Below are 114,128 nucleotides of genomic sequence, written 5' to 3'. Positions count from 1 at the left end.
CCCTGGGTGATGTCGAGCACGAGGTCGCCGAGCACTTCGGCGTTGCGGTCCTGACCGGGCATGGCGTACACGGTCGGGAAGTACTTCTCCCGGTTCCAAGAATCGGCCGCGGCGAAGATCGCGTGCTGGGAGGGGGCGAAGGGCAGGCCCGTGTCCCACATGGCGCGGATCGAGAGGAATCGCCCGGATGCGTCGATCGAGAAGTGGAAGGGGATCGTGTCGAAGATCGCTCCGGCGGCTCGGCCCTCGACGATCACGTCGAGGCCGTAGCCCAGCTCGCGGACGTGCTCGACCAGCCGGTCGAAGTCGAGGGGGTAGGGCGAGGCGTCATCATCGGGGACTGCGTAGAGGGGGTTCATGAGCGGGGCTCCTCATCGGCGTCGGTCTCGCGCCAATCCACGAAGTCGGGAAGCGCGTCCTCGAGATCGGCGAGGAATCCCATGATCATCGTCATCGAGGTCTCGCAGAAGCTGTCGAGCTGGGCGGGGGTGAGGCCGTCGGTGGCGATGACATTGCATTCGGCGATGAGGCCGTACTGCTTGCCGTCCTCGAAGGGCGCGAGGTAGGCCTTGGGCCCGGTGCGCATGGAGTTGCACTTGGCCACCTCCTCGACCAGGGCGGCGAACTGGGCGTCGGTCGTGGCGATGCCCCGCCATTGGGCGCGCAGCTGCAGGATCTGCGGGTTCGAGGTGTCCCAGAAGTAGACGGCGTTGAGGGTGGGGACGGCGAGTTCGGCCTCGTCGTACTCGCCGAAGGAGACGTCTCGGTCCGACAGCATCGCGCGGATGCGGTCGGTATTCACTGGGGTCGCGGCGGGCACGGGCGCTCCTGTTCCGGGATGGTCGTTGGCGTCCACTGTATCCGAGGGGCGGCGAGCGGGCGCGGCTGCGGGGTCTTGAGGACGCCGATCGGGGAGGCCCGCAGAGCGGGTGGCGTCCGGCGCGCTGGTTGCGCGCTCGTTACAGTTGGGGGATGTTCGAGTTCGGCGAGGTTGGGAGGCGCGATGCCTGATCGGGCTTTCCGCCCCGGTGATTCTCCGGGTTCGAATCAGTCCGGGGGCGCGTCGGGGGGTTCCGGCCGCGGCCCTGTGCCCGCTGCGCATCCGGACCGGTGGTACACCTGGGCGCTGAGGCGCAGGGTCCTCGGGGCCCTCGTGTGCGCCCTCCTCGCCTTCGCCCTCGGCCGCACTGCCGTGGGAACCGCGCGGGGCCAGGGCATGGACACGCTCTTCATGGAATCGGCGATCCACTGGTCGGACCGATTCGGCGGGGTGTCTAAGCTCGTGACCTCGCTCGTTTCGCTGCCGATGATCGTCCTCGTCGGCGTGCTCATCGCCTTCTTCGCGCTGATCCGCCGCAGACGCACCCTCGCCGGACGGGCCCTGGCGGTGGTCCTGGGTGCGAATGCGACGACTCAGCTGGTCAAGTGGCTGCTCGACCGGCCCGACCTCCACGTGACCACGGCGATTCCCAACTCGCTCCCCTCCGGGCACACGACGGTCGCGATCTCCTTCGCCCTGGCGCTCGTCATGGTGGCGCCGAACTGGTCGCGCGGTCCGGTGGCCTGGTTGGGATGGGCGTGGACGGCCCTCATGGGCGTGTCGGTCATGGTGTCGGCATGGCACCGTCTCGCCGACGTCCTCGTCGCCGTCCTCATCGCGGGCGCCTGGGCCCTGGCGCTGACCCCGATCGAACGGCGGGAGCGCCACGTCCCGCAGGCGCGACGCGTGATGGCGGTCCTCGTCCTCGTCCTCCTCGTCCTCGCCTTGCTGCTCTCCTTCGCGGCGCTTAGGGGCGTCGACCTCGTCGCGGTCGCGACTCCCGGGGCTTCGGGCTTCGGCTATTCGGAGTTCCTCGCGGAGCACGCATGGCGGGCGCGGCTGCTCGCCTTGGCCGGGACCGCCTGGGTGGCGGGCGCGTGCGGCGCGGTGCTCCACGAGGTCGATGCGCTCTGCGTGAATCGGTCCTGAAGCGGCTTGGAATCAGCCCTGAACCGGTTCGGAACCGGGGGCGGCGGGCCCCTTCGCGCGTGCGGCGCGGCCTCATCGGACCCGGGGGATCGGGACCGAAGTCCCCGTTGTTCGGGCTTGTGGCACCCCTGAGCGAGGAGCTCCGGCGTGTCGCGAGTCGGGCTCCTCGCATTCTCCGATGGCACTAGATACAGTGGTACCCGTTCGCCTCGAGCACGACATGTAGTGCCCCGGGCGCGACTCATACGGAAGCCTTCCCGCACACCCCCTCCGGGGTCGGCGGCGCCCTCGCGTCGGCCGTTCCCGCGGATGCGCGTTGCAGGCGCTCGCATTCGACCCGAGAGGTGACAACAATGGATGAGGCCGTTCAGAACCGCTCCGCACGCTACGACGTGGACGCGATCGGCACCGTCGAGGAGTACCTCGACCGATCCGACTGGCGCGTCAACGCGAACGCGAACCAGGGCTACTCCCTCGGCGGGCTCATCCTCAACTCCGCGGGCAAGATCATCGCGAACTACTGGCTCGAGCAGATCTACACCCCCGAGATCGGCGAGGCCCACCGCAGCGGCGACATCCACGTCCACGACCTCGACATGTTCGCGGGCTACTGCGCCGGATGGAGCCTCAAGCGCCTCATCCAGGAAGGCTTCAACGGCGTGACCGGCGCGATCGCGTCCGCCCCGCCCGCCCACTTCTCCTCCGCCTGCGGCCAGATCGTCAACTTCCTCGGCACCCTCCAGAACGAATGGGCCGGCGCCCAGGCCTTCTCCTCCTTCGACACCTACATGGCCCCCTTCGTGCGCCTGGACGACATGGAGTACGAGGAGATCGTCCAGTGCATGCAAGAGCTCATCTACAACCTCAACGTCCCCTCCCGCTGGGGCAGCCAGTGCCCCTTCACGAACCTCACCTTCGACTGGACCTGCCCGGACGACCTGCGCGAGGAGTACCCGCTCATCGCCGATGAGGTCTGCGACTTCACCTACGGCGAACTCCAGCACGAGATGGACCTCATCAACCGGGCCTTCATCGAGGTCATGACGGGCGGCGACGCGGACGGCCGCGTCTTCACCTTCCCGATCCCGACCTACAACATCACCCCCGACTTCGACTGGAACACCGAGAACGCCGACCGCCTCTTCACGATGACCGCGAAGTACGGCCTGCCCTACTTCCAGAACTTCATCAACTCCGACCTCGACCCGCACATGATCCGCTCGATGTGCTGCCGCCTCCAGCTCGATCTGCGCGAGCTGCTCAAACGCGGCAACGGCCTCTTCGGATCCGCCGAGCTCACCGGCTCGATCGGCGTCGTCACGATGAACATGGCGCGCCTCGGCTACCGCTTCGCAGGCGACGAGGACGCCCTCGTCGCCGAACTCGACCGCCTCATCGACATCGCCTCCGACTCCCTGGAGCGCAAGCGCGAGACCATCCGCTTCCACATGGACCGCGGACTCTTCCCCTACTCGAAGCGCTACCTCGGCCACCTCGACAACCACTTCTCGACCATCGGCGTCAACGGCATGAACGAGATGGTCCGCAACTTCTCCGGCGACGAGTACGACATCACCGATGCGCGCGGCTTCGACATGTGCGTGCGGATCCTCGATCACGTCCGCGACCGCATGGTCGAACGCCAAGAGGCGACCGGCCACATGTACAACCTCGAGGCCACCCCCGCCGAGGGGACGACCTACCGCTTCGCCAAGGAGGACAAGAAGCGCTTCCCCGGCATCATCCAGGCCGGCACCCCCGAGCAGCCGTACTACACGAACTCCTCGCAGCTGCCCGTCTCCTACACGGAGGACCCCTTCCAGGCCCTCGAGGACCAGGAGGTCCTCCAGGGCAAGTACACGGGCGGCACGGTCCTCCACCTCTACATGGGCGAGAAGATGAGCTCGGGCCAGGCGTGCAAGGAGATGGTCCGCCGCTCCCTCACCGCCTTCAAGGTCCCCTACATCACGATCACCCCGACCTTCTCGATCTGCCCGGTCCACGGCTACCTCGCGGGCGAGCACTTCACCTGCGACAAGTGCGCCGAGGCCCACCCGGATCGCGAGCCCGTCGCATGCGAGGTGTGGACCCGCGTCATGGGCTACTTCCGGCCCGTCCACTCCTTCAACATCGGCAAGAAGGGCGAGTACGCCGAGCGCCAGATGTTCTCCGAGGACGCGGCCGCGCGCCACGGCGAGCTCGTCTCCGCCTTCCCGCCGGTCGACGCCCGCTGACATGGACGAGGGCGGACGCGGGGCCGCGGGGTTCTCACCGGACGACCTCCAGATCGCCGGCATCGTCCCCATGTCGACGGTCGATTGGCCGGGCAAGTTCGTCGCCTCCGTGTTCGCCCAGGGGTGCCCGTGGGCCTGCCCCTACTGCCAGAACTCGGCGATCCTCGACCCGAGGATCCCCGGCGTCGTCGCGTGGAGCGCCCTCGAGGACCTGCTTTCGCGCCGTCGCGGCCTGCTCGACGGCGTCGTCTTCTCCGGCGGCGAGGCGACGCGCCAGCACGCCCTCCTCCCCGCGATGAGACGGGTCCGCGAGCTCGGGTTCGAGGTCGGCCTCCACACGGCCGGCCCGTATCCGGGCAGACTGGAATCGATTCTCGAGGGCGGCCTCGTCGACTGGGTCGGCATCGACATCAAGGCGCTGCCCGAGCACTACGAGGCCGTGGCCGGGCGCCGGGGCTCGGGCGAGAAGGCCTGGGAGTCCCTGCGCATCCTCCTCGCCCGCCCCGAGGTCGACCACGAAGTCCGCCTCACCGTCTACCCGGACGGGCCGAAGGACGGACTCAGGGTCGCGCGCGCCGCCAGAGCAGCCGGAGCGCGCGCCTTCGCCCTGCAGCAGGCGCGGGAACTCGGTGCTCCGAAGGGCTTCGAAGCCTCGACGATGGGCTGGGACGAGCAGGTGCGGGCGCTCGCGCGGGAATGCGAATCCCTGGGATTCGAGCGCTTCGAATTCCGCCCGGCATGAGCGTTCGACCCCGCCGCCCCCGTTCGTCGAGTACCTTTGTTGGGGTGACCTCCCAGATGCCGGCTCTCACCCCGCGACAGCGCTTCCTCAAGGAGCGCCAACGCAAGCAGACGCTCACCTTCGCGATCACGACCGCGATCATGGCGGCCCTCGCCCTCGTGAGCGGACTCGTCCTCACCGGCCTTCTGCCGGTCCCCTTCGGCAACGGCTTCTCCAAGCCGATCAAGTACGCGAGCGCCGGGTTGGTCCCCTGCCCGCCCGAAGGGGCGACTCCCGTGAGCCCGGAGTCCGTCAAGGTCCAGGTCCTCAACACGGCGAGCCGGCAGGGCCTCGCATTGACCGCCTCGACGATGCTCACCAACATCGGATACTCGCCGCTCGAAGCCGGGAACGCGACACCGGAGTATTCGGGGACGGCGGAGATCAACGCCGGACCCGCGGCGGTCGTCGACGCGTACACGGTGGCCCGCTTCTTCCCGAAGTCGAAGGTCGTCCTCACCGAATCCACCGACAGGACCGTGACCGTGCTCCTGGGGACCTTCTACGACCCGGCAGTCTCGCCCGATGAGCTTCACAGGATCTCCGAGTCGAAAGCCGCCTTCAAGGCCCCCGCCGGATGCCTTCCCCTCTCCAACGAGGCCCTCGCCGCCCTCGAAGCCCCGCAGTCGGCCCAGTCGGGCGCGCAATCGGGCGCCCAGTCGGGCGAAGCGGCGGCCCAGTCGGAGGAGTGAGGCCGGGCCCCTTTCACCGCTCCGAACGCGATGGGCTCCGACGAGCGCTGCGGATACCGCCCTCGTCGAAACCGCGCAGGAGCGACTCGCCGTCGGAGCCGAACCACACGGGGATCGACTGCGGCACCGTCCACAGGGCGTCCGGCACGAGCGCCTCGAAGGTGCCGTGCGACATGAACTGCTCGATCTCCGACAGCGAGCGGATCGCGATGCCCGCGACATTCGCGGGGAAGGAACGAGCGAACTCGGCGTAGATCTCCGGGTCGCGCTGCCCGTCATCGCCGACGAGGAGCCACTTCACCGTGGGGAACATGCGGGCGAGGCGACGCAGCTCGCGGCGCTTGTGCTCGGGGCCCGAACGGAACCAGCCCGTGTTCGACGGCCCGAAATCCGTCATGAGGAACCCGCCGAGGGGATACCCCAGGCGGTTGAGGAAGTCCCGAAGGGCGGGGACCACGTTCCACGCGCCGGTCGACAGGTAGATCACGGGCGCATGGAGGCCCGGAAGGGCCCCCTTGACACCCGCTGCCCTGGTGAGGAACTCCGACATCCCGGGCACCGCTTCGCGCGAGGAGACCCGGTCGACGAAGGAGTGCTTGGCCGCCGCGAAGAGGCGGGGGAGCATCGTCACCATCACCGTGTCGTCGATATCCGACACCACTCCGAAGGCCTCGTCCTCGCCGATGATCCGAAGAGCCACGGAGACGGGCCGGCCCGCGCGGATCCTCCCCTGGGAGAAACCGCCCCGCCCTCGTCCCTGAAGCGCCGGAGCGGTCGACGACAGGGAATCCCCCTCGTGCAGGCCGAGGGCGCGCACGTCCGATTCGTGAAGGACCTGCATCCACGCGCTGTGCCATCCGGCACCGAGGCCGTGATCGGACAGAGTCAGATCGACGTACCCGCCGCGATCGGCGAAAGCGATGCGCCTCTGCCGCCCGACCGTGACGAGGACCGGCTGGCGCGGGACCTGCGCGTCGAAGAACTGGCGCCATCCGCGACGCTGCGCCAGCCACGACCGCTGATCCTGACTCCGCTCCATGATGACGCGGCCCAGGACCCGCGCCCGGCGGGTCGAGCCGTGACCGCCGAAACCGACGATGCCCGGATGGAAGCCCCAATCGCCGAGTGCGCGCGCGAGTGCGCGCGAGCCCGCCTCACCGAATGATGAAGTGAGGGTGAGGAGCAACGACGAGGATTCGTCGTCGATGAGGGGTTCGGCGAACATCGGCCTCTCCTGTGCGGGGACATGCACATTGTGCCCGATTCTTGACCGAGGCGGGGCCGGGGCTCAGCGGTGATCGTCTCCGACGGGGCCCGCGGAGGGGGACTTCGACGAGGATCGCCCCTCGTCGCGCGTCTGCTCGCCGTCCCGGGGGTGCAGGAGCGATACGGCGCGGCGCAGGGGGACCAGGCCGAGGATCATGATCACCACCATCGTCCAGGCCGCCCCCACCATGACGAGGTAGCCGCCGTGGGCGCCGCCCGCGTCGATCGCCGGGCCCGCCGCCGCCGAACCGAGGGACAGGCCGATGTTGAGGGAGGTGCCGACCCAGGTGAGGCCCTCGGTGAGACGATCGGCGTCGACGACCCTCGCGATGATCGTATTGACGTTCGTCATCGTCGGCGCGCACGCGATCCCCGTCAGCGTCATGACGATCGCCATGACGAGGAGCGAATGGGCCAGGAGGTAGGTCGAAGTGCCGATGGCCAGGAGGATGACCCCGTAGGCGAAGAGCCTCCACAGGGGCTGCGTCCACATGCGAGAGCCGTACCACAGTCCCGCGACCAGGGAACCGACCGAGAAGAAGGCGAGGAGCACCCCCGACATGGACGAGGCGCCGAGGGCGGCCGCGAACTCGACGACCGCCACGTCGTTCGCCCCGAACATGGAGCCCATCGCGATATAGGTCAGGACCATGACGATCACGGCGGGATTGCGCAGGACCGAGCGGTGACTCACGTCCTCGGACCTCGGCCTCGGCGCGGGTTCGGAGGAGCGCTGGGAGAAGAACCAGAGGCCGCCGACGGTGAGGAACAGGCAGATGAGGACGAAGCCGACGCCCGGGTGGAAGGCCGTGCCGAGCACCGTCGACAGGACGGGGCCGACGATGTAGACGAGCTCATCGATCGCGGACTCGAAGGCGTAGGCGGTCGTCAGGTCCTTCGGACGCTCCTTCAAGGCGTTCGCCCAACGCGCGCGCACGAAGGCGCCGGGGGCGCCCCACGCGGCGCCCGCGACGATGGAGAAGATCGCCACGAGGACGGGGGAGGCGTGCGCGATGGCGCTGAGGAGGAAGGCGGCGTTCGCCCCGATCCCGATCATGAGGAGGGGGAGCATGACCCTGCGCTGCCCCAGGCGATCAACGTATCGGGCGATCGTCGGGGCGCACAGGGCGGTCGCGATGATGTTCAGCGCCGACACGAGGCCCGCGAGCGAGTAGTTCCCGTAGGTCGCCTTGATGAGGAGGATGATCGAGATCCCGATCATCGACATCGGCAGGCGCAGGATCAATCCGGCGAGGGAGAAGCGCCAAGAGCCGTTGATCCGAAGGACGTCGAGGTAGGGGGAGAGCACCAGTCGATCCTACCGGCGGCCTCTGGTGGCGGTTAGCGGGTAGGGGGCCGATCGTGCGCGAATGCATTGATCCGCTCTCGCGAAGCGGGCTAGCCTGCGGGTGGGCTTCGAACCGAGCTCGCCCTCGCCGGGTGCAGCTGCTCACCTGCCCCGCTCGATCAAGCGGCACCGTTCACGAGGAGGCCTTCGGCGACCCGAGCCACCGTGAGGTGTTGAACCACGATCGCGGTAAGGAGCCACCGCAACGCGTCCCGGGTCAGCTTCGAGGACGGCTCGGTCGTTCGGGTAGTGTCCTGGTACGACATGTGCCTACATTTGCCACCTCGGTAGCGGCGCACAGTGACCGGCAAGATAGTGGGGCGACATCCGAACGCCTCATGTACCAACCGGCGTACCGCCGTTCCCTGCGCTACCCAGCTCAACCAGTCGCTACACCCTCATTTGTGAACAGCATGAATCATCGAATCGGAATCGACAGAATTTCGTGATCTACGCAGGGCTCCTTCTGAAGGGGCGGAATATTTGACAACTTGTCATAAAGTGGCTATTGAAATCGTCTATTCGGCTTGTTAGGTTAGCCTCAGTCGCTGTTTGTGGTGCATAGCGCAGGGTGAAAGGGGTGTGCGTTGTATCGTGTCTTAGTGCGTCGCATTTTGACATCTTTCCTAGCTTTCTTCTTGGTGTGTGTGGGGACGAGTGCTGCGGTGGCGCAAGAGATTTGACCTCCCGACAGAATTTCGCAGTTAAGTGAATGGGAAGAAAGGCAGTTTGCTGAACTGAAATTGTATTTCGATGGTGTTAAATTTGACTATCTTGCGGCTCGCGAAGATCCTGTTTTAAATCAAGCATTCCTTTCAGAGTTCGCGGTCGCATATTACGCTGGGCTTGGGGAACATGGCTCACAAGCGTTACTGGCGCAAAGAGATGCAATGCGGAATCTGACCCCTGACCACGTGACCTGTTGACCGTTTCTGCTACTGCTGCATGTGTGGGACGTACCGGCTGGCGTACATTCTGGCCGACGGTGTTTCTCAATAGTTGTCAAGCCTCTGCGTTGAGTAATGCCTTGGCGCTGGGTGCGGGAGTCGCGGGAGTCGCGGGAATGATCGCTTCGTGGACCGGAGCTGGACCGGTTGTTTCGGGCGTGATAGCTGGAGCCCTCGTGGTGCATAGCTCGCTTTACGCTTTGTGCAACTCGTGGGGAACGGGGATTCAAATCTTCGTCAATCCGACGGGGATACCGATTTGCTGGGCTCAATAGGAGGGGATATGAGAACTGTTCTGCGCCCCCTGGATTGGATGCTGATCGCCGTCGCGGTCGTCGGCGTCATTGCGAACTTCATCGCCGTCTACCTGTCCTATCAGGGCAGCGACTGGCTCCCGGTGTTCAACGCGGTCGGAAGCGCCGGTCTGCTCGGCTGCGCCTTGTTGATGTTCCGCGCGGTCGCCCTCCGCGCTTCGAGGGGGCGGGAGGACGGATCGGCGGACCCGAAGGAGCGCTGAGCGTCCTATGACGGACGGTGGGGCGGGGGATCAATGTCGATCCCCCGCCCCACCGCGGTGCCGGGGAGGCGGATCGTCACCGGCGCGTCCCCGGATTGTGACGTCGGCGACCAGGCGAAGACGTCCCCGCCTCCCGGGCCATCCGGTCCGAGAAGCGGGGACGAACTCGATGAGCGGATCAGCCGAGCGCGTCGGAGACGAGGGCCTTCGCGGCCTCCTGAACCTCGGCGAGGTGCTCGGCGCCCTTGAAGGACTCCGCGTAGATCTTGTACACGTCCTCGGTGCCCGAGGGGCGGGCCGCGAACCAGGCCGATTCGGTCGTCACCTTGAGTCCGCCGATCGGGGCGCCGTTGCCGGGGGCGGCCACGAGCTTCGCCGTGATCGCATCACCGGCGAGCTCGGTCGCGGCCACGTCCTCGGGCGCCAGGGCCGCGAGCTTCGCCTTCTCCTCGCGGTTCGCCGCCGCGTCGATGCGCGCATAGGCGGAGGCGCCGTGGCGCTCGACGAGCTCGGCGTGGAGCTGCGAGGGCGTCTTGCCCGTCACGGCCAGGATCTCGGAGGCGAGGAGGGCGAGGATGATGCCGTCCTTGTCGGTCGACCACACGGTCCCGTCCTTGCGGAGGAAGGAGGCTCCTGCGGACTCCTCGCCGCCGAAGCCGAGCGAGCCGTCGAGCAGGCCGGGCACGAAGTACTTGAAGCCGACCGGCACCTCGATGAGCCTGCGGCCCATCGCGGCGACGACACGGTCGATGAGCGCCGAGGACACGAGGGTCTTGCCGACGGCCGCGTCCGACTTCCAGCCCGGGCGGTGCTGGAAGAGGTAGTCGATCGCGACGGCGAGGTAGTGGTTCGGGTTCATGAGGCCGTCGGGCGTGACGATCCCGTGGCGGTCCGAATCCGCGTCATTGCCGGTGGCGATGTCGTAGGGGGTCTCACCGGCCCCGTTCGGGGTCATCACCTCGCGCAGGGACGCCATCGCGTAGGGCGAGGAGCAGTCCATGCGAATCTTGCCGTCCCAGTCCAGGGTCATGAAGGCCCAGGCCGGGTCGACATTCGGGTTGACGACCGTGAGGTCGAGGCCGTAACGCTCGGCGATCGCCGCCCAGTAGTCGACGGAGGCGCCGCCGAGCGGATCGGCGCCGATGCGCACCCCCGCCTCGCGGATCGCGTCGATGTCGATCACCTGGTCGAGCTGGTCGACGTAGAAGCGCAGATAGTCGAACTTCTCCAGGTGCGGGTCGTCGAAGAGTGAGGGGCCGATGATGCGTGGGACCTTGCGCCAGCCCTCTTCGAGGATCTCGTTCGCGCGGGCGGCGATCCAACCGGTCGCATCCGTGTCGGCCGGTCCGCCGTGAGGCGGGTTGTACTTGAAGCCGCCGTCGCGAGGCGGGTTGTGCGAGGGCGTGACGACGATGCCGTCGGCGAGGCCGGGGCCGTCGGTGCGCAGGGCCCCGGGGGCGCCGTTCGCCCCGAGGATCGCCACCGATACGGCCGGAGTCGGCGTGTAGGAGTTGCGCGAGTCGATCTTCACGGTGACGCCGGCGGCGGCGAGGACCTCGAGGGCCGTGCGCCACGCCGGTTCGGACAGGGCGTGGGTATCCCGGCCGATGTAGAGCGGGCCGTCGTAGCCCTGCTCGGCGCGGTACTCGACGATGGCCTTCGTGATGGCGACGATGTGGCCCTCGTTGAACTTCGCGTCCAATGAGGAGCCGCGGTGGCCCGAGGTTCCGAAGGCGACCCGCTGGTCGATGACGGTGGGGTCGGGTTCGATGTCGTAATAGGCGGATACGACCTCGTCGACGTCGATGAGGTCTTCGGTCAGGGCGACGGTGCCGGCTCGTTCATGCATGGTGACAAGTGTGGCATCGAGGGGCCGATTCTGGGGAGCCCTTCCCGACAGGCGGATGACGAGGGCGCTGCTGCGCCCTCGGACCTGCGTGAATCCTCCGAAGGCGACGCGAGTGGTCCGTCTCACCCGTTAGGCTTGTGTCTGCCGGGTCGCACCGTCGCGATCCCTTGACGCAACTCCAGGAGGCCTTCGTGGGCTGGTTTGACTCCGTCGAGCACAACAGGTGGCTGTCGACGCAGATGCAGGCGCTCATCACAGAAGCCGAGGGGGCGATCGTGCCCACGGGCTTCGCCCATCTCACGAACGAGGGCGAGCCCGACCCGACGCGCTCCATCGACCTCGCCGTGACTGCGCGCATGCTCTACATCTTCTCCCTCGGCGTCCTCATGGGACTGCCCGGGACCCGCCGCTACGCCGATCATGCGCTCAACTCGATGAGCCGCTACTTCCGGGATCCGGTGAACGGCGGCATGTGGGTGTCGATCAAGCCCGAACCGGATGAGGAGGGGCGCGGCGTCCCCTGGGACGAGGAGGGCCGTGTGAAGTCGCAGTACCACATGGCCTACGTGATCCTCGGCCTGTCGGCGGCGACCGTCGCGAACCGTTCCGGCGCCCACGAGCTGCTCAACGAGGTCCTTCACGACCAGGAGCGCCATTGGATCGAAGACAACGGACTGGTCCGCGACCAGTACGACGAGGCCTTCGAGAACGTCGTGCCCGTCCGGACGAACGGGACGCTCCTCCACACGGCGGAGGCCTATCTCGCGGCGGCGGAGGCGACGACCGACCCCGTGTGGATCGAGCGGGCCGAAGTGATGGCGCGTTTCGCCCATGCGACGGCCTCGCAGCACGACTGGCGCCTCCCCGAGTACTACGACGGCGCGTGGGCCCCCTTGAACGGCGAACCCGAGGGGCTGTTGGACGGCCGCCGCGTGTACCACGGCTTCGTGACCGGCCATGCCCTTCAATGGACGCGCATCGCCCTGCAGATCCGGGCCGGCCTGCGCTCCCTGGGGCGTCCGCAGCCCGAGTTCCTCGACGAGCTCGCCCTCGAGCTCTTCGAGCGGAGCCGAGTCGACGGGTGGCGGCGCTACGAGGGCGAGCCCGGTTTCGCGACGGTCATTGACGCTTCGGGCAATCCGGTGGTCGGAGAGGACGAGCATCAGCAGTGGGTCGTCTGCGAGGGCATCAGCGCCACGGTCGCCCTGCGGCGGGCTCACCTGGATGACGGCGCGCAGCCGGGGGAGGTCGAGCACTTCGAGCACTGCTACCGCTCCTTCCTCGACTACGTGAACGACTACCTCATCACCCAGCCGGGCCGGTGGATCCGCCGTCTCGGCCCGCGCAATGAGCAGGTCGTCGCCTCCAAGTCGTCTCGCTGGGACGTCTACCACGCGGTTCAGGCGATGCTCGCGGTCCGGGTGCCGCTGTGGCCGCCGTACGCGGCGGCCCTGTCCCGGGGCCTGCTCGACAAGCCGGAGGAGGCGCCCTCGGACAAGAAGTCCTGGAACTTCTTCTCGAGGCGGTGATCGGGTCCTCCGCCGCTTCGCCGTTCTGGCGGATCGTCGGGTAGGATCGTCGGGTCCGGAGGGCTGACCGAGCGGCCGAAGGTGGCGGTCTTGAAAACCGCTGTGTCAGCAATGGCACCGGGGGTTCGAATCCCTCGCCCTCCGCCAGTCATCTCGCGGTGCGGGCGGTGTCGTCTTTGGACGAGCGCCGCTCGTGCCGTAGAGTTGGCCCCACTGGAGACGTCGCATAGTCCGGTCGAGTGCGCCTCCCTGCTAAGGAGGTAGGGGTGCATAGCCCCTCGCGGGTTCAAATCCCGCCGTCTCCGCCATGGGATGTCCCAGGACATTGTTCCGGCAATGTCCTGGGACTTCTTTCATGTTCGGGGTGTTGATGTCCCGGGTGATCGTTCCGGTGATGTCTCAGGTGATCGTTCCCCTTGCGCGCGGGCCCGGGCCCGCGCCCGTCAGCGCGTCGGCCCCTTCGAATTCCCGAAGCCAGGGCACCGCGCCTTCACGCAGACCGCGGACACCGCCCGCACACTCCCATCAAACCGAGGGCACCGCCCTCGCCGCCGCCCTCGCCGCCGCGGGGGCCGCCGCTGCGATGGCCTCGAACTCCTTCTCCCCATGGGCTGCGGAGACGAACCACGCCTCGAACAGGGAGGGGGGCAGCGCGACGCCCGCATCGAGGAAGGCGTGGAAGAAGGGGGCGTGACGCCAGGTCTCCTGCGCCTGCATCTCCTCGTAGTTGCGCAGCGGGGCAGTGGTCGCGGCGGGCCCGAATGCGACGGAGAAGAGGCTCCCCGCGCGCTGGATCGAGTGGGGGACGCCCTCGGCCTCGAGGGCCGAGTGGACGATTCCGGCGACCGTTCCCGCCGCTGAATCGACGCGCGCGTACACGCCCTCGTCCGCGAGGCGCAAAGTCGCCAGGCCCGCCGCAGTCGCCAAGGGGTTCCCGGAGAGCGTGCCCGCCTGGTAGACGGGCCCCAGCGGGGCGAGGAGGTCCATGATCTGCGTCCGTCCGCCGATCGCGGCGAGGGGCATCCCTCCGCCGACGACCTTGCCGAAGGTGAAGAGATCCGGGGTCCACGCGCCTTCGCCGGGCGAGCGCAGGCCCCACCAGCCGCCGGGGCCGACGCGGAAGCCCGTGAGGACCTCGTCGAGGATCATGAGCGCCCCGTGCGAGCCGGTCAGGCGGCGGATGGCGGCGTTGAAGGGTCCCGGGTCGACGACGCCCATGTTCGCGGGCGCCGCTTCGCAGATGACGGCCGCGATTTCGTCTCCGCGCGAGGCGAAGCACTCCTCGAGGGCGGCCTCGTCCCCGTAGGGCAGGACGAGGGTGCAGCCCGCGATCGGGGCGGGAACTCCCGCGGACCCCGGCAGGCCGCCGGTCGCGACCCCGGAGCCCGCGGCGGCCAGGAGCCCGTCGGAGTGCCCGTGGTAGCACCCCGCGAACTTCACGACGAGCTCGCGGCCGGTCGCGCCTCGTGCGAGGCGGATCGCGGTCATCGTCGCCTCGGTGCCCGTCGAGACGAAGCGGACCTTCTCGGCGGCGGGCACTCGACGGCGGACTTCTTCGGCGAGGAGGGTCTCGGTCTCGGTCGGCGCCCCGAAGGAGAGTCCGCGTCCGGCGGCGTCTTGGACGGCGGCGACGACCTCGGGATGGGAGTGCCCGAGGAGGGCCGGTCCCCAGGAGCACACGAGGTCGACGTACTCGCGTCCGGTCGCGTCGGTGAAGCGGGCCCCCGCCGCCGATGCGATGAAGCGGGGCGCGCCTCCCACCGATCCGTAGGCGCGGACTGGCGAGTCGACGCCTCCGGGGATGATCCGGGCGGCGCGGGCGAAGAGTTCGTCGTTGAGTGTCATGGGGACTCCAGAGATGAGGGGCTGGTCGGGGACGAGGGCGGGGCGTGCCTTCGAGGGGCGGCGGGGGGTGGATGGTGGCGAGAGGAGATCCCCTCGATGAAGGAACGTGATGACTTCGATGGGGAAAGGTGATGACTTCGATGGGGAGGGGGTCAGGGGGTTGAGAGGCGGCCCTCGGCGACTTCGAGCGCCCAGTAGCTGAGGATGAGGTCGGCTCCGGCGCGCCGGATCGCGGTGAGCGTCTCCTCGATGACGGCCTCCCGGGCGATCCACCCCCGCTCTGCCGCCGCCTCGACCATCGCGTACTCGCCGGACACCTGGTAGGCGGCGACCGGCACGGGACTGACCGCGGCGACCGCGGCGATGACGTCGAGCGAGGACAGCGCGGGCTTGACCATGACGATGTCGGCGCCCTCCTCGACGTCGAGCAGCGCCTCGCGCACGCCCTCGCGCAGGTTCGCCGGATCCTGCTGGTAGCTGCGCCGATCACCGCGCAGGGTCGAGGCGACCGCCTCGCGGAAGGGCCCGTAGAAGGCGGAAGCGTACTTCGCGGAGTAGGCGAGGATCGCGACCTCCTCGAATCCCTCCGCGTCCAGGGCGTCGCGGATCACTCCGACCTGGCCGTCCATCATCCCCGAGGGCGAGACCATGTGCGTGCCCGCCCTCGCCTGCGCGAGCGCCATCTGGGCGTAGAGCTCCAGGGTCGCGTCGTTGTCGACCCGGCCCTCCTCGTCGAGGACGCCGCAGTGCCCGTGGTCGGTGAACTCATCGAGGCAGGTGTCGGCGATGACGACGAGCGCGTCGCCGACCTCCTCGCGCACGGCCGCGATCCCGCGATTGAGGATCCCTTCGGCGGCGAGGGCCGCCGAGCCCGTCGCATCTCGGGTTCCGGGAACGCCGAAGAGATCGATGCCTCCCAGGCCGGCCTCGGCGCAGCGCGCGGCGTAGCGGCGCAGCGAGTCCAGGTCGAACTGGAACTGGCCGGGCATCGAGGAGATGGGAACGGGCGCGGCGATGTCCTCGCGGACGAAGACGGGCGCGATGAGCTGGCCGGGATCGAGTCGGGTCTCGCGGACGAGCCCGCGCATCGCGGGGGTCGTGCGCAGGCGGCGGGGGCGGACGCGGGGGAAGGCGGTCATCGGCGTTCCTCGGATCGGGTGTTGCGGCGGGCGGGGAGCAGGGCGGAGAGCGCGTCGGCGACGGCGTTCGGGGTCGGCGCGCCCGCTGTGAAGAGGGGCGACTCGGGGGCGAGCTCGGCGCAGGCGGCGGCGCTGGTCCGGCCGAGGGCGACGAGGGGGAGGCCGCGCCGGGCGGGCCCGAGCAGGCGGAGGAGGGCGCGCAGGGAGGAGGGCGCCGTGATGACGGCTGCGAGAAGACCGGGATCGGCCCAGGCGGCGCGCACGCGGTCATCCGGCGCGCCGTCGAGGGGGAGGGTGTCGTAGATCGGGCGTTCGACTACCCGCCAGCCCGCTTGCGCGAGCACGGCCACAAGGGACGAATCCCCCGAGGCCGAACGCGGCAGGAGGATCTTCGCAGGCGCGCCCCGGGCGGCTGATCCGGGTCCGGGCCGCCCGAGCGCTCGGGCGAGGTCGGCGCCGGTCCCGCGTCCGATGAGGTCGCATTCGATTCCGAGCCCGCTCACCGCGCGGGCCGTCGCCTCGCCGACCGCCCCGATTCGGGCGCCGCACTCGCGGGCGGCCCCGAGGATGCGCCCGAGGGATTCGGGCGCATCCCCCGCGAGGACCCGGATCGTCCGGGGCGAGGTGAGGAGGATCCAGGCCTCGGGGGCCCCGGGGCGGCCGGCAAGGGGGCCGAGGGCCTTGATCCCCGCGAGATCGTGCAGCGCCCGGCGCCGCTCCTCCTCGTCGACGCGGGTGCGCGTGAGCGGGGCCGGCACGACCTCGACCCCGAGGGCTTCGATCGAGAGTCCGAAGGAGTCGGGGGTCGAGGGCGAGTGGGCGCGCGTGAGCAGGACGCGAGGGGCGGGCGTCATCGAGCGGCCCCGAATGAAGTCCCGCCCGGAGCATCGCTCGCCGCGGCGGCGGGGCCGGGACCCGCGTGAGGGGAGGGATGAGGAGACTTCGAGGCGTGCAGATCGGTGATCCCCGCGGCCCCGGCGTCGATGAGGGCGCGGGCGAGGCGGACGCCGAGGCCGCGCGCGGCCTCGACCCGGCCGCCGAGCCCTTCCGATGCGGCGAGTCGGATCGTCTCGCTCAGTCGCAGCCCCCGGCGCCCATCGGCGGAACGCACCGAGGACTCGAGGACGAGGCTCTCCCCCTCCATCCGGGCGAGAGCCCCGACCGGGGCCGCGCATCCGGCTCCGAGGGAGTTCATGAGGGCGCGCTCGGCGGTGACGGCGAGGCGGGTCGCCGGATCGTCGAGGGCGGTGAGCACTTCGAGGAGGACCGGGTCCGCGTCGGAGCGGGTCTCGATCGCGAGGGCCCCCTGCGCCGGAGCCGGCACGACCTCGCGCGCATCGAGGACCTGCGAGATCCGATCCGCAAGGCCAAGGCGCTTGAGGCCCGCGACGGCCAGGACCACGGCGTCGAGGTCCTCGTCCAGGCGCGCCAGCCGGGTGGGGACGTTCCCGCGGATGTCGACGAGCTCGAGGTCGGGGCGCGCAGCGAGAATCGCGGCGCTGCGCCGCGGAGAGCCGGTGCCGACGCGCGCGCCGGCCGGGAGCTGGGCGAGAGTCGCGCCGGTGCGCGAGCAGAGCGCGTCGCGGGGGTCCTCGCGCGTCGGCAGGGCCGCGAGGGTGAGGCCCTCGACCTCGCCGGAGGGGAGGTCCTTGCAGGAGTGGACCGCGAGCTCGCATTCACCCTTCGCCAGGGCCTCGCGCAGGCGGGCGACGAAGACGCCCGTCCCGCCGAGGGCGACGAGCGGGGAGCGGTCGATGTCGCCCTTCGTCGTGATCCTGACGAGTTCCACCTCGAGGGCGAGTCCGCGGGCTCGTCCCGCTTCTTCGACTCGCCGGGCGATCATCCCCGATTGCGCGAGGGCGAGGGCGGAGCCGCGGGTGCCGAGTCTCAAGCGCATTCCGGTTTCGTCATGGATCACCCTGGCAGAATAGCCCCCCGGGGTGCGGGGAATTCAATTTCACGCACCTCGGCGAGAATTTAAGGACGCTGCGTCAGAATATTTCGGCGCGGGCTCGAGAAGGAGCCGGAAGGGCATTTCAACCCATCGAGTTCTTCGCCGTCCGAATGCGGGCGTTCACTCGCCGAGAAGGCGCACCGCCCTCGAACGCGCATCGGCCACGACCGCCGACACCCCGCTCCCGGCGACCCAGGCCCCCGTCACCGCCAGCCCTTCCATCGCCTCGGCGGCCCCGCGGACGGCGTCGATGCGCTCGCGGAGCGCAGGGGCCGCCTGTGCGAGCGTCCCGTTCCAGTGGATCACCCGGTGCGCGAGGACGCACTCGCCGCCGATCCGAACCCCGGTGAGCGCTAAGGCCTCGTCGAGCAGCTCTTCCAGAGCGGGCTCGCGGTCCTCGTCCCCCGGTCGCCCGTGGGACAGGCGCAGCAGGTGGGCCCCGGGACCGTGAGCGGCCCGCAGGGCCTCGGCGACCCACGGCCATTTCACATCGAGCTGCGAGAGCGCCTTCGCCCGCACCGGGCACTCGGCGTCCGGGGAGACGAGGAGGCCCGGGCCGACGGGCGCGTCGTCGAGTCCGGGGGCGCGCACGGCGAGGAAGGAGCGGACGATCGGCGCGCCCCTGGGCGAATCCAGCGATTCCGCTTCGGGGACGAGGGCGGCCAGGAGTCTGCGCGCGGCGGCCGGGGCCGCCGCGAGGACGATCCGCCGGGCGCGCAGCTCGACGGGCTCCCCCGCGGGAACGGGCTCGGCCCACGGCGCTGCGGACGGACGGACGGGTGCCGCCTCCACGCGCCACCCCTCCCCCGTGCGGCTCAAGGTGCGGGCCCCCGTGCGGGTGAGCACCGCCCCTCCGGCGCGAAGGATCGCCTCTCGCAGCCCCTCGACGAGCGCCCCCATGCCGCCGCGGATCCCCACGTCCCCGCGCGGACCCGGGGAACGGGCGAGGATCTCCTCGACTGCGGCGGACAGGCTCCCGGCCGCGAGGGTGGCGGCCCGGAGCCCGGGAACGACCCGGTCGGCATCGAGGTCCGCCGGATCGGCGGAATGGATGCCCGCGACGATGGGGCGGACCAGGCGATCGACCACGGCCCGTCCCATGCGCGCCTCGACGAAGGAGGCGAGATCGGGGCGCTCCCCCCCGGCATCCGCCGGGAGGCGGCGGTCCTCCTGCGCCCGCTTCGCGCCCTCGTCCCCGAGGATCGCCGCGACTGCGGGCAGGCCCGGGTCGGAGGGGATGCCCATGAGGGAGGCCGGCGGGAAGGGGTGGAGCGCCCAGGGGGCGTCCCCGGAAGGATCGAGCGGCGGGAGGAAGAGGGAAGCGCGACCGCCCTCGGGGGCGACGACCTCGAGGCCGAGCTCAGCGGCCATCGACGACACGGCCGTCCCGCGCGGGGCGAAGGACTCCGCGCCGATATCGATGCGCGTTCCCGCGATGTCGAGGGCGGCGATCTGACCGCCGAGGTAGCCGCGGGCTTCGAGGACCAGGGGGCGCAGGCCCGCCCTCGTGAACTCCCAAGCGGCGGCGAGTCCCGCGATCCCGCCGCCGATGACGATCGCGTCGAAATGCCGGTCGGCTGAAGCGTCAAGGGGGCTGCTCATCGGGAGTGCACCTGCTCGACGATCCGCGTGAGGACCTCGGGGTCCGTGTCGGCGGGAACGCCGTGCGCGAGATTGAAGACGTGGGCGGGCGCGTGAAGACCGCGTCGCAGGACCTCGTCGACCGCGCGCTCGCGGATCTCGCGAGGTGCGGCCAGACAGGCCGGGTCGAGGTTGCCCTGAAGGGGGAGTGCGCCGCCGAGCAGGGTGTTCGCCTCATCGAGGCCGATCCGCTCGTCCACGCCGATCGCGTCGGCCCCCGCCTCGCGCATCGCGCGCAGCAGGTGGGGCGTGCCCGTCCCGAAGTGGATGAGCGGCGCGCGCGCGCCGGTGGAGGGGCTGATCGCAGAGCGGGCGATGTCGAGGGCGAGGGCGGAGTGGGGGAGCGCCGATTCCCGGTAGTCGCGTTCGGAGAGGACGCCGACCCAGGAGTCGAAGAGCTGTGCGGCCGAGGCGCCCGCCGCCACCTGTTCGGCGATGAATCCGCCGGTGACGCGCGCGCACCAGTCGAGGAGCAGCTCCCATGACCGGGGGTCGGAGCGCATGAACCGGCGCGCTTCGAGGCGGTCCCGGGAGGGGCCGCCGTCGATGAGGTAGCAGGCGAGGGTGAAGGGCGCCCCGCCGAAGGCGATGAGCGGAGTGCTCCCGAGCTTTTCGACCGTCAGGGCGACGGCCTCGCGGATCGCCTCCAGGCCGGGGCGGGCGTCGAGGCGGGCGCCCGGATCGATGAGGCGCTCGACGTCGGAGCGGGTGCGGATCGGACGGTCGATGACCGGGCCGATCCCGGAGGCGATCTCGACATCGACCCCCGCGAGGAGCAGGGGGACCATGATGTCGGAGTAGAAGACCGCGGCGTCGACGCCGTGGCGCCTCACGGGCTGGAGGGTCGCCTCGGCGACGAGCCCGGGATCGAGGCAGGCCTGGAGCATCGGCGCCCCCGAGCGCGCCCGGAGCTCCCGGTACTCGGGCAGGGAGCGGCCGGCCTGGCGCATGAACCAGACGGGGGTGACCTCAGGGCGCTCGCCCCGCAGGGCGCGCAGGAAGGGGGAGCCGAGGAGGGCCTCGCCCCGCGTCGACCGTGTGCTCGAAGCCATGGAATGCATTTCCTTCCGGGGGTCCTTGCATTGAATTCTAAGAGACATGATTTTCTGTCGTCCCGTCAGGAAAGTGCGATTCCCGAGGGCAGGGCATTTCCTGTCGGAGTGTCAGAAAAACAGCGTTCCCCGAACTCCTCTGAGAATTGTGCCCCATTTCGAAGAATATGGTTTGATTGCGCCGTCATGGGAATTCACCTCCTTTCTGCGAGTCATTCGAATCGCGGCCTCAACGACGTCGCTGCGGCCTCCGTCGCCGTACCCGCGATCCTCGACGCGCATCTCGCCGAAGGGGCCCTCGACGGGGCGATCCTCCTGTCGACCTGCAACCGCGTCGAAATCCTCGTCGATTCCGAATCCTTCCCCGCCGCCCTCGCCGATGACCTTCCGGGCGTGCGCGCCCTCAGCGGCGTCGACGCCGCCGAACACCTCTTCCGCGTCGCCTGCGGACTCGACTCGATGGTCGTCGGCGAACGCGAGATCGTCGGCCAAGTGCGCAGGGCCGCCGACGAGGCGGGGCGGAAAGGGCGCCTCACGCCCTCCCTCTCGCGGCTCGTGCAATCCGCCTCCGCCGTCTCGCGCAGAGTCGCCGCCGCGACCGGCCTGGCCGGCAGGGGCCGCTCGATCGTCGAGGTCGCCCTCGCCATCGCCGAGGAGTCCCTCGGCCCGCTGCGCGGACTGAGCGCCGTCCTCATCGGCACGGGCTCATACGCGGGCGCATCCGTCGCGGCCCTGCGCGACCGCGGGGTCGCCGACATCCGCGTCCACTCCGCCTCCGGACGCGCCGAAGCATTCTCCGAGGGCCACGGCACGCGGCCCGTCGGCGCTCACGAGCTGCCGGAGGCCCTCATCGGAGCCGACCTCGTCCTCGCCTGCCGGGGCAACGGACAGCCCGTGCTCTCCGCTGCGGACCTCGACGAAGCCATGAGCGCCCGGCGGGGGCGTCGGCTCGTCATCCTCGACCTCGCCCTGCGCCCCGACGTCGCACCCGCTGAAACCCTCCCCGAAGGGATCCGCCGCATCGACCTCGACGCCGTCGCGAAGCGCCTTCCCGAGGTCGAACGCGCCGAGCTCGAGGCCGCGGAGCGGATCGTGGCGCGCGCGGTGCGCGACTTCGCCCACGAATCCGAAGGGCACGGCGTCGACGCGGCCGTCGTGGAACTGCGCGCCCGGGTCGACGCCGTCCTCGAAGAGGAGACCGCCGCCCTCGCCCACCTCGCGCCCGCGGAACGCGAACGCGCCGCCCGAGCCCTCCGCCACTTCGCCGCCCGCCTCCTCGACGTCCCCTGCCGCCGGGCCCGCGCAGCCGTCGCCGACGGCAACGCCGCGGGCTACCTCGAAGGAATCGACCTCGTCCTCGGAATCGGAGGGAACGGACGATGAATCCCGCGCACCCCTACGACGCCCTCCTCCTCGTCTCCTACGGCGGCCCCAACGGCCCCGAGGACGTCCTGCCCTTCATGCGCAACGCGACCCGCGGCAAGGGCATCCCCGACGAGCGCCTCCTCGAAGTGTCCGGGCACTACGCCCGCTTCGGCGGCGTCAGCCCGATCAACGCCTGCAACGAACGCCTGATTGAGGCCCTCCGCGCAGAACTCGCAGCCCGCGGGGCCGAACTCCCCGTCGTCCTGGGCAACCGGAACTGGCACCCCTTCATCTCCGAAGCGCTCGCCGAGCTCGTCGCCTCGGGCGCGAAGCGGATCCTCATGCTCCCCACCTCCGCCTACGCCTCCTACTCGGGATGCCGCCAGTACCGTGAAGACGTCGCAGCGGCTCTCGCCGGCCTCGGTGAGGACGCGGACGGCGTCACGGTCGATAAGACCCGGACCTTCTACGATTCTCCGGGCTTTCTTCAGGCCCAGGTCGACAGGATCGCAACCGCCTACAGGCGACTCGAAGAACAAGGTCGCAAAGCGGAAGAGACCCGCCTCCTCCTCGTCACCCACTCCATCCCCGTCGCCATGCAAGAAGGGTCGGGCGACCCTGAAAGGCCCGGATCCGACTACATCGCCCAGCACCTCGCCCTCGCCGAAGTCCTCGTCCCCCGCGTCGAAGACGCCCTCGGAGTCGAGCGCGGAATCATCCGTGCAGAACTGGCCTACTGCTCGCGCTCGGGCCCGCCGCAGGCGCGCTGGCTCGAACCCGACGTGAACGATCGGCTCGCCGAACTGAAAGACGAGGGAGTGGCCTCCGTGTGCTGCGCCCCCATCGGATTCGTCTCCGACCACATGGAAGTCGTCTACGACCTCGACACCGAGGCCGCTGAAACGGCGGAAGGCCTCGGCATCGACTACGTGAGAGCCGGAACCGCGGGGACGCACCCGGCCCTCATCGCCTCCCTCGTCGACCTCGTGTGCGAAAGGGCCGCGAGGGCCAGGGGCGAAGACCCCGAACGCCCTTGCGCCCTCGAATCCGGGCCCTGGCACGAAGAATGCGGTCCCCACTCATGCCGGATGATCGCGGGCCTTGACACGGGGATCCCCGTCGTCGCAGGTCCCGCCGCGCCGAAGAACGGGGAGCCGCCCCCGCGTCATCCGCACCGCGCCCGCGAGGCGCAGCGCTGACCGCGGGCGGGCGGCGTCCGTCCCACCACGAATCACCCCAACCGACGAAGGAGTACACCATGGGCAACTACGTCCACGATCCGCGCGACGCCGAGAACGTCGACATCGACGCGATCAACAACGGCTTCCACTACGGCCTCACCTCCGTATTCGCCACCGCCGTCCCCCTCCCCTCCGATGAGGCCGAGCGCTCCGCCCTCGTCGCCGACACCCTGGCGGCGATCGAGGTCGAGGGCGTCGAGCTGCGCGGGACCTATGACATCGCGGGCTTCCGCGCCGACGCCGACCTCCTCGTGTGGTGGCTCTCGGACGATCCGGCGGCGATCCAGAAGGCCTACCGGGCGTTGCTCGCCTCGCCGCTGGGCGACTACCTCGACCCGATCTGGTCCGTCATGGGCCAGCACACGCCCGCGGAGTTCAACCGCGGCCACGTCCCCGCCTGCTTCGCGGGAGTCGCGCCCCGCGACTGGATCACCGTCTACCCCTTCGTCCGCTCCTACGACTGGTACCTCCTGCCCGCCGAGGAGCGCTCGCGGATCATGTCCGAGCACGGCCGCAACGGCTTCTCCCAGTACCCCGATGTCAAGGGCTCGACCCTGTCGAGCTTCGGCATGAGCGACTACGAGTGGATCCTCGCCTTCGAGGCCGATTCCCTCGACAGGCTCGAGGGCGTTCTGCACGCACAGCGCTACACGGAGGCGCGCCTCCACGTCCGCGTCGACACCCCCTTCTTCACGGGGCGCCGCGTGCCGCTCGCCGAGTGGGCGTCCGTCCAGCCCCTCGCCTGAATCGACTCGTCTGCTCCGGAGCGGAGGGGCGTCGGAGACGGATGTCCCTCGGACTTTCGGACTCCGGCGCCCCCTCCGCTCCATGTAAGGGGGCGGGGGTGCCGAGGTCGCAGGATGATCGTCGAATGTCGCGGTCGAAGAAATTAGGCTAGCCTTGTCTGACGTAATTTCAGCTTTCCTTAGGAAAAGGATCGATATGCGACGTCATCGTCTCATCGCGGCCGCCGGAGCCGCCCTCGTCGTCGGGCTCCTCGGAGCATGCTCCTCCGGGGCCTCCGAATCCGCGGGCGCCGAATCCGCGGCCCCCGGTACCGGCGCGGCAGTCATCGAGCACGCATTCGGCGAGACCGTCGTCCCGCAGAAGGTCGAGCGAGTCGCGACCATCGGCTGGGCGAACCAGGACGTCGCCCTCGCCCTCGGCGTCGTCCCCGTCGGCTTCGCCGCCCAGACCTGGGGCGTCGAGGACGGATCCGGCATGCTGGCCTGGACGAAGGAGAAGGTCGACGAACTCGGCGGTGCCCCCGTCCTCTTCGACGAGACCGACGGGATCGACTTCGAAGCCGTCGCCGCGACCGACCCCGACATCATCCTCGCCGCCTACTCCGGCCTCACCCAGGAGGACTACGACACCCTGACGAAGATCGCGCCGACCATCGCCTACCCGAGCGTCGCCTGGGGCACCCCTTGGCGCGACTTCATCCGCATGGACGCAGCCGGCATGAACAAGGCCGCCGAAGGCGAGACTCTCGTGAACGGACTCGAGGAGCGGATCTCCCGTGCGCTTGCAGCGCACCCCGAGATCAAGGGCAAGTCGGCCGCCTTCTTCTACGGATCGACGAGCGACCTCTCCCAGATCGGCTACTACACGACCACCGACCCGCGCACGGCCTTCCTCGCCGACCTCGGCCTCGCTGTCCCCGGGTCCGTGAAGAGCGCCTCCGAGGCCGATCCGAGCTCCTTCTACGTCCAGGTCTCCGCCGAGAACGCCGACGCCCTGTCCGACGTCGACCTTATCGTCATGTACGGCGAGGAGTCCGACCTCGCGACCTACCAGGCCGACCCCCTCATCGGGAAGATCCCCGCCATCGCGAAGGGCGCCGTCGTCTTCGTCGGCAACTCCTCCTTCGCCGCCTCGACGAACCCCGGGCCGCTCTCGATCCCGTGGGGCATCGACGACTACGTCGCGAAGATCGCCGAAGCCGCGGGCAAGCTCGCGTGACCTCCTCCCGTCCGACAGCGTTCCTCGCACGCGGCGCGTCGCCGCGTGCGAGGAACGCGGTGCCCGCGACCGGGGCGCCTTCAGGCATGGCGCATTCGCGCCGAAACCGCATCGGGGTCGGCGCCCTCGCGGCGCTCGGCCTCGGCCTCGTCCTCCTCGGCGCCGCTGCTTCCCTCGCCTTCGGCGCGAGAGCGGTGAGGCCCGACGAAATCCTCGCCGGCATTACCGGAACCTCTCAGGAGATCGGCGCCCTCGCCGTCCGCGAGCGGATCCCCCGGACCGTCATCGCCCTCCTCGTCGGCGCCGCCCTCGCCGTGTCCGGAGCGCTCCTCCAATCGCTCACGCGCAATCCCATCGCCGACCCGGGCGTCCTCGGCGTGAACTCCGGATCCGCGCTCGCCGTCGTCATCGGCATCGCCTTCCTCGGCGCCCACCGCCTCTCGGACTACCTGCTCCTCGCCCTCCTCGGAGGCCTGCTCGCTGCCCTCCTCGTCCATGCGATCAGCACGATCGGGCCGGGCGGCTCCACTCCGCTCTCCCTCGCGCTCGCCGGAGTCGCGACCTCGGCTGCGATGTCCTCCCTCGTCTCGGCGATCATGCTGCCGCGCGCCCAAGGACTCGAGGCCTTCCGCTTCTGGCAGGTCGGATCCCTTGGACGCGGGACATGGTCCGCGATCATGACGATCGCGCCCCTCCTCGTCCTCGGGGCCTTCCTCGTCCTCCTCCTGGCCCGCCCGCTCGACCTCCTGGCACTCGGCGATGAGGCCGCGACTGGGCTCGGCGTCCGCGTCGGCGCGACGAAGGCCGGAGCCGGCTTCGCCGCCGTCCTCCTCGCCGCCTCCGTCACCGCCCTCGCAGGACCGATCTCCTTCGTCGGACTCATGGTCCCCCACGCGTTGCGCCCCTTCACCGGGGCCCGTCACCTCCCCCTCCTCGGCCTGTCCGCGCTCGGCGGCGCCGCCCTCCTCCTCTTCGCCGATGTCGCCGGGCGCATCCTCATCGCCCCCTCGGAGATCCCGGTCGGAGTCATCACCGCTTTCATCGGAGCGCCGATCCTCGTCCTCGTCGTCCGCCGCGCGAAGGCGGTCGCCCGATGAACGCCGCAGTCCTCGAGGCCCGTACCGGAGCGCAGGACGCGCCGGACGAGGCGCCCGCGCCCCTCGCCGACTCCATCCGCGCCGGACGCGCCCGCCGCGAGGCGCGCCGCCGCCGAGTCGGCACTGCGCTCCTCATCGCCCTCCTCGTCCTCGCCGCCGTCGACCTGGCCTGGGGCGACCGCTGGTACGCGGTCACGGAGGTCTTCGCCGTTCTCACAGGGCGTGACGCCCCGGGAGCCGCCTTCGCGATCGGGGAGCTGCGACTCCCGCGCGTCCTCATCGCCCTCCTCGCCGGAGCCGCCCTCGGCATCGGCGGGCGCGCCTCCCAGACGATGCTCCGCAACCAACTTGCGAGCCCCGACGTCATCGGCGTGACGAGCGGCTCGAGCGCCGCGGCCGTCGTCGCGATCCTCCTGTGGGGCTGGTCCGGCATCGTCGTCAACCTCTTCGCCCTCGGCGTCGGGCTCGGCGTCGCCCTCGCGATCCTCGCCCTCGCCGGACGCGACGGCTCCCAGGGCGGCCGCATCGTCCTCATCGGCATCGGCGCCTCCGCGATGTTCACCGCCGTGACGAACTACGTCCAGCTCCGTGCGAAGGTTCAGGACCTCCCCGAGGCGATGCGCTGGCTCTCGGGCTCGCTCGCCTCCGCCTCCTGGGATCAGGCGCCGCTCCTGGGCGGCGCGCTCCTCCTCCTCGGCGTCCCGCTCATCCTGCTCGGACGCGAGCTCGAACTCCTCCGCCTCGGCGATGACACGGCGATCGGACTCGGTGTCGACGTCCCCAGGTCCAGGCTCCTCGTCCTCCTCGCCGTCGTCGGCCTCTCCTCTTTCGCCGCCGCGACGACCGGGCCAATCGCCTTCGTCGCCTTCCTAGCCGGACCGATTACGGCGCGGCTCGTCGGACCGAACGACTCGGCCCTCCTCATAGAATCCGGCCTCGTCGGCGCCGCCCTCGTCCTCGCCGCCGACATCGCCGGGCAGCACCTCTTCTGGAGCGTCCTGCCCGTCGGCGTCGTCACCGGCATCATCGGAGCCCCGGCGCTCCTCCTCCAGATCATCGCCCTCAACCGGAAAGGAGGACTCGCATGATCGCCCTGCGCGCCCCGTCCGCTCCCTCCTCCTCGGGCGGCCGCCCCGCCCTCGCCGCCCCCGAGGATCGCGCGCCCGACCTCGGAGGTGAAGACCGGGCGACCCCGCGTGAACTCGCTGCCCGCGCCCTCGTCGCCGGATACGGGAGCCGCGAGGTCGTCCACGGCGTCGACCTCGAGATCGCCACCGGTCGTATCACCGCGATCATCGGGGCGAACGCCTCGGGGAAATCGACCCTCCTCAAGACCGCAGCCCGGGTCCTCCCGCCCCTCGACGGCGCGGTCCTCCTCGACGGGGAGGAGATCTCCTCCCTCCCGACGCGTGAACTCGCCACACGGCTCGGGCTGCTCCCCCAGCACCCCCTCGCGCCCGAGGGGATCGCCGTCGCCGACCTCGTCGCCCGAGGACGCCACCCCCACGAGGGGATCTTCGGCAGGCGCAGCTCCGCCGACGAGCGCATCGTCGAGGAGGCCCTCCTCGCGACGCGGACCGCCGATCTCGCCGACCGGGCCGTCGACGAGCTCTCCGGCGGTCAGCGCCAGCGCGTGTGGATCGCGATGGCCCTCGCCCAGCGCACAGACATCCTCCTCCTCGACGAGCCGACGACCTACCTCGACCTCGCCCACCAGATCGAAGTCCTCGACCTCCTCGTCGACCTCAACGCCTCGCGCGGCACGACGATCGTCATGGTCCTCCACGATCTCAACCTCGCCGCCCGCTACGCCGACGTCCTCGTCGCGATGAAGGACGGGCGGATCGTCGCCGACGGCGCTCCCGCCGAGATCCTCGACGAAGCGCTCGTCCGCGAGGTCTTCGCCCTCGACTCCCGCGTCGTCGCCGACCCCGTGTCCGGAGGGCCGCTCATCGTCCCGATCGGGCGGCATCGTGCGACGATGGGGATCGGGGCGTCGGCGGGAATGGGGATCTGACATGGGGCACGAGCCCTTCCGCTTCTTCCGCGTCCGCGTCGTCGGCATCGTCGACCTCACCCCTTCGATCCGACGGATGGTCTTCGCGGGCGGCGATCTCGACGCCTTCGCTGATCCTGGCCGTGACCAGCGGATCAAACTCCTACTCCCGGCCGCCGAGGGCGGCTACGAGCATCTCCCGAGCGGGCCCGACTGGTACCGCGAGTACCGGGCGCTCCCGGAGCGCCGGCGAGGCGCCATGCGGACCTACACGACGCGGGCGGTGACCGGCCCCGCGGGTGCCAGGCGCGTCGTCGTCGACATGATCCGTCACGGGCCGCTCGGTCCGGCCTCCGCGTGGTGCGAATCCGCGCGCGTCGGGGATGAGGCCGTTCTCCTCGGGCCGAACGCCTTCTTCGAGGGCGAGCCGGGCGGCGTCGACTTCGTCCCGCCGGCCCGGACCGATGCTTACCTCCTCGGCGGCGATGAGACCGCCGCGCCCGCGATCGCGCGGATCCTCGAGGAGCTCCCCGCCGAGGCGAGGGGGATCGCCGTCGTCGAGATGCCGACCGAGGGCGATCTCGACTATCTGCCCGGCCATCCCGGCATCGAGGTCCGCGCACTCGCGCGCGGCTCGGCGCCCAGAGGCGAGGGGCTCGTCGCCGGCGTCGAGTGCGCCGCCGCCGAGCTCCTGCCCGTCGGCATCCCCGGTGAAGTCGAAGAGATCGATATTGATTCCGAGATCCTCTGGGAGGTCCCGCGCACTGCGAAGGGCGGAGCGGCCCTCAAATCGACGAGTCTGTACGCCTGGCTCGCCGCTGAGGCCTCCTCGGTCAAGGCGATGCGCCGCCACCTCGTCGCCGACCGGGGCATCGACCGGAGGAGCGTCGCCTTCATGGGCTACTGGCGCGAGGGGCGCTCCGAAGACTGACCTCTCCGCCCCCACCCCCGCCGAGGTCATCACTTTTCTTCACCGAGGTCATCACTTCTGTGCGTCGAGGTCATCACTTCTGCGCATCGAGAGCATTACTCGGCGTCCGGCGACCGTGTGGGCTCCGCAGTGCCGACGCGTTCGGCGGTGCGCGCATCGCACAAGAGGAGCCCTCGGCGGGGCGGAGGCCGTGCTTTCGGCGGACGGGAGGGCTAGGATTGTTCAGTGAAATTCCTCAACGGCCTCGAGCCCAATTTCGATCTGACCTACGACGACGTCTTCATGGTGCCCTCGCGCTCCGGCGTCGGCTCCCGCAACGCGGTCGACCTGTCGACCGATGACGCTTCGGGGACGACGATCCCCCTGGTCGTCGCGAACATGACGGCGATCGCCGGCAAGCGCATGGCTGAGACCGTCGCCCGACGCGGCGGACTCGTCATCATCCCGCAGGACATCCCCGAGGACGTGGTCCTCGCGACCGTCGCCGAAGTGAAGTCGCGTCACCTCGTCTACGACACCCCGGTCACCGTCAAACCGCATCACACCTGCGGTTACGCTCTCGGCCTTCTGCCGAAGCGATCCCATGGAGCCGCGGTCGTGGTCGACCCGGAGACGAACGTCCCCGTCGGCCTCGTCGATGAATCCGATGTCACCGATGTCGACCGTTTCACGCAGGTCCGCGAGGTGATGTCGACGAAGCTCCTCACCATCGCCGAGGGCACCGATCCCCGCGAGGCCTTCGACACCCTCAAGGCCGAGCATCGTGAGCTCGCGCCCGTCGTCGATGCCGAGGGCGGGCTCGTCGGCCTCCTCACCCGCAAGTCCGCGGTCCGTTCGACGATCTACCGGCCTGCGGTCGACGCTTCGGGCAGCCTGAGGATCGGCGCGGCGATCGGCATGAACGGCGACCCGGCCGGGCGCGCGGCCCGCCTCGTCGCCGCCGGCGTCGACGTCATCGTGGTCGATACGGCTCACGGCCACCAGGACAGGATGCTCGACGCGGTCCGCGCGGTCCGTGACGCCCTGCCCGAGGGCTTCCCGATCGTCGCGGGCAATGTCGTCGCCGCTCCGGGCGTGGCGGACCTCGTGGAGGCGGGCGCCTCGATCGTCAAGGTCGGCGTCGGTCCGGGCGCGATGTGCACGACCCGCATGCAGACCGGCGTCGGCCGTCCTCAGTTCTCGGCGGTCCTCGAGTGCTCCGCCGAGGCCGCCAGGCTCGGCGCGCACGTGTGGGCGGACGGCGGAGTGCGCCACCCGCGCGATGTCGCCCTGGCGCTGGCCGCGGGAGCCTCGAACGTCATGATCGGCTCCTGGTTCGCCGGGACCTACGAGTCCCCCGGCGATCTGCGCTACGACGCGCACGGCCGCGCCTACAAGGAATCCTTCGGCATGGCCTCCAAGCGCGCGGTGAGGCGGCGCACCGAGGGCGAATCCGACTTCGACCGGGCCCGCAAGGCCCTGTTCGAAGAGGGGATCTCGGTGGCGCGCATGTTCATCGATCCGGAGCGCCCGGGCGTCGAGGACCTCATCGATCAGATCGTCTCGGGCGTGCGCTCCTCCTTCACCTACGCGGGTGCGAGGACGATCGCCGAGTTCCGCGAGCGGGCGATCGTCGGCCTCCAGTCGGCGTCCGGCTACCGCGAGGGCGCTCCGGTCCCGCAGTCCTGGTGATTCCTTCGTCGAGCTTGTCTGCTCCGCCCTCGTCGATGGGTGACGAGGGCGGAGCAGAATGCCCGAGCAGAAGGTGAATGCGCTCCTTGCGACGAGGATGCTTGTCCATTCATCGGACAGGGTAATTGAAATGCGAGCCTGGGAATCAGGACGCTCCAGGTTCTGGAAACATCCTCAACCCACTTTGTGGGTGATGTCTGTGTGTGTCATTCCGATATAGCCCTCCTTGACCCTTCCTTAAGGGGAGGGGATCGGGTGCAGGGGTGCGCTGCAGAGTGAGGAGCTGCTATGAAGCATTTGTTGATCGGAGCCTTTCTCTCATTTGCCCTGCTGTCCGCGATCTTAAATGCTCTGCATCCTCATGCATTCACCGGTCTGGATTCCTCTCACCCTGTCTTACTCGTGCAGTTTAGGCGCGTATGATTCCTTGACTGTGAACCTCGCTGCTTTTGCTGCATTTTCCCAAGGTTGTGTCCCGAAAAGGGTCTATGAAGATCCGAATGCGTTCCTCGTAAGCGAATGCGATGAACAACTGATTTAAGTGTGGTGACGAATAATGTTTCGACAAAGGTGTCGACATGTATCAAGCAGGGGAACTTCAGAGGGTAGGGGTATCGATTCTTAGCCTTTCTGTCAAGCATCAGAACCGCGTCCTCGCATGCAGAGCTTCGGGTCTGTTGTGGATTGTTCGCCTTCATATTGCGACCTCATCGACCGCCCATGATCAGCAAGGCTTGAATTCTGTTGCCATGAGTTTCAATGAGCGAATCAATGAAAGTGCTGCTTCTTGGCGATGATGAATTCCGCATCAATCAGTCGGCAGAGAATCTCTCCGTCTGCAATGACATATTGATTACAGCTTGTGCGGCAAGCGGTTCACAAGCGATCTGTCTTCTAAATGCTGGCGAACACTTCGATACGGATGCCATGATGATTGATGTCGAAATGCCGGGTAAGGGCTCTCTGAAACCATTCTGCTGATGAATGATCTAATGGATCAGGCTCGAGGTGGCATTCTATTCATCATCTTTGAATCTACTTCGGCGTGAAAGCAGGAGACCGGTCCATTGTCCGGCGATCACCATGAGTCCGACTATGAGGATATACCCTGGCATTTCAAACAGGTATATAAGTGCAATTATTCCAATAATTAATATCGCGCTTCCAGTGATTTCCCAGGCGATATGCTTATCGCTTTTCACAGCGATCCCTCCTTGGCGCTGAGCGGAAGCCCAAATCCAGAATGCACTCTCCCCTAAATCGATCAGCAGTGCAATCGCGGGTTGGTGTCAGCAAGAATTGGAGCATGACGCCACAATGCGCCATAACCGCATCCTATCAGTCCGACGAGATATGGGCAATATTGCTGTGCTAGGGATGTTGGAGTCCGATCGGATATTGCTTTCTGCTGGTTGATGATTTGAGCGGTGTCGCCATGGGCCTCAACAAGGCCAGACTCAATCGCTTCCAATCCTTGCGTAACAACCATATATAAATCGGCAAACGATGTCTTCGCCTCCCATGTAACTCGTTTCCGGAGTGTCGAGCAACTTATTTTGTTGGTGTTGATAGCCTCTAGTGCGAGCTAGAAGTGCGCTGAAGCGAACAGATCCATTGCTCTGTCGCACCGAAAGCTGATCGGACGTCAGGTTCGAGAGGAATCACCTTTTTCACTGCGCGTTTCTTAACAACGATTCCATATGCCTCAGTCTCGTCTCTTCATCGCTTCGAAGAGCTCGTCGTATGCTGCGTTCCTGCGCAGGGCGGGCAATCCTGAGAGGAGGGGCGCTGATGCTCATCCGAGGGGGAGGGCGGACGCAAATGCCCGCTCGGGCACGTAGGGTGGGACCGTGACAACTGCTCTGTATCGCCGCTATCGACCCGACACCTTCGCCGCCGTGATCGGTCAGGACCATGTGACCGGGCCGCTGCGCGCCGCATTGCGCGCGAACAGGGTGACGCACGCCTATCTCTTCTCGGGTCCGCGCGGGTGCGGGAAGACGACCTCGGCCAGGATCCTGGCGCGCTGCCTGAACTGCGAGCAGGGGCCGACGGACACCCCCTGCGGGACCTGTGATTCATGCCGCGAACTCGCCACGGGCGGGCCGGGCTCCCTCGATGTCGTCGAGATCGACGCGGCCAGCCACGGCGGCGTCGATGATGCCCGCGAGTTGCGTGAACGCGCGACCTTCGCGCCGGTGCGCGACCGTTACAAGGTCTTCATCATCGATGAGGCGCACATGGTGACCCGCGAAGGATTCAACGCCCTGCTCAAACTCGTGGAGGAGCCTCCCGAGCATGTGAAGTTCGTCTTCGCGACCACCGAACCGGACCGCGTGATCGGGACGATCCGATCCCGTACGCATCACTACCCGTTCCGCCTGGTTCCCCCGGACGTTCTCGGCCCGTACCTCGCGTCCCTCGCCGGGGAGGAGGGCGTGCGCATCGATCCGGGCGTCTTCGACATAGTGATGCGCTCCGGCGGAGGCTCGGTGCGCGACACGCTCTCGGTGCTCGACCAGCTGATCGCCGGGTCGATCGAGGGCGAAGTCACCTACGAGACCGCGGTCTCCCTGCTCGGCTATACGGATGCGCATCTGCTCGATGAGACGATCGACGCCCTTGCCGGCGGGGACGGCGCCGCGGTGTACCGGGTCGTTGAGCGCACGGTCGATTCCGGCCACGACCCGCGCCGCTTCGTCGAGGATCTTCTTCAGCGCCTCCGGGATCTGCTCATCATCGCCGTCGCGGGCGATGGCGCGGCCGATGTCCTCGTCGGCGTGCCCTCCGACCAGTTCGATCGCATGAGGACCCAAGCCGCGAATTGGGGGCCGCGGGCCCTGTCGCGGGCCGCCGATCTCGCCGATGAGGCGCTGCGCCAGATGGCCGGGGCGACCTCGCCGCGCCTGCAGCTCGAACTCCTCATCGGACGCATCCTCGTCCCCTCGCACGCTCCGGCAGCCCGGGCCGTGGATGAGGCGCCCCTTCCCGGAACCGTCGGCCCGGCAGGCGGGGGAGCTCCCCGCGAGGTCGCGCCTTCGGGGTCCTTCGGCCCGAAGGAGGCCCGGGAGCAGCTTCAGCGTTCGCGCGCTTCGCAGGCGGATCCGCTGCGCTCCTCCGCGCCTGAGACTTCACAGGGGGCCGCTCCCGCCCAGGGGGCGTCGGCGGCCCAGGCGAATGCATGGCCCTCCCGGCCGGCGGAGGGGCCGGAACCTCAGACGTCTTCTTCTGGGGCACGACCGCCTGCCGCGGATTCCGGATGGCCGGATGTCGTGCTGTCCGTCGCAGGCGCTCCCTCGCCCGCCGATCCTCCTTCCGCGCGGGCACCGGAGCCGCTCACTCCGCAGCCAATGGCGGAACAGCCCGCCGCTCCGGTGCACGAGCCCTCCGAGCCCTCTCAGCCCCCGCACGCGTCCCCTCAGGCGACGGATGCCTCAGCGGCGCATCCGGATCGGCCGACCGAAGCGAGCCCTGAACCGCGTGCGCATGCGTCGGGGAAGGACGCCGATCTCATCCGGGGCCGCTGGCAGGAGATCCTCGATCGGCTGGCCTCCGCGAGCCGGGCGACGTGGAGCCTCGTGAGGGACCACGCCCAGCTCGGCGCGATCGACGGGGATGTCCTCGTCCTCGTTTTCCCGAATGAGGGCCTCGCGCGGAACATGGAGCGCAATGACAAGGCCCTCAAGGTTTCCGAGGCCGTGTACGACATCACCGGGGTCAGGGTGCAGGTGCGCACCGGCATCGGCCAGTCGATCGGCGGCCCGGCCGTCACGACGCCTTCGGCCCTGGCGGCTCGGGAGGCGAATGCGGGGGCGCCCGAGGAGCCGCGCCCTTTTGACCGGGACCGGGGCGAGCACGACTGGAGTGACCGGGACCGGGGCGAGGGCGATCGGACCGAGTCCGCGCAGGCCCCGTCCTGGCCGGAGCCCGCGACTCCCGCCGTGCGCGCGGCCGACGCGGCCGACGCGGATCCGCGTGAAGCGATTCGCGCCGATCAGCCTTGGCCCGGAACGGAGACCGGAACGGAGAAGGAACCGGGGCCTGGGGCGTCAGTCCGTCCGGATGCCGTAGCGGCGGAATCGTCCGCCTGGCCCGAGGTCGCTCCCGTCGCCGTCCCGGTCGAGTCCCGTGCAGCCGCGGCCGATCCTCGAAGCGATCGGATCCCCGCACGGCCGGCGCTCAGCGTCTTCACCTACGATGAGGACGAAGACGGCGCGGCTCCCGAACCCCATCCCGAAGGGCCCGGCATCTCCGAGGGCGAGGCGCTCGAGCCCCCCGCATCGAAGCGGGCCTCGGACTCATCCGGATCGCCCTCGTCGCAGCCGCAGGCTTACCGGTCCGTTGACGCCGATCAGGTCGCATGGCCCGAGCCCGCATCGGTGAGCCTCGCCGGATGGAACGCGGCGCCGATCCCCGGGGGCCCCTCCGTCTCCTTCGAGGACGATTCCACGGGCTCTGCGCCCTCGTCGGATTCCGCATCCGCATCGCCTGGCGCTGAGGCTCCCGCGATCGACGACACCGCTTCGATCGATGACGAGAACATCGAAACCACGACCCGATTCGGCCTGCCCGCGATCCTCGAAGTGCTCGGCGGCAAGGTGGTCGACGAGATCTATGACGAAGGAGCCCGCTGACCGTGTACGAAGGTGCGCTTCAAGACCTCATCGATGAATTCGGCCGTCTGCCGGGGATCGGCCCGAAGTCGGCGCAGCGCATGGCGATGCACGTGCTCGATTCCGAACCGGAGGACGTCGAGCGACTCGTCGAGGCGATCAAGGCGGTGCGCAAACGCGTGAGGCACTGCGCGATCTGCGGGAACCTCACCGAGGAGGAGAGCTGCGTGATCTGCCGGGATGAACGTCGGGATCCGAGTGTCATCTGCGTCGTGCAAGAGCCCAAGGACATCCAGGCGATCGAGGGATCGCGCGTGTTCGCGGGACGCTACCACGTGCTCGGCGGCGTCATCGATCCGATTCACGGTGTCGGGCCCGACCAGCTGCGCATCCGCCAGCTCCTGTCGCGCCTCCAGGACGACCGGATCCAGGAGGTCATCGTGGCGACGAACCCGAATGTCGAGGGCGAGGCGACTGCCGCGTACCTCGCGCGCACTCTGGGGACGATCGGCATTACGACCTCGCGGCTCGCGATGGGCCTGCCGATGGGCGGCGACCTCGAGTACGCCGACTCGATCACCCTGGGCAGGGCCCTGGAGGGTCGCCGCTCGATGGCCTGAGCGCTCCGGGGGAGCGGTGCTGCCTGAGCACAGCGGGGGAGCGCTAGACGAAGGCCCACGCGACGGCGATGACCAGTGCGGGCAGGAGATTCGCGACCTTCACCTTCGGTCCGAAGAGGAGATTGATCCCGACGCCGCAGATGAGGACGTTCCCGACGAGGGAGAGGTTGTCGAGCGCAGGAGCGGTGAGAATCGGCCGCAGCAGCGCGGCGAAGACGGAGATCGCGCCCTGGAAGAGCCCGACGGCTAGGGCGGAGAAGAGCGCCCCGCGCCCGAAGGCCGTCGCCATCATCATGACGATGATGAGGTCGAGCACCGCTTTCGAATAGAGGATCGACGGGTTGAGGAGGAGGACGTCCTCGATCGCGCCGACGACCGCCATCGCCCCGACGCATACGGTGAGGGAGGCCGTGACGAAGCCCTCGACGAATCGCGGGTCGCGGGCGTTGCCCGTCTTCGTCTTCAGCCATTCGCCGAAGTCGCAGAAGCGGCGGTCGATGTCGATGACGCCTCCGATGAGGGCGCCGAGCGCAAGGGAGGCGAGCATCATCGTCGTCCCGCGCGTCCCGCTCGCGCCGTCGGCGCCGAGGGCGAGGAGCCGGGAGAGCGATCCGGCGAGGCCGAGGAAGATCACGATGAGCCCGGACGCGCCGAGCAGTGTCTCCTTCAGGCGTTCCGGGAGGTAGCGCCCGAAGACGAGCCCGCCGAGGCCTCCGGCGATGATCGCGACGACGTTGACGATGGTTCCCAGGCCGGGCATCGACCCTCCTTGTGCGGTGAGGCTTCTCGCGTGACTCCGCCCTCGTCCGGTGGGGGACGAGGGCGGAAGGTCTTACTCGGGGAAGCGGGTCAGTCGGTGAGCTCGATTCCTTGCGCGTCCTGGTGCCACGGGGTGCCGGGCCTGGAGACAAGGATGAGGATGCCTTCGATGAAGCCCCAGAGTCCGCCGAGTCCGAAGGTCACGATGGTGACGATGATCTGGACGACGGCGCGGGTCGTCTTCCCGAGGTAGAAATTGTGGATGCCGATGGACCCGAGGAGGATTCCGAGCAGGCCCGCGACGATCTTCGACTTGGGCGCGTAGCCCATGGGCGCGGCGTAGGCGGGCTGCCCGTAGGCCTGCTGGGCGTATGCGGCCTGGTCGTAACCCGGCTGCTGTCCGTAGGCCTGCTGCTGGGCGTAGGGATCCTGGGCGTAGGGCTGTCCGTAGGCCTGCTGGGCCTGCGCGTTCTCCGCTGAAGGCTCCTCGGGCTGGCCGTAGGGGTTGGTCGGGTAAGGGGGATTCGACATGCTGTCCTCTTCCTGGGCGAGCCGGGTGAATCGGGTTGCGCATGAGCGCGAGAAGGGAATGACGCCCGTCCTGGAAGCCAGCGTAGTCGAAGCGATCGGGAGGACGCGGGAATGTCCTCCTAGCGGATTCACAGCTTCGCCTCACGCGCGCGACAGCGATCTGATGGAAGATTCGAGGAATGGCCCCCGCTCTGGATTCTTCTTTCGTCCGCTCGGACGCCACCCCCGTTCGGATTCTCGTCGTGGATGACGAGGCGGTCCTCGCCGAACTGCTCGGCGCGGCGCTGCGCCATCAGGGCTGGCAGACCCGCACCGCCTCGAACGGTTGGGAGGCTCTGGATCTCGTTGAGGAGTACGATCCCGACCTCGTCGTCCTCGACATCCAGATGCCGGGACTGGACGGCATGGAGACCCTGGACCGCCTGCGGAAGAAGCGGCCGCGGCTGCCGGTCCTCTTCCTCACCGCGCGCGACGCCCTCGCGGATCGCGTCGCCGGACTGCGCGCCGGCGCCGATGACTACGTGACGAAGCCTTTCGACCTGGACGAGGTGGCGGCCAGGATCGACGCGCTCTTGCGCCGTGCGGGGATGTCGACCCTCTCGGCGTCGCACGTCCTGAGGGTCGGGGACCTCTCACTTGACGAGGACTCGCATGATGTGGAGCGGGCGGGTGAGCCGATCGCCCTCACGAACACGGAGTTCGAGCTGCTGAGGTACCTCATGGAGAACCCGAACGTCGTGCTCTCGAAGTCGCAGATCCTCGATCGCGTCTGGTCCTACGACTTCGGCGGTCAGGCGAATGTCGTGGAGCTCTACATCTCCTACCTGCGCAAGAAGATCGAAGCCGGGCGGACGCCGATGATCCACACCGTCCGCGGCGCCGGTTACATGCTGCGTCCGGGTGAGGACGCGAGGTGAGCCTCCTGAGGGCCCGTGCGCCGGAGCCCGAAGAGGCGTCGCGCTCCCCGAGGCGGGCGAGGCCCGAGAAGAGGGCCCGATCCATGGCGACCCGGCTGACCGTCGTCCTCGCCCTCGTCGTCTTCGCGGCGGTGGTTCTCGTCGTCGCCTCCTCGGCGATGGCGATGCGCTCCTGGATGTTCCACCAGATGGATCGGAGTCTGGAGGAGACCCTGGTCCGCGTGGAGCACGCGGACGGGGCCGCCGACGCCCTGTCCCTCCCGGCGGAGAGGACGGACGCGCCGCTCAAGGATCCGGAGGGGCGTTTTCGGGACGGCGCTCCCCCGGGGTTGGGCGGGCCGGGTTCCGCCGAGGGCGAGCTGCAGGTCGTGGAGCGCGACGGCCTGGTGTTTTCGGGGATCGTCAAGGATTTCGCGATCACCAGCCTGTCTGAGAAGAACCTTCAGATTCTCAGGTCGGTGCGCGCCGATCATCGGGGAATGAGCGTGGATCTGGACGGCCTGGGCAGGTACTGGGTGCGTGCGAAGGAGTCGGCTGACGGGACGCGGATCGTGGTCGGGCAGTCGACCGGGCAGATCGATCGCACGACCGTCGTCTCGACGGGATTGGGCCTCGGCCTCGGAGCGGTCGTCGCCCTCGGCGCCGTCTTCGCGGGTCGCAGGTGGATCTCGAGGGAGATGGCCCCCCTTGCGAGGGTGGCGGCGACGGCTCGGGGCATCGCCGATTCCGACCTCGGAGCGGGAGAGATCGAGCCGCTCAGCAGGGTGGGCGCCGAGGACGCGCGCGCGGGCACTGAGGTGGGTGATGTCGGGCAGGCGCTCAACACGATGATCGACAACGTCGAGTCGGCACTGACGGCGCGGGCGGTGTCCGAGTCGAAGCTCCGTCAGTTCGTCGCGGACGCCTCGCACGAGTTGAGGACTCCGCTCGCCTCGATCCAGGGGTACACGCAGCTGCTCCAGCGGGATTCGATCGAGTCCGGCCTCGCCCTGTCGAGGATCGCTTCGGAGTCGTCGCGCATGTCGGGTCTTGTGGAGGATCTGCTGCTCCTGGCCCGTCTGGATGCGGGGCGCGAGCTCGGATCGTCGCCGGTCGACCTCGTGCCGCTCGCGATCGACACGGTTTCGGATGCGCACGCCGCCGGTCCCGACCACGTGTGGGCGCTCGAGTTGCCCGAGGCGGGCGATGGCGAGGATCTTCTCGGCTGTGAGCTGGCTGGGGATGAGGCTGCGCTCCGCCAGGTCTTCGCGAATCTCGTGAGCAATGCGCGGGTGCATACGCCCGCGGGCACGCGCGTCGTCATCTCCGTCGGCCGGATGCCGGTGGACGAGGACGATGTGCAGGTCGATCGGAAGGGGAACCGGAGTTGGCGCAAGGGGAGCGGGCCCGCGGGTTCGGTGTTCCTGCGGGTCGCCGATTCAGGTCCGGGCATCCCCGAAGAGCTGCGCGCAACGGTGTTCGATCGTTTCGTTCGCGGCGATTCGTCACGGACGAGGGCGGCCTCGCCCGGCGGAGGGGGCTCGTCGGGGCTGGGGCTGTCGATCGTCTCTTCGATCACCGATGCCCTGAACGGGCGGGTCGAGATGGAGACCGGGGATGGCGGGACGAGTTTCACGGCGGTGTTCCCGCGTTTGGTCGAGGTGTAGGGCCCGTTCTTCCGGTTCCGAGGGCGGGGGCGGTCCCGCATTGTGGGACGAATACGGACCCTCGGTGTTCACGAAGCGAACACTTCCTTCTCAGTATTCGTCACTCTGGCTAGCGTCGAGGAAGTGACGCCGACTCACCGTCGGCGCAAGACCCACGAAAACGCCGGAGGCCATCCATGAAGCGCTCCTTCTTCCTCGCCGCGACCGCAAGCGCGGCCGCCCTGCTCCTCGGGGCCTGCTCGGCCTCCGTTTCGGACTCGGCCGCCTCCGGCGCCCCCGCCGGGGGCGAGGGCTTCAGCATCGGCATCACCCAGATCACGACCCACCCCTCCCTCGACGCCGCCCGCGAGGGCTTCAAGAAGGCCTTCGAGGATGCGGGCCTCGAGGTGAAGTTCGACGAGCAGAACGCCCAGGGCGATCAGGCGACCGCCACCTCCATCGCCTCGAAGTTCGCCGGAGCCGACCTCGACCTCGTCCTGGCGATCGCGACGCCCTCGGCCCAGGCCGCCGCCCAGGCGATCACCGGCACGCCGATCCTCTTCACCGCCGTCACCGACCCGGTGTCCGCCCAGCTCGTCGACTCCCTCGACAAGCCTGGCTCGAACGTCACGGGCACCACCGACATGAACCCCGTCGCCGACCAGATCTCCCTGGTCAAGCAGTTCGCCCCCGGGGCCAAGACCGTCGGCATCATCTACTCCTCCGGCGAGGTGAACTCCGAGGTCCAGGTCGAACTCGCCAAGGAGGCCGCCGGCAAGGAGGGCCTCGAGGTCGTTGAGACCACGGTGACGAACTCCTCCGAAGTCCAGCAGGCCGCCCAGGACCTCGCCTCCAAGGTCGATGCGATCTACGTGCCGACCGACAACACGGTCGTGTCCGCCTTCGCCTCGGTCGTCCAGTCCGCTGAGGACGCGAAGATCCCCCTCATCGCCGGCGAGGGCGACTCGGTCGCCAACGGCGGCCTGGCGACCTACGGCATCGACTACTTCGAGCTCGGGCGCCAGACCGGCGAAATGGCGATCAAGATCCTCACCGAGGGCGCCGACCCGGCCTCGCTCCCCGTCGAGTCCCAGAGCGAGTACCAGCTCACCGTCAACACCACGACCCTGAAGGCGATCGGCCTGGAGATGCCGACTGCCCTGGCCGACAAGGCCGTCGCCGTCGAGTGATCCCGGCGCGTTCAGAACCGGCGCCCCGCCCTCGTCACCCGCGAGGGCGGACGCTCCGCGCAAGGGCCCGCTGACCCGGGCCGCGCATCCGCAACGAAGGAAGACCAGTGCTCACAGCCCTCGACCTTGGCCTCATCTACGGCCTCATGGCGCTCGGCGTGTACCTCACGTTCCGCGTCCTCGACATCGCCGACCTGACGGTCGACTCGTCCTTCACGACGGGAGCCGCAGTCGCCGCCGTCATGATCACCGCGGGCCAGAACCCCTGGCTCGCCACGATCTGCGGCTTCCTCGCGGGCTGCGCGGCCGGGGCGATCACGGGCGTCCTGCACGTGAACGCCGGGATCCACCCGCTGCTCGCCGGCATCCTCACGCAGATCGGCCTCTACTCGATCAACCTGCGGATCCTCGGCAAGGCGAACGTGCCGCTCCTGCGCGGCGTCGACACGGTCCTCACGCCGCTGCGCGATGCGGGCCTCGTGGGCACCTGGGTCTCAATCGGCCTCTTCGCCCTCTTCATCGCCCTGGTCACCACTGCTTTCAACTGGTTCTTGTCCACGCAGATCGGTCTGGGCATGCGGGCCACCGGCGACAATGAGGGCATGGCGCGCGCTCAGGGCGTCCCCACGGGCACGATGAAGATCGTCGGCCTGGCCCTGTCGAACGGCCTCGTCGCCGCCTCGGGCGCCTTCATCGCCCAGTACCAGGGCTACGCCGACATCTCGATGGGCATCGGCCTCATCGTCGCCGGCCTCGCCTCGGTCATCATCGGGACCGCCCTCATCGGCTCGCGCGGAGTGTGGGTGACCTCCCTCTTCGTCGTCATCGGGTCGATCGCCTACCGCGTCATCATCCAGCTCGCCCTGGGCGTGGAGTTCCTTGAGGCCAATGACATGAAGCTCATCTCGGCGATCATCGTCTTCCTCGCCCTCATGATCCCCCGCGTTGGCGTCTTCTCGAGGATCAGGGAGCGCCGTCGCGCCAAGACCCTGGTGCACGAGCCGGACATCACGCACACCCCCGAAGAGCGCGACAACGAAAAGGTGGTCCTGTGATGCTCGAGATCGAGGCCGTTACCAAGACCTTCTTCCGCGGAACCGTCAACGAGCGCACCGCATTGCGCGACGTTTCCCTCACCCTGGAGGCCGGCGACTTCGTCACGATCATCGGGTCGAACGGCGCGGGCAAGTCGACCCTGCTCAACATCGTGTCGGGGCGCTATCAGGCCGACATCGGGCGCGTGACGATCGACGGCAAGGACGTGACGAAGCTGCCCGACTACGCGGTCTCCCGGTATGTGGCGCGCGTCTTCCAGGACCCGATGGCGGGCACCGCTCCGCACCTGTCGATCGAGGAGAACCTGGCCCTCGCCTGGTCGCGGGGCAAGCGGCGCACCTTGGGCGCCGCGTTGACGGCGAAGAGGCGCCAGATGTTCCGCGAAGTCCTCGCGCCGCTCGAGCAGGGCCTCGAGGATCGGCTCACCGCGAAGGTGGGCCTGCTGTCGGGCGGTCAGCGCCAGGCTCTCTCGCTCACGATGGCGACCTTCTCGGGCCCGAAGGTGCTGCTCCTGGACGAGCACACCGCCGCCCTCGATCCTGCGCGCGCCGCGCTCATCACCGAGTTGACGCGCTCGGCCGTCGAGCGACAGCGCCTGACGACCCTCATGGTCACGCACAACATGGAGCAGGCCCTGTCGATGGGCAACAGGCTCATCATGATGCACGAGGGCCGGATCATCTTCGAGCTGTCCGGTGAGGCGAAGAAGAACGCCACCGTCGAGTCGCTGCTCGAGGAGTTCGACAAGCTGCGCGGCGAGGGCGGGGCGGGGCTGTCCGATCGGACGCTGCTGGCCTGACCGGAGGCTGGAGTCCGAGCGGAGGCCGCCCGCCTGAGTCTTGCTGCTCGCCCGACCGGAGGCTGGAGTCCGAGCCCTTCGGGTGCTGGTCGGGACGGGCGGGGCGGAGCGTATGAGGATGCTCCGCGCCCTTCAATCGGAGGTTCAGGCCGATTGCCGTTCGCGAAGGAGGGTGGGGAGGATCTCCGTCCGGCTCGCTCCGCCCTCGATCATCTCGAGCGCGATCGCGCATGCGACGGCCCCCTGCTCGTGCATGGGCTGGGCGATGGTCGTGATCGTCGGTGCGGCGTTGATGGCGGAGGGGTCGTCGTCGTACCCGATGACGGCGACTTCTCGCGGCACGTCGAGTCCCGCCTCGTGGAGCACTTCGATCACTCCCCGTGCGATCCGGTCCGAGCCTGCCAGAACCGCGTCGAATTCGAGGTGCCGGCTCAGGAGGTCCGTCATCGCGGCGCGCCCGTCGGCGACGCCCCAGCCTCCCCAACGCGTGCGGGCGTGATCGAGATCGGGGAAGACCTCCGTGTAGCCGATGTAGCGGTCTTGGGCGGCTTGCTGACTGGGCGTGCCGAGGACTGCGAGCGGCTTCTTGCGCCCCTTGCTCTTGAGATGCTCGGCGGCCGTGCGCCCTCCGACCCGGTCGTCCGAGTAGACGAAGGAGAATCTTCCCGCGGATTCGAATCGCGCGTCCTGTCCGCAGATGATGACGGGGATCTGCTCGTGGAGGAGGCTGACGAGGAGGCCCTGATCGGTCCACGGCGACAGGTGGATCACCGCATCGACCGTTCTGCTCGTGATGAGGCGCAGCGCCTTCGCCTGTTCCTCCGGGGTCGCGGTCGGCAGCAGTATCGGTGCGATCTCGGTCGACCCGAGGGTGTCGGTGATGCCTTGGAGGATCCGCGCGAAGGTCGGATCTGCGAAGAAGGTCGCCAGGGGTTCGGAGACGACGACGGCGAAGGCGTCCGCTCGACCGGTCGCGAGTGAACGCGCTGAGGCCTTCGCCGAGTACGAGAGGAGATCGACGGCCGCTCGGACGCGATCGGCCGTTTCACGTGAAACGGGGTAGTTGCCCGCGAGGACGCGGGAGACCGTCGCCTTCGAGACTCCGGCCGCCTCCGCGACATCGCGGATCGTTGCTCGCCTGCTCAGGTCGTCCTCCTCGGCTTCTTCGAAGTTCCCTCCCTTGGGGCTCATTGTTGCAGACCTGTGGCGAGGGCGAGTCCCGCGCGAAGAGGTTGACAACCGGTTTCTATTGATCGATCATCTGTTTATCTGGCTATAGAGACCGGTTTCTCTATTCGATGTCGATCGACGACAGGAATGCGATGAGGCGACACAACCCCTGGGAAGATCACAGGACCCCGTCCGCTGGGCGGCTTCCCGCCCATGCCCACTTCGTCCCCTATGCCACCTTGGACGAAGCGAGATCCGCGGCGGAGCGCCGCGTGCTCGGCATCGATCGAGAGCGGAGCCGCGGATATCGGAACCTGTCGGGAACATGGGGATTCGCCCTCTTCGACTCGCCGAAACGAGTCCCCGAAACCCTCCTCACGGCCTTCGACCCCTCCCTCGATCAGGTCGAGATCCCCCATCTGTGGCAAATGGACGGGTACGGAGCCCTTCAGTACACGGACGAGGCCTACCCCTTCCCGGTCGACCCGCCCTACGTCCCCTCGAAGAACCCGACGGGCCTGTACCAGCGCCGCATCACCCTTGAGGCGATCGATCCCGACGCGCACTACATCCTCCGTTTCGAGGGCGTCGAATCGTATTTCGAAGTCTTCGTCAACGGCCGCAAGCTCGGATTCTCCAAAGGGTCGCGCCTCACCGCCGAATTCGATGCCTCCGACGCCCTGACCGCGGGGGACAACCTGCTGAGCGTCCTCGTGTGCCAGTTCAGCGACGGCACGTACATCGAGGACCAGGACATGTGGTGGGCCTCCGGCATCTTCCGTGAAGTCAGCCTGCTCGAACGCCCTCGTCGAAGGATCGAGGACTTCTTCGTCACGACCGCCATGAGCGACGAACACTCGGCTGCGGAACTCTCACTGACCTGCACCCTCGCACCCTCTCATGGCGACATGCGCCTGTCCTGCGCCATCCTCGACATCGAGTCGGGAGGACGGAGCGTCTTCGACAAGACGGTGGAAGTGACGCAAGAGGGGAGCGCCTCCTTCACGGCCCGGATCGAGGGGATCCGGTGGTGGAATCCGGAGCGCCCGAGCGTCTACGCCCTGATACTCGCCCTGCACCCGGCCGACTCCGGCATCGAAGAGGCGAGCGAAGTCATCGCCCATCCCCTCGGCTTCAGGGACGTCCGGATCGAGAACGGGCGCCTCCTGCTCAACGGGCGCTACTTCAAGATGCACGGGGTCAATCGGCACGATCACGATCCTGAACGCGGTCGTGCGGTCGATGTCCGGACCATCGACCGTGATCTGCGGATGATGAAGGCCCATCACATCAACGCCGTCAGGACCTCGCACTATCCGAATGATCCGCGTTTCTACGCGATGTGCGACTACCTCGGCCTCATGGTCCTGGCCGAAACCGACCTCGAGAGCCACGGCTTCGTCAACGTCGGCAAGATCGAACAGCTGACGGACGATCCTCAGTGGGGCCGGGCCTACGTCGATCGCATCGAGAGGCACGTCCTCGCTCAGCGCAACCACGCGTCGATCGTGATGTGGTCCCTCGGCAACGAATCGGGATTCGGCTGCAACATCCGCGCGATGTACGAACGCTGCAAAGAACTCGACCCGACGCGCCCCGTCCACTACGAGGAGGACCGCAACGCCGAGGTCGTCGACGTCATTTCGACGATGTACTCGAGGGTCTCCCAGATGCACGACTTCGGCGAGTACCCCCATCCCAAGCCCAGGATCCTCTGCGAGTACGGGCACGCGATGGGCAACGGGCCGGGTGGACTGTCCGAGTACCAGAAGGTCATCGATTCCCACGAGCACATCCAGGGCCACTTCATCTGGGAATGGATCGATCACGGCATCCGGGTCGTCAACGATGAGGGCGGAGCCTCCTACCGATACGGCGGCGACTTCGCAGACGAGCCGAACAACGGGAACTTCTGCATCGACGGCCTCGTCTTCCCCTGGAGGGAGCCGAGTCCCGGACTGCGCGAGTACGCCTCCGTCATCGCCCCCCTGGGGTTCACCCTCGACTCCGACGATCTCATCATCACCTCGAGACGATGGTTCGAAGCCCTTGAAGACGTCGAGCTCGAACTCGAGTGCATGGTCGACGGCAGGAGCGCGCGGACGGAAGTGATCGCCTGCCCCGCCCTCGGCCCCGGGGACTCCCATCGCCTCAGCGTCGCAGGCCTCATCGAGGACGCCAGGGGCCGGGCGGAGTCGAGCCTCGACGAGCACCTCGGCACCCATGAACTGCGTCTGGCGGTGCGAGCGCGTTCGACCGTCCCGACTCCGAGCACTGAGGCGGGTCATCTCCTCGGACAGGCCGACTTCCTCATCGAGGCGTGGCGGGCGGATCGCGCGGACGAGCGCCCTTCGGCCCCTCAGGGGATCGAGACGCACGTCGAGGGCGATGAGCTGCACGTCATCACCGGTCGGCAGCACGCGATCTTCGATCTCATCGACGGCTCCCTGCGCTCACTCAGCAGAGGGGGGCGCGAAATCCTCGATTCAGGGCCCCGCCTCGCCTTCTGGCACGCGCTCATCGACAATCACGCCCAGGAGTTCGACGCGCTGTGGAAGCCGCGCCTCCTTCATCTCCTCCAGGAGTCCGTCCGTTCGGCGCAGTGGAGGCACGAGGGCGAATGCGTCGAAATCGACGTGAGAACGACGATCGCCCCGCCCGGACTCGACATCGGCATGCGGTGCCGCTACCTCTGGCGGATCGAGCCGGGAGGCGGACTCGCCCTGACGGTCTCGGGCGACCCCTACGGCGACTACTCGGACATCATCCCGAGGATCGGGCTGCGCATGTCCCTCCCCTCCCGCTTCTCCGCCGTGTCCTACATCGGCCGCGGGCCCGAGGAGAACTACCCCGACTCGTGCCGGGCGAACCTGCACGGCTCCTATTCGACGACGGTCCCGCAGATGACGACCCCCTACGTGAGGCCCCAGGACATGGGCAACCGGACGGAGGTCCGATCCCTCAGCCTGACCGACGAGACGGGCACGGGCCTTCGCGTCCTCGCGGATCCGGACGCCTTCTGCTTCAGAGCGCTGCCCTATTCGGACGCTCAACTCGACCGTGCGCGCCACCTCGACGAACTCGAAGCCGAGGAGTCGTGCGAACTCAACATCGACTTCGAACTCCTCGGCCTCGGCTCCAATTCCTGGGGATCGGAGGTCCTCGACTCCTACAGGGTCCGCTGGCGGGCCTTCGAGCACAGAATCATCTTCCAGACCGCCGAGGAGGCCGCCGAATGAGACTCTTCGACACTCTCGAAGCCGCCGAACGGGAACTAGCGGGCGACACGAAATGGGACCGCGTCTTCCAGGCGATCGCCCTCGCGGACTCCCTCCCCGCCGGTGTGGCCTACTCGGTCGGCGACACCCTGACCTGGCGCCTCCTCACGGCAGACGACGCCGATGCGCACGCCATCAAGCGTCGTCGCTATGCGCGCGTCCTGTTCTGCAAGGAGGGGTCGGCGCAGATCGATCACGCCGAAGCGGGGCGCACGCACAGACCGTACTCCGACCTCGACGACAGGGAGGAGGTCAAACTCGGATCCGAGGATGAGGAGGGCGTCGCCTCGACGACGATCCAGCCCGGACAGCTCATCTGCTTCGCGATCAACGAGGCATCGAGAATCCGGCCCGCAGCGGGATTCAGCGGAGTCCTCCTCAACGTCACCGTCGAAGGACGTTCATTCGCCAACAAGTAAGCCACTCGAATACCCGAAGGATCGAAGATGACCTCTTCCGCTCGTGCGCGCGTCGGCACCTACGCGCTCCTCACGATGACCGTTGCGGCGGTGTTCAACTTCCGCAACGTCATCAACAACTCGGTGTCCATCGGCCTGGCATCGGCCCCGGCCTTCTTCTTCGCAACGCTCCTCTACTTCCTGCCCTACACGCTCATCATCGCCGAGCTCGTCGCCCTCAACAAGGACTCGGAATCCGGCGACTACCGGTGGGTCAAGACCTCCCTGGGAGGGCGCTGGGCCTTCCTCGGCGCCTTCTCCTACTGGTTCGTCAACCTCTTCTACTTCGCCTCCCTCCTGCCGATCGTCCTCGTCTACGCCTCGTACATGATCTGGGGGCAGGAGAAGGTCCTGTCGCAGACGGCCATCACGGTGATCTCGATCGCCATATTCGCCCTCGCCACCTGGGTGTCGACCAAGGGCGCGGCCTGGATCGGGAAGGTCACCAACATCGGGGCGACCTTGATGATGGCCATGGCCCTCGCCTTCGTCGTCCTCACCGCGGCGGCGCTGGCCGGAGGGCTCGAGCCCGCGACGCCGATCACGCTGTCCGCGATGAAGCCCGACACCGCGTCCTTCGCCTCCATGTGGGCCTTCTTCGGCACTCTCGCATGGATCATCCAGGGCGTGGGAGGCGCCGAGTCCGTCGGCGTCTACATCAACGACCTCAAGGGCGGGGTCCGGTCCTTCATCAGGACGATCATCTTCGCGGGCCTCATGATCGGCATGCTCTACGCCGTCGCCTCCCTTCTCATGACCGTCTTCGTCAAGGCCGGGGAGCTGTCGTACTCCGAGGGCATCTTCCAGACGATGGGCGGCCTCGGGGCCTACTTCGGCCTCGAGAGCGGGCTCATCAACAGGGTCGTCGGCCTCGTCATGCTCACCGCGACCCTCGGATCCCTCCTCATGTGGACCGCGACTCCCGTGAAGATCTTCTTCTCCGAGATTCCCGGCGGCATCTTCGGCGACAAGCTCGTCGAGCTCAACGACCGGGGCATTCCGTGGCGCGCCGCATGGGTCCAGTTCCTCATCGTCGTCCCGATCCTCATCATTCCCGCCCTCGGCTCGGATTCCATCGACGGTCTTCTCCAGATCGTCATCAATATGACGGCGGCGACGGCCCTCATCCCGCCGCTGTTCATCTACCTCTCCTACTTCTTCTTCAGGAAGAACTACGACGACGTGCCGCGCGGCTTCAAGATCGGATCGCGTCGTTTCGGAATGGGGATGGCGGCCTTCATGATCCTCGTCTTCTCCTTCGTCTTCATCACCGGCACGCTGCCCTACGGGCAGGAGGTGTGGCTCACGCTCGTCTACAACATCGGCGGCGTCGTCATCTTCATCGGGGGCGCGTACATCATCTACCAGCGGTACATCAACCGGCTCCGGGCCGAGGACCCCGCCGCAGCGCATGAGGAACTCACCCCGACTGCGGAGCGCATGAGGAGGCGCTGAGCCCCATCGCGCGTCTCGAGCGCATCCCGGAGCGAGGACTCGATCCTGGTGTTCCGGGATGCGCTCGTCGTCTTCCGGCCGTTCCGGGCGGCGCCCGGAGCCGCTGACGGGGCCGGTCCCGAAGCGCCGCCGGGGCCGCTCCCCGAGGCTCGGCGGAGGGGCGGCGGTGCGAATGCCCGAATGACGGTCGGGCGCTACGCCGTCGGATGCCGGCCATAGGATGAGGTGAATTGCGCCCGCCGCCGCGGGCGCCCGGAGGAAATGGGGATCCGTGGCACTGATCGTGCAGAAGTACGGGGGCTCGTCGGTCGCCGATGTCGAGGCGATGAAACGAGTGGCACGCCGCGTCGCCGACACGCACGACGCCGGTCATCAGGTCGTCGTCGTCGTATCCGCGATGGGCGACACGACCGACGACCTCCTCGATACGGCCGCACAACTCACCGCGAAGGCCCCCGAGCGGGAGATGGACATCCTGCTCTCCGCGGGGGAGCGGATCTCGATGGCCCTGCTCGCCATGGCCGTCAACGAACTCGGCGTCCAGGCCCAGGCCTACACGGGCGCGCAGGCCGGCATCCGCACGGACTCCCACCACGGTCGCGCGCAGATCGTCGGCATGGTCCCCGAGCGCGTCGCCCGCGCGGTCAAGGAGGGCCAGGTCGCGATCGTCGCCGGCTTCCAGGGGGTGTCCGAGGATGATGACGTCACGACCCTCGGCCGTGGTGGTTCGGATACGACCGCGGTCGCCCTCGCCGCCGCCCTCGGCGCGGACGTCTGCGAGATCTACACCGACGTCGACGGGCTCTTCTCGGCCGATCCGAGGATCGTCCCGAAGGCTCATCGTCTGCGCACCCTCACTCAGGAGGAGACCCTCGAGCTCGCGGCCCACGGCGCGAAGATCCTGCACCTGCGCGCGGTGGAGTTCGCCCGTCGTTACGGCGTTCCCCTCCACGTCCGCTCCTCCTTCTCGGAGAAGAACGGGACGTGGATCTCCGATTCCCCCGCCAACCCCGAACTCGAGGGCCTCGTGCCCTCGGCCGCCCTCGTCGATCCGAAGGACCTCACCATGGAGAAGCCCCTGATCTCGGGAATCGCGCACGACCGCTCCCAGGACAAGATCACGGTCACGAACCTGCCGAACAATCCCGGTGTCGCCGCCCGGGTGTTCTCGATCTGCGCGCAGGTCGGCGCGAACATCGACATGATCGTTCAGAACGTTCCGGTTTCCGACCCGACCCTTGCGAACATCTCCTTCACGCTCCCCGAGGGCGACGCCCAGCGCACGCTCGAGGCCCTCGAGGCCGCGCGCGATGAGATCGGCTTCGACGAACTGCGGTACAACCCGAATATCGGCAAGCTCTCCCTGGTAGGCGCGGGCATGCGGACGAATCCGGGCGTGTCCGCGAAGCTCTTCGCCGCCCTGTCTGAGGCGGGGATCAACATCGATCTGATCTCGACTTCGGAGATCCGCATCTCGGTCGTGACGAGGCTCGATGATCTCGACCGGGCGGTGAAGGCCGTGCACTCGGCCTTCGGCCTCGACGCGACCGAGACGGAGGCCGTCGTCTACGGCGGCACCGGCCGCTGACCCCTCCCCTCCGCCGAGATCATCACTTTCGCCCGCCGAGATCATCACCTTCATCCATCGAGATCATCACTTTCGCCCGCCGAGATCATGACCTTCGTGACTCTGCGCACGGGTAATGCTCTCGAGGCCGAGAAGTAATGCTTTCGACGAAGAGAAGTGATGATTTCGACGAAGAGAAGTGATGATTTCGGCGGAGAGGGCACAACGAAAAGGAGAACATCATGACCGGACTCAATGTCGCAGTCGTCGGCGCCACCGGACAGGTCGGCCGCGTCATGCGCACGCTACTCGAGGAGCGCGGCTTCCCGGTGAAGTCGATCCGCTTCTTCTCCTCCGCGCGTTCGGCCGGGACGACGCTCGAATGGAAGGGCGAGGAGATCACGGTCGAGGACGTCGCCACCGCCGACTTCGCGGGGATCGACATCGCCGTGTTCTCCGCAGGGGCGGGCGCCTCGCGCGAGTACGCGCCCAAGTTCGTCGCAGCCGGAGCGGTCGTCGTCGATAATTCCTCCGCATGGCGCAAGGACCCGGAGGTTCCGCTCGTCGTCTCCGAGGTGAATCCCGAGGACGCCGTCGAGCGCCCGAAGGGCATCATCGCGAACCCGAACTGCACGACGATGGCGGCGATGCCGGTGCTGCGTCCGCTCGTCGACGAAGCGGGAGGCCTCAAGCGCCTCTTCGTGTCGAGCTACCAGGCCGTCTCCGGTTCGGGGCTCAAGGGCGTTCAGGAGCTCATCCGCCAGACGAAGTCGGGTGCGGAGCAGGATCTCGCCGCCCTCGCGCTCGACGGTCGCGCAGTCGCGCTGCCGGATCCCGAGGTGTACGTCGCGCCGATCGCCTTCGACGTGGTCGCGCTCGCCGGTTCGATCGTCGACGACGGAACGGAGGAGACCGACGAGGAGCAGAAGCTCCGCAACGAGTCGCGCCGCATCCTCCACATCCCGGATCTGAAGGTGTCGGGCACCTGCGTGCGCGTCCCCGTCTTCACCGGGCACACCCTCACGATCCACGCCGAGTTCTCCGATGCGATCACTCCCGAGAGGGCGTGCGAAATCCTCGCCGATGCTCCGGGCGTGCGGGTCGTCGAGGTGCCGACGCCGCTCGAGGCGGCGGGCCGCGATGAGGTCCTCGTCGGCCGGATCCGCCAGGATCAGGCGGTCGATGACGGCCGCGGGCTGGTGCTCGTGGTGTCGGCTGACAATCTGCGCAAGGGGGCGGCCCTCAACGCGATCCAGGTCGCCGAGGTCGTCGCGCGCGAATTCGGCGTCTGAGTCCCGTCCGCTCGTCGGCTTCGGGATCGGCGTGGGCTTGAGCCCGTGACTCTTTGACGGACGGTTTCGTCCTCGGCCCGATTGCCAGGGCCGAGGACGATCGTCAGTTCTGGCGTGTGCGCGTCACTTCTCGGATTCGGCGATCTGCTTGCGCACCTCGTCCATGTCGAGGCCGCGGATCTGGGAGATGAGGTCGTCGAGCGCCGAGCCGGGCAGGGCGCCGGACTGGCGGAAGATGGCGATGCCGTCGCGGAAGGCCATGAGGGTCGGGATCGAGGAGATCTGCGCGGCGTGCGCGAGGTCCTGCTCGGCGTCGGTGTCGATCTTGCCGAAGACAATGTCGGGGTTCTTCTCGGAGGCTTCTTCGAAGACGGGGGCGAACTGCCGGCAGGGGCCGCACCAGGCGGCCCAGAAGTCGACGAGGACGATGCCGTTCTCGGCGACGGTCGTTTCGAAGTTCTCAGCGGTCAGGGCGATGGTGGACATGAATTCTCCTCAGATTCCCGGGGTGCCCGGAGGCTCGGTCGTGCGGGCGTTCGGCCCTTTCGCTTTAGGACAACGATGCCGCATCGGCGGCTATTCCGCTCGGGGAGGGCGTCCGGGTGTGATCCTCGACGCTTCGACGCCGAGGGCGCGCAGGATGAACTCTTCGGCGACTTCGGCGCGGGCGCGGCCCTCCGTGGGGCGCCCGGGGGCTTCGGCGCCCATGAGGCAGGCGTGGATGATGGGCACGAGGGCCCGCGGGTCCTGCTTCGGGATCGCGCCGGCGTTCATCGCGTCGACGAGGATGGAGCCGAGGTAGCGTTCGACCGCTCCGGCGTGGTCGTGGAGGTGCCCGGAGTTCGGGCGGGAGACCTGATCGCGAAGATTGAGGCGCCCGGAGATGTGGTAGTGGTCGGTCATCTCCAGGTGGAGGCGGATGTAGGTCCGCAGTCTTTCGATCGGGTCGCTCTGCGCTTCGACTGCGGCGCGCAGTGTCGTGCCGAACTCGCTGGTCGCTTCCTTCATGTAGGCGAGGAGGAGGACTTCCTTGTCCTCGAAGTGGTTGTAGACGGCCGTGCGGCCGATCCCCGCGCGGCTGGCGATCTGCGCCATCGTGATCGTGTCGAAGGGGTTGTCTGCGAGGAGTTCTCCGAGGGCGTCGAAGAGCTTGCGGCGCGTGAGCGCCCGATGGTCTGCGAGGCACTCTCCAATGATCTTGGGCATGGGGACATTCTGACACTGAAAGCCTTGGTGTCGTCAAAGATTCATGTCAGGCGGGCGGTGATCGCCCTCGTCGCTTCGCGTACGGCGCGCACGATCGGCAGATCCGCGCCGATCCAATCGACGGCCTCCGCGTCCTCGAGGCCGACCCAGCGGAGTTCGGAATGCGAATCGCCGGCGCGGGGAGCGGGGGAGCCGGGGGCGACTTCGGCGAGCCAGACGCCCATGTCCCTGCCTCCCAGGATCGGCCACCAGCCGCCCTCGGGGGAGGGGATCTCGGCGCCGAAGGTCAGAGCGGTGCCGAGCTCCTCCTCGATCTCCCTGGCCAGGGCCTCCAGGGGTGCTTCGCCCGGGTCGATCTTCCCTCCTGGCAGTTCGAAGCGCCCTGCGAGTTCGGCGGGGTAGGCGCGCGCGGCGCACAGGAGGCGTGAGGGGGACTCGAGGGAGTCGAGGATCGCGGCGGCGACGACGGGGGCGGGTTTCATGCTGACGAGTGTACGGAGGCGGGGTGCGCAGGCGCGCGGGGCGGAAGGCCCCCGGACGAGCCGACTCGCACGCTTCAGGACGCGCCGCTTTGGACGAGGAGGGTGTCGCCGGTTATGATCGGGGTACCTCCTCCGATGGAGGCTCGCGGGCGTAGTTCATCGGTAGAATGGAAGCTTCCCAAGCTTCAGAGGCGGGTTCGACTCCCGTCGCCCGCTCCACTATGACCTCGGATTTGATAAGGCTGGGGTTGCGTTTGGCGAGTATGCCCTTGGGGGGTCTAAATTTCGGCGGGCGTTGGCGAGTTCATGTTTGCCCTAGTCAGAGCGTTGGCGAGTTGAGCAGCAGCTAGCTGTTGACATGAAAATGCCCGCCCTCACGGTGAGGCGGGCTCGGCTGTGCGGAACAGTTCTACAGGTCGATGGTGATCCTGCGCCCGTCGCGGAAGAAGAACTCAATGGCCTCTTCCCTGACGATGGCGTGGTCGATGAGGGCTGTCCACTGGGTTGGCTGGAACGTGCTGATCGGCGCGCTTGAGAGTTGGTCGTATGCGGTGAGCAGCGCGTTGTGTTTGGCTTGGCGCTCGTTGATCTGCGTCTCCAGGTTCTTCAATCGGTCGGTGGCGTGGTTGTAGTCGGCCTCGATGCGTTTGATCTGTTTGGCGTACTCGTCTTGGTCGGTAGCAACATGCTGGTTGTGTGCCACCATCGCTGTGAACGCTGCTTCTAGTTCGGCCTGCCGTTCGGCCAGTTCAGCGCGCTCGGCTTCGAGCTGCTTGGTGTCGAATACAGCTGCGAGGTCTTCACGCAGACTCGGGTTCTCGAGGCTGGGGGTGAGTTGTGACAACGCGGCTAGGAAGGCGGCCTTGATCTGGTGGTCGCGAAGCGTTGGTGTGGTGCAGACGTGGTCGCCTGCGTGTTTGTTGTTGCAGTGCCACACGGTGTGTTTGTTCGTGGTCGATGACCAGGTTGTAGATTTGGGCTGCCGCGACCACATCCCCACCCGGGGAGTTAATCCACACCGTCACATCACCTGAACCATTGTTGAGCTCGGTGGCGAAAACTTGTGGGGTGATGTCATCGTCAAACCAGGACTCCTCAGCAATCACTCCGTTGATACGCAAAACCCGGCTGGTATCACTACCTGCCGGGCCATCAGTTTCGGGAGCAGCTGGCTCCCAGTTCCAGAACCGTCTCACCGGCTCCTCCTTTCAACTCGTTGTTCCACCAGCGGTGAATCATCAGTAGGTGGCCCTTCCTGGTGTGCTTGCGAGGCGGTGGCGTAGGCTCCTGCCAGGTCGAGGGGCAGCATGTTGCCGTTGACCAAGTACAGGTCACCTCCAGCCTCAACGCTGATGCGGTCGAGGTTTTCGAGTTCGCGGATGTCGTTGGCGCTCATCCACCCGTTCTGCCGAGCAACCGCATAGCCCTCCATGCGGGATTGGTAGTCACCTCTTAGGAGTCCTTCGAGGTTGAACTTCACAAACACCGATGGTTTCTCACGCGCAGACAGCAGTGTTTTGGTGAGGGCTTGTTCGAAGCGGATCACCCACGGGTCCAGGGTGTATTTGACGAACTCCAGCGACTGCTGCTCAATATTGCTAAAACTGGATTTGTCGAGGTCACCAATCATGTGGGGTGGGATACGGAAGATACGCGCGATCTCATTAATCTGAAACTTCCGGGTCTCCAAAAACTGTGCTTGCTCAGGTGAGACCGCGATCGGGGTGTATTTCATCCCCTCCTCTAACACCGCGATCTTATTAGAGTTCCTGGCCCCACCAAACGTTTGCTGCCAGGACTCGCGCACCCTGGCCGGGTCCTTGATAGTGCCCGGGTGCTCGAGCACCCCACCAGGGGCGGCACCGTTAGCGAAAAACGACGCGCCGTAGTCCTCGGTGGCTTGAGCCAGGCCGATCGCGTTCCTAGCCATCTGAATCGGGCTATACCCGACCAGGCCATCGAAGCCTAAGCCTGGCACGTGCAGCACGTCTGCCGGGGTAAGCCTGACGGTTCGGTATTCTCCGGCTGGTTCATCCCACGTGGTCTGATACTCGTAATACAACTCATGCGTGAGGAGGTCACGCCCCACGCTCATACGATCCGGCATCAACGGATAGAGCGCGATGACTTCACCTAGGCCGTTGCGGATGACTTGGGCGAACGCATTACCCCAAAGAAGCAAGTGGGTCATGAGGGTTTCGCGGAAGATGAAGCTTGTCATTTCCGGGTTCGGCTCATCATGAAGCAGCCCATACAAGGGATGGTCGGTTGCTTTCACCCGCGACCCAGACTTATCCGTCCGGTAGACGTGTAGTGGCAGCCCAGCCACTGCTTCAGCCAAAATCCGCACGCAACTGTAAACAGCGGTCAACTGCATCGCGGATCGTTCCGTCACCACCCGCCCACCAGCCGTGGTAGGGCCAAACAGAAACGAGTAGGAGGCATCGAAACTATGCTCTTCAATCTGACGAGCATTTTGCCCTAGTATCCAAGAAATGAGACCCATAGGTGTCTTCCTCATTGGTAGACATAAGAGTTTGGGCGCTATTTCACTGTGAAATAGCGCCCAAACTAGGGAGAGCAGAAGCCTGTTGCCAATATCGCACGCAACTCAATCGGATAACTCTATAGGAGGAGTCCGGGTAAGTTTCAGTAATGCTTCAAAAGCTGGCTGATTTCACATCTAACGCTGCAGTGGAACTGACTTCAGCTGTGTTAGAAGAATTACATCTACTCCCATGCTTCGTATACACAAGCAGAGATGCTGCCGCCGGTCCAACCTGTGGCGGCACTGAGGCAATAGATGCACCCGGCGCCAGCTGTTAAAGCGCAAGCCCAGCCACAGGCGACTGAGATGACTGCCAGTACTGCCCAGTTAATCCCAATGCTATTCAAGCACTGATTCAACTTCCCCCAGTTCATACCCAGAGGCTGAATTTCCCCATTGCTTCCAGCATTGGGATTTACAATCGTCTTGTTTACCGACAGCTTACCATCGTTCCACAGTCGAACCTGAACCTTGTTATCAGCCAGTATTTCACCATAGACTTCCTGCGTCACAAGTTTACCGTTTTCCCAGATAAACAAGATCTTATTTACGCGGGATAGCCCCGACTCAAGTGGTACAGCCACAATTGTTTTACTCTCCAAGGTGTAGGCTTGAGCGTCCGCCCACATAGGAGTTGCACCGCTCTTCGGCGAATACTTCACCGCTTTTGCAGAGAGAACTTGTTCTTCTAAATCCACACCCGTAAGCTCAACCAGTGCTTTACTAGTAGCCGCAATAGCGTTCAAGTCCGGTTCCTTATAGGTGACTGTCTCTGACTTGACGGAAGAATAATTGTCCAACTCGGCAGCTTGAGCAGTGTGGCTCTGCGTCGCCACTAAAGCAATAGCGGTCAAACAGGCAATCAAGCCAATCCCAACAGCGAGCAAGTTCTTGTTTTCAAGCCTATCTTTCAAGCCTAGAAAAAGGGCCGCAACAAGCATTAGCGCTCCAACCATCCGGAAGGTTAAGGTGAAACCATCTCCCGGAACTACAAAAGCTAGAGCTTGCAATCCGATCGACACGAACACCAATGCGACTATAAGTCGCTTTGTGCTACCGTGTTCCACTGACATAGTATTTGACGATGGGTTCATTTCCACTCCTTTCGTCAGAGCAACCTGACCAATTAGCATCGAAAGGAGGTATAGCTGAGAATATCTAGGCTCACACCACCTTCGGGCTGCATCATCCTTGCTTGATAGCTTCAGTATGTGTGACACACGCCACCCTATTCAATATGATTTAGGTCACACAAAAAGTAGGCCCCGCCCGTCATACACGCTTCCGCTTGTTTGTCCGCCGCCTCTGATGGCTCGGTCGAGGGCCATGATGGTGGCGACGACGCCGTCGATTTTCTCGGTGGACTTTTGCTTGTCGGGTTTGATGTTTCCTGCTGGGTCGGTGCGCACGTGAATGTTATCCATCATCCAGGACAGCACTGGATGCCCGCCGTGCGCGAGACGACCCTCGAGGGCGAGTTTCATGAGTTCCTTTGATGGTGGGCTCATGTCTCTAAAGCCTTGCCCGAAGGGGATGACGGTGAAGCCTGCGTCTTCGAGGTTTTGGCTCATTTGGACGGCTCCCCACCGGTCGTAGGCGATCTCGCGGATGTTGAACCGAGTACCCAGTTGCTCGATGTGTTTTTCGATTGCCGCGTAGTGCACGACGTTGCGCTCGGTGGTGAGCAAGTGGCCTTGGGTTTGCCATTGGTCGTAGGGCACGTGATCGCGGGCGACTCGCAGCGGCAGGTTGTTTTGCGGGATCCAAAACCACGGGGCAATCACATATTTACCCTCGTCATCACCGGTCTCTGGTGGGAAGACGAGGACGAACGCGGTGATGTCGGTTGTTGAGGCGAGGTCGAGCCCGCCATAACAGGGGCGGCCTTCGAGGTCGGCCAAATCAACCGGGTGGTTGTTTTGTTCCCATACGTGCATGGGCATCCACCGCACGGATTGCTTGACCCATTGGTTGAGGCGTAGTTGTCTGAAGGTGTTTTCTTCTGCTGGGTTTTGCTTGGCTTGCTCACACGCCGCCCTCACCTTCTCAACCGGCACGGTCACGCCTAGGGAGGGGTTGGCTTTCGCCCAGACTGTTTCGTCTGTCCAGTCGTCGTCTTCGTGGGCGCCGTAGATGACCGGGTAAAACGTCGGGTCGTGTTTCTTGCCCGCCAGGATGTCCTGGGCTTTTTGGTGGTACTCGTAGCAAATGCTGTGGGTGTCGGTTCCGGCGGTGGTGATGAAGAAATACAACGGCTGAGTGCGCGCGTCTCCACTGCCTTTGGTCATCACGTCTACTAGGGCGCGGTTTGGTTGGGTGTGGAGTTCATCGAACACGACTCCGGAGATGTTGAACCCGTGCTTAGAGTAGGCCTCCGCGCTAAGTACCTGGTAGAAGGAATTGGTGGGTTTGTAGATGATGCGTTTTTGGCTCCTAAGTACTTTCACGCGTTTGGATAGTGCTGGTGACATGGCAACCATGTCTGCGGCCACCTCGAACACGATCGAGGCTTGCTGACGATCCGCTGCACACCCGTAGACTTCAGCGGCGTGCTCACCATCAGCGCAGGTTAAGAGCAAAGCTATGGCCGCGGCGAGCTCGCTCTTACCATTTTTTAGGGATCTCCACATACGCGGTCGTGAACTGGCGGTACCCATCAGCCTTGATGGTGCCGAATAGGTCACGGATGATTCGTTCTTGCCAGTCGATCAACTCAAACGCCTTGCCCGCCCACCGGCCTTTTGTGTGCTTCAGGGCTTGGATGAACGCTACCGCGAAGTCGGCCTTGCGTTTGTCATAGCAAGAGCCCTCGGCCATAAACCGAGTCGGCGTGTACTCCTCGAGTCTGCGCATCGCATCTCACCTCCTTCCTGCGTCACTATCAACACTATTGGCATGCCAGAACCTCTACCAGCCACCCCGAATCACCCAGGTCACTACACAAACATCCCGCCAACCAGCCCCCAGCCCGAGCGCTTCCTACCCGGGCGCGGGGGTCGGAGTGGTTTAGGCGATTTGGCGGGCTGTGGTGCAGTATTCGGGGTCCAGGCCCGCCTTGGTGCAAGCGGCCTCAGCTAAGGCGAGGGCCTCGCGCTTGGTGGAGGCGGTGCCAACTGTCTGCCACCCGTCTAGGGTGCAGATGCGGGCTTGGAACACCCCGGTGGTCTCTGCCACCGCGCTGACCCCGGCGTGGGCGTCTTTGAGGCCGGCTTGGTAGGCGGCGGCGAGCAGCTCGCGCAATCCCCAGACTGAAACCTCAACGAAGTCCAGGTCATCACTGTTCCTAGCTTTGAGGGTTTCGAACCCGAATTCTTGGGCGAGGGCTTCGAGTTTGGTGTTGAGTTCTTTTTCGCTGATCTGGTGGTTCATGGTGGTGCCTTCCTCATGTGTTGGGCTGTGTTTTCCTGTCAGTTACATACAGCCATAGGTGTGCACCACTATCCAGTCCTAAAATCCCTATATTCCAAGGAAAAACAGTGGTCTCAATCCCAGGTATAGACCACCAAAACCCCTCCTGCCTGACAGGCAAAAAGGGGTTTTGCGCAGGCCCAGTTAGGGGCGGGTGTAGGGGGCCAGGTCGGTTGCAGCCTCGAAGGCGGTGATCAGGGCGGCGGCGCGTTGGTAGCCCTCAGCGATCCGCTCCAGCTCGCTAACCGTGACCTGCTCGTTGCTGGCGGTGTGGCATACCCACCCGGTTTCGGGGGTGTAGGACACTGCGGGAGTGCACTCGGCCACCGGGGTGCAGGTGATCGGGCAAGCACCATGCGGGTTGATGCAGTCAATGCGGTACCCCAGCGCAGCGGCGCGGTGTAGTAGTCGGGTGGTGTTTTCCTTAGCCAGCGTCGTGGTTTCCATTCTCGCTCACTCCTTGCGTCGGTGTGTTTTCCTGTTAGCTACATACAGCCATGACCGCGCCCCACTATCCAGTCGCTTTCGGCGTATGTGCAGCGATTTCTTAGAGACCTCAAGCACTAGTTTCCTCCGGCAGGTCAAGCATTATTCCCAGCTACCGGTCAGTGATCAGCAGGCAGCGGGAGGACAAGGAAGCAGGCTGCCAACCCTGGGGTGGGTGGCAGCCTGCAAGCGGCGTGTGGGGTTTAGCGGGCGTGGATCATGGCGATGGCCCATTCGATTGCGTGGCCGGCATCAAGGAAGGTTTTGTCTGATTCGGCGGCGATCATCACCGTCGTGGTGGCGGTCTTGCCGGTGTCGGTGAGGATGTCGAACAATGCGGCGGTGTAGTCCAGCCGGTTAGTGTCGTAGTTCCACGTCCCTTTGGTGGCGATCAGGAAGGCCCCGTAGTGGATGAGGTTTGCGTGGCAGGCGAAGGCTTTCTTCACATCCGCTGCGGTTTTCAGGGCTTGGAGGGTGGTGTTCATGGCTGTTTTCCTTTTCGTTGTTGTTTTCTTGTAGTTACATACAGCCATAGGTGTGGGACACTATCCAGTCGCTTTTGCCCAGTATTGTGGGGGTTTTCGAGAGATCACCGCCACTAAGAAACACGAGGGCAGGGCCTGTCACGGCTAGGGGCGCAGGTGGTGTTTTCCTGCGCCCCGAGCCGGGTAGTTCACACCCCTGGGACGGGTGTGGGTGGGGTGCGCCAAGCCGAGTTGCCGTCCAGGTTGCGCATCAGGATTCGCCGGGTGTGTTTGGTCTCGTTCCCGATCATGCCTAGGCGCAGCAGGAAGCAGCGCATCGCGTACTTCTCGTTCACCACTTGGCGCACCGTTGGGTTGATGCGGGTGGCGGCCTTGGCGTAGTCGATCATCGCTTCAAGCAAGCGCGTGACCGCCTCCACCGTGTCCGGGTCTGGCACCTGGGTGAACCAGGCGAACCTGACCACCCCCTGGCCCTCATCCACCTCCATGGGTAGGGCGGGGACGTTCAGGGCTTTGGCAATCAGGGGGCCTTTAGCGGCCAGTAGAGCCTGCAAACGCGCCCCGGTTCCCTCATCCCACCCGGTCGTGGGAAACGCTAGCGTGAGCCCCACGTCGGTGTTATCTGTGGGAGATTGGGTGGTGAAACCGGCAGCGGCTGCAGCCTCAATCACTGCTTCCACCTGCTGGTCGCTTAGCCCAGCAGCATTCAACTGCCAGTCACGTCCTAGGGACGCTTGGCCGATATGGTAGGCGAAAGAAGGGGCACCCGCGTACCGCGATTGTGTCTGTAGCACTTCTGCGATGACAGCGGCGAGATGTTTGCGGGCCTTGGTATCGGGGGTGAAAAGAATGTGTGCCATGGTGGTTCCTTACCTGTCTTTCGCTCCGCACCGGGTGTGCGGGGCTGGGCATGACACATACAGACATAGACACCGGCCCTCATCCAGTCCTCAGCCCGGGAACCTGGCAACAGTTCTAGAGAGGTTCATCGCTAGTGGCCGCATAGGTTTTCAACCGTCCTAGGACGTGCTGGGCGACGGGTAGGGCGATGCCGTTACCCCACAGTTTGTACTGGGACCGATCCCCACCAGGATCGGCGAGCCACTTGACCACCTGTGTCCGTGACCGGGGTCTGACCCCGCGCAGGGCGTTCCACCTGTCCCACACGCCCTGCCAAAAATCCAGCTCATCTTCGCTGGGGTCAGTAATGGCGAGACCGGCGCACCAATCGTCTGGGAAGCCTTGTAAGCGGGCGCACTCGAGCGGGGTGAGCCGCCTGGGACGCAGCGTGGTGCTGGCGATCATGGGTGGTGCGGTGTAGTCGCTCGCCAGTAGCGCGCCGGCTTGATTAGCGGTGGCCCGGGTGAAGAAGTCACTCTTCGACGCCGCAAACACCGCCTCGGTTTCCTCCTCGTTCTTGGGTTGGAGGATGATCATGCCGCCCTGGTTACAGGTAGGTTCCCCGCCTTTCAGATCCAGGGTTTTCGCTACTGAGGCTTCATACCCATACATCCCGCCGCTGCGCCTGTTGTGGTGGATGGAGTTAAAACTAAACACCCGCACAGATGAATCCTCGTGTTGGTTGGTTGCTTGGTCGAGGAGGATGGGGACGTTGTCATCACTATTACCCATACGCCCAGTGAGGGTCTGCATCACCCCTGCATGCGGCTGTCGCGTCGGGGCAGCGCGTTGCATTCTCGAGTCGGAGTTTTTGCAGAGCGTCTCGCCTTCATCGGGTTGATATGAAAAGAGGCGTGTAAGAATGCAGGCGTCCGCACTAGCGGTGCTCGTCAGAAAACCGCCGTCATCGCCGCTCGGGTTTTGCGAGCAGGGTGTGTTCGATTCCGTCAAGTATCGTGCTGACGACGAGGTCGTAGTATTCCTCCGACATCGCCTCCTCCTTCTCGGGGTGTGAAAGGGGCTCGAGGTAGGAGTCGACGATGTTGGTCAGGCCGACTGATTGAGTCATCATGGGTTCGAAGCGCTCCAGCATCTTGTTCAAATCGTGGCGCTGACCTGGCTGCTTCGATGAGCGAAGATTCCTCGCCCCGATCGTGTGCATGAGCGTATTGGCGATGATCGTGTATGCGACGGCTGAGTTATCGCCGAATCCGGCTTCTTGCAATTTCGACCATGCTCCATCGAGCATGGGCAGGAACTGCTGGGTGAATTTACCTCGAGCAAATCTGTCGGTGATCCCGTGATACGACAGGAGTGCGGGACGTAAATTGCGGGCCATCTGGTGGAACCACGCCTTCCAGTCGAGGGCGGGATCGGGGACCTCGATATCTGCGCACACCTGATCCACGACCGCATCGCAAATCGCTTCCTTGCTCGAGAAGTAGTGGTAGATCACCGAGGGGACGACATCGAGTTCGCGGGCGATGTCGCGCACGGACCAGCCGTCGATGCCCTTCGCTCCGCTCAATTCCACGGCTTTGCTCACCACTAGTTCGCGTGACAATCCGGCTCTGCGCCCCGTCGATACGGTTCCCATGAGGTGACCTCGCTCTGGTTCTTGACCCCTTGTAGAACGCCATTCTACAATGCGCCTGACTGAAACAGTGTTCTAGTTGTGGAGTGGATCATGTCGGAACCCCGTGGCGATGAGTCGGCCGAGAACCCCATCGATGCCGGTGCTCAAGCGAAACTGGTGGTGGGGATCGTGTTTTTGGCCTTCATGGGCCAGATGCTGCTCAACCCGATCATCGCCCCCTTGTCACGGCAGATGGGGCTCGAGGAGTGGCATATCGGTGCCACGATCTCGCTTGCGGCGATCGTGCTGGCCGGGGCAAGTTCGTATTGGGGTCGCGCCTCGCAGCGTTTGGGCGCTAAGCGTGTGCTCGCTTCCGGTCTTGTGATCGCGATCATCGCCCTCAGCAGCTTCGGCGTGATCGCCTGCCTGGGGATGAACCGGACGATCAGCGGTCTCGGCGCGGTCCTCGGGGTCGTGATCACGCGCGGCCTCGTCTACGGTGCGGGGATCTCGGCGATTGCGCCGACAGTTCAAGCCCACCTGGTCACGCACACGGCCAGTGAGAACGGGCGCGTCAAAGCACTCGGCATGATCGGCGCAGCCCAAGGCGTGGCCTCCATTATCGGGGGCATCGCAGGTGGAGCGCTGGCCGCCGTCGGCGGGCTCCTCCTCCCCCTGGTGGTCATGCCCATCGTGATGCTTGCAGGGCTGATCATCCTCTTGGCCGCCTTCAAGCCCCAGGGCCCTGGGCGCTTGTCGGAAGAGCCCAAACGCATCCGTTTCACGGACCCGCGCGTAGCGCCCTGGCTCCTCAGCGGCCTGATCATCTTCCTCGTCTTCTCCTCGATCGCCACGATTTTCGGTTTCACGATCCAAGACCGCTTCGCGTTGTCTGCGACCGAGACCGCCGGCGTTTCCGCGATCTACCTGACCGTCATGGGCGTCGCCATGATCATCACCCAAGCCGTGATCGCCCCGAAAACCCGGTGGAGGGCCGCGAAGCTCCTGCGCACCGGCTTCGTCATCATCCTGGCCGCGACCGCGCTCATCTGGCCTTCGTCCTCCCATGCCCTCCTCGCCGCCGGGTGCGGCCTATTGGGAATGGGCATGGGCCTGGCCATGCCCGGCTATAACACCGGTCCGACTCTTAAGACGGGCGTTGAAGAACAAGGCGCGGTCGCGGGCGTGATAAACGCCAATAACGGCCTCGCCTACGCCATCGCCCCGCTCGCTTCCACCGCCCTTTACGGATGGAATCCCCTCGCGCCCTTCATCATCTCCATCATCCTCACCGCGGCGATCACGGTATTCGTCTTCATCCACCCCGTTCTGCGCCGATGAACAGCCTGTGAGTGGATTTCAGGCCGTTCCATCGCCTCATCGCGTGGTGGGGCGCCCAGCGGCGGCATAGGAGGCAGAAGGAGGACGGCAAACGCCCCCAGCGGTTCCGCGAGTGCATCCACGGGGAGGACGCGTCCTAATTGCGGATTCCCGTACATGATCCTGCGATCCCGGGTCTTTTGAATCTCCGAAAGCGCCCAAGAAGGCCTCCTACCGACAGGCGTTGCCCTCTTGGGCGCTTTCGGGGCAATGCGGTGGTCGCCGTCAAGAGATTCGTCGAAAGATGAAGTGAGCGGCCTGTAGGGATCACGGTCCCCAAGAGCGCTCGACGCGATAGGGCGAAGCGGCGGGGGAAGTCCACACGGGCTTCCCCCGCCGCTCGCGTTGAGCCCCTACGGCTTCGGATCGTCTTCGACGCCCTCCGCTTCCACCTGCTCCTCCGCCTTCACCAAGTCCTCCCCGAGGGCGTCGTCGGCGAGCGAGGACGGATCGACGCGTCCGGTCCGGTAGGCGGCCCTGCTCAGCATGTGGGCCGAGATCGGCGCCGTGATGATTTGGAATGCGATGACGAGGAGCATCGTCCACGTCACCGAGGGCTCCCGGACCAGCAGCGCGATCCCGAGGAAATACATGATGAGCGAGAAGATCTGAGGCTTCGTCGCGACGTGCTGCCTGGACAGGATGTCGCGGTAGCGCACCATGCCGATCGACGCGATGAAGGTGAAGACCACGCCGAGGCAGACGCACGCGAGGCCGGCGACATCGAGGAGGACGTAGGGGTCCATTAGTCCTCCTCGGAATCGACGTCGTGGACGGGTGCGGCTTCCTCCGACAGGTCCATGAGGGCGCGGTCCGCCGCCTCGGCTTCCGCGCGGGTGAGGACGCGCCGCTCGTCGGGATCGGCCAGGGTCGCGAATCGGGCGAGGGCGGTCGACCCCACGAAGCCCACGAGGCCGAGCACGACGAACACCGGCAGAAGATCCGCGCGCCTGGTCGCCGCGGCGACCAGGGCGAAGGCGCCGATGAGGATCGAAGTCATCATGTCGACCCCGAGCATCCGATCGAGGTAGGTGGGGCCCTTCGTGATCCGGTAGAGGACGAGGAAGGCGGAGACGAAGAGCAGGACCGCGAGGAGCAGGAGGACCGGATTCATGCCGTGCTCCCCCCGCTCGCCCGCGCAGTGCCGCCGGGGCCGCCATCGGCATTCCCCTCGTCGACGGGGCCTCCCTCGGCCGGCGAAAGGCATTCGAGCCCGTCGGCGTCCCCGCCGGAAGCCGGCGCATAGGGGACGGGCAGGCGTCCAGCACGGCGGGTCGATCCCGGGACGTAGCCCGCGTCGACGAGCTCCTCGTGCGAGGCGAAGGCGCGCATCACCCGCTCCTCGAGCGCGAGGATCGTCCGATGGACGCCGTCGGGGCCGCCCGCGAGCCTCTCATCGAAGACGTGGACGTAGATCGTCCCGCTGGCCCGGTGCGCTTCGACGACGACCGAGCCCGGCACGACCGCGGTGAGCGTCGAGATGATCGCGAGATAGGCGTCCGAGTGGGAGCGCAGGTGGACGCGGATGATCGCGCCCTTCGGGCGCCTCCCCGAGAGGATGAAGCCGGCCTGCTGGAAGGAGGAGACGAGGACGTCGGCGACGAGGCGGAGGCCGAGGATGAGGACTCCCAGCGGGCGGAAGCGCCCGTCGAAGGGGCTCGCCGGGAAGGGGGTGACGGTCGTGACGAGGAGGGCGAGGAGGAAGCCCCACACGACGCGGCTCGTCGAGAACTCGCCCCACAGCATCACCCAAACGAGGGTGAGCCACACGAGCATGCCCATGGAGGAATGGGGGAAGCGCCCGGGGCGCTTCGTCGCCCGGGCGATCGCCCGGGCCGAGGACGATTGACCGCTCACGGCTTCTCCTCCTTCCTCAGCCCCTGACCCTCCGTGGGCGCCTCGACCGAGGGGATGAGGGAGGATTCGGGGTCCTCGCGGCCCTCTTCGAGTTCCGCATTCCCCGCCGGGGGCAGGACCGCGACGATGTAGGGGGAGCGCTGGAGGAGGCGCGCGCCCGCGTTCTTCGTGTACTCGTTGATCGGACCGGCCAGGAAGGAGATCCCGAGGCTCACCGCGACGAGACCGGCGGTCGCGATCGTCATCGAAGGCGAAACGGGTTTTGGGGAGGGCTCCTCGGGGGCCTCCTGCCAGAACATCATGTTCCAGGCGCGCGCCACCGCGTACAGGGTGAGGAGCGAGGTGAGCAGGCCCGCCCCGATGAGGGCCCAGTCGATAGCCGAGGAGCGCCCGACCGAGGCCGAGATGAGCCCGACCTTCCCGAAGAAGCCCGAGCCCGGCGGAATGCCCGCGAGGTTGAATGCGGGCACGATGTAAAGGAGTGCGAGGAGCGGAGACGCCTTGAGCAGCGAGCCGAGCCTCGTCAGCGAGGTCGACCCGCCGATCCTCTCGATGAGTCCGACGACGAGGAAGAGGGCCGTTTGAACGGTGATGTGGTGGGTCGCGTAGTAGACCGTCGCACCCAGGGAGGCGGACGAAGCGACCGAGACCCCCCAGAGCATGTACCCGATGTGGGAGACGAGCGTGAAGGAGAGGAGGCGCTTGATGTCCTGCTGGGCGAGGGCGCCGAGGATGCCGATGAGCATCGTCGCAATGGCGAGCAATCCGAGGATCAGGGCGAGCCGGTCCCCCGGGAACAGCAGGGTCTGGGTGCGGATGATCCCGTAGACGCCGACCTTCGTGAGCAGGCCCGCGAAGACCGCGGTGACCGGCGCGGGCGCCGTCGGGTAGGAGTCGGGGAGCCAGGCGGACAGGGGGAAGACCGCGGCCTTCACCCCGAAGCCGATGAGGAGGACGAATTGGATGAGCAGGACCGTCGAGGGCGCGACGTCGCCCATGCGGATCGCGATCTGCGCGAGGTTCACGGTCCCGACGGCCGCGTAGGTGAGGGCGATGCCGGTGAGGAACACGGCTGAGGAGATGATCGAGACGACGATGTAGACGGTGCCCGCGCGGACCCGGTCGCGCGTGCCGCCCAGGGTGATGAGCACGAAGGAGGCGAAGAGGAGGATCTCGAATCCGACGTACATGTTGAACAGGTCGCCCGATAAGAAGGTGTTCGAGACTCCCGCCGACAGGATGAGGAAGGCCGGGTGGAAGACCGCGAGGGGGGCCGCTTCCTCGCCGTCGGCCGCGCCCTGGGCGAGCGAGTAGAGGAGAACGGCCAGGGTGACGGTCACCGAAGTCGTGAGCATGATCGCCGAGAGGCCGTCAGCGACCAGGACGATGCCGATCGGTGCGGGCCACAAGCCGATATTGAGCACGACCGGGCCCGAGGCGACCATGACGAGCAGCGCGATCGATACGAGCCATACGGTGAACAGGGTCCCGCCGGACACGAGGCCTTGATGCCTTCGCGCCTTCGAGGACGCGAGGGAGACCCCTGCGGACAGGATCGGCAGGACGATCGGAAGGGCGAGGAGGGCGTTCATCGGGCGCTCCCTCCCGGGCTCGCGGCAGCGCCCCCGGGCGCCCCGCTCGAGGGTCCGCCGTTCCCCGCCCCGCCCTCGTCGCCCGGAGCACCCGGAGCACCCGAGCGCAGCACGTCCACGGGGGCGCGCATCGGGGCGTCCTCGAACTCCTCGTCCTCGCCCTCCGTCTCATCGCGGGCGAGTCGCGCCTCGACCTCGATATCGGCCTCCGCCTCCCTGCGGGCCTCGAGGCGGGCGCGTTCGGCGCGGCGGGCGACGCGCCGGTCCTCGAGGTCGTCCTGGACCTCGTCATTCCCGTTGAGCTGCCAGGTCCTGTACGCGAGCGTCATGAGGAAGCCGGAGGTGCCCAGACCGATGACGATCGCGGTCAGCATCATCGCCTGGACCAGGGGATCCGCCATCGCCTCGGGTTCGGCCGCGCCGACGAGCGGGGGCGCGCCGGAGGGGCCGCCCGCGATGAGGAAGACGATGTTCAGGCCGTTCGTCAGCAGCGTGAGTCCGAGGACGATGCGCGACAGGGAGCGCTCGAGCACGAGGTAGACGCCGGCGGCGACAAGGACCGCGGCGAGGAGGATGAGGGAGAGGGAGGAGGTCATGAGGGGAGGCTCCTCTTCGCGGGTACGCCGGGAGCGTCGAGTTCGCCCGTCGCCATGCGGGCGTCGAGGGTGTGGCGGCGCTCGTCCTCGTGGGGGTCGAGGGCGAGGGAGTCGTCTTGCGGGTCCCCTTCGATCTCGGCATGGCGGTCGATCTCGGCGCCGAGCGAACGCAGGATCTCCAACGCCATTCCGACGACCACGAGGTAGACGCCGATATCGAAGAACAGGGCGGTCGCCACTTTGACCTCGCCGACTGCGGGCAGCGTGAAGTAGAACTTCGCGGTCTGCAGGATCGTGCCCCCGAAGGCGATGGGGGCGAGGGCCGAGCCGGTCGCGATCGCGAGTCCCGCGCCCATGAGGTGGCCGGGGTGGAGGGGCACCGCCGCGCCGAGTTCATAGCGGCCGCCCGCGAGGTAGCGGATCGTCAGCGCGATGCCCGCGAGCAGACCGCCTGCGAAACCGCCGCCGGGCTGGTCGTGGCCGGAAACGAGGAAGTAGAGCGACACGATGAGCATCGAGTGGTAGACGACGCGCGTCCCGAGTTCGAAGATCACCGAACGGTTCTGCTGCGACAGGGTCGAGCTTCCCGCGAGCCACAGGCGGTTCCGCATCGACGAGGCGAGGCGTCCGCCTCCGGTGCCCGCCCGGCGCGTCCCCGGCGGCCCGGGCAGGACGGCCTCGGGCGCGGGCCCCGAGGCCCGGCCGGAGGAGGGGCTGCGCCACACGGCCCGCGAGCTGCGCGGATCCAATGCGATGTTGCGCAGACGGTCCATCCGCGCCCGTCGGTCGCGGATGAACATGAAGGAGGCCATGCCGATCGCCGTGATGACGAGGACCGTGATCTCGCCCATCGTGTCCCAGGCGCGGATGTCCACGAGAGTCACGTTCACGATGTTGCGGCCGTAGCCGTTGACGTAGGCCTCGTCGTGCAGGCCGGTCGCGATAGGTTCGGCGACGCGCGAGGCCGCGGCGAGGGCGGCGACGAAGGCGACGGCCCCGCCGACGGTCGCGGCGAGCGCCATCCGGAGGTACCGGGAGGCGGCGAGCGGCCGATTGGAGAAGTAGGCGGGCAGGCGGCGCAGGACGAGGATGAAGATGATGAGGGAGACGGTCTCGGCGAGCGCCTGGGTGAGGGCGAGGTCGGGCGCTCCGTAGAGCTCGTAGACGAGGGCGACGCCGTATCCGGAGACGCCGACGAGGAGGACCGCCTTCATCCGATGGCGCGCCCTGGCGCCGAGAATCGCGGCCGTGGCGGCGATGAGGACCGCGAGGGCCTGCCCGGCGGAGTCCGCCGGGCGGATCCCGGCGAATCCGAGGGGAGGCCCGAAGGCCAGGGCCGTGCCCGTCACGAGGAGGGTGAAGGTGAAGATCGTCGACACGTAGGCGGGCAGGGAGCCGCGCTGGGTGAGGGAGGTGGCGCGCCCTGATGCGGCTTCGAGCCCGGTGATCGTGAGGCGGTAGAACTCCGAGCCCGAGAGGGGGAACTCGTGGCGGCGGGTGAATCGCAGCCACGGGTCGCGCGCGGCGAAGATCACGGCGCCGAGGGCGAGGACGGCGAGGGTGACGAGGAAGGGGGCGCCCGCGCCCGGCCAGGCGAGCAGGTGGCCGGGGCTGCCCGCCTCGACGGTGGCGACGTAGCCGCTCAGGAGCCGTTCGAGCGGACCGGGGACGAGGCCGAGGAGGAGGCCCGCCGAGGCGAGAATGATGATCGGGGCCATCATGAGGCGCGAAGGAGCTTTGACCTCGCGGGGCTCGGCGGCCGTCCGGGTCCAGAAGGCCCCCCACCAGAAGCGCAGGGCGTATCCGACGGTCATCGCCGAGCCGAGGGCGATCGTGATCCAGATCGCCGCATCGGCGGGGGCCGTCGATCCCATGAGGCCGTGGAGGGCGGTCTCCTTCGCGACGAAGCCGATGAAGCCGGGGGCGCCCGCCATTGAGAGGGCGGCGAGGCCGGAGAGGAGCGCGAGAAGGGGCATGCGGCGCCCGAGGCCGGTGAGCTCGCGAAGATCACGGGTCCCGGTCGCCCAGTCGATCGCGCCGACCGTGAGGAAGAGCGCCGCCTTGAAGAGCGAGTGGGCGACGAGCATGGCGAGGCCGGCGAGCATGAGCTCCTGCGTCCCGTAGCCGACGAGGACCATGAGCAGGCCCAGCTGGGAGACGGTGCCGTAGGCGAGGATGAGCTTGAGGTCGTACTGCTTGAGGGCGCGGTATCCGCCGAGGAGCAGTGTGAGCAGCCCCAGGCCGATGATGACGATCCTCCACGAGGCGGAGCCGGCGAAGGCGGGGGCGAGCCGGGCGACGAGGTACACGCCCGCTTTCACCATCGCCGAGGAGTGGAGGTAGGCCGACACCGGGGTGGGGGCGGCCATCGCAGCGGGCAGCCAGAAGTGGCTCGGCGCGAGTGCGGACTTCGTCGCGGCGCCCGCGAGCATGAGGAGGAGCGCCGTCGCGATCAGGGCCGCAGGAACGCCCGCTCCCAGCGTTCCCGCCCGTGCCGAGGCGATGAGCTCTGAGAACAGGAAGGAGCCGCCGGGGAGCTCCCCAAGGATGACGATTCCGCCGAGCATCGCGAGTCCGCCGGAGGCGGTGACGATGAGCGCCTGCTGAGCGGCCCTCCTGGAAGACGCGAGCACGTGGGAGTGGCCGATGAGGATGAAGGAGAACACCGTGGTGAGCTCCCAGAACATGTACATCGCCAGGGTGTTGTCCGTGGTGACCAGGCCGAGCATGGCGCCCGCGAAGCTCACGAAGGCGCCCGCGAAGCGGCCGAGGCCGGCCGCAGACGCCGAGAAGTACCGGGTCGTGTAGACGAGGACCAGGGCGCCGACTCCCGACACGATGAGGGCCATCAACCACGACAGGGCATCGATCCGGAAGACGAGATCGAAGCCGAGCTGAGGCGCCCAGCGCCAGGTCTCGCCCGGCGCGGCCCCGGCGAGCACCTCCGGCGCCAAGGAGGCGAAGTAGACGAAGGCGCCTGCGGGGATGAGCGCGAGAACGAGGAAGCCCGCGCGGCCCGAGCGCATGATCATCGGCGCGAGCAGGGCGCCGAACGCGAAGGCCGCAAGGATGACGAGCATTCCCCTCCTCGATGCCGTGCCTCGGGGCGGTGCCGGTGCGCGGGAAGTCCGGCAGGGCCCGATTGTCTCGCCCTCGATTTTAGTGGAAATCCCGAGAATCGCGCGGCGAAGATCCTCATCGGATCAGGGGCGAGGGCGCCCCTGAGTGAACCCTGAGTCGTCCCGGATTCTTCGCCGAAAGCATTCCGCAGGCGGGGAGCGCTCTTCTAGTGTGGGCCTGGGAAACCCTCATGAACACAGCGTGCAGCCGAGACAAAGGGGCGAACATGGCCACTTCCCCGCGTGCGGGTCGGATCCTCGCGATCGTCAAGACGGTGATCCTCGCGGTCATCGCGATCGCCCTCGTGAAATTCGCCTTCTTCCCGGCCGTCAACAACGCCGACGAGGGCCAGTCCCTCAACCCGGGCGGCGACTACGGCCAGATGACGATCCTGCCGACCGTCTCCGACATCACGAACACCGTGAGCGCGAAGGGCACCATCGAAGCCGATCCGGCGACGACCGTGAAGTCGACGGGCGAGGGCGTCGTCACCTTCATCGCCGCCGCCGATGGGAGCGCGATCGAAACGGGTGCGCCGATCCTCGAAGTCCGCAAGGAGATCGCCTCCGAACCGGTGGTGTCGACCGACGCGGAGGGCAATGCGACGACGGCCCCCGCGGCGCCGACCTACCAGTACACGACCGTGTTCGCGACGGCCTCGGGAACGCTGCGCCTCAACGCCCTGCTCGGTCAGCAGTTCGCGATCGGGGATGCGATCGCGACGATTCAGCCCCCGAGCTATTCCGCCTTCGCCACCCTCAACGCCGACCAGCTCTACCGCATTCAGAACGCCCCCGAGCAGGCGACGATCACGATCACGAACGGACCCGCGCCCTTCACCTGCACGGGGCTGAGGATCGAGACGCCGAAGGCCTCCGCGAACACCCAGGCCTCACCCGCCGCCCCCTCCTCCGGCGACGCCGCGAATTCCGGCGGCATCCGCGCGGTCTGCCCGATCCCCGCCGACCAGAAGGTGTTCCCGGGCCTTCAGGTCACGATGGACGTCGTGGCCGGATCGGCGACGGGCGTCCTCACCCTGCCGATCAGCGCGGTTGAGGGCCGCTTCGAATCCGGTTTCGTCTACGTCCCGAACCCGGACGGGGGCAAGCCGACGAAGAAGCCCGTGAAGCTGGGACTCACCGACGGGAAGATCGTCGAGGTCAAGGAGGGCCTGACCGAGAGCGACGAGGTTCTCGAATTCATCCCGAGCTCCGGCTCCGAGGAGAAGGGGTCCGACTCGACGGACATGGGCGGCGCAGTGGCAGTGATGGAAGGGGCCGCCTGAAATGGCGCTCATCCATCTTCAGGGGGTGACCCGAACGGTCGAGCTCCCCGACGGCTCGGATCTGCGGATCCTGCGCGGCGTGGATCTCGAGGTCGACCCGGGCGACCACATCTCCATCGTCGGGCGCTCCGGAACCGGCAAGTCGACCATGCTCAACATCATCGGGCTCCTCGACCTGCCCAACGAGGGCGCCTACACGATCAAGGGGCAGGACGTGAAGTCCCTGGGCGAAGGACGGCGCTCGCGCCTGCGCGGCGACACCTTCGGCTTCGTGTTCCAGCAGTTCAACATCTTCAACACCCGGACCGCCCTCGAGAACGTGGAAGTGCCGATGCTCTACACCTCGGGCGCGCCCTTCTGGAAGCGCAGGGGACTCGCGGCGGACATGCTCGAGCGCGTCGGCCTCGGCGATCGACTCGACTCCTACCCGACTGAGATGTCGGGCGGCGAGCAGCAGCGCATCGCCATCGCGCGCGCCCTCGTGCGCAGGCCGAGCGTCATCCTCGCCGACGAACCGACCGGGGCGCTCGACCCGGAGACGGGGAGCTCCGTCATGACCCTGCTGGAGACCGTCGCCTCCGAGAACGACGCGGCCCTCATCGTCATCACCCACGACCTCAACGTGGCGGCGCGGGCCCACCGGGTCCTCTCGCTGTCCGAGGGGGTCCTCCACGAGGTCGCCGATCCGCGCGCCCACCTCACCCCCGACGCCGACGCCGCACCCGACGCCGAGGGCGAGGAGGTGATCGCATGAACGCGATCACGAGCATCGTGTCCTCCCTGGTCGAAGCCTGGGGCGAGGTGAAGGTCGCGAAGTCCCGCGTCATCCTCTCCCTCGTCGGCGTGGTCGCGGCCGTCGCGGCCCTGTCGACGGTGATCGCCCTGGGCGAGCTCACCGTCCAGGCGAACAAGGAGATGGTGGAGGCCGGCAACGGGCGCGCCGTCACGCTCCGCATCAACGCCTACCAGTCGGGGGGAGAGGAAGGATCGACTGCCGGGGACGGCCTCGACCCCAGCGCATCGAGCCGGGCTCCCGGGGCCGGGTCGGAGGCTTCGGCGACGGGCGGCGACCAGGGGCTCGACGCCCAGGGGCTGCCCCCCGATCGGATGGGCGACGCCATGACCACCGTCGCCGAGCGCTTCGACATCCCGTATTGGTCGCGATCCGAATCCTCGTCCATCGAGATCGAAGAACTCGCGCAGATCGAGCAGACCGGGAGCTTCAGGGGAAGGCCCGCGATCATCCGCGATCCCATGCTGGTCGAGCGCAGCGCCCAGATCAAGGCCGTCGATCCCGCGTACGCGACGATTTTCAGGCTCGAACCCGCGCAGGGCCGCTGGATCGCCCCGGGGGACGCCGACCTCAGGGTCGTTCCCGTCGTCATCAACTCCGTGCTCTGGGACTACCTCGGCCAATCACCGATCGAAGACCCGATCGTGCTGCACTCGAAGGACGGGAGCGTGTCCTTCCGGGTCGTGGGCGTCATCAAGGCGAAGACTCCGTGGGCCTCCCCGGAGTTCTACGTCGACTACACCGCCTGGCGCTACACGAAGGTCGCGACCTATTCCGTCGGCTCCCAGTCCGGCCCCTTCTCGAACGGGTCCGTGATGGGATCGGGCTCCGGGCAGACCGAGATGATCGTGTGGGTCGGGCCCGACAAGGTCGAACAGGCCCGGGAAGCCCTGCCGAAGGCCCTCGCCTCGGTCCTCGGGAAGGGCTGGAAGGGCGAGGTCTACGGAGGCGACGACTGGGACGGCGGCGAATCCGAATTCGGCGGGATCCGGAAGATCATCATGGTGACCGGCGGGATCGTGATCCTCCTGGGCGCCATGGGCCTGCTGAACGTCGCGATTGTCACCGTCCGCCAGCGGATCCGGGAGATCGGGATCCGCCGCGCGATGGGGGCCTCGGCGAAGAGGGTCTTCTTCTCGGTCTTCATGGAGTCGGTCGTCGCGACTTTCGTCGCGGGCGTCATCGGCGTGGGGATCGCGATCGTCGTCGTCCGCATGCTGCCGATGGAGACCCTGGGGCTCTTCCTTCAAGATCGCCCGGCATTCCCCATGAAAGCGGCGGTCGACGGCGTGGGGATCGCGACGGGGATCGGCGCCCTGTGCGGCATCATCCCGGCCGTCGCAGCCGTGAAAGTCAAACCCATCGACGCGATCCGCTACTGAGAGCCCGGCACCGGGGGCCTTCGCCGTCCGCGGCCGTCCCGCTACGCGCCGGGCAGGCGGATCAGCGAGTCCTCGCCCACGACGACGAGTCCGTCAGTGAGGAGGGCGTCGAGGATGCGCGGCGCCTGCTCGGGATCCGCGTCCGGCAGTCGCGCCGCCTCCAGGGCTCGCGCTCGCGTGATTGCCGTGCGGGAGGGATCGCCGAGGGCGTGGCGCTCGCGCAGGAGGGCGAGGACGCGGCCCCTGGCCTGACGGTCGGTCCCCTTCCACGCCTGCGTCCGAAGCTTCGAGGCCGAAGCCGGCCGCCCCGCCCTCGTCCATGCGCAATGCTCCGCGATCGGGCAGTCCGCGCAGGACGGACTCTTCTGGGTGCAGACGAGGGCGCCGAACTCCATGACCGCGACGTTCCACTGCGCGCATTCGGCGCCGTCCTCGGGGAGGAGCGAATCGGCCAGAGCCCGCTCCGCCTTCGACGGCGACGAGGACGCGGGGCGCTCCTCGCCGGCGAAGACGCGCAGGAGGACCCTGCGGATGTTCGTATCGAGCACGGCGATGCGGCCGTGGAACTGGAAGGAGACGAGTGCTGAGGCCGTGTACGGCCCGATGCCCGGAAGCGAGCAGAGCTCCTCGTAGTCGGCGGGCACCCGTCCGCCGGGCCGGCCCGCGATCGCGATCGCGCATTCGCGCAGCCGCAGCGCCCGAGACGGATAGCCGAGCGCGCCCCACTCGACGAGGACCTCGGCGGGGCTCGCGGCGGCGAGGTCCTGCGGAGTCGGCCACAGCTCCATCCAGCGCCGCCAGAAGGGCTGGACGCGCGGCATCGGGGTCTGCTGGCTCATCACCTCGCCCACCAGCGTCCCCCAGGGGCTCACGCCCTCGGCCCGCATCGGCAGGTCCCTCCGATTCGTCCGGAACCAGCGGACGAGGGCCCCGCGAACCTCGTCGGGGGCGGGGGAGGCGGGCAGGGGCGAGTCGTTCACGCGCACAGCCTAATCGGATCGCGAATCCCGGGCAGGGCGGCCCGAGCCGACCGCGGGCGCCGATGACGCGGGGCCCGATGGGTGAAAGCGCCGCAGGAGCGCCCCGAAGCCCGGGCGTGTGGGACAATCGCCCTATGCTGCTCTCCGATCGTGACATCCGAGCCGGGCTCGACTCCGGCCGGATCCGGCTCGACCCGCTCGACCGGGATCTCATCCAGCCCGCGAGCATCGACGTCCGTCTCGACAGGCTCTTCCGCCTCTTCGACAACCACCGCTACTCGGTGATCGACCCCTCGGCCGACCAGTCCGAGCTCACGCACCAGGTGGATGTCGGTCCGGACGAGCCCTTCGTCCTCCATCCGGGCGAGTTCGTCCTGGGCGCCACCTACGAGATGGTGACCCTCGGGGATGACATCGCCGCACGCCTCGAAGGCAAGTCCTCGCTCGGGCGACTCGGCCTGCTCACGCACTCGACGGCGGGCTTCATCGACCCCGGCTTCTCCGGGCACGTCACCCTCGAACTCTCGAACACGGCGACGATGCCGATCCTCCTCTACCCGGGGATGAAGGTCGGGCAGCTCTGCTTCTTCGACCTCTCCTCGCCCGCGGAGCGCCCCTACGGCTCCCGGGCCCTCGGATCCCACTACCAGGGGCAGCGCGGACCGACCCCCTCGCGCACCCATCTGCGCTTCTCCAGGATCAGAATCGAACGCTGAATCCATGAAGGACCGACCCGAGGAGAACCCCGGAACGCAAGCGCCCGGCACGACTGCGCCGGGCGCGCCGCGACGAACGTCCATGCGCGAGCGGATGGCGCAGGCCCCCTCCCGCGTGACGGACCTCGCCTCGCCGACCGCGGGGGATCCGTCGGATCTCACCTCGACCTCGCTCGCCGCGCTCACCTCGATCTCCGACTACTCGACGGCCTTCACCGTCTCCGAAACGGGTGTGAGCCGCACCGACGCCTTCGCGCCGATCTCGGCGCCGATCACCGCGACCGGGCCGGCCGGGGTGATCGCCCGGGAGGACGCCGACTCGCATCACCTCCTCCTCCTGCCCGACGAGGTCGATCCCGCGGAGATCGAAGCCCTCGCCCTGTCGATCTGGGACGGGGCCTGCTGGGCGGGAGCCGGGCGCCTGCACCTGCTCGCAGAGGCGCGCCTCGAGGGCCCCTGGACGATCGATGCGCCGACTCGTCAGGCCTTGCGCACGCCCTCGTCGATGACGAAGGCCTGGATCCTGCGCTGCCCGACCGCCAAGCGCAAGCCCGTTCCCGCCGAGCTCGCACGAATCGACGAGTGGGCCCCCTATTTCCCCGAGGGCCTTCCCGTCGGCCTCGAGTACCGGGTCCTCCTCGCCCTCAAGCGCATCGCCCGCCGACTGGGCGGGGCGCTGCGCATCGCCGACTCGGGGCGCGTGGTCCAGCCCGATCCGGATTCTGCGGTGTCCCTGGCGGTCTACACCTCGAGGTGGCTCGAGCCCGCCGAGCTCGTCGAGGTCCTCCGCACGGATTTCCCGAACATCGTCGATTCGCGCGATGTGCCCGTCGCCGTCGCCGAAGCGCGCAGCACCGGAGCGGCCGAGGGCGCCTCGACTTCCCGCACGGATGTCGCGACGAAGATCGAACGCGCCAGGCGCGCCGCCCGCGAGGCGAAGGCTGCGCAGGTCGTCTCCGGCTACGCGCTGCTCATCCCCATTGCGAATCGATCCGAGCTCATCATCGAGGTCCAGCCCGTGCCGACGCCCCCGCAGGTCCTGCGCTGGGAGGCGTGGACGACGGGCGTCATCATCGAGTATCAGCTCAAGTGGATTCCGCAGGAGGGGATGGGCGCGCCCGCCCCGGTCTCCCGGGCGCGGCGGCTGGAGCGCGTGCGCTCCGCGCGCGACATCGAGCGCGCTGCCGGCATCATCATCGGCGCGGTCGGAGGTTCCGTCATCGATGAGGACGGCTTCCTCGTCGCCCTCGATGACGAGGCCGTGATCGAATAGTCGCCGCTTCGCAAGTCCGCCCACAGCTCACGTCCAGCGTCCTTCCAGCTCTGCCGACTGGAATGGGGGCAGTTGGAAGGAGCCTGAGGTGAACATCAAGCCTGCGCCCGAACCCCGAGAAGTCGAACTCGTCTTCGAGGACGAGGCGAGCGCCGATCAACGCGGCGAGCGCGCCCACGTTCCCCCGACGACCCCGTCGGATTCGGCCATGCCCCGATTCCCGCAATCGCCCCGCCCCAGATTCGAGCGTGCCGAAGGCCCGGCTGATCGGGGAGCGGCCGAAGGGGGCTTGCCTCCCCGGGCCCATGATGACACCGATGACTTCGTCACGGTGGTCCTCCCGCAGGGCCGCATCAGCACCGGGGCCTACGCCGCGACCCTCATCGGCGGTGCCGTGCTCTCCCTCTTCGCCGCGAATGTCTCGGGGGCCTTCGCGCTTCCCGGGGTGACGACCCTCCTGTCGGCGGCGTCGGGTCCGCTCTCCGCCTCGGCGAACATCGTTCTCGGACTGCTCTCGCCCTTCGGCGCGATCCTCATGGTCTTCGCGGCGTGGAGCATCCTGGCCAGGCGCGGATACCGTCATGAGGGATTCGCTCTTCTCATCTCGATGTGGACGGCGTGGATCGCCTCAGTGGCCGTCGGCTCCTTCGCGGTCGGCACGGTGCCGGTGATGATCCTGGGGCTCGCCTTCTGCTCAGCGGCGACCCTTGCGGCATCGACCCTGGCGAAGAAGCACTCCGCTCGCGCCGTGAGGGGCATCCGGGCGCTCGGTGCGATTCTCTTCGCCGCTGTCGGGGCGCTCCTCATCGCAGCCGGTTCCGCCACGCTGATCGGCGCGATCGTCTCGGGCGTCGTCGGCTGGATCGGCGCGCTCCTCGGTGTCCGTGCGTGGAACCGCTGGTGGGCGCCGATGATCGACACGCGCGAGCAGGTCCGTCGCGCCATGCGCAGGGCCTTCCGGGCGCGCATGGCCTGAAGGGCTCCCCGACCGGGCGAGAGCCGGGTGAGCCGGTGACGGGCGCGCGCATGCCGTCGCGCCTGCCGAAGCTCAACCCCGCGCTTCGCCTCCCGCGCCGCGACGCACGGACTCGAGGAGCATCACCGCGACATCCTTGACCTCGGGCAAAACCGCGGTCCCGCCCTCGTCGTCCGTGGCGCCCGCGGGAACCGCCGACAGGAAACCGGCCGAGGACCCCGAGGCCGAACCGAGCATCTGCGAGCAGAAGGGGCAGGCCGTGGCCACGACATCCGCGCCCGTCATCGCCGCCTCGGCGATGCGGGCATCGGCGATCCGGGTGCCGCGCGACTCCTCGAACCAGGCGTGAGCGCCTCCCGCGCCGCAGCACATCGCCCGGTCGCGATTGCGCGGCATCTCGACCAGCTCGACGCCCGGCAGAGCCGACACGAGCTCGCGCGGCGGCTCGTACACGCGGTTGTGCCGACCGAGGTAGCAGGCGTCGTGATAGGTGACGTGCAGCGGGCGCCCCGCCGCATCCCGGTCCTCAGGGGAGGCGGGCGCCACGGGTGTCAGCCGCCCCTCGCGCACGAGGCGATTGAGCAACTGCGTGTGATGGACGACCTCGAAACGGCCGCCGAGCTCGGGATACTCGCCTGCGATCGTGTTGAAGCAATGCGCGCAGGAGACGACGATCCTCTTGGGCGCCGCCTCCGTCAAGGTCGAGATCGCCTCGGCGGCGAGCATCTGGAAGAGGACCTCGTTGCCCGCGCGCCTGGCGGGGTCGCCCGTGCAGGTCTCGCCCGAACCGAGGACGGCGAAGGACACCCCCGCCGTGTGCAGCAGCTCGGCGATCGCGGCGCTCGTCTGCTTCGCCTTGTCGTCGAAGGCCCCGGCGCACCCGACCCAGAACAGGTAATCGACCTCGGCGGCGCTTTCCAGGTCCTCGCCGACCACGGGCACCTCGAAATCGAGGTCCTTCGCCCAGTCGAGGCGCTTGCGTGCCGGCTGGTTGTAGGGGTTCTGCTTGGACTCCATGCCGCGGAAGGCGCGTCCGAGTTCGCGCGGGAAGGCCGCCTCCATGAGGACGCGCTGGCGGCGCAGGTCGAGGATGTGGTCGATGTGCTCGATGTCGACCGGGCACTGGTCGACGCAGGCGCCGCACATCGTGCAGTCCCAGAGGACCTCTTCGGAGACGACATCGGGAACGAGGGGGGCCTCGACGTCGGCGACGCCCTGAGGGCCGGTCGCCCCGGAGGCCGACAGGACCGCGAGCAGGTCGAGGGAGTGCGGGTTCGGGTCCACGCCCTTGTCGAGCATGACCTCGCCGGAGGCCGCGAGCTCCTCGGCCGTGCGCTCCCCGGGAACCTGCGCATCGGAGATCTGCTGGGCGACGATCTCCTTCTTCGACGCCGATTCCATGTGGTCGCGCATCGACATGACGAGGAGCTTGGGGGACAGGGGCTTGCCGGTGTTCCACGCGGGGCACAGTTCCTGACAACGGCCGCATTCGGTGCACGAGTAGAGGTCGAGGCGGGCCTTCCAGGACAGGTCGGCGGCCGTCGCGGTGCCGAGGACCGCGTCCTCGGGGAGGTCGTCGAACACGTCGGGCGAGGTGACGGGTGCGCCGTCGATGAGCATGTGGTCCGCGGGGCCGAGGGACTTGCCGCCTTCGGGGTCCCGGCGCGCGTACACGTTGACGAGGGCGAGGAAGCGGTGCCAGGCGACGCCCATCGAGGTGAGGACGCCGACCACCATCATCCAGATCATCGAGACGATGATCTTCAGCGTCGAGAGGAGGACGATCGCATTCGCGACCGCGCTCACCTGCGCCCCGGCGGCGAGGACGAGGGCGCCGATCCACGCGGTGAGCGGGAAATGCCAGAGCTCCGGGAGGGAGGCGGGCGAGGGCGCGCTCGTGAGAAGGGCGTATTCGAGGCCGCGCAGGCCGAGGACGCAGGCGCAGACCAGGAGGATCACCCATTCGACGAAGCGCGCCTGCCAGCGGGTCGACCCGAGGAAGCGGGAGGCGAGTCCGGCCGGGGAGCCGTCGCGCGGGCGGGGGCTCGCGGCGGGCGGGGCCTCGACAGGATCGTCGGAGGAGACGGCCGCCTCCGCGAGGGAGCCCGAGCCCGCGCGGGTCCTGACGATCATGAGGAGGACGATGCCGAGCAGCCCGGCCCAGGCGAAGAGCTCGGTGAGCCACTCCCAGGGGAGGAAGCGCCCGAGGAGGGGGAGGGTGAAACGGGGGTCCCTCAGCTGGCCGTACCCCGTGACAAGGGTGAGGAAGAGCAGCGGGAAGGAGACCATGACGAACCAGTGGGCGAACCTGATCCAGGGGCGCCCCTTGAATTCGCGGTGGCTGAGGACTGCGAGGAGCATCATGCCCAGGCGCTTGGGGACGGGAGTGAGGCGAGCGGGCTCCGGGGCGCCCGCCGACACGGCCCTCCACAGCTGCGCGATGCCCCGGCCGAAGGAGAGGATCCCGAAGAGCGTGGCGAAGAGGGCGAAGACCCAGCACACGACGCTGAGAACGGGAGTGGGCATGAGGCGTTCCTTCGAGGGTCGAGCGCCGTCCCTTCGGCGCGAGCCCTCTCATTGTGGCACTTCGGCTCGGGGTGGTGGAGACTGGCCTCATGGTTGTGCTCCATCGGATGCAGCTGCGGGTGGAAGATTCTTCCCTGATCCCGGTTCTCGACTCGATTCGCACCGAGCTGAGCATCCCTTCGACCTTCCCCGATGAGGTCGACCGCCAAGCGGATGCGGCGGTCGCCGAATGGAAGGACTTCCTGTCCCGCGTGCAGCCGGTTCTCACGGGCGACGAGGCCGCGTCCGGGCCCCGCCTCCTCGCGGGAGCCGCGGAGGCGATCGATCGCGCGTGGACCGCCCTCGTGCCCGAGGCGCTTCCCCGATGGGATGCGACCGATGTCCCCTTCGTGACGATCGATCCGGAGTCTTCGCGTGATCTGGACCAGGCGGTGCGTCTGAGGCGCCTCGAGGAGGGCCGCCCGGACGGAGCCCGTTATCGGGTGCTCTACGCCATCGCCTCGCTCGCGACCTTCGTTCCGGCCGGCTCGCCGCTCGACCTCGAAGTGCGTCGGCGCGCCACGACGATCTACATGCCCGACCGTTCGACGCCGCTGCACCCGCTCGCCCTCTCAGAAGGGGCGGCCTCCCTCCTGCCGGGCGGAGTCGTGCCCGCCTGCGTGTGGGAGATCCTGCTCGACGCGCGCGGCGAGGTGGTGAACGCGACGGTGCGTCGCGCACTCGTGCGCTCGAGGGCGAAGCTGTCGTACGACCAGGTCGAAGCGGCGCGAACCTCGGGCCGTCCCCTGCCGGATGCCCCCGAAGACCTCGTGGAGCTGCTCGAGGAGATCGGCCGTTTGCGGCGGGCCCTCGAGACCGCGCGCGGCGGCGTCTCCTCGCCGAGTCCCGAGCAGGAGATCACGCGCGAAATCGATGCGGACGGGTCGACGCACTACGAACTCAGCTATCGGAAGAGCACCCCGGTTGAGGAGTGGAACGCCCAGATCTCGCTCCTGACGGGGATGTGCGCGGCCTCGATCATGCGCGAGGCCGGGATCGCGGTGCTGAGGACCGCGCCGCCCGCCTCCCATCAGGCTCTTGAGCGTCTGCACGGCGTCGCGAGACTCCTCGGAGTCGACTGGCCCGAGGACATGCCCTATGCGCGCCTGCTGCCCGCCCTCGACCCCGCGATCCCCGCGCACACGGCCTTCCTCGCGCACGCGATGAGCCTGTACCGCGGAGCCGAATACGCGGTCTTCGTCGACGCCTCCCGCGCAGGATCCGCCCTTGCGAAGACGACGAGCGGGCGGAGCCCCGCCGCTGCCGGTGCCTTCCCGTGCCCCGGCGACCCCGCCGCCCGGCACGCCGCCATCGCCGCCGAGTACGCGCATGTGACCGCGCCGCTGCGCCGACTCGTCGACCGGTGGGCCTCGGAGATCTGCATCGCCCACGAGTCCGGGCGCCCGATCCCCGGCTGGGTCCTCGACTCCCTCCCGGATCTGCCCGGATTCATGGCCGAGGGCGCGCGTCTCGCCTCCGCGGCGGAGAGGGCCGCGATCGGGGCCGTCAGCGCGAAGCTCCTCCTCGGTCACGAGGGCGCGACCTTCCGCGGGGTGATCGTCGAACGCAGGGACGGTGATGAGGACTTCGACCGCGGCAAGGTGCTCATCAGCGATCCCGCCGTGATCGGATCCCTGGTCGCGCGCGTACCGGGCGCGCGCCTGCCCCTCGGCGAGGAGGCGGGGGTCGTCCTCGAACGCGCCGATGTCGAGTCGCGCAGCGTGCGCTTCACATGGGCGCCGTGACTGGGAATGGTCGCTCGTGGCGCCGTCTCGCCCTCGTGTGAGACAGTGTCCCCGTGCTCTCTGAATCCGTGAACATGGACCAGACACTGACAGACCGAGAGATCTTCGAGGACGATCGCCCCCGCGACCACTGCGGCGTATTCGGGGTGTGGGCGCCCGGCGAGGACGTCTCCCGACTCACCTACTTCTCCCTCTACGCCCTTCAGCATCGCGGGCAGCAATCCGCCGGCATCGCGACCTCGAACGGGAAGCAGATCCTCGTCTACAAGGATCAGGGCCTCGTCAACCAGGTCTTCTCCGAGCAGACGCTCCGCGGCCTCAAGGGGCATCTCGCCCTCGGGCACGTCCGCTACGCGACGACGGGCGCCGACACCTGGAGGAACGCCCAGCCGACCCTCGGGCCGACGCCGACGGGGACGCTCGCACTGTGCCACAACGGGAATCTCACGAATACGGCGGAGCTGCGCGACCTCGCCCATTCGATCGCGGACGAGGGCGACGACGTCGAGCGGGGCGCCTCCACGGACACCTCCGTCGTGACGGCCCTGCTGGGCCTCGCCGACCGGATCCCCGGACCCGTCCCCTTCATCCCGCCCGCCATCGCCCTCGCCGATCCCATCGGAGGGGGCGATGCCGTATCCGCTCCGGATGCCGAGTGCGAATCCACGGCCGGCGCGGGATCCACGGCAGGCGTCGGATCCACGACCAGCGCGGAGGCCAAGCCCGCTGCCCTGGTCGCCCCCGCCCTCAAGGTCCTCCCGCGCCTCAAGGGCGCCTTCTCGCTGGTCTTCATGGACGAGAACACCCTGTACGGCGCGCGCGACCCGCATGGCTACCGGCCCCTCGTCCTGGGCCGCCTCTACTCGGGGTGGGTGCTGGCCTCCGAGACCGCCGCCCTCGACCTGTGCGGCGCGACCTTCGTCCGCGAGATCGAGCCGGGCGAGCTCGTCGCCATCGACTCCACCGGGGTCCACTCGCGTCACTTCGCGGTGAGGCGCTCGAACACCTGCGTCTTTGAGTACGTGTACCTCGCCCGCCCGGACACGGTGATCGGCGACCGGCAGATCGTGGCCGCCAGGCGCGAGATGGGCGCGACCCTCGCCCGGGAGGCACCGGTCGACGCCGACCTCGTGATCCCCACCCCCGAGTCGGGCACGCCCGCCGCCATCGGCTACGCCGAGGCCTCCGGGATCCCCTTCGCGCAGGGCCTCGTGAAGAACGCCTACGTCGGGCGGACCTTCATCCAACCGACCCAGTCCCTGCGCCAGCTCGGCATCCGCCTCAAGCTCAACCCTCTGCGCGAGGTGATCGCGGGCAAGCGCCTCATCGTCATCGATGACTCGATCGTGAGGGGGAACACGCAGCGCGCCCTCGTCAAGATGCTCAGGGAGGCCGGGGCGGCCGAGGTGCACGTGAAGATCTCCTCCCCGCCGGTCGCCTGGCCGTGCTTCTTCGGGATCGACTTCCCGACGAGGGCGGAGCTTATCGCCTCGGCGATGGATGTCGACGGGGTGCGCGCCTCGATCGGGGCGGACTCCCTGTCGTACCTGTCGATGGAGGGAATGGTCCGGGCGACCCGTCAGGGGACGAGCCTGTGCCTCGGCTGCTTCAACGGCGACTACCCGGAGCAGATCCCCAAGGGCACGCCGATCCCCGGCACCCCCGGCGCCTCCACCTGCTAGCCGGGCGCCCCGCCCTCGTCGCGCGGAAGTCCATCCTCGGCGCGCATCGCCGCATGTTGGCACCGTCCACCTTCAAAAGCCCCACCCCGGAGAATCCAGGAGCAGCAATGAGCGACACCGCCCCCCTCGACTACGCATCCGCAGGAGTCGACACCGCAGCGGGAGACCGCGCCGTCGAACTCATGAAGGACGCCGTGTCGCGGACCCATGACCAGACGGTCCTCGGTGCGACCGGCGGCTTCGCGGGGATGGTCGACGCCTCAGCCCTGCTCGGGATGAAGCGGCCCCTGCTCGCGACATCGACGGACGGCGTCGGCACGAAGATCGCGATCGCCCGCGCCCTCGACATCCACGACACGATCGGGCAGGACCTCGTCGGCATGGTCGTCGACGACATCGTCGTCATCGGCGCCCGCCCGGTGCTCATGACGGACTACATCGCCTGCGGTCGCGTCGTCCCCGAGCGGATCGCCAAGATCGTCACCGGGATCGCGCACGCCTGCGAGCAGGCGGGTACGCCCCTCGTCGGCGGGGAGACCGCCGAGCATCCGGGCCTCATGGCGCCCGACGACTACGACATCGCGGGTGCGGCGACCGGTGTCGTCGACGCGGCCGAGCGTCTCGGGCCCGAGCGTGTCGGTAAGGGCGACGTCCTCATCGCGATGGCCTCCTCCGGTCTGCATTCCAACGGCTACTCCCTGGTCCGCTCGGTCGTCGCGCGCACCGGAGCGCCCCTGGAGGGGCACGTCGAGGAGTTCAGCCGGACGCTCGGCGAGGAGCTCCTCGAGCCGACCCGCCTGTACACCCGCCTGTGCCTCGACCTCGTCGAGACCCTCGGTGCGGGCGAGGGCGTGAGCGGCGTCCACGCCTTCTCGCATGTCACGGGCGGGGGGCTGGGCGCGAACCTGTCGCGCGTCCTCCCGCTCGGCGCGCTCGCCGAGGTCGATCGCGGGTCCTGGATCGTCCCGCCCGTTTTCGACTGGGTCCGCCGGGGCGGCGAGGTGACCTGGGAGGGCATGGAGGACTCCCTCAATCTCGGCGTCGGCATGGTCGGCGTCGTGGGCCGCGATTGCGCCGATGAGGCGCTACGCCTGATCCGGGAGGCAGGGGTCGAGGCGTGGGTCCTCGGCGAGGTGTCGATGCCGGGCGAGGTCGAGCCCTCCTCGGATTTCGAGGGGCGGACGATCTCGGGGACGAAGGGTGTGACCGCAGGCGCCGTGCGCCTGCGCGGGTCCTACCGCACGACCTGAGTTCGGTCGCCTCGGCCTCGCCATCGCCCCCCGTTTCGGAGGGCACGGCTGTCACCGCGCCGAGGATGTGACCGCTCGCTCACCGCGCCCGTGAGTGTTTCGCGGGCAGGCCCTCCGCCTCGCTCACTGTGGGACTGTGGGGACGCCCCGTCCGGGCGCGCTTATCCGCGTGTCGAAGCGTGTGCTCGCGAGTCGCCGCACCGACAGATCGACGAGGTCGAGGACCCGCGGCGCGAAGTAGATCGCCTGGCCTTTTCGGGATGTCGCTGAGAGGATTCCCGCGCCTTCAAGCATGTGGAGTCCTTGATTGGCGGCCTGCGTCGTCACTTCGTAGATCCGACTCGCCGATGCGGTTGTGAGGACCGGTGTCGAGGGAAGGTCCTGAAGGATCCTCGCAGTCGCCGATGTTGAGCGAAGAGCACGCTGGTGGCCGGTCTCGGTCCGCCAGAGGGCGAGCTGTTCATCCCAGTCGGTGCGGATCGCATCGAGCTCTCTTTTCGTGCGTTCCACCTGTTCTGCTGCGATGATGATCGCCTGCGCGAAGAATGCGATCCACTCGGTGCGAGCGGCGTGGAATTCATCTCCATTCGGTGCGCCGGTATAGCGGTAGGCGTCGAGCGCCCTCACATAATCCTGGCGCAGTGTCGAGAGGACCTGACTGATCGGGAGGATCGCACGCGTGGTGAGCCCGCGTCTCATGAGCACCGTGTGGATGAGGGCGCGACCGACACGGCCATTGCCATCCGCAAAGGGGTGAAGGGTCTCGAACTGGGCGTGGACGAGTGCGGCTTGGACGATGGGCGAGTGGGCGGCCCCGTTCATGTAAGTCACGAGGTCGTCGAGCGAGGTATTGAGTCGTTGGGGGGCGGGTGGAACGAAATCGGCTCCGAGGGGATGGTAGGAGGAACCGCCGATCCAGTTCTGGACTGTACGCACTCCGCACGCGGTTGCAGTGTCGGCGACGAGCGCTTCTTGGAGGACGACGACCTGGTCGAGAGTGATCGTGTCCGAGGCGGTGAGCTCCGCTCGGGCTCGCTCGACGACCGTCATGTTCCGAGCGACGAGTTGGGCTTGTTCACTTGCTCCGAGGGATCCTCGCCCTTCCGCCGTTTCGAGTTCCGCGAAGGCAACTTGCTTCGTCGAGGGGGCGACGCCCTCAATGCGCGACGAGGCGATTGCTTCGGAACGGAGGAGGAAACGTGCGATGCCCTCGAGGTCGCGGCTGTCGGCAGAATTTCTCACGGCTCTCTCGGCGGATGACACGAGGGCGTCGACGTCGGGAGGAAGGAGGAGGGAGGTCGTCGTTAAGGAATCCGGGACGTACGAGCGATACGGTCCGGAATGACGCTCACGGCGTGGGAGGCCTTCAAAGATCGAGGATTCCCAGATGCGCTCGTCCCAACCCGCCACCTTCACACCTCCGTCTGCTTCTTTCCGGGGCTCTATCCTTGATCGGATCCTCTCATTGTTCAAGGATAAGATCCTAAACTTTATCAAGTGGCGGTGTTACGCAAGGATATGAGTTATCGGCGTCCCTCCTCGCAGCCGTGCTCGGCGGCGAGCCACGCCTTCGCGGCTTCGAGGGCGTCATCGGTCTGCTCGTCCGGGATAAGCGGATTGTCGCCGTAGACGACGCTGTTCCGATCCTTGTCGTTCGCCGAGGTCACCATGACGAGCGCCCCGTCGGGCATCTCGAAGGCGATGTTCGCCGAGGCGTAGCCCGCGGTCGGCCTCCCGAAGAAGCGGGTGCCCTCCAGGCCCTTGAATGCGATCGCGGTCGCCTCGCCGGAGCTCCCCGTGCCCGCGTTGATGAGAATCGCGGTGGGGACGAGGTGCTTGCGGACGCCATCGACGCTCGTCGGTGTGCCTCCGCCGGCGACTGCCGATCCGGTGATCGTCACAGGGGTCGTCCCGTGCGCCGACTCGAACTCGAGAGCGGTTCCGTCGGGGAGGAGCGGGGAGACGCCCGCGAGCATCGGGCCCATGTCGCCGCCGCCATTGCCCCGCAGATCGACGACCGCGCAGGTCGCGGGACCCGACAGAGCGGAATCGAGGCCGCGCCCGAGGGTCTCGGCGTACAGACGCCCATCGGAGGCGAAGCCGTCGAAGGCCGGGACGGTCGCGATCGCGATGGCCCCTAAGACCGTCACCCCGGGGGAGGGAGCGGGATCCGACTGCGCCCATTCCTCGCGCTCGGCCGCGTTGAGGATTCCTGAGTGCTTCCCGCCCGCGGCCTCGAGGGCCGCCTCAAGGGCGTCGTGAACCTCAGCGGTCGAGGAGGCGTCTTTCGCGACTGCGAGGGCGCGCTCGCGGGCGGCGAGATATTCGTCAGAATCGGCGTGAATCGCCTGGTGGTCGGCGACCTCGAGGATGGTCTCGGCATAGCGTTCCGGGCTCGGCGGAAGGAGGAAGAAGGGGCGTCCGGTTAACGCGATGCCGAGGCGCGGCCCGAACCCCCAAGCGATTGCCATGAGGCCGACGAGGACGAGGGCGAGGAGCGAGGAGAACGCGACGAGAAGCCTTTTCCGCATGACTCGACGCTAGCGGTACGGGAGGAGCGCCCGCCATAGGGGAACGGCCCGACTGAACCCGGATCTGCCCGAGGCCGACTTGGGGAGCGGGTGCGCAGGGGCGCCCGGAGGAGGGCGAACGAAAGCGCGGATGAACGCGTGAATCAGCGCGTGAAGAATCTGCGGGCCGCGCTCATGCGAAGGGGAGCCCCCGGGTCACTTCTTCGAAGGGTTGACCCAGAAGTCCTCGTCGAGCTCGGGGGTGGCGTCCCCCTCCTGCGCGAAGTCCGCGTACTTGGAGTAGAGGTCGTCGTCCTCGGCCGTCTCGTCATCCTCGGCCTCGTACTCGTCGTACGAGTGGTGTTCAGACGATGCGAGCTCCCGCTGCAGGGCATCGAGATCGGTATCAGGACTGAAATACTTCAGCTTGCGAGCGACTTTCGTCTGCTTGGCCTTTTGACGGCCGCGCCCCATGGCGTCGACCCCCTCCGCGTAGTTCGGGTCCGCTCAAGGCGGTTCCCTGGATGATCAGAATGTGTCGTGGGTTCATCATAACCGCACAAAGGGAAGGTCCTCATCCGGGCAGGGGCGCGTGTGCTCCGGGTCGCGCCGCGGAGCCGGTGAGGAAGCTGAGACAGATTCGGGCTCAGCGCCTTCCGCGGACGATACGAAGAACGACGAGGACGGTGAGCGCCGCGGCTCCGGCGATGACGTATCCCACCTTCTTGAGGGCCTCGGGGTCGCCTTCGCGGGCGTCCTGAGCGGTCATGGCGACGAGGCTCCTGACCTCCTCCGCCTTCGCCTTCGCGGTCGCCTTGGCCTGTTCGAGCAACTGTTCGGGCTGAACACGGCCGAAGAGCTCGTCGACGGTCGCCGTCATCTCGGCGCGCGTGCGTTCGAGTTCGGCGATGATCTCAGCCTCGGTGCGCGTCTTCGCTTCGGTCGTTTCGCTCACTTGCCCAGGCCTTTCTTGAGGGCGTCGATGCTCTCGCTGATCCCGGCCTTCGGGTCGGGGACGGAGGTCTTGCTCTTGTTGAGCAGTACTGCGCCGACCGCGGCGAGGATCGCAACGATGAGCAGAAGGATACCGGCTGTGATGAGGGACGCGGCCCATGCGGGCAGGGCGACGGCGATCGCGAGCTCGATCGAGTGGAACACCCAGCCGAGGAGGTAAAGGGCGAAGACGGCTGCGGCCGCGAGGAGGGCGCCGCCCGCGCCGGCCTTCTTGATGAAATTCCTCGCCTTGACCTTGTTGAGCTCGATCTCTCCGTTCACAAGGGTCGTCACCTGCGAAGACAGGGTTGCGAAGAGTTCACCCATTGACGCTGGGCGCTTCTGGGCCGGGGCCGACCCCGGGTTTCCGAGCGGTTCGTTCGGCGTCGTCATCAGCGGCACTCGCTTCCTGGTCGACTTCACGGTGTTGTCGGGCTGACGCCCAGTTTCTCACGTTCGGGGCTGCGGCGCAGTCGCCTCGGCCTGCTCGGGGCTCTGACGGCGGCCGTCTTCGGGAGGGTCAGTCGGGAATGACCGGACCGGGCAGGTCCTCGAGGATCTTCCTCGCCCGGTCGATGACCTCGGCCTGCTCGAGGGTCGGGGGCGCGGGCGTTGAAGCGGGGAGGGGGCGGTGCGCGTGCCGTCCGCGGGGGCGGTCGTCCTGCTGGTCTGCGACGAGCGCGCGTATCGCGGCGGTGATCGGGTCGGGTTCTTCGATGCGCCTGCGTTCGCGCGTCGCGGGGGTGGCGAGGGCGGGGCCCGGCACCGGTTCGGCGGGGGCGGGGGAGGGGGCCGCGGGGCGGATCCCGGGACGTGCAGCGGCTGCGGCCCCGATCGGGGATTCCGCTTCGACTGCGGTTTCGTGCCCGGCTTCGCCCTCGTCCTCGGTTTCCTTCTCGACCTCGGGCGGATCCGCGACTTCGGCGGCGGCCTCCTCGGCGACCGCATGACCCGCCTCGGCCTCCCCGGAGCGGCGGATGGGGATCCACGAGACCCGGAAGGCTTCCGAAGGGTCCTCCTCGGTCCCGGGGGATCCGGTGACGGGCGCGTCCTCGACGACGGCGGGCGGCGCGGCGGGCGGAACGGCCGCGGGAATCGGGCCGAGGAGGGTCGCCGGATCCTCATCGGTGCCGGTCAGGATGGTCCGGAGGCGCTCGGCGCCGGGGGCGAGCAGGTCGTAGGTCACCCGCCCGTTCGTGAGGAGGACCGTGCGGTCGGCGAGCGCGCAGGACTCGGGGGAGGTGCTCGCGAGGATCACGGTCGTGCCGTGCTGGGCGAGCGAGCGCAGAAGCTCGAGGGCGGCCCTGCGATCAGGCGCCGTGGGCAGGTGGTCGGGGTCCTCGACGAGGATGAGGTCGCCGCCGCTAACGAGGGCGCGCGCGCTCAGGGCCCGGAACCGATCGAGGGGTGAGAGCTCGCAGGCCCGGAGGTCGGCGAGCTCCTCGAGCGAGGTGAGGGACAGGGCCTGCCTCACGTGATGGGCGAGGGCGGAGGTGCCCGTGAGGGAGAGGGGGGCGAGGATGTTCTCGCTGACGGACAGGGCCTCGTCGAGCGGAGTGGACGCGGTGAGGAGTCCGACCGACGCGGGGCGGTCCCCGCCTGCGGCGCGCAGGTCGATCGCACCGGCCGAGGGCGGGCGCAATCCGGCTGCGGCGAGGAAGAACGCGCGCGTCCTCGATCCGCTCGGGTCGAGGATCGCGGTGAAGGACCCGGAGCGGAACCCGAGGGTCACTCGGTCGAGGAGGTGGGCTCCCGTGAGGGGGGAGTCGATCGTGAGGTCCTTGCAGTACAGGAGGACCCGGCCCCCCGGCCCCGGTGCCGAATGCGCTCGGCGCGTGCGCCACCACGGCTTGGGGTCGCGGCTTCCGTTCGTGTCGCTCATACCCCGATTCTTGCAGGTCCTGCGTCGAGGCTCATACGAACGCCGCGGCGGCGTCGGCACTGCTCGAACGCAAAAGCCCCGAAGCGAATCGCTTCGGGGTTCTGGTGGCTCCGACCGGCGTCGATCCGGTGACCTTTCGATTTTCAGTCGAACGCTCTACCAACTGAGCTACAGAGCCATGACCGGACCAACCGGTCTGGTCGGCGACCCCGACGGGACTTGAACCCGCGACCTCCGCCGTGACAGGGCGGCGCGCTAACCAACTGCGCTACGGGGCCTTACAACAGGTGTAAGACCTATTGAGTTTTCTCCACTGACGACACGCTCTTCGCGTTCCGCGCTGGGAGAGTACCCCCAACGGGATTCGAACCCGTGTCGCCGCCGTGAAAGGGCGGTGTCCTAGGCCGCTAGACGATGGGGGCCTGTTCGGCCACCTCCGTGGCGTCCGAAGACGAGGAAGAGCATATGCAATAACGCGGGGTGAAAGCAAAACGAGAATCGGTGACCCCTCTCACACGGGGGGATTCTCGTGGAATCCCGCCGAAAAGGGCCGGGAGGAGCGGGGCGCGCCGCGCAGGAAGCGTCGGGGAAGGACCCCTAGGCTGGGAGCATGAGCACGAGCCTTTCCGCAATCGCCCGCCTCGTCTCTCAAGAGGGGGACGGCCCCCAATCGGGTGCAGAGGCCGCAGTGAGCGACGCCATCGACATCGCCTCACTCCTTCTCGGGGTCGCCGTCGGAGCCCTCCTCGGCTTCCTCGCCGCCGCCCTCGCCTCGGCGATCCTGCGGAGCATCCTGCGCAGATCACAGGTCGGGTCGATGCTCCTCAAGAGGGTCCGTACCCCCTTCTACGTCGCCCTCATGATGTGGGGCGGCCTGCTCGGACTCGAATGGATGCTCCAGGGCGCCGACCTCAGCCAGTGGTCGAACGGGACGCTCGTCTCGACCTCGACGCACGTCCTCCTCATCCTCGCGATCGGCGCCGTCACCTGGATCGCCTATGCGGCGGCATGGGTGTTCGAGGACGCGGCGCGCATGCGGAACCGAGCGGATCAGGGCAGGGCCAGGCGTTTCGAGACGCAGGCCCAGGTGGTGCGCCGCCTCGTCCAGCTCATCGTCGTCATCATCGGCATCGTCGCGATCCTCTCGACCTTCGCGGCCGCCCGTCAGGCGATGACGACCCTCCTTGCCTCCGCCGGCCTCATCTCGGTCATCGCCGGTCTCGCCGCGCAGCAGACCCTGGGGAACGTCTTCGCGGGGATTCAACTGGCCTTCACGGACGCCATCCGGGTGGGCGATGTCGTCGTCGCCAACGACAAGGGGGAGTCGGGCGCGATCGAGGAGATCACCCTGTCCTACGTCGTCGTGCGCCTGTGGGACGAGCGGCGGCTCATCATCCCCTCGACCTATTTCACCTCGACGACCTTCGAGAACTGGACGCGCAGGGCCGCGGCCCAGCTCGGCACCGTCGAGATCCACCTCGACTGGGCGGCGCCGATGGCCCTGATCCGCCAGAAGGTTGAATCCCTGCTCCAGGCGACGGACCTGTGGGACGGCCGGACGTGGAACGTCCAGATGACAGGGGCGGATACCTCGACGGTGACGGTCAGGATCCTCGTCTCCGCGAAGAACTCGGGCAGCCTGTGGGATCTGCGCTGCTACCTGCGCGAGCACATCATCGCCTGGGTGGTGGCCGAGGAGCCCTGGGCCCGGCCCGCGACGCGCATCCAACCCCAGGCGGAGGTCGCGGTGCCCGTCGACACTTCGAGGGCGCAGGTGGCCGCCCTCGCCGCCGAACTCACGAAGATCGCCGGCGATCCCTCGTCCACCGGAATGCACGAGGACGGGGCGAGCGCCCTCGAAGACGCCGCGAAGGCCCTCGCCGACAACACCGCGGGGGATGAGGCGACCCACGCTGCCCGACTGGTCGCCGCCAGGAGGAAGGCCAAGCGGGCGCGCCGCCGCGCCATGGCCGACAGGATGCGCGAACTCGCCGGATCCGAGCGCAGGGTCCCGCTTCGCGCCGAAAGCGTCCCCACCCAGGTCATGACCGCCGGGACCCTCGCGCGCATCGTCGGCGCCCCGCCTAAGGATTCCGCTCGCGCTAAGGATCGCGCCCCCGGCGCACCCGCCTCGCCGGACGAGCTCACCGCCGAGCTCCCGCAAGCCGTCGCCCGAGCCGCCGAGGAGAATCCGACGACCACCACGAGCGGCGGGAAGGGGGAGCGCCTCTACTCCGGCTCCCCGGACGCCGAGGAGCGATCGGGGATCTTCGCCGGGCCCGGCGAAGAGGCCCTCGCCGAACGCGAAGCCGTCGCCAAACGCCGGGAAGCCGAGGCGAAAGGCGTCAGGCCCGAGGACGAGCGCGGGAAGTGACCGTTCGTGGACAAGTGCTTGCGCGCCTGTCCACATAGGGGGCAGCAGTAGCGGGACTGAAGCAGTCGGGCGACGATTGAAGCATGACTGAATTCCCGAGCCTGTCGGACGCCTCCGCACTGAGCGACGCCGATTGGCGTCGCATCCTCACCCCCATGCAGTACCACGTCCTGCGCGAGGCCGGAACCGAACGCCCCTTCACCGGCGAACTCCTCGAGGAGACCCGCGAAGGCGTCTACCGCTGCGCGGCCTGCGGCGCCGAACTCTTCGACGCGAGCACGAAGTTCGAATCCCACTGCGGCTGGCCGAGCTTCTATCAGGCGAAGAACGCCTCGACCAGCGAAGTCGAGGACACCTCGCACGGCATGGTGCGCACCGAAGTCCGCTGCACGAACTGCGGGTCGCACCTGGGCCACGTCTTCCCCGACGCGCCCGACCAGCCCACGGGCATGCGCTACTGCATGAACTCGGCGGCGCTCGTCTTCGAACCGACGGCGGAATGAGCCCCCGGGCCCTCGACCGGGTACCCGCGCAGGCGCTCATCATCGTCGACGCACTGTTCCAGTACGTCGGCGCGGCCTTCGCCGTGGCGGTCTTCGCCCTCATGGAGCCGGCCTCCGTCGCATGGTGGCGGGTGCTCGTCGGAGCCCTGATCCTCCTGGCCTGGCGGCGCCCCTGGCGCTTCCGCTGGACCTGGCGCGAGCTCGGGGCCTCGGCGGTCTTCGGGCTCTTCATCCTCGTGATGAACTCGACCTTCTACGAGGCGATCGCCCGCCTTCCGCTCGGCGCCGCGGTCTCTATCGAATTCCTCGGCCCGGTGTCCGTCGCGGTTGTGCGAGGGCGGGGCTGGGCGCCGCGGGTCGCAGCGCTGATGGCCTTCGCCGGCGTCGCCTCGATCTCGGGCTTCGGCGTGGATCCGTCGGACCCCGGCATCCGTGCCGGGATCGTCTGGATCCTCGCGGCGGCGGCCGCCTGGGCCGGTTACATCGTCGTCGGTCAGGCGATCGCCTCGCGGCGTTCGGGCGTGACGAATCTGTCCATGTCCCTGGGCTTGGGCGCCCTCTTCGCCGCGCCCCTCCTCGCGCCCGGGGGCCTCGGCGCATTCACTTCGTGGACCCTCCTCGGCTCCCTGGTCCTCGTCGGCCTGCTTTCGACGGCGATCCCCTTCACCCTTGAGGCCCTGGCGATGTCCAGGCTCACCGCCGCGACCTACGCTCTGCTGACGGCCCTCATGCCCGCGACCTCCGCCGTCGTGGGCGCGGTGATGCTCCGTCAGATCCCCACGTCGGGCGAGCTCCTCGGGCTCGTCCTCATCTCCATCGCGGTGTGGATCGCCTCCTCGCCGAGGCTCAATCGGGGGTGAGGGGGCTCGTGAGACGGGCGGAGGGTCCGCGATGGGGTTCTGCTTCAGGGTGACTCTTCGCGGGGGCGAGTCAGGGACTGCTCGTGCCCTGCGCTCGCCGGATTTCGACGACCCGGCCCGCCTCAAGGCGGATGAGGATGTCGCACTGGGCGGCCTCCTGCTGGTAGTGCGTCGTGACGAGGACCCCTGCGCCCGTGTTCGACGCCCGGCGGATTTTCTTCCACAGGCGCGCCCTTCCCAGGGAATCCATGCCGGAGGTCGGTTCATCGAGGATGAGGAGATCGGGCGAATGGCTGAGTGCGCAGTCGACCGCGAGTGCCCGTCGCGCACCGAGGGGAAGCCCGGCGACGGGGCCGCGCTCTGCGGCGCCCTGCAGTCGATCGGCTGCGGGCACCCCGAACACGTCCTGCGTGAAGTCGAGGTTCTCTCGCGCCGAGAGCATCGGATACAGCCCGAGCGCTTGAGAGACATAGCCGATCCGGGCGCGCGAGCGGCGCGAGGGCGGCGTCCCGAAAAGCGAGATCGTGCCCGAATCCGGTGCATCGATCCCGAGGATCAGCCGGATGAGGGTGGATTTGCCCGCTCCGTTGCCGCCGATGAGACCGACGACCTCGCCGGGGTGCATGTCGAGGTCCACGGAGTCGAGGGCGCGCATCTCCCCGAAGGATTTGATGACTTCTCGGCAAGCGATGATCGCATCGGATCCGCTGCGGCGGGTCCTATGGACGAGGGCGGGGCCGCGATTCGAGGAAGGGGCGGGATGGTCTCCGTCCCGAGAGGGGGGCGTGAGCGTTCGCGCCTCGAGGAGGAACTCGACCGTTGCGAGCTCGAGGTCCGGGGTGGCGGGAGATGCTCCGCCAATGGTGAGGGGGGCGACTGACGATGCGCCTTTCCCGGCCCCGCTGATCGAAGGCGCGCTTGAAACGAAGGCGGACGAGGGGCGAGGGCGTCCGGGCAGCCACTCGAAGAGCGTGCGCCCGCGCTGCCAGACGCGCTCGTCGTCGGTCGCAGAGGGGTCGGCGGAATCGATGGGGGCGGCCCACAGGGAGCCGGGGGCGATGGCGACGACTTCGGCGGGCGAGCCCTGGGCGAGGACGCGGCCCTCGTCAAGGAGGAAGACTCGATCGGCGGATTCGGCCTCGTCGAGGTAGGTCGTCGCGACGATCGCCGTGGCGCCATCGTCGGCGGCGCCGCGGATGAGTCGGCCGAGGATCTCGCGCGAGGCGGGGTCGACGCCGGTTGTCGGTTCATCGAGGAGGAGGAGCGAGGGATGATGGAGCAGCGCCATTGCGGCGCCGAGTTTCTGACGCATGCCGCCGGAGAGGCGCGCACCGATGCGGCGGCGTGCGCTCTCGAGTCCGGCGAGGTCGATGAGTTCGTCGATGCGGGCGCGTGATCGTGGGCCCCGCAGTCCGTGAGCGTCGGCGACGAAGCGGAGGTTTTCCTCAACCGACATGTTCGGCCAGACCCCCGAGCTCGCCGGCTGGTAGCCGATGTCGTGGGCGTCGAGGTCCGTGATGCCGAGGAGTGCGCGCCCCTGCGGGCGGGCGAGAGTCGAGAGCAGGGTCGTCTTCCCCGCGCCGTCACCGCCGACGAGGGCGGACAGCTCGCCTGGTGCGAAGGAGGCCGTGAAGGAGCGAATCGCGGGTTCGCCGCCGGGGAAGAGGGGGAAGTCGCGCAGATCGATGTGGATGTCGCTCCGGGCGCTCATCGGCTTGCGCCCCCGGATCGGAGGCTCTTCGCCATTCGGGCGGTCGCGGCTCCGAAGACGACGAGTGCGAAGCCGCAGAGGATCGCGAGAGGGAGGAGGATCTGGGACAGGGTCGCGTCCTTGAGGAAGATCCCGATCGCCGCCTTGAAGAACCATGTGAGGGGGAGGCAATAGCCGATCCCTCGTACGCCGACCGCCATCGAGTCGAGGGGGAAGATGAAGCCGGAGAGGAGGATCTGCGGCATCATCACCATCATCGACATCTGAATCGCCTGGCCCGTGGTTTCGGAGACGGAAGAGATGAGGATCCCGAAGCCGAGGACGACGAAGACGAAGACGAAGCTGAGGAGTGAGAAGACCCACCAGCTCCCGCGGAAGGGCACATTGAAGATCAGGACGCCGAGGGCGGTGATGAGCCCCGCGTCGAGAAGGGCGAGGAAGAGGTAGGGGACGATCTTCCCGAGGATGATCGAGGCGGGGGACAACGGCATGACGGCGAGTTGTTCGAGTGTGCCCGCTTCGCGTTCTCGGACCAGGCCGATCGCGGTCACGATCGTGCCGACGAAGGTGAGGATGAGGCCGATGAGGCCGGGGATCATCACCCATGAGGTCGTGAGATCCGGGTTGAATGCAACGGTGATCGCCTGCTTGGAATCGAGGGCGTTGAGGTCGATCGTGCTCATGTCGGGGATCTCGGGGCTCGGAGTCTTCTCGATCGTCGAGAGTTCGGGGAGCGGGCCGAGGGTTGCGAGAGCGTCAAGGGAGGAGAGCGCCTGTTCGGGAGATGCTGCGCCCGAACTCGCTGCTGCGGCCGCCTGTTCGAGGCCCGAGAGCGCCGAGCGGAGGGAGGACAGGGACTCCTGCATGGACTCGAGCTCCCTCTGCGTGTTCTCGCCCCGAGTCCGCGCTTCGTCGATGCGCGCGCGAATGTCGGTGATGCGGGTTTTCACGTCTTCGCTCACGACGTTCATCCATGCGGCTGATGCGGCCTGCGCCGCGAAGAGCTGGGTGCCATCGGTCCACATGTGCGTCCGGGCGACGAGGGGGGTGGAGTCGTCGCCGGACTCGGCGCGGATCACCGTCGAGTAATCGCCCTCTTTCAGGATCGTGAGGATTTCCTCTTCGGTGAGGTCCTGCGTGCGCAGGTCGAGGTCGAAGTCTTCGGTCGCCTTCGCGTTGTCGCTGAGTTCGGCGCGCACCTCGGCCGCGGCGGGGCCGATGAGGAGCGCCTTCGTCGTCTCGACGGTGAAGTTCGCGGCGTATCCGAAGACGGTGAGGAGCACGATGGGGAGCGCGATGAGGAGGGCGACAGTGCGCCGGTCCCGGGCGAGTTCCCGGAACTCCTTGATGATCATGGCTTTCATGGGACCTCCGCCAAGTTTCGTCAAATGACGAAATAACGGTATCATGGCGTGAACGGATGGTCGAGGAGGAAGCCGATGATCGAGGAACCCCGTCGTCCCCGGCGCGGACCGAGGAAGGATTCGGGCGATCTGCGTGAGCTCATCCTCGACTCCGCCCTCGCTGAATTCGCTGAGAAGGGGTACAAGAGTTCGACGATCCGGAGAATCGCCGAACGCGCGGGCGTCGCCCCGCGGCTCATCCACTACTACTTCGGATCGAAGGAATGCCTCGCTCGGGAATGCATGTCCCGGACGATGGAGGAGTCTGAGATCCTCGATCTCCTCCTCGCCGGCGCACTCGGCCGCGAGCGCATCGGAGAGCGGTACCTTCGCACCGTCCTCGGGATCGTAGAGAATCCCAAGACCGGACCCGCCCTCATCTCCCTCCTGAGGGCGGTCGGCGAGGATGCGGGGACGCGCGAGATGATCGCTGGTCATTTCATGCAGTTCATGACGACCATGTCCGCCGCCGAGGGCGCCGATGAGGACCTCGGACTACGGCTCCAACTCGTCGGCAGTCAGATCATCGGGATTCTCCTACTCCGGAACATCTTCGGATTCGGCCCCGTCGCCACGGCTGATCCTCATGAACTCGCCGAGATCGTCGGTCCGACCCTCGATAAGTACCTCGCACTCGGCCGCACCCGGACGGATCTGCTCCCCGGAGCCGAGGCGCGAGGCTGAACGAAGGCCGCGGCGTCCCTCCCGAAGTCCGGGGCAATGCCGAGCGGCTCGTCCCGCTCTGCCGGGGCGGGAGGATCCCGACGAAGGACGCAAGGCGGTGCCCCGGCGGGAATCCCGCCGGGGCACCGCCCTTCTGGCTCGAGGAGACCGGCGGCACCCGGGGCGTCGCCTCTCCCGTTGAGGGCTTCGAAGCTCTCGCCCGAAGCGCTCAGCGACTCTCGGGCGCGGACTCGCCGGGCGCGGGAAGCACCGTCGTGGGAGCCGAAGAGACGAAGGGCTGGACCGGGGCCGCAGGAGTGCCGGGCTGAACGGGCGAAGCGGGCGCGGCGGGCGCCGCGGGGGCCTGAGTGCCGGCCGGCGCCCGCGTGAACGCCGCCGACTGCGCGTTCAAAAGGGCCGAGCGAGTGCGGAAATAGGTCTCCTCGTCGATCTCCCCGGCGGCCAAGCGCTGATCGAGGCGCGACAGCGGAGTCGGGGCGGTGGGGACGAAGCGCTTGATCGCCCACACCGCGAGGACCACGACGGCCGCCAGCGCCGCCGCCGCGAGAATGATCCAGGCGATCTCGGCGACGCCGCCGCCCATATGACCCGCGGGACCGTGGGCTCCGAGCGCCTCGGCGGGGGAGCTGATATCAGGGGAGACGTTGTCCATGGGGACTCCTTTACTCATCGTCTACGTGTCGTTGAACGCGATCAGTCTGAGCGACCGATATTCGACTCGCCGATGAAGCCCCTGTGAAACGCCTATGAGGCCTCAGTCGAGGGGAAGGGCCTCGGAAGGCTCCGAGCCTCCGCGGGCGATGATCCAGAAGGAGACCCACGCGCCCAGAGCGCCGACGAACATCACGAGCGTCATGGGGAGCGCGCTCGTCCCCCCGCCCGCGGTCGCCAGGGGGGAGGCCGTCGCCATCGCGATCGACTGGACGAGGCCCTGCACGGCGGAAGCCGTCCCCGCGTGCTCGCGCGCCTTCGACAGCGCCAATGCCCCGGCGTTGCCGAAGATGAAGGCGTTGGCGCTCATGAGGACGGCGAAACCGACGCAGGTGAGGACGAGCGGCAGGTCGAAGACGAGAACCGAGAGTCCGACGAGGACGACGCCGACGGCCGCGAGCGACAGGCCGAAGGCGATCAGCCCCTGCGGCCGGAAGCGCCCGATGAGCCGGATGTTCACCAGTGCGAACAGGGTCGACAAGAGCGCATTGCCCGCGAAGACCAGCGAGAAGACCATCGGCGTCAGACCGAGCATCTCCTGGAGGACGTAGGACGAATCCGAGACGTAGGCGAACATGCAGAACCCGGAGAACGCCGAGGTCAGCATGTATCCGACGAAGGGGCGGATCCTCATCACCGATCCGATCCCGGTGACGAACCTCGTCAATCCGCCGCCGTGGCGCTTATCGGGGGGCAGGGACTCCGGCGCCCAGAGCCAGGCCGCCAGGGTCATCAGGACGGTGAAGGCCGTGAGGCACCAGAACACCGCCCGCCACGGCCAGTAGGTGACGATCAGGCCGCCGAGGACCGGAGCGAGCATCGGGGCCAGGCCGCCGATCGCCTGGAGCAGCGACATCACCCGCGCCAGGACATTGCCGTGGGCGACATCGACGAGGATGGCGCGCGCGACGGCGGCCGCTGCGCCCCCTCCCATCCCCTGGAGGACGCGCCCGATGAAGAGGATGTGGATCGATGGCGCGAAGACGCAGACCAGGGACCCGGCGATCGCGAGGAGGCCGCCGAGGATCATCGGCCCCCTCCGCCCCTTCTGATCCGAGAGGGCGCCTCCGCCGATCTGTCCGGTCCCGAAGCCGATGAAGAAGGCCGTGAGCGTCAGGCCGACGAAGGCCGCGCTCGTCGACAGATCCCGTGTGATCTCGGGGAACGAGGGCGAATACATGTCCGTCGCGAGCGGGGGGACGGCGTTCTGCAGGGCGATCGTCACCAGGAGGGACGCGGTGACGCCCCCGCCGAGAATGGAGTGATCGCGGGGGAGATCGGACGGAGTGGAGGACATGGCTCCCATTGTCCGCCCCCTTCATTCCACGTACTCCGCTCAGAATCGCGGAGCGGACGGGAGAGATCTTTCACAGTGCGCGCTTCCTCATCCGGGGAGGGGGTGAGGGCCTCGATCGGGAAGCGCTTCCGGTCCCGCTGCACGGAAGGAGGCGCGAAGGCGCGTCGCAGGCCCCGCCGCACGGCGGGCGGGGCGGTGCGCCTCCCTTCGCCGCGGCAGGATGGAACGACGCCGCCCCCGCCGATGATCTCGACGGGGGCGCGGGCGGTAGGCCCACCGGGACTCGAACCCGGAACCCACGGATTAAAAGTCCGCTGCTCTACCATTGAGCTATAGGCCCGCGCGGCAGGTTCCGCGCTCGTTCGGCGATGCCGAAGCGGTCTTGCGACCACCGCCATTGTAGACGCACGGACGGAGGTCGGCTGACGGGGCGTCAGCGCCCGTGCGGACGCCCGACGCCCCTGGCGCCGGGGCGGGGATCAGCCTCCGTTCCTCAGCCCCTCAGCCCCTCCGTTCCTCAGCCGCGTTGCCGCCTCGTCGATCTCGGCTCGGCTCGGACAGGTCGCCGGCCCGCGCCTCGTCGTCGAAAGCGCGCCCGCGCAGTTCGCGAGGAGAAGGGCCTCCTCGAGCGGGACACCGCTCGTCCACGCCGCGCACAGCACACCGGAATGGGCGTCTCCTGCGCCGTTCGTGTCGATCGCCTCGACCCAGGGCGTGGGGATCCGGACGACGCCTCCTCCGCGTGCGAACCAGGCGCCCTCCGGGCCCTTGCGCAGGACGAGGTCGGAGCCGAGCCGATCGGCGAGGCGCTCGGCGAGGCCGGCGGTTCCCTCCTCTCCGCTCGTTCCCTCCCCGGTCCCGCCCTCGGCGATCCCGAATCGGGCGGCGAGGATCGCCGCCTCGCGCTCGTTCACCGACCACAGGGGGTGCAGGCGCCTGAGGATCTCGATCTGCTCGTCGCTGAAGTCCGCGACGAGCGGGCCGACGTCGGCGAGGACGCGCAGATCGCCGTCGGCGTGCACCTCGGAGAATCTGGACAGGGCCCGGGTGCTCGCGACATGGCTGAAGGAGTAGCCCGAGATGTAGACGACGTCCTCGGGCCCGGGGACGATGCCGGTGAAGGCGTCCTCCGGCTCCATCGTCTCCGCGCCGCGCGTCGACACGAAGGTCCGCTCTCCGCCCTCTTCCGTCAAGGCGACGCAGATGCCCGTATCGGCACCGGGGATCGTCGGCCCGGCCGCCTCGACCCCGAGGCGGACGAGGGCGTCGCGGGCGAGCTCGGCGAAGGGCCCGTCGCCGAGGGCGCCGTGGTAGATGATCTCCGCGTCGAGCCGCCGCGCCGCGTAGATGACGTTGAAGCCGCCGCCGGGCGTGAGCATCGCCGAATCGGCGAAGACGTCGCCGCCGCGGTCCGGCAGGCCGGTGATGCCGAGGGCGAGGTCGATGACGACCTGGCCGAGGTGGTGAACCGTTCCGCTCATCGTGCAGCTCCTTCGCATGCCGTGTGTGAATCCCGGGATGAGGCCCTCAGGCGCAAGAGGGCGTCGGCCCGTTCGGACACGCTCAGCGAGTTCACTGCGCGAACGGTGTCCCACCACTGTTCGGGCCACGCATTCGTCCCCGTCGTGGCTCCGAGGACAGCGCCTGCGATCGCCCCGATCGTGTCGGTGTCGCCGCCGAGGTTCGCAGCCGCGAGCAGCGCCTGATCCGGCTGATCGGCGTAGCGATGAGCGAGGGCGAAGGCGCAGGGGATCGATTCATTGGATTCGACGGAGGTTCCGATGCGTGCGCGAAGGGCCTCGAGGAAAGCGGCCTCCTCCAAGGGCGAATCAGACAGGGCGAGTGCCTCGTCGAGGCGGTCCAGGACCTTCGCCTTCGGGCTCCATTCGCCGACATCGCCCAAGGAGGCCACCAGCGCGCGGGCCCCGGCGATCGCCTCCCTCGTCGAGGACCCGTCGAGTCCGATGCTCACCGCTGCTGCGACGAGCGCCGCCGAAGTAAATCCGGGAACCGTGTCGTGGGTGACGCGGCAGCTGGAGCGGACGCCCTCGGCGAATCCTTCGACGTCCTCCCATGAGAAGGCGATGCCGATCGGCGTGACCCGCATCGCCGCGCCGTTCGTCGTGCCAGTCTTGCCGGTGGTCGTCGGATCGGCGCCCGCGCGCACGGCTTCGAGGGCCACCTTCGTCGAGGGACCGAGGAGGTCGAGGGATCCGCGCGCGATCATCTCGTCCTCCCAATTCAGGAGGAGTGCGGCGAATCTGGCGGGCGGGATCGCGCCCTCGGCCTCGACGAGGAGATCAGCGAGGAGAAGCGCCTGCTCAGTGTCGTCCGTGATGCTCCCCGCCGGCATCGAAGGGGCGACGGGCTGGGCGGCGGAGGCGTCGATGAGGCCGAGAACGCACCCGTACTCCCCCTCTATGTCCGCCGGGGACATCGACTGGGTCGGCATTCCGAGAGCGTCGCCGAGGGCGAGGCCCATGAGGGCGCCCTCGGCGCGGTCGCGTTCCGCGAAGGCCGAGTGCGCAGGTCGTGCGTCGGTGGACATCGTCGTCATGCGGCAACCGTATAGGCGCGAAGGTGCATGTACAAGGAAGAAGCGCGCCCGGAGGCGGCCCGGCATCGCAGCCGCGTCGGGGCGAGCGGAGCGTCCTGTGCGATCGGGGGAGTGACGGGGAGGCGGGAAGCCTACAATCGACCGGACGAGTAAGACCCCACGCCGAGCGGAGGAGCGGAAATGCCCGGTCATGATTTCAAGCGCCCCAGGCGCCCCGCCATGCTCGGCCCCGCCACCGCAGAAGCGATCATCGGCGACGAGGACCCGGCGGCCTCCTCCGCCCTCGCCCACTCGAGCGCATGGGCGCTCATGGGGGTCGGCGACGAGGATTTCGACATCGAAGCGATCGGCCGCCTCCGCGCCCTCGTCCGCGACTCCGGAGCCGATGCGATCGCCCACCTGTGGGCGCGCAGCCCCGAGTTCACTTTGCCGGGCGCCCTGTGGAGGCTGTACCTGCTCGTCGAATGGTGCGAGAGGGACAGGGCCCTCGCGTGCGCCCTCTACGACGCGGGGACGAGGGCGGACATCGTGCCCGGACTCGAGCGCCCCCTCGAGGTCCGCCCCCTCGAGTCGATCCTCGACGAGGCCGAAGCCCTCCTGCGGGGCGATCTGAGCGACGACGAGCTCGACCACGTCCTCGCCCAGGCCTCCATCGCCCTTCGCCTCCTCGCCGCCGGCGAAGGCGGGAACGGGGACTGGATCACCGACCCGAATGATCCTCTCGCGCATGCGGTGACGACGCGCGCCCGCGCTTTCCTCGCAACCGCTGAAGAGCTCGACATCGCGGCCCGCGAAGCCCGCGTCGGCGCCCTCGACTGAGAATCCGCCGCCCCGAGTCTCACCCCCCACTGGCCAGCGAGGACGCCCCTGCACGCCTACGATCGGAGGCGGATGCGCCAGTGCAGGTTACGAACTCGAAGGGACGACGCATGTCCGAGACCACGCGTGAATTCTCCGCCCCCGACGCCTCCTGGCCGCTTCCGGCCCCCGACGCCCCCGAGAGCCCCTGCGCCCCCGAGGCGGCGCGGCAATCCGCAGTCGAGGGCGCCAGGGCCGAAGAGATGTTCGTCCCTGCGGACGAGGCCGGACTCGTCGGCGTCGAGCACGAGGACTCCGAGTACGAGGACGAGGCGCGGGCCTTTGAACCGCTGCCGCCGGCCCTCACCACCGACGTGGACCTCTCCGCGCCGCTCGGCGAGGACGAGCCCCTGCCCAAGGGCCGTTTCGCCGACCGGGAGATCTCGTGGATGGCCTTCAACCAGCGCGTCCTCGAACAATCCGAGGACGTCGAACTGCCCCTCCTGGAACGCGCCTGGTTCTCCGCGATCTTCTCCTCGAACCTCGACGAGTTCTACATGGTCCGCGTCGCCGGCCTCAAGCGCAGGATCGCGGCGGGCATCGCGAAGAAGACGGCCTCCGGACTCGAGCCCCGTCAGGTCCTCGAGGGCATTCAGGCGAGGACCCGTGAACTCGCGGCCCGCCAGGCCGAGGACTTCCAGACGGAGATCCTGCCCGCCCTCGACGCCTCCGGAATCCATCTGCGCAGGTGGGATGAACTGGACGAGGCGCAGCGCGCGACCCTGACCCGCTACTTCCGCCGCCGGATCTTCCCCGTGCTCACGCCGCTCGCGGTCGACCCCTCGCACCCCTTCCCCTACATCTCGGGCCTGTCCCTCAATCTCGCGGTCGTCGTGCGCAACCCGCTCAGCGGCAAGCTGCACTTCGCCAGGGTCAAGGTTCCCCAGTCCCTGCCGCGGCTCATCAACGTCGACACGGCGCTCGCGGGCGGGTCCGTCGAGGATCGCGTGCAGGCCGAGGGCGGCGCGGTCTTCATCACCCTTGAGGACGTGGTCCGCGCGCATTTGGAGCACCTGTTCCCCGGCGTCGAGATCGTCGAGGCGCACGGCTTCCGCGTCACCCGCAACGAGGACCTCGAAGTCGAGGAGGACGACGCCGAGAACCTCCTCACCGCGATGGAGGAGGAGCTCCTGCGCCGCAAGTTCGGCCCCGTCGTGCGCCTGGAGGTCGAGGAGACCATCTCCGACTTCGTCCTCGACTTCCTCGTCGAGAAGCTTGAGATCTCGGCCGCGGATGTCATCTCCTTGCCCGCGCCGCTCGATCTGACCCTGTGCAATGAACTCCACGACCTCGACCTGGCCGACCTCAAGTATCCGAAGTTCGTCCCGGTGACCGCGGCGGGCCTCGCGGAGTTCGAATCATCGAGGGCGGGGGACATCTTCGCGAAGATCCGCGAGCACGATGTCCTGCTCCACCACCCCTATGATTCCTTCGCGACCTCGGTCCAGGCCTTCATCACGCAGGCGGCGCGCGACCCGCACGTCCTGGCGATGAAGCAGACCCTGTACCGGACCTCCGGGGATTCGCCGATCGTCTCGGCGCTGATCGAAGCGGCCCGTTCGGGCAAGCAGGTCGTCGCGATCGTCGAGATCAAAGCCCGTTTCGACGAGGAGGCGAATATCGGTTGGGCGCGCAAGCTGGAACGCGCCGGCGTTCACGTCGTCTACGGGATGGTGGGCCTGAAGACGCATTGCAAACTTTCGCTCGTCGTCCGCCAGGAGGCCGATGGGCTGCGCCGCTACTGCCATGTCGGCACGGGCAACTACCATCCGAAGACCGCGCGCGGATACGAGGACCTCGGGCTGCTCACCTGCGACCGGGAGGTCGCCCAGGACCTCACGCGCCTGTTCAACCAGCTGTCGGGCTATGCGCCGCGTTCGACCTTCCATCGTCTCCTCGTCGCGCCCCTGTCGATCCGCGACGGCCTCATCGAGCGGATCAATGCTCAGATCGCGCGGAAGAAGGCGGGTGAGGAGGCGTGGATCGGCATCAAGGTGAACTCCGCGGTCGATGAGCGGGTCATCGACGCCCTGTATCGGGCCTCGCAGGCGGGAGTTCCGGTGGATGTGCAGGTGCGGGGCATCTGCGCGCTGCGCGGCGGAGTCCCCGGACTGTCCGAGAACATCAGGGTCCGGTCGATCCTCGGCAGGTATCTCGAGCATTCGCGCATCTACGCCTTCGGCCCGAAGGGGGCCGAGGAGGTGTGGATCGGCTCGGCCGATCTCATGCACCGCAACCTCGACCGGCGCGTCGAGGCGCTCGTGAGGATCGCGGATCCGGACCAGATCGCCTATCTCGCCGATCTGGTTCGGCGCGGTGTCGATCCGATGACGGCGTCGTGGGCCCTGAAGAAGAACGGCAAGTGGAAGCGGCGTCAGTTCGGCGCTTCGGGCGAGCCGCTGTCCGATTTGCAGGTGGAGCTCATGGAGGAGGCCTCCGCCCGCGTCATTGGCCGCTGACCCTCCCCCTCGCCCCCTCTTCCCTCGCCCCTCTCGTCGAGGTCATCACTTTTCTGCGTCGAGGTCATCACCTTTGTGCATCGAGGAGATGCGCTCCTCCTTCCGTCTTCTCGGATGCTCGGGCAGAGTGTCGGCGTCTGCTCAGGACCGCGGCACGAGTTCCCACCATGAGGTCGAATTCGCCGGAACCGCATTGTCAACAAGATCCCCTCGACGCGAAGAAGTGATGACCTCGACGCAACAAGGTGATGACCTCGACGCAACAAGGTGATGACCTCGACGCAGAAAAGTGATGACCTCGACGGGGGAGGGGAGGAGAGGAGGAGGGGTCAGTTCTTTCCGGGGCCGTCGGTGGCGGTCGTGTCGACTGCTTCGCCCTCGACGATGTCCGTCCGCTCGATCTCGATCGTGAGCTTCGCGAGCGGGGCGCCGATGGCGGCGGCAGTGCCCGCGACGAGGGCGGCGAAGGGATTCCACAGCACCGCTGCAGCGCCGACCGCCGCGCCGAGATTCATCGGGATCGACGCGAGTTCGCGGCCGTACTCGTCCCTGAGGACAATCTTGCGGACGGAACCGTCGGCGATGAGCTTCTTCACCGTGTCGGCGAGCTCGGAGCCGAGGATCTGGATCCTCTCGTAATACGTGTTCGAATCGGTCATCGTGGGGTCCTCCGCTTCGATGGTCCAAACGATGCCAACGATAGCCGGGACTCGCACGCCGCGCGCTCCGGGTTCTAAGGCGTGCGACGGTCGGGGAGCGGCCGGTAGGCTTACGGAGTGCCCCGTCTTGTCCGCCCCTCTCCGATCCCCTCGCGACTGGTCCGTGCCGCCGGCGCCCTGGTCTGGCGTTTCACCGATCGTGAACGCGAGGTCATGCCCGGCGAGCGCATCGACCCGAAGGACATCGAAGTCCTCATGGTCCACCGTCCGCGCTATCGTGACTGGTCATGGCCGAAGGGCAAAGCGGAGGCGAACGAACCCATCCTGAGCGCGGCCGTGCGCGAAGTCGAGGAGGAGACCGGGAAGGTCGTCGCCCTGGGCGCCCCGCTCACCACCCAGCGGTACCGCTTGGGATCGGGGCAGACGAAGGAAGTCCGGTACTGGGTGGGCACGCTCGTCGACGCATCGGAATCGAACCCGGATCCGGCGGCCAGGACGCGCGCTCCTGTGAAGCAGGCGCCTTCCAGTGAAATCGACCAGACGCGCTGGGCGTCGCCCTCGCGCGCTGACGACCTGCTGACGAGGCGCGGAGACCGCCGCCTCCTGTCCGAGCTGGTCGGGCGCGCCCAAGAAGGCAAACTGGTCACCTCCTCGATCGTCCTCCTCCGTCACGCGAAGGCGGTGTCGCGTCAGGCGTGGAGCGGGGGAGAGGAGTCGCGGCCGCTCACGCGACTCGGCGCGCGTCAAGCGATCGACCTGGTCCCGCTCCTGTCCGCGCTGGGCGTCGATGAGGCCTATTCGTCCCCCTGGACGCGCTGCATCGACACTGTGGCGCCGTGGGCGGGCATCGCCGGGGTGGAGGTGCGCTCCTGCGACGCCCTGAGCGAGTGGGCTGCGCAGGATGACACGAGGGCGGCGCAGGCCGTCATGGCCGATCTCCTTGAGAGGGCGCGCCCCCGTGCGGTCATCAGCGTCCACCGGCCGACGATCCCCCTGCTCCTGGAGCCCTTGAAGGCCGTCGCGCCCTCGGGCCTTCTGCGCGCATTCCCCGCGGAGAGCCCGTGGCTGTCGACGGCGGACATGCTCGTCGCCCACGTCGAGCGTTCGAAGGCCCAGCCGACCCTCCTCGCCCTTGAGAGGCACGGGACCCGCACGAAGACGGTCCTGGGGCTCGACTGATCCTGCCGGCACCCGCCGGCGAGTGATCCTTCTCACCTGCTCGTTCACCCGCTGTTCACCCTCAACGGGGAATCGCGTCAACTCCGGTCTTTATCGTCGGGTTCCGCCGGGGTCGTCCGGCACCGATGATGCGCCGCCCGAAGGGCGGCAGAACGGAATGAACGCTCATGTCGCTCCCCACCAGCTTCTCCCGCTTCGGCGCCTTCGCCGGCGCGGCCGTCCTCGTCGCCTCGCTCGCAGCATGCGGCTCCGCGAACTCCTCCGACACGCAGTCCGACGCAGGGGCGTCCGGGGCGTCCGCGGGGGAAAGCGCCTCCCTGAGCGGCAATCTCGCGGGTGCCGGCGCCTCCTCGCAGGAAGCGGCGATGGAGGCGTGGAAGGCGGGATTCGCCGCCGTGCAGCCCGATGTCGCGGTCTCCTACGACGCGGTCGGCTCCGGGGCGGGCATCACCCAGTTTGCGGATGCCCAGGTGCTCTGGGCGGGTTCGGATGCGCCGCTCGAGGGCGAGGAGATCGAGGCGGCGAAGGCCCGTTGCGGCTCGCCCGCCTGGGCCCTGCCCGTGTACATCTCCCCGGTCGCGGTCATCTTCAATCTCGAGGGCGTCGATGCGCTCAATCTCGATGCGGCCACGATCGCGAAGATCTTCACGGGTGAGATCGCGAAGTGGAACGACCCGGCGATCGCAGCCTCGAATCCGGGCGTCGAGCTCCCCGATCTCGCCATCACGCCCGTGCACCGCTCCGACAAGTCGGGCACGACGGAGAACTTCACCGATTACCTGCATGAAGCGGCCCCCGAGGCGTGGGCCTTCGATCCGGCGAAGGAATGGCCGATCGAGGGCGGGGAGTCCGGTGACAAGACCGCCGGCGTCGTCCAGGCCGTCACCGAGGGCGAGGGGACGATCGGCTACGCCGACGCCTCCCAGGCCGGCGGATTGGGCACCGTCGCTCTCGGAGCCGCCGACGCCACCTTCGTCTCCTTCTCGAATGAGACCGCCGCGGCGGCCGCCGACACGGCGTCCCCCGTCGAGGGGCGCGAGGCGAACGACATCGCCCTCAAGGTCAACCGGGTCCCCGAGACGAACAACGCCTACCCGCTCGTCCTCATCTCCTACTCGATCGTCTGCTCGGCCTACGCCGACGCGAACGAGGCGGCCCTCGTCAAGGCCTTCGTCGGCTACCAGGTCTCCGCAGAGGGCCAGCGGATGGCCGCTGACAACGCCGGTTCGGCGCCCCTGTCAGCCGGCATGACCGCCAAGGTCCGCGCCGCGCTCGACGCCATCAAGTGACCGGCCGGTCCCGCCGGGCATCGGGCCCGGCGGGACCGTGCAGCGCCCTCGCTTCCGCCCCCAAGGGAACTCGTTCATGAAAAGTACAGGCAAGGCCGGGAACCTGGTCTTCAGCTCCGTGTCGACGGCCGCCGCGATCATCATCCTCGCGACCCTCGCCGCGGTCGCAGCCTTCCTCGTCCTCGAGGCGTGGCCCGCGATCTCGGACACCGCCGCGGCCTTCAAGGTTCAGGGATCGCCCGAGCCCGTGTCGATCCTGAGCTTCACGCTTCCGCAGATCTTCGGCACCGTCCTCGCGGCCGCGATGGCGATGCTCATCGCCGTCCCCGTCTCCGTCGGAATCGCCCTGTTCATCAGCCATTACGCGCCCCGCGCGCTCGCCCAGGTCCTCGGCTACCTCGTCGATCTGCTCGCGGCGATCCCCTCGGTCGTCTACGGGCTCTGGGGCGCGATGTGGCTCATCCCGCTGCTCAAACCGGTGTGGACCTGGCTCAACGCCCGCATGGGCTGGTTCCCGCTCTTCGCCGGCGAGGCTTCGCCGACGGGGCGCGTCATCGCCTCGGCTTCGCTCATCCTCGCGGTCATGATCCTCCCGATCATCACCTCAGTCTCGCGCGAGGTCTTCCTCAAGACCCCGCCGCTCCACGAGGAGGCCGCGCTGGCGCTGGGCGCCACGCGCTGGGAGATGATCCGCATGGCCGTCCTGCCCTTCGGGCGCTCCGGAATCGTCTCCGCCTCGATGCTCGGCCTGGGCCGCGCCCTCGGCGAGACCATGGCGGTCGTCATGGTCCTGTCGGTCGGCTCCTCCTACTCCTTCCGCATCCTCGAGGCCGGCAGGCACTCGACGATCGCGGCCAACATCGCCCTGCAGTTCCCCGAGGCGACGGGCATCAACCGCTCGGCGCTCATCGCGACCGGCCTCGCCCTCTTCGCCATCACCCTCGTCGTGAATTCGATCGCCCGGTGGATCGTCGCGCGCAGGGCCGAGTTCTCAGGAGCCAACTGATGACCATGCGCGCCGTCCTCCCCGCACCCGCGACTCGCGGCCGGGAGCTCTTCGTCTCGGCCGATCCGGGCTGGGATCGGATCCGCGTGTGGAAGGACCGGGCCGCCCGGATCGGCGTGTCCTTCGCCTTCCTCCTCGCGATGATCCCCCTGGTGTCCCTCATCTGGACGGTGATCGACCGGGGCCGTCTCCGCCTCACCCCCGCGTTCCTCACGAGCGACATGGTCGGGGTCTTCGGCGGGCTCGTGAAGGGCGGGATCGCCCACGCGATCGTCGGAACCCTCCTCGTCACCCTCCTCGCGACCCTCATCTCCGCGCCGATCGGCGTGTTCACCGCGATCTACCTCGTCGAATACGGGCAGGGCAAACGACTCGCGAAGGCGACGACCTTCTTCGTCGACGTCATGACCGGCATCCCCTCGATCGTCGCGGGCCTTTTCGCCGCGGCGCTTTTCACGGCCTCCGTCGGGCCGGGGTACCGTGCGGGAATCGTGGGCGCGGTCGCCCTCTCGGTGCTCATGATCCCGACCGTCGTCCGCTCCTCCGAGGAGATGCTCCGCCTGGTCCCCAATGAGCTGCGTGAAGCCTCCTACGCCCTCGGCGTCCCGAAGTGGAAGACGATCGTCAAGGTCGTCCTGCGCACCTCGGCGGCGGGGCTCACGACCTCGATCATGCTCGCGATCGCCCGCGTCATCGGCGAGACCGCGCCCCTGCTCATCACGGTCGGTTTCATCGAGAAAATGAACGCGAATCCCCTCGACGGGCGGATGACGACCCTCCCGGTCTACGTCTACCGCCAGTACTCCCAGGGCGCGGCGACCTGCCGCGCGGGGGTTGAGAACTGCGTGTCGACGATCAACGGGGAGCGCGCCTGGGCCGCCGCCCTCGTCCTCATCCTCCTCGTGATGGTCCTCAACATCATCGCCCGTCTCATCGCGAAGGCCTTCGCGCCGCGGGGCGGTCGTTGAGTCCGGGAGCGCCCGAGTCGGCCCCGGAACCGGAACGGGAGCTCGAGGCGATCCCCGGAATGGAAGACGCCCCTCAGACCCCTCACCCACCTCAAGGACACCCCATGACGAAGCTCATCGACATCACGAACGAGAAGATCTACTACGGCGACTTCCTCGCCGTCGACGACGTCACCGTCCAGATCCCCGCGCGCGCCATCACCGCGCTCATCGGCCCCTCGGGCTGCGGGAAGTCGACCTTCCTCCGGACCCTCAACCGCATGCACGAGGCGATCCCGGGCGCCCGCGTCGAGGGCCGGGTCCTGATCGACGGGCAGGACATCTACGCGAAGAGCGTCGACCCCGTCCAGGTGCGCCGCCACGTCGGAATGGTGTTCCAGCGCCCCAACCCCTTCCCGACGATGTCGATCGCCGAGAACGTCCTCGCGGGCGTCACCCTCAATTCCCGAAAGCTCAAGAAGGCGGATGCGGAGGAGCTCGTCGAGGAGTCGCTGCGCGGGGCGAACCTGTGGAACGAGGTGAAGGACCGCCTCGACAAGCCGGGGTCGTCCCTGTCGGGCGGCCAGCAGCAGCGCCTGTGCATCGCCCGCGCGATCGCTGTCCGCCCGGCGGTGCTCCTCATGGATGAGCCCTGCTCGGCCCTCGACCCGATTTCGACTCTGGCGATCGAGGACCTCATGACCGAGCTCAAGGACGAGTACACGATCGTCATCGTCACCCACAACATGCAGCAGGCCGCGCGGGTCTCCCAGAAGACCGGCTTCTTCAATCTCGAGGCCGCGGGCAGGCCCGGAACGCTGATCGAGTTCGACGATACCGAGAAGATCTTCTCCCGTCCGGCCGTGAAGGCGACGGAGGATTACATCTCCGGGCGCTTCGGCTGAAGCGGTGTCCCGGGCGGGGTGAATGGAGGGGGCCGGATCCCTTTCGGGTCCGGCCCCCTCGGCGTTCATTCGGGCGGGCGCGCTACAGGCCGGAGCCCTTCACGGAGGATGTGAGCGTCTGCGCGTCCATCGCGTGGACGAGGCACACGATCGTGCGGTCCCCCTCGGCCCAGGAGCTCTGCGTCGGCGTCAACCAGGTGACGTCCAGGTTCGAGCTCAGGTAGGGCGTGCCGACGTATCCCTCGAAGGAGTCGACGCAGGCGGTTTCGGCCTGCGCGGACAGCGCCTGCTCCCCGGGGAATGCCGCGTCCGCGTCCTGCGGGTCCGTGGGGACGAGGGCGGAGACCTCCGCTTCGTGGGAGGAGGTGCATGCGGCGCTCGTGATGGTCGTCGCCTGCGAGGCCGTGGGCAGTTGCAGGCAGTCGCCGACCTTGAGGTCGAGGACGGATGCGCTCGCGCACGCGGCCAGGAGCGGCGTGGCGAGGACGAGGGCGAGGCCCCGTCCGGCGCGTCGACGGGGGAGCCGACGTGCGGGCCGTGCGGGCCGGTGTGCGGGCCGTGTCGTGAGCATTCGATCCATCCCCGGCCGGATCAGACCAGCTGGATGAGCCAGTGGACGAGGTAGAACATCACCGCTGCGACGCCCGCGGCTGCCGGCAGGGTGAGGAACCAGCCGCCGACGATGTTGCCCGCGACGCC

99 protein-coding genes, 7 tRNA genes and 3 pseudogenes (2 of these 109 running past the window's edge) are annotated in these 114,128 nt (G+C 67.8%); 52 read left to right on the top strand and 57 right to left on the bottom strand.

Annotated elements, in window-relative coordinates; all coding sequences use genetic code 11:
- Both HD592_RS11470 and HD592_RS11465 read right to left on the bottom strand, forming a co-directional pair.
- Positions 1–359: the 5' portion of a YbjN domain-containing protein gene (locus HD592_RS11470; RefSeq protein ID WP_154475806.1), read on the bottom strand. 124 nt of this gene lie to the left of the window's left edge; 359 of the gene's 483 nt are visible here — the first part of the coding sequence; its start codon is at positions 357–359; its stop codon lies beyond the left edge, outside the window.
- Positions 356–820: a YbjN domain-containing protein gene (locus tag HD592_RS11465; protein WP_277298825.1), complete on the bottom strand. Its 465-nt coding sequence runs from the start codon at positions 818–820 to the stop codon at positions 356–358. Before HD592_RS11465 ends, HD592_RS11470 begins: the two co-directional genes overlap by 4 nt.
- Positions 821–1,003: 183 nt before the next feature.
- Between HD592_RS11465 and HD592_RS11460 the strand changes: the two genes are divergently transcribed.
- The 4 genes from HD592_RS11460 to HD592_RS11445 all read left to right on the top strand — a co-directional run bounded on the left by HD592_RS11460 (position 1,004) and on the right by HD592_RS11445 (position 5,676).
- A complete protein-coding gene (locus tag HD592_RS11460; RefSeq protein WP_184454249.1) occupies positions 1,004–1,969 on the top strand; it encodes a phosphatase PAP2 family protein in 966 nt (321 codons plus the stop codon).
- A gap of 353 nt (positions 1,970–2,322) precedes the next feature.
- A complete protein-coding gene (locus tag HD592_RS11455) occupies positions 2,323–4,203 on the top strand; it encodes a ribonucleoside triphosphate reductase (RefSeq protein WP_184454247.1) in 1,881 nt (626 codons plus the stop codon).
- 1 nt (position 4,204) lies between these two features.
- A complete protein-coding gene (locus HD592_RS11450) occupies positions 4,205–4,945 on the top strand; it encodes an anaerobic ribonucleoside-triphosphate reductase activating protein (RefSeq protein ID WP_184454245.1) in 741 nt (246 codons plus the stop codon).
- Positions 4,946–4,989: 44 nt separating this feature from the next.
- Positions 4,990–5,676 (top strand): LytR C-terminal domain-containing protein, encoded by a 687-nt coding sequence (locus HD592_RS11445; RefSeq protein WP_343058809.1) that lies wholly within the window; start codon positions 4,990–4,992, stop codon positions 5,674–5,676.
- Positions 5,677–5,689: 13 nt separating this feature from the next.
- On the opposite strand, the gene HD592_RS11440 is transcribed toward HD592_RS11445, so the two are convergent.
- The 3 genes and pseudogenes from HD592_RS11440 to HD592_RS12270 form a co-directional block, all read right to left on the bottom strand.
- Positions 5,690–6,901 carry an App1 family protein phosphatidate phosphatase gene (locus HD592_RS11440; RefSeq protein WP_184454244.1) on the bottom strand — a complete coding sequence of 404 codons (1,212 nt, stop codon included), beginning with the start codon at positions 6,899–6,901 and terminating at the stop codon, positions 5,690–5,692.
- A 63-nt stretch (positions 6,902–6,964) separates the two neighbouring features.
- Positions 6,965–8,251, bottom strand: a complete 1,287-nt coding sequence (locus HD592_RS11435; protein ID WP_184454242.1) for an MFS transporter — start codon at positions 8,249–8,251, stop codon at positions 6,965–6,967.
- Between the two features lie 173 nt (positions 8,252–8,424).
- Positions 8,425–8,652 (bottom strand): annotated as a pseudogene (locus HD592_RS12270) (ISL3 family transposase); the annotation flags it as partial.
- Positions 8,653–9,520: 868 nt separating this feature from the next.
- Here HD592_RS12270 and HD592_RS11430 point away from each other — a divergent pair.
- The gene (locus tag HD592_RS11430) at positions 9,521–9,754 is read left to right on the top strand and encodes a hypothetical protein (protein WP_184454240.1); all 234 of its coding nucleotides are present in this window, start codon (positions 9,521–9,523) and stop codon (positions 9,752–9,754) included.
- A 178-nt stretch (positions 9,755–9,932) separates the two neighbouring features.
- Here HD592_RS11430 and pgm read toward each other — a convergent pair whose 3' ends face one another.
- On the bottom strand, positions 9,933–11,603 hold the full coding sequence (gene pgm, locus HD592_RS11425) for a phosphoglucomutase (alpha-D-glucose-1,6-bisphosphate-dependent) (RefSeq protein WP_184454238.1): 1,671 nt from the start codon (positions 11,601–11,603) through the stop codon (positions 9,933–9,935).
- Positions 11,604–11,794: 191 nt separating this feature from the next.
- Here pgm and HD592_RS11420 point away from each other — a divergent pair, with 191 nt between their 5' ends.
- The 3 genes from HD592_RS11420 (at position 11,795) to HD592_RS11410 (ending at position 13,440) form a co-directional block, all read left to right on the top strand.
- On the top strand, positions 11,795–13,132 hold the full coding sequence (locus HD592_RS11420; protein WP_184454237.1) for an AGE family epimerase/isomerase: 1,338 nt from the start codon (positions 11,795–11,797) through the stop codon (positions 13,130–13,132).
- Between the two features lie 57 nt (positions 13,133–13,189).
- Positions 13,190–13,279, top strand: a tRNA-Ser gene (locus HD592_RS11415).
- Positions 13,280–13,347: 68 nt separating this feature from the next.
- Positions 13,348–13,440, top strand: a tRNA-Ser gene (locus HD592_RS11410).
- A gap of 217 nt (positions 13,441–13,657) precedes the next feature.
- On the opposite strand, the gene hemL is transcribed toward HD592_RS11410, so the two are convergent.
- The 6 genes from hemL to hemE all read right to left on the bottom strand — a co-directional run bounded on the left by hemL (position 13,658) and on the right by hemE (position 20,763).
- Positions 13,658–14,977, bottom strand: a complete 1,320-nt coding sequence (hemL, locus tag HD592_RS11405; RefSeq protein ID WP_184454235.1) for a glutamate-1-semialdehyde 2,1-aminomutase — start codon at positions 14,975–14,977, stop codon at positions 13,658–13,660.
- A gap of 152 nt (positions 14,978–15,129) precedes the next feature.
- Positions 15,130–16,116 carry a porphobilinogen synthase gene (gene hemB, locus HD592_RS11400; RefSeq protein ID WP_184454233.1) on the bottom strand — a complete coding sequence of 329 codons (987 nt, stop codon included), beginning with the start codon at positions 16,114–16,116 and terminating at the stop codon, positions 15,130–15,132.
- Positions 16,113–16,970: a uroporphyrinogen-III synthase gene (locus tag HD592_RS11395; protein ID WP_184454231.1), complete on the bottom strand. Its 858-nt coding sequence runs from the start codon at positions 16,968–16,970 to the stop codon at positions 16,113–16,115. The genes hemB and HD592_RS11395 overlap by 4 nt, the downstream gene beginning before the upstream one ends.
- The gene (gene hemC / locus HD592_RS11390; RefSeq protein WP_184454687.1) at positions 16,967–18,013 is read right to left on the bottom strand and encodes a hydroxymethylbilane synthase; all 1,047 of its coding nucleotides are present in this window, start codon (positions 18,011–18,013) and stop codon (positions 16,967–16,969) included. The genes HD592_RS11395 and hemC overlap by 4 nt, the downstream gene beginning before the upstream one ends.
- Positions 18,014–18,190: 177 nt before the next feature.
- A complete protein-coding gene (locus HD592_RS11385; RefSeq protein ID WP_184454228.1) occupies positions 18,191–19,672 on the bottom strand; it encodes a protoporphyrinogen/coproporphyrinogen oxidase in 1,482 nt (493 codons plus the stop codon).
- Entirely contained in the window at positions 19,669–20,763 is a 1,095-nt protein-coding gene (gene hemE, locus HD592_RS11380) for a uroporphyrinogen decarboxylase (RefSeq protein ID WP_221437887.1), read from the bottom strand. The genes HD592_RS11385 and hemE overlap by 4 nt, the downstream gene beginning before the upstream one ends.
- A gap of 186 nt (positions 20,764–20,949) precedes the next feature.
- On the opposite strand from hemE, the gene HD592_RS11375 reads away from it, so the two are divergent.
- The 10 genes from HD592_RS11375 to HD592_RS11330 all read left to right on the top strand — a co-directional run bounded on the left by HD592_RS11375 (position 20,950) and on the right by HD592_RS11330 (position 32,010).
- Entirely contained in the window at positions 20,950–22,146 is a 1,197-nt protein-coding gene (locus HD592_RS11375) for a glutamyl-tRNA reductase (RefSeq protein ID WP_184454224.1), read from the top strand.
- A complete protein-coding gene (locus HD592_RS11370; protein WP_184454222.1) occupies positions 22,143–23,327 on the top strand; it encodes a ferrochelatase in 1,185 nt (394 codons plus the stop codon). The genes HD592_RS11375 and HD592_RS11370 overlap by 4 nt, the downstream gene beginning before the upstream one ends.
- Positions 23,328–23,386: 59 nt before the next feature.
- Positions 23,387–24,115, top strand: a complete 729-nt coding sequence (gene hemQ, locus HD592_RS11365) for a hydrogen peroxide-dependent heme synthase (RefSeq protein WP_184454220.1) — start codon at positions 23,387–23,389, stop codon at positions 24,113–24,115.
- Positions 24,116–24,311: 196 nt separating this feature from the next.
- On the top strand, positions 24,312–25,334 hold the full coding sequence (locus HD592_RS11360) for an iron-siderophore ABC transporter substrate-binding protein (protein ID WP_184454218.1): 1,023 nt from the start codon (positions 24,312–24,314) through the stop codon (positions 25,332–25,334).
- A gap of 86 nt (positions 25,335–25,420) precedes the next feature.
- The gene (locus tag HD592_RS11355) at positions 25,421–26,431 is read left to right on the top strand and encodes a FecCD family ABC transporter permease (protein WP_184454685.1); all 1,011 of its coding nucleotides are present in this window, start codon (positions 25,421–25,423) and stop codon (positions 26,429–26,431) included.
- Complete coding sequence (locus HD592_RS11350) at positions 26,428–27,519, top strand: FecCD family ABC transporter permease (protein WP_184454216.1); 1,092 nt, start codon at positions 26,428–26,430, stop codon at positions 27,517–27,519. The genes HD592_RS11355 and HD592_RS11350 overlap by 4 nt, the downstream gene beginning before the upstream one ends.
- Positions 27,516–28,448 carry an ABC transporter ATP-binding protein gene (locus tag HD592_RS11345; protein ID WP_184454214.1) on the top strand — a complete coding sequence of 311 codons (933 nt, stop codon included), beginning with the start codon at positions 27,516–27,518 and terminating at the stop codon, positions 28,446–28,448. The genes HD592_RS11350 and HD592_RS11345 overlap by 4 nt, the downstream gene beginning before the upstream one ends.
- 1 nt (position 28,449) lies before the next feature.
- Positions 28,450–29,358, top strand: coding sequence for a siderophore-interacting protein (locus HD592_RS11340; protein WP_184454212.1), 909 nt, complete (start codon positions 28,450–28,452; stop codon positions 29,356–29,358).
- A 225-nt stretch (positions 29,359–29,583) separates the two neighbouring features.
- Complete coding sequence (locus tag HD592_RS11335; RefSeq protein ID WP_184454210.1) at positions 29,584–31,029, top strand: GuaB1 family IMP dehydrogenase-related protein; 1,446 nt, start codon at positions 29,584–29,586, stop codon at positions 31,027–31,029.
- A gap of 759 nt (positions 31,030–31,788) precedes the next feature.
- Entirely contained in the window at positions 31,789–32,010 is a 222-nt protein-coding gene (locus HD592_RS11330; protein ID WP_184454208.1) for a hypothetical protein, read from the top strand.
- A 35-nt stretch (positions 32,011–32,045) separates the two neighbouring features.
- On the opposite strand, the gene HD592_RS11325 is transcribed toward HD592_RS11330, so the two are convergent.
- Complete coding sequence (locus tag HD592_RS11325) at positions 32,046–32,231, bottom strand: hypothetical protein (protein WP_184454206.1); 186 nt, start codon at positions 32,229–32,231, stop codon at positions 32,046–32,048.
- A gap of 648 nt (positions 32,232–32,879) precedes the next feature.
- On the opposite strand from HD592_RS11325, the gene HD592_RS11320 reads away from it, so the two are divergent.
- Positions 32,880–35,663 carry a DNA polymerase III subunit gamma and tau gene (locus HD592_RS11320; RefSeq protein WP_184454204.1) on the top strand — a complete coding sequence of 928 codons (2,784 nt, stop codon included), beginning with the start codon at positions 32,880–32,882 and terminating at the stop codon, positions 35,661–35,663.
- Between the two features lie 2 nt (positions 35,664–35,665).
- Positions 35,666–36,262, top strand: coding sequence for a recombination mediator RecR (gene recR, locus HD592_RS11315; RefSeq protein WP_184454202.1), 597 nt, complete (start codon positions 35,666–35,668; stop codon positions 36,260–36,262).
- 43 nt (positions 36,263–36,305) lie between these two features.
- Here recR and HD592_RS11310 read toward each other — a convergent pair whose 3' ends face one another.
- Both HD592_RS11310 and HD592_RS11305 read right to left on the bottom strand, forming a co-directional pair.
- Positions 36,306–37,022 carry a DUF554 domain-containing protein gene (locus HD592_RS11310; RefSeq protein ID WP_184454200.1) on the bottom strand — a complete coding sequence of 239 codons (717 nt, stop codon included), beginning with the start codon at positions 37,020–37,022 and terminating at the stop codon, positions 36,306–36,308.
- A gap of 89 nt (positions 37,023–37,111) precedes the next feature.
- Positions 37,112–37,552, bottom strand: coding sequence for a TM2 domain-containing protein (locus HD592_RS11305; RefSeq protein ID WP_184454198.1), 441 nt, complete (start codon positions 37,550–37,552; stop codon positions 37,112–37,114).
- A gap of 179 nt (positions 37,553–37,731) precedes the next feature.
- On the opposite strand from HD592_RS11305, the gene HD592_RS11300 reads away from it, so the two are divergent.
- The 5 genes from HD592_RS11300 (at position 37,732) to HD592_RS11280 (ending at position 43,139) form a co-directional block, all read left to right on the top strand.
- Positions 37,732–38,469 carry a response regulator transcription factor gene (locus HD592_RS11300; RefSeq protein WP_184454196.1) on the top strand — a complete coding sequence of 246 codons (738 nt, stop codon included), beginning with the start codon at positions 37,732–37,734 and terminating at the stop codon, positions 38,467–38,469.
- Positions 38,466–40,115, top strand: coding sequence for a sensor histidine kinase (locus HD592_RS11295; protein ID WP_343058808.1), 1,650 nt, complete (start codon positions 38,466–38,468; stop codon positions 40,113–40,115). Before HD592_RS11300 ends, HD592_RS11295 begins: the two co-directional genes overlap by 4 nt.
- 176 nt (positions 40,116–40,291) lie before the next feature.
- On the top strand, positions 40,292–41,284 hold the full coding sequence (locus HD592_RS11290) for an ABC transporter substrate-binding protein (protein WP_184454194.1): 993 nt from the start codon (positions 40,292–40,294) through the stop codon (positions 41,282–41,284).
- Between the two features lie 107 nt (positions 41,285–41,391).
- The gene (locus HD592_RS11285) at positions 41,392–42,339 is read left to right on the top strand and encodes an ABC transporter permease (RefSeq protein WP_184454192.1); all 948 of its coding nucleotides are present in this window, start codon (positions 41,392–41,394) and stop codon (positions 42,337–42,339) included.
- Positions 42,339–43,139, top strand: a complete 801-nt coding sequence (locus HD592_RS11280; protein ID WP_184454190.1) for an ABC transporter ATP-binding protein — start codon at positions 42,339–42,341, stop codon at positions 43,137–43,139. Before HD592_RS11285 ends, HD592_RS11280 begins: the two co-directional genes overlap by 1 nt.
- 144 nt (positions 43,140–43,283) lie before the next feature.
- Here the strand turns inward: HD592_RS11280 and HD592_RS11275 are convergent, their stop codons facing one another.
- Positions 43,284–44,330, bottom strand: coding sequence for a LacI family DNA-binding transcriptional regulator (locus HD592_RS11275; RefSeq protein WP_184454188.1), 1,047 nt, complete (start codon positions 44,328–44,330; stop codon positions 43,284–43,286).
- A gap of 218 nt (positions 44,331–44,548) precedes the next feature.
- On the opposite strand from HD592_RS11275, the gene HD592_RS11270 reads away from it, so the two are divergent.
- From HD592_RS11270 to HD592_RS11250, 5 genes are all read left to right on the top strand, one after another.
- A complete protein-coding gene (locus HD592_RS11270; protein WP_246430025.1) occupies positions 44,549–47,548 on the top strand; it encodes a glycoside hydrolase family 2 TIM barrel-domain containing protein in 3,000 nt (999 codons plus the stop codon).
- Complete coding sequence (locus HD592_RS11265) at positions 47,545–48,006, top strand: NanQ anomerase/TabA/YiaL family protein (RefSeq protein ID WP_184454184.1); 462 nt, start codon at positions 47,545–47,547, stop codon at positions 48,004–48,006. The genes HD592_RS11270 and HD592_RS11265 overlap by 4 nt, the downstream gene beginning before the upstream one ends.
- 27 nt (positions 48,007–48,033) lie before the next feature.
- Entirely contained in the window at positions 48,034–49,500 is a 1,467-nt protein-coding gene (locus HD592_RS11260; RefSeq protein WP_184454182.1) for an amino acid permease, read from the top strand.
- A 271-nt stretch (positions 49,501–49,771) separates the two neighbouring features.
- Positions 49,772–51,088 carry an aspartate kinase gene (locus HD592_RS11255; protein WP_184454180.1) on the top strand — a complete coding sequence of 439 codons (1,317 nt, stop codon included), beginning with the start codon at positions 49,772–49,774 and terminating at the stop codon, positions 51,086–51,088.
- Between the two features lie 221 nt (positions 51,089–51,309).
- Positions 51,310–52,359, top strand: coding sequence for an aspartate-semialdehyde dehydrogenase (locus HD592_RS11250; RefSeq protein WP_184454178.1), 1,050 nt, complete (start codon positions 51,310–51,312; stop codon positions 52,357–52,359).
- A gap of 123 nt (positions 52,360–52,482) precedes the next feature.
- Here the strand turns inward: HD592_RS11250 and trxA are convergent, their stop codons facing one another.
- From trxA to HD592_RS11235, 3 genes are all read right to left on the bottom strand, one after another.
- A complete protein-coding gene (gene trxA, locus HD592_RS11245; protein ID WP_154475862.1) occupies positions 52,483–52,845 on the bottom strand; it encodes a thioredoxin in 363 nt (120 codons plus the stop codon).
- A 90-nt stretch (positions 52,846–52,935) separates the two neighbouring features.
- Positions 52,936–53,565 carry a TetR/AcrR family transcriptional regulator gene (locus tag HD592_RS11240; protein WP_184454176.1) on the bottom strand — a complete coding sequence of 210 codons (630 nt, stop codon included), beginning with the start codon at positions 53,563–53,565 and terminating at the stop codon, positions 52,936–52,938.
- 41 nt (positions 53,566–53,606) lie between these two features.
- On the bottom strand, positions 53,607–54,047 hold the full coding sequence (locus tag HD592_RS11235; RefSeq protein WP_184454174.1) for a (deoxy)nucleoside triphosphate pyrophosphohydrolase: 441 nt from the start codon (positions 54,045–54,047) through the stop codon (positions 53,607–53,609).
- Positions 54,048–54,192: 145 nt separating this feature from the next.
- Between HD592_RS11235 and HD592_RS11230 the strand changes: the two genes are divergently transcribed.
- Positions 54,193–54,266, top strand: a tRNA-Gly gene (locus HD592_RS11230).
- Between the two features lie 190 nt (positions 54,267–54,456).
- Here HD592_RS11230 and HD592_RS11225 read toward each other — a convergent pair.
- The 11 genes and pseudogenes from HD592_RS11225 to HD592_RS11980 form a co-directional block, all read right to left on the bottom strand.
- Positions 54,457–54,984, bottom strand: a complete 528-nt coding sequence (locus tag HD592_RS11225; RefSeq protein WP_184454707.1) for a coiled-coil domain-containing protein — start codon at positions 54,982–54,984, stop codon at positions 54,457–54,459.
- 34 nt (positions 54,985–55,018) lie between these two features.
- A pseudogene (locus tag HD592_RS12730) lies at positions 55,019–55,153 on the bottom strand (ATP-dependent Clp protease proteolytic subunit); the annotation flags it as partial.
- Positions 55,154–55,239: 86 nt separating this feature from the next.
- Positions 55,240–56,553 carry a phage portal protein gene (locus HD592_RS11215; protein ID WP_184454172.1) on the bottom strand — a complete coding sequence of 438 codons (1,314 nt, stop codon included), beginning with the start codon at positions 56,551–56,553 and terminating at the stop codon, positions 55,240–55,242.
- 224 nt (positions 56,554–56,777) lie between these two features.
- Positions 56,778–57,689 (bottom strand): hypothetical protein, encoded by a 912-nt coding sequence (locus tag HD592_RS11210; protein WP_184454170.1) that lies wholly within the window; start codon positions 57,687–57,689, stop codon positions 56,778–56,780.
- Positions 57,690–57,842: 153 nt separating this feature from the next.
- Positions 57,843–59,448, bottom strand: a pseudogene (locus HD592_RS11205) (terminase large subunit).
- Positions 59,449–59,601: 153 nt separating this feature from the next.
- Complete coding sequence (locus HD592_RS11200) at positions 59,602–59,964, bottom strand: DUF6900 domain-containing protein (RefSeq protein WP_184454705.1); 363 nt, start codon at positions 59,962–59,964, stop codon at positions 59,602–59,604.
- Between the two features lie 183 nt (positions 59,965–60,147).
- Complete coding sequence (locus HD592_RS11195) at positions 60,148–60,450, bottom strand: hypothetical protein (RefSeq protein WP_184454168.1); 303 nt, start codon at positions 60,448–60,450, stop codon at positions 60,148–60,150.
- A 242-nt stretch (positions 60,451–60,692) separates the two neighbouring features.
- On the bottom strand, positions 60,693–60,974 hold the full coding sequence (locus HD592_RS11190) for an Nmad4 family putative nucleotide modification protein (RefSeq protein WP_184454166.1): 282 nt from the start codon (positions 60,972–60,974) through the stop codon (positions 60,693–60,695).
- 188 nt (positions 60,975–61,162) lie between these two features.
- Positions 61,163–61,834, bottom strand: a complete 672-nt coding sequence (locus HD592_RS11185) for a hypothetical protein (RefSeq protein WP_184454164.1) — start codon at positions 61,832–61,834, stop codon at positions 61,163–61,165.
- 115 nt (positions 61,835–61,949) lie between these two features.
- On the bottom strand, positions 61,950–62,627 hold the full coding sequence (locus tag HD592_RS11180; protein ID WP_246430165.1) for a DNA cytosine methyltransferase: 678 nt from the start codon (positions 62,625–62,627) through the stop codon (positions 61,950–61,952).
- A 151-nt stretch (positions 62,628–62,778) separates the two neighbouring features.
- Positions 62,779–63,471 carry a TetR/AcrR family transcriptional regulator gene (locus HD592_RS11980; protein ID WP_221437885.1) on the bottom strand — a complete coding sequence of 231 codons (693 nt, stop codon included), beginning with the start codon at positions 63,469–63,471 and terminating at the stop codon, positions 62,779–62,781.
- 90 nt (positions 63,472–63,561) lie between these two features.
- On the opposite strand from HD592_RS11980, the gene HD592_RS11170 reads away from it, so the two are divergent.
- On the top strand, positions 63,562–64,791 hold the full coding sequence (locus tag HD592_RS11170; protein WP_184454162.1) for an MFS transporter: 1,230 nt from the start codon (positions 63,562–63,564) through the stop codon (positions 64,789–64,791).
- A gap of 392 nt (positions 64,792–65,183) precedes the next feature.
- On the opposite strand, the gene mnhG is transcribed toward HD592_RS11170, so the two are convergent.
- Genes mnhG through HD592_RS11140 form a run of 6 tightly spaced genes read right to left on the bottom strand, consistent with a single transcriptional unit; the run spans position 65,184 to position 71,955 of the window.
- Positions 65,184–65,576 (bottom strand): monovalent cation/H(+) antiporter subunit G, encoded by a 393-nt coding sequence (gene mnhG, locus HD592_RS11165; RefSeq protein WP_184454160.1) that lies wholly within the window; start codon positions 65,574–65,576, stop codon positions 65,184–65,186.
- A complete protein-coding gene (locus HD592_RS11160) occupies positions 65,576–65,944 on the bottom strand; it encodes an MrpF/PhaF family protein (protein ID WP_184454158.1) in 369 nt (122 codons plus the stop codon). The genes mnhG and HD592_RS11160 overlap by 1 nt, the downstream gene beginning before the upstream one ends.
- Positions 65,941–66,687 (bottom strand): Na+/H+ antiporter subunit E, encoded by a 747-nt coding sequence (locus HD592_RS11155; RefSeq protein ID WP_343058806.1) that lies wholly within the window; start codon positions 66,685–66,687, stop codon positions 65,941–65,943. Before HD592_RS11155 ends, HD592_RS11160 begins: the two co-directional genes overlap by 4 nt.
- The gene (locus HD592_RS11150) at positions 66,684–68,279 is read right to left on the bottom strand and encodes a Na+/H+ antiporter subunit D (protein WP_184454156.1); all 1,596 of its coding nucleotides are present in this window, start codon (positions 68,277–68,279) and stop codon (positions 66,684–66,686) included. Before HD592_RS11150 ends, HD592_RS11155 begins: the two co-directional genes overlap by 4 nt.
- The gene (locus tag HD592_RS11145; RefSeq protein ID WP_184454154.1) at positions 68,276–68,875 is read right to left on the bottom strand and encodes a Na(+)/H(+) antiporter subunit C; all 600 of its coding nucleotides are present in this window, start codon (positions 68,873–68,875) and stop codon (positions 68,276–68,278) included. Before HD592_RS11145 ends, HD592_RS11150 begins: the two co-directional genes overlap by 4 nt.
- Complete coding sequence (locus tag HD592_RS11140) at positions 68,872–71,955, bottom strand: Na+/H+ antiporter subunit A (protein WP_184454152.1); 3,084 nt, start codon at positions 71,953–71,955, stop codon at positions 68,872–68,874. The genes HD592_RS11145 and HD592_RS11140 overlap by 4 nt, the downstream gene beginning before the upstream one ends.
- Positions 71,956–72,221: 266 nt before the next feature.
- On the opposite strand from HD592_RS11140, the gene HD592_RS11135 reads away from it, so the two are divergent.
- From HD592_RS11135 to HD592_RS11125, 3 genes are read left to right on the top strand one after another with little or no spacing between them, the layout of a single operon-like run.
- Positions 72,222–73,280, top strand: a complete 1,059-nt coding sequence (locus tag HD592_RS11135; protein WP_184454150.1) for an efflux RND transporter periplasmic adaptor subunit — start codon at positions 72,222–72,224, stop codon at positions 73,278–73,280.
- Position 73,281: 1 nt separating this feature from the next.
- Positions 73,282–74,034, top strand: a complete 753-nt coding sequence (locus HD592_RS11130) for an ABC transporter ATP-binding protein (RefSeq protein ID WP_184454148.1) — start codon at positions 73,282–73,284, stop codon at positions 74,032–74,034.
- A complete protein-coding gene (locus HD592_RS11125; RefSeq protein ID WP_184454146.1) occupies positions 74,031–75,455 on the top strand; it encodes an ABC transporter permease in 1,425 nt (474 codons plus the stop codon). Before HD592_RS11130 ends, HD592_RS11125 begins: the two co-directional genes overlap by 4 nt.
- Before the next feature lie 41 nt (positions 75,456–75,496).
- Here HD592_RS11125 and HD592_RS11120 read toward each other — a convergent pair whose 3' ends face one another.
- Positions 75,497–76,342, bottom strand: coding sequence for an A/G-specific adenine glycosylase (locus HD592_RS11120; RefSeq protein ID WP_184454678.1), 846 nt, complete (start codon positions 76,340–76,342; stop codon positions 75,497–75,499).
- 227 nt (positions 76,343–76,569) lie between these two features.
- Between HD592_RS11120 and dcd the strand changes: the two genes are divergently transcribed.
- From dcd to HD592_RS11105, 3 genes are all read left to right on the top strand, one after another.
- Positions 76,570–77,151, top strand: coding sequence for a dCTP deaminase (dcd, locus tag HD592_RS11115; protein ID WP_184454144.1), 582 nt, complete (start codon positions 76,570–76,572; stop codon positions 77,149–77,151).
- A gap of 4 nt (positions 77,152–77,155) precedes the next feature.
- Positions 77,156–78,424, top strand: a complete 1,269-nt coding sequence (locus HD592_RS11110; protein WP_184454142.1) for a PRTRC system protein E — start codon at positions 77,156–77,158, stop codon at positions 78,422–78,424.
- A gap of 88 nt (positions 78,425–78,512) precedes the next feature.
- A complete protein-coding gene (locus tag HD592_RS11105) occupies positions 78,513–79,400 on the top strand; it encodes a hypothetical protein (protein WP_184454141.1) in 888 nt (295 codons plus the stop codon).
- Between the two features lie 72 nt (positions 79,401–79,472).
- Here the strand turns inward: HD592_RS11105 and HD592_RS11100 are convergent, their stop codons facing one another.
- Positions 79,473–81,926, bottom strand: coding sequence for a (Fe-S)-binding protein (locus HD592_RS11100; RefSeq protein ID WP_184454139.1), 2,454 nt, complete (start codon positions 81,924–81,926; stop codon positions 79,473–79,475).
- Between the two features lie 89 nt (positions 81,927–82,015).
- Between HD592_RS11100 and HD592_RS11095 the strand changes: the two genes are divergently transcribed.
- The 3 genes from HD592_RS11095 (at position 82,016) to purM (ending at position 86,642) form a co-directional block, all read left to right on the top strand.
- Complete coding sequence (locus HD592_RS11095; RefSeq protein WP_221437884.1) at positions 82,016–83,710, top strand: RNB domain-containing ribonuclease; 1,695 nt, start codon at positions 82,016–82,018, stop codon at positions 83,708–83,710.
- Positions 83,711–83,784: 74 nt separating this feature from the next.
- Complete coding sequence (gene purF / locus HD592_RS11090) at positions 83,785–85,392, top strand: amidophosphoribosyltransferase (RefSeq protein ID WP_184454677.1); 1,608 nt, start codon at positions 83,785–83,787, stop codon at positions 85,390–85,392.
- 107 nt (positions 85,393–85,499) lie between these two features.
- Positions 85,500–86,642, top strand: coding sequence for a phosphoribosylformylglycinamidine cyclo-ligase (gene purM / locus HD592_RS11085; protein ID WP_184454135.1), 1,143 nt, complete (start codon positions 85,500–85,502; stop codon positions 86,640–86,642).
- Positions 86,643–86,765: 123 nt separating this feature from the next.
- Here purM and HD592_RS11080 read toward each other — a convergent pair whose 3' ends face one another.
- From HD592_RS11080 to HD592_RS11040, 9 genes are all read right to left on the bottom strand, one after another.
- Positions 86,766–87,884, bottom strand: coding sequence for a Fic family protein (locus HD592_RS11080; RefSeq protein WP_320657707.1), 1,119 nt, complete (start codon positions 87,882–87,884; stop codon positions 86,766–86,768).
- Positions 87,885–88,165: 281 nt separating this feature from the next.
- The gene (locus tag HD592_RS11075) at positions 88,166–89,173 is read right to left on the bottom strand and encodes a S41 family peptidase (protein WP_184454131.1); all 1,008 of its coding nucleotides are present in this window, start codon (positions 89,171–89,173) and stop codon (positions 88,166–88,168) included.
- Positions 89,174–89,368: 195 nt separating this feature from the next.
- Positions 89,369–89,626 (bottom strand): DUF3073 domain-containing protein, encoded by a 258-nt coding sequence (locus HD592_RS11070; RefSeq protein ID WP_184454129.1) that lies wholly within the window; start codon positions 89,624–89,626, stop codon positions 89,369–89,371.
- Positions 89,627–89,798: 172 nt separating this feature from the next.
- The gene (locus tag HD592_RS11065) at positions 89,799–90,107 is read right to left on the bottom strand and encodes a DUF3618 domain-containing protein (protein WP_184454128.1); all 309 of its coding nucleotides are present in this window, start codon (positions 90,105–90,107) and stop codon (positions 89,799–89,801) included.
- Positions 90,104–90,472, bottom strand: a complete 369-nt coding sequence (locus HD592_RS11060) for a phage holin family protein (RefSeq protein ID WP_320657706.1) — start codon at positions 90,470–90,472, stop codon at positions 90,104–90,106. Before HD592_RS11060 ends, HD592_RS11065 begins: the two co-directional genes overlap by 4 nt.
- A gap of 193 nt (positions 90,473–90,665) precedes the next feature.
- The gene (locus tag HD592_RS11055; RefSeq protein WP_184454124.1) at positions 90,666–92,027 is read right to left on the bottom strand and encodes a P-loop NTPase family protein; all 1,362 of its coding nucleotides are present in this window, start codon (positions 92,025–92,027) and stop codon (positions 90,666–90,668) included.
- Between the two features lie 102 nt (positions 92,028–92,129).
- Positions 92,130–92,205, bottom strand: a tRNA-Phe gene (locus HD592_RS11050).
- 26 nt (positions 92,206–92,231) lie between these two features.
- A tRNA-Asp gene (locus HD592_RS11045) sits at positions 92,232–92,305 on the bottom strand.
- Between the two features lie 71 nt (positions 92,306–92,376).
- A tRNA-Glu gene (locus HD592_RS11040) sits at positions 92,377–92,449 on the bottom strand.
- 188 nt (positions 92,450–92,637) lie between these two features.
- On the opposite strand from HD592_RS11040, the gene HD592_RS11035 reads away from it, so the two are divergent.
- The 3 genes from HD592_RS11035 (at position 92,638) to HD592_RS11025 (ending at position 95,764) form a co-directional block, all read left to right on the top strand.
- Positions 92,638–94,401 carry a mechanosensitive ion channel family protein gene (locus HD592_RS11035; protein WP_184454122.1) on the top strand — a complete coding sequence of 588 codons (1,764 nt, stop codon included), beginning with the start codon at positions 92,638–92,640 and terminating at the stop codon, positions 94,399–94,401.
- An 83-nt stretch (positions 94,402–94,484) separates the two neighbouring features.
- Positions 94,485–94,904, top strand: coding sequence for a peptide-methionine (R)-S-oxide reductase MsrB (msrB, locus tag HD592_RS11030; protein ID WP_154475918.1), 420 nt, complete (start codon positions 94,485–94,487; stop codon positions 94,902–94,904).
- Complete coding sequence (locus HD592_RS11025; RefSeq protein WP_184454120.1) at positions 94,901–95,764, top strand: EamA family transporter; 864 nt, start codon at positions 94,901–94,903, stop codon at positions 95,762–95,764. Before msrB ends, HD592_RS11025 begins: the two co-directional genes overlap by 4 nt.
- Before the next feature lie 70 nt (positions 95,765–95,834).
- On the opposite strand, the gene HD592_RS11020 is transcribed toward HD592_RS11025, so the two are convergent.
- Positions 95,835–97,475 carry an ATP-binding cassette domain-containing protein gene (locus HD592_RS11020; protein WP_184454118.1) on the bottom strand — a complete coding sequence of 547 codons (1,641 nt, stop codon included), beginning with the start codon at positions 97,473–97,475 and terminating at the stop codon, positions 95,835–95,837.
- Positions 97,472–98,839, bottom strand: a complete 1,368-nt coding sequence (locus tag HD592_RS11015) for an ABC transporter permease (protein ID WP_184454116.1) — start codon at positions 98,837–98,839, stop codon at positions 97,472–97,474. Before HD592_RS11015 ends, HD592_RS11020 begins: the two co-directional genes overlap by 4 nt.
- A 75-nt stretch (positions 98,840–98,914) precedes the next feature.
- Here HD592_RS11015 and HD592_RS11010 point away from each other — a divergent pair, with 75 nt between their 5' ends.
- The gene (locus HD592_RS11010; RefSeq protein WP_184454113.1) at positions 98,915–99,562 is read left to right on the top strand and encodes a TetR/AcrR family transcriptional regulator; all 648 of its coding nucleotides are present in this window, start codon (positions 98,915–98,917) and stop codon (positions 99,560–99,562) included.
- A 208-nt stretch (positions 99,563–99,770) separates the two neighbouring features.
- Here the strand turns inward: HD592_RS11010 and HD592_RS11005 are convergent, their stop codons facing one another.
- From HD592_RS11005 to HD592_RS10985, 5 genes are all read right to left on the bottom strand, one after another.
- Complete coding sequence (locus HD592_RS11005; RefSeq protein ID WP_184454111.1) at positions 99,771–100,214, bottom strand: SHOCT domain-containing protein; 444 nt, start codon at positions 100,212–100,214, stop codon at positions 99,771–99,773.
- A gap of 102 nt (positions 100,215–100,316) precedes the next feature.
- Positions 100,317–101,570, bottom strand: a complete 1,254-nt coding sequence (locus tag HD592_RS11000) for a multidrug effflux MFS transporter (protein ID WP_184454109.1) — start codon at positions 101,568–101,570, stop codon at positions 100,317–100,319.
- Between the two features lie 268 nt (positions 101,571–101,838).
- A tRNA-Lys gene (locus HD592_RS10995) sits at positions 101,839–101,910 on the bottom strand.
- Positions 101,911–102,049: 139 nt separating this feature from the next.
- The gene (locus HD592_RS10990; RefSeq protein WP_184454107.1) at positions 102,050–103,051 is read right to left on the bottom strand and encodes a PfkB family carbohydrate kinase; all 1,002 of its coding nucleotides are present in this window, start codon (positions 103,049–103,051) and stop codon (positions 102,050–102,052) included.
- Positions 103,048–104,127 carry an ADP-ribosylglycohydrolase family protein gene (locus HD592_RS10985; protein WP_184454105.1) on the bottom strand — a complete coding sequence of 360 codons (1,080 nt, stop codon included), beginning with the start codon at positions 104,125–104,127 and terminating at the stop codon, positions 103,048–103,050. Before HD592_RS10985 ends, HD592_RS10990 begins: the two co-directional genes overlap by 4 nt.
- Before the next feature lie 180 nt (positions 104,128–104,307).
- On the opposite strand from HD592_RS10985, the gene HD592_RS10980 reads away from it, so the two are divergent.
- Both HD592_RS10980 and HD592_RS10975 read left to right on the top strand, forming a co-directional pair.
- Positions 104,308–104,946, top strand: a complete 639-nt coding sequence (locus HD592_RS10980; protein WP_184454103.1) for a hypothetical protein — start codon at positions 104,308–104,310, stop codon at positions 104,944–104,946.
- A gap of 110 nt (positions 104,947–105,056) precedes the next feature.
- Positions 105,057–107,444, top strand: a complete 2,388-nt coding sequence (locus HD592_RS10975; protein WP_184454101.1) for an RNA degradosome polyphosphate kinase — start codon at positions 105,057–105,059, stop codon at positions 107,442–107,444.
- Positions 107,445–107,773: 329 nt separating this feature from the next.
- Here HD592_RS10975 and HD592_RS10970 read toward each other — a convergent pair whose 3' ends face one another.
- Entirely contained in the window at positions 107,774–108,103 is a 330-nt protein-coding gene (locus tag HD592_RS10970; RefSeq protein ID WP_184454099.1) for a DUF4342 domain-containing protein, read from the bottom strand.
- Between the two features lie 117 nt (positions 108,104–108,220).
- Here HD592_RS10970 and HD592_RS10965 point away from each other — a divergent pair, with 117 nt between their 5' ends.
- The 5 genes from HD592_RS10965 to pstB all read left to right on the top strand — a co-directional run bounded on the left by HD592_RS10965 (position 108,221) and on the right by pstB (position 113,429).
- Positions 108,221–109,282, top strand: coding sequence for an NUDIX hydrolase (locus HD592_RS10965; protein ID WP_343058805.1), 1,062 nt, complete (start codon positions 108,221–108,223; stop codon positions 109,280–109,282).
- Positions 109,283–109,449: 167 nt separating this feature from the next.
- Positions 109,450–110,571 carry a phosphate ABC transporter substrate-binding protein PstS gene (gene pstS / locus HD592_RS10960; protein WP_184454097.1) on the top strand — a complete coding sequence of 374 codons (1,122 nt, stop codon included), beginning with the start codon at positions 109,450–109,452 and terminating at the stop codon, positions 110,569–110,571.
- A 76-nt stretch (positions 110,572–110,647) separates the two neighbouring features.
- Positions 110,648–111,577, top strand: coding sequence for a phosphate ABC transporter permease subunit PstC (gene pstC, locus HD592_RS10955; protein WP_184454095.1), 930 nt, complete (start codon positions 110,648–110,650; stop codon positions 111,575–111,577).
- Positions 111,577–112,545 carry a phosphate ABC transporter permease PstA gene (pstA, locus tag HD592_RS10950; RefSeq protein ID WP_221437882.1) on the top strand — a complete coding sequence of 323 codons (969 nt, stop codon included), beginning with the start codon at positions 111,577–111,579 and terminating at the stop codon, positions 112,543–112,545. The genes pstC and pstA overlap by 1 nt, the downstream gene beginning before the upstream one ends.
- A gap of 104 nt (positions 112,546–112,649) precedes the next feature.
- Positions 112,650–113,429 carry a phosphate ABC transporter ATP-binding protein PstB gene (gene pstB, locus HD592_RS10945; RefSeq protein ID WP_184454093.1) on the top strand — a complete coding sequence of 260 codons (780 nt, stop codon included), beginning with the start codon at positions 112,650–112,652 and terminating at the stop codon, positions 113,427–113,429.
- An 82-nt stretch (positions 113,430–113,511) separates the two neighbouring features.
- Here pstB and HD592_RS10940 read toward each other — a convergent pair whose 3' ends face one another.
- On the bottom strand, positions 113,512–114,000 hold the full coding sequence (locus HD592_RS10940) for a septum formation family protein (RefSeq protein ID WP_184454091.1): 489 nt from the start codon (positions 113,998–114,000) through the stop codon (positions 113,512–113,514).
- Positions 114,001–114,020: 20 nt separating this feature from the next.
- Positions 114,021–114,128, bottom strand: partial view of an inorganic phosphate transporter gene (locus HD592_RS10935; RefSeq protein WP_184454089.1) — the final stretch only. It continues 957 nt past the right edge of the window; 108 of the gene's 1,065 nt are visible here — the last part of the coding sequence; its start codon lies beyond the right edge, outside the window — the gene reads right to left on this strand; the stop codon is at positions 114,021–114,023.

Source organism: Schaalia hyovaginalis (assembly GCF_014208035.1).
Lineage (GTDB): Bacteria > Actinomycetota > Actinomycetes > Actinomycetales > Actinomycetaceae > Pauljensenia > Pauljensenia hyovaginalis.
Note: the sequence above shows the minus strand (reverse complement) of the source record. Positions and strands in the feature narration are given on the sequence as shown.

Bases quoted from the DNA above. Each gene is read 5' to 3' on its own strand.
- HD592_RS11460 (WP_184454249.1), top strand. From the start codon at position 1,004: ATGCCTGATCGGGCTTTCCGCCCCGGTGATTCTCCGGGTTCGAATCAG.
- HD592_RS11455 (WP_184454247.1), top strand. From the start codon at position 2,323: ATGGATGAGGCCGTTCAGAACCGCTCCGCACGCTACGACGTGGACGCG.
- HD592_RS11450 (WP_184454245.1), top strand. From the start codon at position 4,205: ATGGACGAGGGCGGACGCGGGGCCGCGGGGTTCTCACCGGACGACCTC.
- HD592_RS11440 (WP_184454244.1), bottom strand. From the start codon at position 6,901: ATGTTCGCCGAACCCCTCATCGACGACGAATCCTCGTCGTTGCTCCTC.
- HD592_RS11430 (WP_184454240.1), top strand. From the start codon at position 9,521: ATGAGAACTGTTCTGCGCCCCCTGGATTGGATGCTGATCGCCGTCGCG.
- pgm (WP_184454238.1), bottom strand. From the start codon at position 11,603: ATGCATGAACGAGCCGGCACCGTCGCCCTGACCGAAGACCTCATCGAC.
- hemL (WP_184454235.1), bottom strand. From the start codon at position 14,977: ATGACACTCAACGACGAACTCTTCGCCCGCGCCGCCCGGATCATCCCC.
- hemB (WP_184454233.1), bottom strand. From the start codon at position 16,116: ATGACCGCCTTCCCCCGCGTCCGCCCCCGCCGCCTGCGCACGACCCCC.
- HD592_RS11395 (WP_184454231.1), bottom strand. From the start codon at position 16,970: ATGACGCCCGCCCCTCGCGTCCTGCTCACGCGCGCCCACTCGCCCTCG.
- hemC (WP_184454687.1), bottom strand. From the start codon at position 18,013: ATGCGCTTGAGACTCGGCACCCGCGGCTCCGCCCTCGCCCTCGCGCAA.
- HD592_RS11385 (WP_184454228.1), bottom strand. From the start codon at position 19,672: ATGAGCAGCCCCCTTGACGCTTCAGCCGACCGGCATTTCGACGCGATC.
- hemE (WP_221437887.1), bottom strand. From the start codon at position 20,763: ATGGCTTCGAGCACACGGTCGACGCGGGGCGAGGCCCTCCTCGGCTCC.
- HD592_RS11375 (WP_184454224.1), top strand. From the start codon at position 20,950: ATGGGAATTCACCTCCTTTCTGCGAGTCATTCGAATCGCGGCCTCAAC.
- HD592_RS11370 (WP_184454222.1), top strand. From the start codon at position 22,143: ATGAATCCCGCGCACCCCTACGACGCCCTCCTCCTCGTCTCCTACGGC.
- hemQ (WP_184454220.1), top strand. From the start codon at position 23,387: ATGGGCAACTACGTCCACGATCCGCGCGACGCCGAGAACGTCGACATC.
- HD592_RS11360 (WP_184454218.1), top strand. From the start codon at position 24,312: ATGCGACGTCATCGTCTCATCGCGGCCGCCGGAGCCGCCCTCGTCGTC.
- HD592_RS11355 (WP_184454685.1), top strand. From the start codon at position 25,421: ATGGCGCATTCGCGCCGAAACCGCATCGGGGTCGGCGCCCTCGCGGCG.
- HD592_RS11350 (WP_184454216.1), top strand. From the start codon at position 26,428: ATGAACGCCGCAGTCCTCGAGGCCCGTACCGGAGCGCAGGACGCGCCG.
- HD592_RS11345 (WP_184454214.1), top strand. From the start codon at position 27,516: ATGATCGCCCTGCGCGCCCCGTCCGCTCCCTCCTCCTCGGGCGGCCGC.
- HD592_RS11340 (WP_184454212.1), top strand. From the start codon at position 28,450: ATGGGGCACGAGCCCTTCCGCTTCTTCCGCGTCCGCGTCGTCGGCATC.
- HD592_RS11330 (WP_184454208.1), top strand. From the start codon at position 31,789: ATGAGCGAATCAATGAAAGTGCTGCTTCTTGGCGATGATGAATTCCGC.
- HD592_RS11310 (WP_184454200.1), bottom strand. From the start codon at position 37,022: ATGCCCGGCCTGGGAACCATCGTCAACGTCGTCGCGATCATCGCCGGA.
- HD592_RS11305 (WP_184454198.1), bottom strand. From the start codon at position 37,552: ATGTCGAATCCCCCTTACCCGACCAACCCCTACGGCCAGCCCGAGGAG.
- HD592_RS11300 (WP_184454196.1), top strand. From the start codon at position 37,732: ATGGCCCCCGCTCTGGATTCTTCTTTCGTCCGCTCGGACGCCACCCCC.
- HD592_RS11290 (WP_184454194.1), top strand. From the start codon at position 40,292: ATGAAGCGCTCCTTCTTCCTCGCCGCGACCGCAAGCGCGGCCGCCCTG.
- HD592_RS11280 (WP_184454190.1), top strand. From the start codon at position 42,339: ATGCTCGAGATCGAGGCCGTTACCAAGACCTTCTTCCGCGGAACCGTC.
- HD592_RS11275 (WP_184454188.1), bottom strand. From the start codon at position 44,330: ATGAGCCCCAAGGGAGGGAACTTCGAAGAAGCCGAGGAGGACGACCTG.
- HD592_RS11265 (WP_184454184.1), top strand. From the start codon at position 47,545: ATGAGACTCTTCGACACTCTCGAAGCCGCCGAACGGGAACTAGCGGGC.
- HD592_RS11260 (WP_184454182.1), top strand. From the start codon at position 48,034: ATGACCTCTTCCGCTCGTGCGCGCGTCGGCACCTACGCGCTCCTCACG.
- HD592_RS11250 (WP_184454178.1), top strand. From the start codon at position 51,310: ATGACCGGACTCAATGTCGCAGTCGTCGGCGCCACCGGACAGGTCGGC.
- trxA (WP_154475862.1), bottom strand. From the start codon at position 52,845: ATGTCCACCATCGCCCTGACCGCTGAGAACTTCGAAACGACCGTCGCC.
- HD592_RS11240 (WP_184454176.1), bottom strand. From the start codon at position 53,565: ATGCCCAAGATCATTGGAGAGTGCCTCGCAGACCATCGGGCGCTCACG.
- HD592_RS11235 (WP_184454174.1), bottom strand. From the start codon at position 54,047: ATGAAACCCGCCCCCGTCGTCGCCGCCGCGATCCTCGACTCCCTCGAG.
- HD592_RS11215 (WP_184454172.1), bottom strand. From the start codon at position 56,553: ATGGGTCTCATTTCTTGGATACTAGGGCAAAATGCTCGTCAGATTGAA.
- HD592_RS11210 (WP_184454170.1), bottom strand. From the start codon at position 57,689: ATGAACCCATCGTCAAATACTATGTCAGTGGAACACGGTAGCACAAAG.
- HD592_RS11200 (WP_184454705.1), bottom strand. From the start codon at position 59,964: ATGAACCACCAGATCAGCGAAAAAGAACTCAACACCAAACTCGAAGCC.
- HD592_RS11195 (WP_184454168.1), bottom strand. From the start codon at position 60,450: ATGGAAACCACGACGCTGGCTAAGGAAAACACCACCCGACTACTACAC.
- HD592_RS11190 (WP_184454166.1), bottom strand. From the start codon at position 60,974: ATGAACACCACCCTCCAAGCCCTGAAAACCGCAGCGGATGTGAAGAAA.
- HD592_RS11185 (WP_184454164.1), bottom strand. From the start codon at position 61,834: ATGGCACACATTCTTTTCACCCCCGATACCAAGGCCCGCAAACATCTC.
- HD592_RS11180 (WP_246430165.1), bottom strand. From the start codon at position 62,627: ATGCAGACCCTCACTGGGCGTATGGGTAATAGTGATGACAACGTCCCC.
- HD592_RS11980 (WP_221437885.1), bottom strand. From the start codon at position 63,471: ATGGGAACCGTATCGACGGGGCGCAGAGCCGGATTGTCACGCGAACTA.
- HD592_RS11170 (WP_184454162.1), top strand. From the start codon at position 63,562: ATGTCGGAACCCCGTGGCGATGAGTCGGCCGAGAACCCCATCGATGCC.
- mnhG (WP_184454160.1), bottom strand. From the start codon at position 65,576: ATGGACCCCTACGTCCTCCTCGATGTCGCCGGCCTCGCGTGCGTCTGC.
- HD592_RS11160 (WP_184454158.1), bottom strand. From the start codon at position 65,944: ATGAATCCGGTCCTCCTGCTCCTCGCGGTCCTGCTCTTCGTCTCCGCC.
- HD592_RS11150 (WP_184454156.1), bottom strand. From the start codon at position 68,279: ATGAACGCCCTCCTCGCCCTTCCGATCGTCCTGCCGATCCTGTCCGCA.
- HD592_RS11145 (WP_184454154.1), bottom strand. From the start codon at position 68,875: ATGACCTCCTCCCTCTCCCTCATCCTCCTCGCCGCGGTCCTTGTCGCC.
- HD592_RS11140 (WP_184454152.1), bottom strand. From the start codon at position 71,955: ATGCTCGTCATCCTTGCGGCCTTCGCGTTCGGCGCCCTGCTCGCGCCG.
- HD592_RS11135 (WP_184454150.1), top strand. From the start codon at position 72,222: ATGGCCACTTCCCCGCGTGCGGGTCGGATCCTCGCGATCGTCAAGACG.
- HD592_RS11130 (WP_184454148.1), top strand. From the start codon at position 73,282: ATGGCGCTCATCCATCTTCAGGGGGTGACCCGAACGGTCGAGCTCCCC.
- HD592_RS11125 (WP_184454146.1), top strand. From the start codon at position 74,031: ATGAACGCGATCACGAGCATCGTGTCCTCCCTGGTCGAAGCCTGGGGC.
- HD592_RS11120 (WP_184454678.1), bottom strand. From the start codon at position 76,342: ATGCGGGCCGAGGGCGTGAGCCCCTGGGGGACGCTGGTGGGCGAGGTG.
- dcd (WP_184454144.1), top strand. From the start codon at position 76,570: ATGCTGCTCTCCGATCGTGACATCCGAGCCGGGCTCGACTCCGGCCGG.
- HD592_RS11110 (WP_184454142.1), top strand. From the start codon at position 77,156: ATGAAGGACCGACCCGAGGAGAACCCCGGAACGCAAGCGCCCGGCACG.
- HD592_RS11100 (WP_184454139.1), bottom strand. From the start codon at position 81,926: ATGCCCACTCCCGTTCTCAGCGTCGTGTGCTGGGTCTTCGCCCTCTTC.
- HD592_RS11095 (WP_221437884.1), top strand. From the start codon at position 82,016: ATGGTTGTGCTCCATCGGATGCAGCTGCGGGTGGAAGATTCTTCCCTG.
- purF (WP_184454677.1), top strand. From the start codon at position 83,785: ATGGACCAGACACTGACAGACCGAGAGATCTTCGAGGACGATCGCCCC.
- purM (WP_184454135.1), top strand. From the start codon at position 85,500: ATGAGCGACACCGCCCCCCTCGACTACGCATCCGCAGGAGTCGACACC.
- HD592_RS11075 (WP_184454131.1), bottom strand. From the start codon at position 89,173: ATGCGGAAAAGGCTTCTCGTCGCGTTCTCCTCGCTCCTCGCCCTCGTC.
- HD592_RS11070 (WP_184454129.1), bottom strand. From the start codon at position 89,626: ATGGGGCGCGGCCGTCAAAAGGCCAAGCAGACGAAAGTCGCTCGCAAG.
- HD592_RS11060 (WP_320657706.1), bottom strand. From the start codon at position 90,472: ATGGGTGAACTCTTCGCAACCCTGTCTTCGCAGGTGACGACCCTTGTG.
- HD592_RS11055 (WP_184454124.1), bottom strand. From the start codon at position 92,027: ATGAGCGACACGAACGGAAGCCGCGACCCCAAGCCGTGGTGGCGCACG.
- HD592_RS11035 (WP_184454122.1), top strand. From the start codon at position 92,638: ATGAGCACGAGCCTTTCCGCAATCGCCCGCCTCGTCTCTCAAGAGGGG.
- msrB (WP_154475918.1), top strand. From the start codon at position 94,485: ATGACTGAATTCCCGAGCCTGTCGGACGCCTCCGCACTGAGCGACGCC.
- HD592_RS11025 (WP_184454120.1), top strand. From the start codon at position 94,901: ATGAGCCCCCGGGCCCTCGACCGGGTACCCGCGCAGGCGCTCATCATC.
- HD592_RS11020 (WP_184454118.1), bottom strand. From the start codon at position 97,475: ATGAGCGCCCGGAGCGACATCCACATCGATCTGCGCGACTTCCCCCTC.
- HD592_RS11015 (WP_184454116.1), bottom strand. From the start codon at position 98,839: ATGAAAGCCATGATCATCAAGGAGTTCCGGGAACTCGCCCGGGACCGG.
- HD592_RS11010 (WP_184454113.1), top strand. From the start codon at position 98,915: ATGATCGAGGAACCCCGTCGTCCCCGGCGCGGACCGAGGAAGGATTCG.
- HD592_RS11005 (WP_184454111.1), bottom strand. From the start codon at position 100,214: ATGGACAACGTCTCCCCTGATATCAGCTCCCCCGCCGAGGCGCTCGGA.
- HD592_RS11000 (WP_184454109.1), bottom strand. From the start codon at position 101,570: ATGTCCTCCACTCCGTCCGATCTCCCCCGCGATCACTCCATTCTCGGC.
- HD592_RS10990 (WP_184454107.1), bottom strand. From the start codon at position 103,051: ATGAGCGGAACGGTTCACCACCTCGGCCAGGTCGTCATCGACCTCGCC.
- HD592_RS10985 (WP_184454105.1), bottom strand. From the start codon at position 104,127: ATGACGACGATGTCCACCGACGCACGACCTGCGCACTCGGCCTTCGCG.
- HD592_RS10980 (WP_184454103.1), top strand. From the start codon at position 104,308: ATGCCCGGTCATGATTTCAAGCGCCCCAGGCGCCCCGCCATGCTCGGC.
- HD592_RS10975 (WP_184454101.1), top strand. From the start codon at position 105,057: ATGTCCGAGACCACGCGTGAATTCTCCGCCCCCGACGCCTCCTGGCCG.
- HD592_RS10970 (WP_184454099.1), bottom strand. From the start codon at position 108,103: ATGACCGATTCGAACACGTATTACGAGAGGATCCAGATCCTCGGCTCC.
- pstS (WP_184454097.1), top strand. From the start codon at position 109,450: ATGTCGCTCCCCACCAGCTTCTCCCGCTTCGGCGCCTTCGCCGGCGCG.
- pstC (WP_184454095.1), top strand. From the start codon at position 110,648: ATGAAAAGTACAGGCAAGGCCGGGAACCTGGTCTTCAGCTCCGTGTCG.
- pstA (WP_221437882.1), top strand. From the start codon at position 111,577: ATGACCATGCGCGCCGTCCTCCCCGCACCCGCGACTCGCGGCCGGGAG.
- pstB (WP_184454093.1), top strand. From the start codon at position 112,650: ATGACGAAGCTCATCGACATCACGAACGAGAAGATCTACTACGGCGAC.
- HD592_RS10940 (WP_184454091.1), bottom strand. From the start codon at position 114,000: ATGCTCACGACACGGCCCGCACACCGGCCCGCACGGCCCGCACGTCGG.